The following is a 113,025-nucleotide window of genomic DNA, read 5'->3' on the forward strand; positions in this document are numbered from 1 at the left end:
CTCGTACTGGGTCAGGAACTCAAGCTTCTGCGCGGGGGTGAACGACCTTCGAGGGGTTGGTCCACCGGCACGGGGTCCGGAAGTACTCATGGATCCATCTTGGCCCATTTCGGCCATAGCTAGATTGGTCATAATGATTGGTTTCCTGGTTCTCGCCCTACGTGATGGGGATGATTTGCTCTGTCACCGTGGTACCGCTCGATCCTGACACGTAGGGATCCGCAACAGCTGCCGACTCGTATCAACATCGGACACATCCAGCCGGATGGCCTCGCCGACCCGCATGCCCGTGGTCGCCAGTAGCCCAATCAAAGTGGCCATCGTTGCCTGTCGTTGGCGGCAGGACAGGATCGAGGCGGCATCCATCAACGCCAAGATCTCGGCGGCCGAATATAGATACGGCGTGGCCCGCGGCCGGCTGTAGGGCAGCAGGCCCATCGCCGGGACTTCAACCCCGGGGTCCGAATTGCTCAGGTAGCGGGCAAAGGAACGCACGACGGAAAGCCGGTAGTTGCGCCAACTTCCCTGGGCAGCCTGGGGCAGGTTTGCCCAGGACAAAGCGGTCGCCGTATTGATTCCGGCTGCGTCCGTGGCGAGAAGGTAGTCGATGAACTGGTTCAGCAGCTTCTCGGTACGCGCCAGCGCGTACCGAGCGCACGACGGGTCCGCAGGTATTCCGCCAGTGCCAGCCGCAGGCGATCACCTGATCTGGCATTCATCACGATCCCCCCGGCCAGACGCGGGTAAGGCCTCTGAGGGCTTCACGGTCGACTTTGGCGTAGATCGCCGTTGTGAGTTGGCGTTGATGGCGAAGAACCAATCCGACGTCCGCCAATGACGATCCACCGCGCAACATCTGTGTTGCCGCCGTATGGCGCAATCTGTGAGCGGGGATCGTTCCCAGTCCTGCCCGCCGGGCCGCGCGGGCGACGGCAGAGCTGAGTCCAGAGGCACTCATCGGACCATGGGGTGCCTTATGTCCCAGGAACACCGCAGCGTGGTGGTCCCCGGGCGGACGGGCGTAGCGCAAATAGTCCACCAGCGACTCGCCCACGTCGACGGGAAGCGGCAAACGCGCCAGATGGTTTCCCTTGCCGCGCACCACGAATTCCCCCGCGGCCCAGTGCATATCGTCCAGCTCGAGAGCCGCGACTTCACCAGCGCGCAGGCCAATCCGACAGAGCAACAACATGACCGCGTGATCGCGGCGCCCGCCCGCGCTACTACGGTCGCAGCCCGCCAGCAATGCCGCGAGCACTTCGGGCTCCAGATCTTTGGGCAGAGCAGCCTGCGACCAGCCTGCCGCCGACGGCACCGCGTCCACCGACACAGACAAAGCAGTGCCCTCCAAATGCAGGAAACCCAGGAAGGAGCGCACCGCCGAAACACATAGCTGCGCTGAGGACACCGCCTCGCCGGCGCACCTCTTCGCGAGGAAACGTTCGACGTCGATAGACGTCAACCCATCGAATCCAAACCGGGAAACTTCCAGCCGGGCGAGAACCAATGGGCGTATCCGGCCGATGTAACAAGTGACCGTCGATGCGGCCAGACCCCGCACCTGCGCGAGATACCCGGCGAAGCGTTCCACCATGAGTTGCGGCGCAGTCGGTGCCGCCGTCGAGGTGACCACGATCCCACTGGTGGCCAATACCCGACACAAGGGTCGCGCTGACTTCAACGTCCGGTAGTTCACGAAACCAGCCGCCCGGCGAGTGGAGAAGAACTTCTCCAAGGCCTCGACTGTCACATCCCCGACGCCATGATGCTCACAATCCATCCAATGGCTTAGATGGGCGACGAACGCCATGTGCTGGCTAGCCGACGAGGCTGTGTATCCAACCCGCCCCAATTCTTCGGCAAGCGCCGGTGCATAATCCTGTAACGGGCCTACGATCAACGATCTGAGAACCTTGATCATCCTGCTCTCCTCTCAACTGAATGAGAATCAAGCGTCTCCCCAAGGTCCGGATTATGCCGCCGTCACTTCCGCGAAACCCGCATGGAATATGGGCAATACCGGCGACGTCGGCATAATCCAGACATCGGCATAATGGGTGCGGCACCGTTGCCAGCTTGCCCCTGGAAGATTGGCCCTGATCGCTTCGACCAGTCCCGCGTGGGCGTCCGAGGTCACCAGCTGGACGTCGGTGAGCCCGCGGGCGACGAGGTCGGCGAAGAACGTGTTCCAAGCAGCCCCGGTCTCGCTGGTCGCGGCTTTGACCCCGAGTACTTCTCGACGTCCGTCGGCGTTGACACCCGTAGCGACCATGGCCACCGCGTTGACGACCCGTCCACCTTCACGGACCTTGATGGTCAACGCGTCGGCTGCCACGAGGCTGAAGGGACCTGCTTCGCCCAGGGGCCGGTGGCGGAATTGTTCGACCTGCTCGTCAAGGTCGGTGGCCATGCGCGAGACCTGGGACTTTGAGAGGGAATGGATGCCTAGGGTTTTGACGAGTTTGTCCATCCTGCGGGTCGATACCCCCGCAAGGTAGCAGTCCGCCACCACTGTGATCATCGCGGTCTCGGCGCGCTTGCGGCGCTCGAGAAGCCAATCGGGAAAATAGGTTCCTTGCCGCAGTTTCGGGACCGCGACGTCGACGGTGCCGACCCTGGTATCCAGTGGTCGGTGTCGGTATCCGTTGCGTTGATTGGCCCGATCCGGGGCAGCAGTACCGTACTCGGCGCCACATACGGCGTTGGCATCGGCGGAGAGCAGGGCGTTGATCATGGTTTGCAGCATGGAGCGCATCAGGTCTGGGGAAGCGTCGGTCAGTGCTTCGACAAGCAGGCGTTGAGGGTCGATAATTTGGGTAGCGGTCATCGTGGCGATGTCCTTTCGAGTGGGTTGTAGGAGATTCCTCGAAGGATACGTCCGGTGGCCGCTCTTGTATTCTGCGGGCGACCGGACGCTACACATAGATAATGGTCATGTTCCCCGGCGTCAGCGTGGCTCACTATTACACCGACGTCCTCGTACAGGGTTGTCTTTTTGTGGATCTGTCCGCCGGTGCCGGGGCACCCTCGCGGGGTCGGGAGGGACATGACTTGATAGGAGCCTGACCGGTAGTCGTCTCACCTTTGTGATGTCTGCCCACCCTTCCCGCGGCGAAGAAAACCGCCTCGGAAAGGAAATGCACCATGAACGTCATGACAAATCCACCACCGTCCACGTCACCGGGTCTGCCGCCTGGAACACTGGTGGCGGGTATCGATACGCATAAAGACACCCACCACGTAGCGATCCTCGATCACATTGGCCGAGCTGTCTTGGACCGGCAATTCATGGCCACTCCCGATGGATATCGGAAAGTCGTGGATTTCCTGCATTCGGCGGGAACCGTGGAGCGGTTGGCATCGAGGGGACCGGGTCCTATGGCGCCGGCGTCACCCGCGTTTTGAGCGCGGAAGGGTTCAACGTCGCTGAAGTCGCCCGCCCCAATCGCAGATCCAGACGTCTGCGTGGCAAGTCCGACCCGCTGGATGCGAAGCAGGCGGCATTGAATGTCCTGGCCGATGCGGACACCTCAGTGCCGAAGAGCGGTGGTGGGACCGTTGAGGTTCTGCGTATGCTGCTGGCTGAGCGCCGGTCTGCTTCCAAGGCCCGTGCGCAGGTGATGAACCAGATCCATGCACTGCTGGTAACTGCCCCGGACACGGTGCGTGAGGGCTACCGCAGTCTGGGATCCATCGTGCTGGTCGGTGTTCTTGCCCGCTCGAGACCCCGGACCGGGACAGGACCGGAGTATGGTGCCCGTCAGGTGCTGAAGCGCCTAGCCGTCCGGCATGTTGCTTTGACCACGGAAATCGCCGTTATCGAGCAGGAGATGTCACCGCTTCTCATCGCTGCGAACCCGGCATTGATCTCCCTGAATGGAGTGGGGCCGGTGACTGCGGCCACCCTGATGGTCGCCGCAGGGGATAACCCGGAACGGTTGAACAGTAGGGCCTCATTCGCGGCTCTGACCGGTGTTGCCCCGATTCCTGCGTCGTCCGGTCAGCGGTCCCGCTTCCGCCTTTCCCGTGGTGGGAACCGGCAGGCGAATAGTGCCCTGCATCGGATCGTCCTGTTGCGCATGCGCCATCACGAGCCGCGCACTGATGCCTACTTCGCCAGGCGGCGGGCGCAAGGACTTTCGGATCGGGACATCATGCGCTGTTTGAAACGCCACATCGCCAACGAGGTTTACAGGGCGTTGATGGAGCCAGGACTTGAAGACCCCGTCGGACGCCGGCTCCGTGAGTTACGTGATGAAGTCGGAGTACCGCTTAGCGTGCTGGCCAACACCCTCGGAGTGCCTCGTCAACGGCTTCAACGTTTGGAAGCCGGCATCCGTGCTGACTCCGAACTGGAAGCAAGAGCAACCGTGATACTCACCCAAATCAGTCATCAGTTGGCTGCTTGACGACAATAGGAGCATCCACTTTAGGGGGCACTACTCCCGAACTCTGGGCTCAATACTGTGTTTCGTCCGGTCCAAGAGTACTTCGAAGCGTGGCTGACCCACCAAGGCCTGGCCCGGGACACTCAGGACCTGTATGCAGTTGTCGCTCGCCGAACATTGGCGTCGTGGCAAGGTCGAGGAGTCACAGACCTTCGGGCCTTGGGCGGTGCAGAGGTGGCTTTCGCTCTGATTTCACTGGCAGAAAGCTACCATCCTGGCAGCATGAGGACGGTGCTCTCGGCGATGCGGGTGCTATGTCGTTTTCTTGAAGAGTCCGCAGGATGCTCGGGGCTCTCGCGGTCAGTTCCGAGGGGCACGTCACGACGCGTGAGGCATGTTTCCGTGCTGCCCTCCGAGAAGATCGAGCTGCTGACAAGCTCGCCCGACCCGGATACCGTCACCGGAATCCGGGACCGTGCCATGCTGCTGCTGGGAGCGCGAACCGGGTTGCGCCCCGTAGACATCGTGGCCCTGCACCTGCAGGATATCGACTGGCGACAAGGACAAATCACTCTGGTGCAACGCAAGACGGGCGTGGTGCTGAATCTGCCGCTCTTGGCTGATGTGGGAGAAGCCATCGCCGACTACCTGCTCCATGACAGGCCCACCGGGGTCAACGACGAGCACGTGTTCCTGAGGACCCAAGCCCCGTATGTTGCCATTGCACCTTCAAACGGATTGCATCACGTGGCTACCTGCGCATTTGCCCGGACGGGCGTCGGTTCCGATCCCGGGATGGGCCACGGTTTTCGGGTGCTGCGGACATCCTTTGCGACCCGCATGCTGGAAGGCGGTACCCCGTTGCCCGTCATCTCCGAGGCGTTGGGCCACCGTGGCATTTCCTCGGCCAAGCACTATCTGGCTGCTGACGAGGCACACATGCGCGAATGCTGTCTTGATTTCGCGGGGATCGAACCGCGAGGAGCACTGTCATGAGCGGGTTTGTTAGTGGTTTGGCCCCTCATGTCCAGGGGTTACTGGAGCTCAAGCATGCGATGGGGCTGCCCTATGAGACCTCGGAACGGCATTTGTTGGCCTTCGACACCATATGTTCCCTGCGCTATCCAACCCAGACCACCTTATCGAAGGCCATGGCCATGCAATGGGTCGTAAAACGCCCGAATGAGCACGTCAACGGTCAGATTCGACGGATCACCCCGATCAGGCAGCTCGCCAAATACATGGCGTCGGTGGGAGCCGAAGCCTATGTCATCCCCAAAGGCATTCCCGGACGGCAGGTCCATTACCGTCCGCACATCTTCTCCCACCGGGAGTTGCGGGCACTTTTTGATGCCGCCGACGCGATCCTGGTTTCGCCGTTTGGTGGACAAAGGCAGCTGATCATCCCGGTGATGTTCCGGATGCTCTATTGCCTGGGTCTGCGTCCGGGCGAGGCGCGGAAACTTCACCGCAATGATGTCGATATGGCCCATGGTTCGGTGCTGATCCGAGTGTATTGCCCCGGGTTTGATGGAGACATCGAATAACCGGAAGGATGGATCTCATGCCAGCGAAACCGAAATACCCCGCGGAGCTGAAAGACAGAGCCACGAGGATGGCCGTCGAAGCCCGCCGCGACGTGACCACCAGGACCGGCGCCTACCGACGCATCGGAGAGCAACTCGGCATCAATCCCGAGTCGCTGCGGAACTGGGTCAAGCAAGCCGAAATCGACGGCGGTCAGCGCCCGGGCACCAGCAGCGACGAAGCCACCCGTCTTGCCGAACTCGAACGCGAGGTACGCGAGCTACGACGGGCGAACACGATCCTGCGCCAGGCCTCGACTTTCTTCGCGGCGGAGCTCGACCGCCCCTCGAGATGATGTGCGCGTTCATCGACAAGCACCGCGGTGAACACGGGGTCGAGCCGATCTGCCGCCAGCTGCAGATCGCCCCTTGTCCCCTACTACGCACGACGTTTCCGCCCAGCCTCTGCGCGGAGCATCCGCGACGCCAGGCTGACCTGAGTATTTGAGGCTCTGAGCACCACCCAATCGTGCGGTTCAGCACCACCGATCGTGCGGGAGAGCGCCAGCGGTGGTGTGGCTGGGAACCCGCTGACGCCATCCCTCATCGATTACGCGCTGGTCAGTGCGATGTGCTCTCTCATGTTGTATTTGCCCGTTTCAACCCAGATTGTGTTGTGGATGATCCGGTCCATGATCGCGTCCGCGTGAACGCCGGCGCCGAGGCGCTGGTGCCAGTCCTTCTGCGAGTACTGGGTGCAGAACACCGTCGACGTTGCGCCGTAGCGGCGCTCCATCAGCTCCAACAGCATCCCGCGCATTGATTCCGTCGGCCGGTCCAGGAGCCATTCGTCAACGACCAGAATCGTGAACGCGGCGTATTTGCGCAGGAACTTCCCGGAACCGCCGGGGGTGTCTTGGGCGGCGACCCAGGCTTCTTCGAGGTCGGGCATGCGGACGTAGTGGGCGCGGATGCGGTGCTCGCAGGCGCGTTTGGCGATCGCGCATCCCAGATACGACTTCCCCGAACCGGTAAACCCCTGGAAGACAACGTTCTGTTCTCGGTCCACGAACGAGCAGGTGCCGAGCTGGGTCAGCAACGGCCGGTTCAGACCGCGCTCGTCGAGCAAGTCGATACGGCGCAAATCAGCGTTCGGATAACGCAACCCCGCCCGTCGGATCAGCCCGGCGACCTTGGAGTGCGTGAACGTCGAATAGGCGTCATCTACGACCAGCCGGACGCGTTCATCGAACGACAAGCTGATCGACAGCGTCTCGTCTTGGCCGTCGATCGCCTCGAGCAGCTCGCCGGCGTTCATCTCGCGGAGCTTGCGTTTGGTCTCCGCGTCCAGGCGGCTCAACGGTTCCCTCCCGCGTAGTAGGCGCTACCACGGACGTATCCGCCATCATCGCCCTCGGGCTCCTGGGGGAGGTGGCCTGTTTTGTCCTGCCCGGTGTCGAGGATCGGTCTCAGGTGTGCATACCGCGGGGAGCGGATCGGTCCTCGCAGCGCGAGCTGACAGGCCGATTCGACCCGGGCCGGGCAGAACCGGCGCGATAGGCGCAGCACTGCCAACGCCGGGTCGAACCCGGCCTCCTCGATGGAGGTTGCCTCGAAGATCTTGCCGATAACCGTCACCGTGGCCGGGCCCATCCTGGCTGCCCAGTCCTGGATCCGGGCCCGGTCCCAGGCCTGCCAACTGCGCCCCTCGGGAAGGTCCGCGTCGTTCGTCTGATACCGATTCACGGTCGTCGCCGGTAGCAGCAGGTGGCTGGTCAGGCGCTCATCGCCCCTATAGACCTCCAACATCGTGTCCGTGACGCGAAGATCAACATGGCCGCCGATGTGGCTGAAAGGCACGGAGTAGAAGTTCTTCGCCCAGACCACGTGGGCGTTCTTGTTCACCTTGCGCTGGTAGGACCACGTGCTGATTTCGAACGGGACTGCCGGCAGCGGTTGCAGCAGCGGCAGCTCTTCGGTGGTGAAGACGCTCAGCCTGGACCCTTCCCGTTTCTGGAACGGTTGGCGGTTATAGGCATCGATCTGCTCATGGATCCGGGTGCGCAACTGTGCCAGGGACGTGAACTGTTCCTGCCTGAGCCCCGCGATGATCCAGGTCGCGACGTGGAAGACCGTGTTCTCGACGCTCGCCTTGTCTTTGGGGGCCCGAACCCTGCCCGGTAATACCGCGGCCGAATAGTGCGCGGCCATCTCACGGTAGGCGTCGTTGAGAACGATCTCTCCCTCGCGGGGGTGGGAGATCACCCCGGTCTTCAGGTTGTCGGGCACCAGACGCGGGACGCTGCCGCCGAAGAAGGCGAACATCGCCACATGGGCGCGCAGCCACGACTCCTGGCGCATATCCAGGCTCGCTTCCACGAACGCATACCGACTGAAGGGCAGGCAGGCGACGAACAAATACACCTTCGAAATCTCACCCGTCGTCGGATCCAGCAGCGCCATCGTGGGCCCGGACCAGTCGACCTCGATGCTGCGGCCGGCCTTGTGCCCAACCCGGGACGAAGCCCCGGTCACGGCGGCGTGTTCGGCGTAGAGCCGGCAGAACCGGTCATAGCTCATGACTGCCTGCCCTTCGCGGGAAAACGCGTCGACATACTCCTGGTGCAGCAGCTTCAACGTCACCCCCACCCGGGCCAGCTCGGTGTGGACCCGGGCCCAGTCCGGCTGCGCGAATACGCTCTCGCGGACCCCGCGGCCGGGAAACAACGCCGAATACACCTCGGCCTCCGACAGCTCGGCGACGTCATCCCAACCGAGACCCGCCAGCTCCGCCGCATCGAGGACTGCTTGAATGCTGTGCCGGGATATCCCGTGGGCGGATTCAATTGCCCGTCTCGACAGGCTTTGATTCCGCAGCTGCAAAACCAGCTTCGCTTTGATCTTCCGTACCATTACCGGTACTCCTTCCACCACGTGGCCATCACATGGTGGAAGGAGCTTTTCAGGTGGTGCTCAACCGCGCCATCAGTGGTGCTGAACCACATCAGTCGCGCTACCGGGTCATGGTGCTCAACCGCACTACAAGCGGAGCCCACAGAAGCCAATATTCAGACCGGTCTAATCCACCAGGTCCATAGCGAGAACTACGGCGTCTACGGGGCCAGGAAGGTCCATGCCGAGCTGCGCCGACAGGAAATCCCGGTCGCACGCTGCACCGTGGAGCGGCTCATGCGCACCGAAGGACTACGCGGCGTCTCGCGGTCCAAGAGCCCGCGGACGACGAAACCGGCCCCGGAGACCGGGCGCCCTGCGGATCTGGTCGAACGCCGGTTCAACGCGTCAGCGCCGAATCGGTTGTGGGTCGCTGACATCACCTACATCCGGTCGTTCGCCGGCTGGGTTTATGCCGCGTTCGTCCTCGATGTCTTCTCCCGCCGCATCGTGGGATGGCAGGTCTCCACCCGCCTCTACACCGAGTTGGCCCTGGATGCTCTGGACATGGGCATCTGGACCCGGACCAGGGATGGCGCCGAGCTAGCTGGCCTGACACACCATTCCGACCGTGGAGTGCAATATCGTGCCATTCGCTATGCCGAGCGGCTCGAGGCCGAAGACGCCGTCGCGTCCGTGGGATCAAAGGGCGATAGTTACGATAACGCCATGGCCGAGGCCCTCAATTCGCTGTTCAAAGCGGAGCTGGTTCGCAACAAGGGCCCCTGGCGGGACATCAACGACCTCGAGGTCGCCGTTGCCGAGTGGGTTGATTGGTACAACTATAAGCGCTTGCACGGTGAGCTTGGACACGTTCCGCCCGTCGAATTTGAACGGGCTAACGCCCCCGTTTACCCACCGGAGTCAGTATCAGTTTCCAACTAAATTAGTCTCCATCAAACCCGGGGCTTGACAGTTCCTCCTCGGCGAAGACGCTGGCTCTGGAACCGGGCCGCTTTTGGAACGGTTCCGCGTTATAGGCTTCCACTCGCTCGGTGATGGCTGATTTGAGTTCCGGCAAAGTGGTGAAGCGGGCCTCTCGCAAGTCGGCGATGATCCACATCGTCGCATGCCAGACCGTGTTTTCAACGCTAGCCTTGTCTTTCGGCGCCTTCACGCGTCCGGGGAGAACCGCCGCGGAGTAGTGCGCGGCCATCTCGCGATAGGCGTCGTTGAGCACGATCTCGCCCTCGCGTGGGTGCTTGATGACCCCGGTCTTGAGATTGTCGGGCACGATTCTGGGCACCGAGCCGGTGAAGGACTTCGAACATCGCCACGTGCGCCCTCAGCCAGGTGTCCTGCTTCATATCCAGTGTGGGCTCGACGAACGCATACCGGCTGAAAGGAAGGCACCCGACGAACAAGTACACGGTTGTGGTCTTCCCGCTGGTCGGATCGGACAGCTGCATCGTTGGTCCGACCAGTCGACCTCGACCGTCTGGCCTGCTTTGTGTCCGACTCGGGAGGAAGCGCCGGTGATCAGCACATGGCGCTGGTAGGTCCTGCAGAACCGGTCGTAGCCCATGGCCGGGTCACCCGTCACGGCGCATGAGTCCGCATACTCGCCATGCAGCAGCTTCAGTGTCACCCCGACGCGGGCCATCTCCTTGTGGATCCGGTCCCAATCCGGCTGGGCGAACACGCTCTGATGCTCGCCGCGGCCTGGGAACACCAGGGCATACACCTCGGCCTCCGGGTGGTCGGCGATAGCATCCCAGTTGATATCGGCCGCGTCGGCGGCTTCGAGGACCTCGGTGATGCTCTTGCGGGACATTCCCTGTGATGTCGCGATTGCACGACCGGACAGGCCCTCGGCGCGCATCTGCAATACGAGCTTGGCTCTGATTTTCCGTACCATTGATGATTGCTCCTTCCGCCGCGTGCCCTATACACGCGTCGGAAGGAGCCTAAGCCGGGTGGCCCCCAACAGCGCCATAACCGGCCCCGAAGCCCACTAATGCTGAATATCTCTACTGGCCCCCGAAGGCACGACCGGTGGCCCCCAGTGAAGCGAATATTCAATCGACCCATTCCTCGATTTTCGTCAGCCACGCGTCGGTGACGCGGGCTCTGTCGATACCGGCGCCCGGGGCGCGCCCGGAGTCACGCTCTTTCACGAGCCGGTCGACGGTGTGGTGGGAACAGCCATGGAGCTCGCTGGCGCTACGCAGGGACTGGGTTAGATCATAAGTTGCAAGAATATTCACGGTTTCTAGGGCATCCTTCATTCAGGGCCTCTTCCTGTTTTGGATTCGATTCGACACCGATATCCAACCGGGAAGAGGCCCCCGTCGTCTCACGACACGACGGGGAAACGAGTTACGCGGGCAAACCGTGTGGCCATCACTGGGCAGAACTCGTGGCCATGCTCGGGCAGTTCCGGTGGCCGTCAGCGGGTAATTCCGTGGCCACCTACGGGCAGTTTTTCACGGCCGCTTACAGGCACGCGAGTTGATCGCTGACCGAATCACAGAAGAACGTGTGAATGCCCCTAGCAATCAAGCCAAGGAGGTCCACCGACTCGGCGTGCTCATTGATGCACTTGCCGGACGGGTCCGCAACCAGGAAGAACGCCTCCGGCAACTCGAAAGCAGGCCGAACACCACATCGCGTTGACCCACGATTATTAGCCGGTTATGGCACAGTCTCATCTTCGATTAGCCGGTTAATGTTTCGACAACGCAGCCATGGAGTCATTCTGGGGCCGCATGCAGACCGAACTCCTGGACACCCGAAAGACCTGGAAGACCGTCGTTGAACTCATCACGGCAATGGACGCCTGGGTGGATTTCTACAATGGCAAACGCCGGCACAGCTACGTCGGCTATATGAGCCCCGACCAATACGAAGTACTCTGGAACGACCTCAACAACCCGCTCTTATTCACATAAGACCGGCGGAAAACGCGGGGCCCCTATCATACCGATAAGGAAATCCGCCGTTGCATCAAGCGCTATCTGGCCCACCGTATCTACAGGACGCTCAACACCTCAGCCGAGATAATGAACGCGGCTTGACAGACATAGAAGAGTCCGAAGACCCAATCGTCGGGCCGGAGGCCTTCCACCAACAATGGCCTTGGCCGGCCATCAGACCTGTATCCAGGAGCCCCTCCCGCCTTGAAGAAAAACACTACAAAACTGTCTCAAAAACTTGACGACCTTAACGATTTGCGAGCACCTACCGTAAGACAACGTGGCGCTTCGTCGAGGGCGCCTCCACGAACGGATGATAGAACTAGGCTCTTCAGAACACGAACTGCGCTGTCTAGTGTCGTGCGTCCTTAATAGAATTCAACAGTTCCAAATATTGATCGGTAACGGCGCCCAAGTCAAACCTGGGTGACAGCTCACTGTCCGCACTGCCCGAGATTTTGGCATAAAGAACTTGCTCACCTATCAGACGCATCATAGCGATGAAGTACGAATTAACGCTTCCAGAAACGAGATACCCCGACTCTCCTTCATCAAGTGTATAGCTAACGCCCCCAGCTTTTCGGCTCGCAACAATCGGTACGCCGAAGCTGCGGGCTTCGAGGATTGCCAGACTACACGCTTCCCATCTGCTTGGATGGACCAAGATATCGATCTGGTTCTTAAGGAATGACTGTATCGTTTTATTTTCGACAGGGCCTTCGAAGTGGAGCCCCTTCGAAATACATTTCTCACGCGCCCAAACAGCGGCCGGACCATCAGGTTCATGTCCTTGCCCAAACAGGTGCATCTCTGAACCCGGAACAGCTGCCCTGACTCGCGCGAACGCCCTAATCGCTGTGCGTGAATTTTTCCTTCGATCAAATCCATTTGCAACTACGGCGAGTACGGGCTGCTTGTCTCGTCTAATTGCTCTGCTCCACCCAGATGGTGAGATCGGATTGTCCAGCCCGTTTGGCAAGACCGAGACAGCGGCATGTCTCGCGCAGAACAGTTGGACTTCTCGGGCCAAGCTTGGCGCTACGGCTGTTATGTTTCTTGCCTTACGCAATGTGCGGATGCCTAACATCTCGCGTAACCACCAGTACGGGTGCGTGCCGTAATGTCGTACGACTGAGATCGGACCATCATGTGCAGTGATCAAGGCATCGGCCTGAACGCGCAGAGCTGCAGCCCCGAACTCATAGATCCAATGCGCATGAATAACGTCCGGACGTTCCGCCTCCACTGCTAGACGGACCCACTCAATTTCTCTCGCGAAAAGGTCCAATCCTCTGGCTCTCGCACTTCTTCGCCGCGGGACAACCACAACATCTAGGCCTTCCCCTGCCAAGCGCATCGGTTCCCACAAATGTTCCGAAGAAGTTACAACTACCACCTCATGTCCGCGGTTCAAGTAGGCAACTACTAACCGGCTTATATACGAGAAAGAATAGGTGGGAGGGGCTTCGGAAGGCGTGAAAAGATAGTCTTCCAGCAAATTCAAATCACAAGGGCCGAGAACTGCGATTTTCACGTGACACACTCATCCGTGGCGACTGCCCGAATCAAACGTGCCGGGACTCCCGCATAAACGCTACCCGGGAGGACGTTTTGAGTCACAACACTACCCGCCCCAATAACCGCTCCACGTCCGATCTCGACGCCTTTCAAAATCAGTGCCCTAGCCCCTATAAACACATCATCCCCAATCACTACGGCATCTTGTTCTTGCCACAGTGGCATAGCAGAATATCGACGAGGCTCGACGTCAATAGGGTGAAAGTCAGTGTCAGCGATTAGGACGTCAGCGCCAATAAGACATCTAGCACCTATAGTAATGCTGCCGGCCGCGCAGATAGTAGTCCCGCTGAGACCGGTATCGTCACCTATCGTAATTTTGGCCCCGGAAAGCAGTGTACGTAGAATCACGGGCCGGGAAACGCCAAGCGCGGTTGCACGGGATTTGCTGCACAAGACCACTCGATTCCCTATTTTTATGTGGCTTCCGCCTGCAACTGAGGTGATAGGACGCCCCTCAACTCTGACCCTTTGGCCTACAACGGTCCCTGCTCGACACAGCTCGAGGCTCCAGGCAAAGGAACGACAACGCCGGCCACTTCGGACGGCATAGCGTCCAATATTTTTGGCCTTGCCCAACGCTCCTCTAATCATCTCACTCGCTCTCATGCATTGCCCTTTCGCTAAGATCTGTAGGCCGGGAACCAAGAACGCGAGGTCCAATTAACATTATCGCGATAATTGGAGTAAGGTACCACTGCAAATTGTAAAAGACACAATATAGCCCAAGACCGAGGAATATAGGAACCCGGACGTTGTTGGCGATGTATGACTGACGACGGAGGTGACTAGCCATCCACAGAAGACCCGTAATGAGCCCGGATAAGCCTAAACGCAGGGTCGCGCCAACATACCAGGAGTGGGGAACGTAGTCGATAATCAATCCATCCTCTCGCATACGTTCATACCCACGGCCAAACGGCCAACCGAAGAATGTCTCTACTAGGCCGGCGTTGACCAACTCACGCAAACTGACAAACCAATCAAATACACGTCCATCAAGGGTCCTCGAATCAGACGACGACTCTGATATCGATCTCCCCAATTCTCCGAGGCTTCCTGCGATGGCCAGTATCGCTACTATAGTCACGCCCAAAGTCGTGAATACGGCAAGCGGAATCAATCGACGGAGATTAAGGATCGCGTATGCCACGAACATTGCGAATGCAGCCACCCAAACCGAGCGATGCTGCGCAAGTACGACAACCCCTGTAAGCAGCGCAGAATAGACCACCCACATCGCCCGCCGCTTCGCCCGATACCGATCAAGCGCTAGTATTGCAGCGATTGAGATAATTATCGTCTGCCCAGAAGTAGTCAGGCGCCCCACGCTAACGTCGTCTCCAGCAATCTCACGGGTGCCCACATAAGTACTTGTGCTCCCGAAGCCGTATTGTGCTAAGTGGAAGAGCCAAACGACTGAAATGGCGCAGCCTAGCAGGATTATCAGAATCTGAGCTTTCTCTACCTCTCGCTTCGACAGCGAGTTCATCGTCCAGCAAAAACAGCAGACAATGTAGATCCAGGGTCTGGCTTCATTAAGCGAGCCGGACATCCCGAATTCTCGAGCACCTAAGACTACAGACGCCGCAAGTAGAAGCAAAAAGGTGGCCGCCAAAATAGCTGAGGCTGTAACGGATCGGAACCGGCGGATGTCGAGCCTAAAAAACAGTGATAAGACCAAGACTCCGGCAATTGCATCTGTACATCCGATTTGTATGCTTCCGACGGAGAACAGCATCGGCAGGTAGGGTACGTTCCACTCAATTAGGGCAACCATGCCCACAATCGCCAAACCGAGAATTGGAAACTTGCCAATTCCCCAAGCAAGGAAGAAAGCCCCTAGGACAGCGCTGATAAGCACAAGTAAAGTCATTTTCTCCCATTACGCCGGATCGGAGCAATCATCGAGCCTGCTTCAGGATAACCCGCCGTACCCACCAGAAAGCGTAACTTCTCGCCATGTGGAGCCACCATGTTTGGGGGGCAATTTTTTCTAGGAAGAGCTTTAACGCTCGAGGGTTACCGCCGCCTTTCGTGCCAGTGTACGACTTCCAGTCGGCCCAAACTGTTGTTGCCAATCTGCTCGGGTTTCTAGAACACGTACCGTATGTACTGGGCGCAAGCAACACAGAAATATTAAGTCTTCTAGCTCGGACGCCGTAATCAAAGTCCGCCAACCCATGGGGATACTGTCCATCAATTCCCCCGACCTTTTTTGCTATCCTTATGGGCACTACAACTACGTTGCCATTCATGGTGTCTACGGGCTGCATCGTCGCGGACGGTTCGACAATACTGAACTTCAGTGGAGATGGCCCAGTTTTTGTGAGCCCCCCATAGGTTGTTCTCCCTGAAAGCGGGTCGCGCACTGCGGCGACGATAATTGCTGACGGAAAACGCTCCGATGAGACTAGAAGCCGCGAAAGGCCATCTCGATCCAAGATAACATCATCGTTCAACCAGAGGATTCGAAGGGGCTGGCCTTCGCAGGGACCCTCTAGTTGTGTGAGTTCGGCCTCTGCCATCGATCTTGCCCAGTAGGCATTCCCATTGCCATGTATCACTTGGACATGGGGATACTTTCGCTCCACTTCCTCAGCTGTCCCGTCAGTCGAGCCATCGTCATACAGCGTGATCCGAAGGGCCACCTCCGCAAAGCTAGCCGCATTGATCAGGCTATCCAAGCAGGTAGTAGTTTTCTCCACGCGGTTGTGAGCCGCCAACAGAACACTAAATGCTGGCTGTACCATCGTCCAATTCCCACCATTCCGTCAGTAACCTTGGCGCACGGGCTAGGTCCCAACGCTCAGATTTCTCGGACCTGCTCACTCTCAAAAGTGAGGCAATTTCTGCCGCGATTTGGCTAGCGAGGTCGCCCACCGGACCGACAATTCGTCCTCCCACTTTCGATTGCCAGACGGTGCTTTCACAACCAGAACCAGCGACTGCAACAGTGGGAATCCCCAACGCCGCTGCCTCACCGATGACCCAAGCAGCCCCTTCTCGAGCCGCCGGATGAACTAAGACCTGGGACCGAGCAAGCTTGGCCAATGTCTCTTTATGCCCCAGCGCACCCGTAAATTCTATACGGTCGGCTACCTGCAGTCGTTCTGCAAGCTTACGGAGCTCACCCTCCAAATGTCCGCCCCCGAGTACTTGCAAGCGGGCATTGCTCAGAGCGGGAAGAGCCATCGCCTCAATAGCAATCCATGGTCGCTTTCGGTCAATCAACAGACCGCAATAACTGATGAGCCCAGGTTCTGTCTCAACGTCCACCAATTTCGATAGTTCAACAAAGATGTTCGGCTCAAGAATAGAAATGCGACCTTTATTAGCAAAATAATCGCGTGTATAACTATTCGTAGCGATGATTTTCTGAAATTTTCGCGTGGTTCCGTACGCCATTAGCCGGGCTACTTTAACACCTAGCGCTTCAGCTAAGGACGGATACTTTCTTCGCCATTGACGTACTGCTGAAGACGGCACGGCCAATGGACCCCAGATGCGAATCGTGCCGGACACAGGCGGTAGGCACGAGGGCATCGACGCAGTCGCAAAGGTCACTTGATGCATCGTTAAAAAATGATATGACTTGCTCAGGTCCTTGATCCGGCGCCGAGCACGAATGGCCCAATCCAAATAAGTAACCCGGGTCTTCGCCGTTCCGTATTTCTTCGCGAGTTCACACGCTATCGAGATAGCAACGATCTCGACAAACCCCGAATTGATCTCGTCCTTCAGTCGCTCTGCCAAGGCCGTCTCATCCCGGGTGTCAACCACGCAAATGAGCTCAAATCTCTTCGCCACCGCGAGTTGGGCAGCTGCTTCTACGAATGCCCACCCTACGCCGCCTTCGCCGCCACCGCTCGGAACGGTCGAGAAGGATGCAATAAGTCGCTTCAAATTGCCACCAATCCATGGAATTGACTTGTTGAAAGATACACCCACTAGTAGGCGTGATTTTCGCGATCGATGGTCCAAAAATGCTGCGCAACCCCTGGCACCTCCACGATATCGAGTTAGCGCTAACACTCCGGGCTTGAGAATCCCTTGGTGTCCACCGGTCGAGACCGGCTTGCCTTAGCATGAAAAGCCTCGACCTAAGCTTCCACGGTGAATCTCATAGCCGAGTACTTGAAACAATAACTAAAGTTTATTATTTTATCGCGCCCTATGACACTAATTCATGATGGGTCGTCCGCTCGCCGCTCCCTGCGATACTTAGCACAGGATATAGTTAATATTTGTTGTTGACCAAGTCGAGATTTTAGAGGTCTTGACGAACAAAACAGGGGGATCCATGACGAAGAAAGCACTCATTACCGGTATCACAGGACAAGACGGTTCATACCTAGCCGAACTACTCCTGGGCAAAGGCTACGAAGTTCACGGGCTGATCAGGAGAGCGTCGACGTTCAACACAACTCGCATCGATCACCTTTACGTTGATCCGCACCAGTCCGACGCCAAGATGTTCCTGCACTACGGCGATCTCTCGGACGGTGTGAGACTCGCGACGCTTCTGGCGCAAATCAACCCGGACGAGGTCTACAATCTCGCTGCGCAATCGCATGTTCGCGTTTCCTTCGATGAACCCGAGCACACCGGGGACACCACCGCCATCGGAACCATCCGCCTCCTTGAAGCCATGCGCATGGCCAACGTTGACGCACGCTTTTACCAAGCATCATCCTCAGAGATGTTCGGCGCTACACCTCCCCCACAGAACGAAGAGACCCCTTTCTATCCACGTTCACCCTATGGAGTTGCGAAGGTATACAGCTACTGGGTGACCAAGAACTACCGTGAGGCCTACGGCATGTACGCCGTGAATGGCATCCTTTTCAACCACGAGTCCCCTCGACGTGGGGAAACGTTCGTGACCCGTAAGATCACGCGCGCTGTCGCCGCAATCAAAGCGGGTACCCAGCACGAGCTATACATGGGCAATCTCGACGCCGTTCGGGACTGGGGCTACGCCGCTGAATTTGTCGAAGGTATGTGGCGGATGCTGCAAGCCGACGAGCCAGACGACTTTGTGCTGGCGACGAACGCTGGCTACACCGTCCAAGATTTTCTGCAATTCTCCTTCGAGCATGCAGGTCTCAACTGGAAAGACTATGTGAAGTTTGACGAGCGCTACCTTCGCCCTACGGAGGTCGACGCCCTGGTCGGCGACTACTCGAAGGCCGAAGAGAAGCTCGACTGGGTGCCGACAGTGAAGACGCCCGAACTTGCTCGAATTATGGTGGACGCGGACATCCAAGCGCAGAAGAATGCCGGCACTCCCTGGATCGATAACGTGGCGCTCAAGAGCTGGGTGGTTTCTGCCTAGATGCCGGACGTCCACTACACCGCACGGCCCCTCGAACGCGATGCAAGAATCTACGTCGCCGGACATCGAGGTCTCGTCGGGTCTGCGATCAAACGTAAGCTCGAGGCCGAGGGATTCAACAACATCATCAGCCGGACGTCGGCCGATCTTGATCTCAAGAATCGCGATGCCGTATTCGACTTCTTCGCGAAGGAGAAGCCACGCCACGTTGTGCTGGCAGCTGCCAAGGTAGGCGGCATCTTGGCCAACGACAACTACCCCGCGGACTTCCTCAGTGAGAATATGCAGATCCAGGTCAACACCATGGACGCTGCGCTTGCATACGACGTTGACCGGCTACTTTTCCTGGGTTCATCCTGCATCTATCCAAAAATGGCGCCCCAGCCGCTCAAAGAGGAATACCTGCTCACCGGGCACCTAGAGCCAACCAACGACGCCTACGCGATCGCCAAGATTGCTGGCATTCTCCACGTGCAGGCTGTGCGACGCCAGCACGGCAAGCCATGGATCTCCGCCATGCCCACCAACCTCTATGGCCCGGGGGACAACTTCTCCCCCGCGGGGTCGCATGTCCTACCGGCACTCATCCGCCGGTACGACGAGGCGGTTACCTCTGGACTTGAATCCGTGACGAACTGGGGAACCGGTTCCCCACTTCGCGAGTTCCTCCATGTCGACGACATGGCATCGGCGTGTCTGTTTCTTCTCGAAAACTACGATGGGGACGAACAAGTCAATGTTGGCGTCGGAACCGACGTCACCATCAAGGAACTCGCGGAGACAGTAGCCAAGGCAGTCGGTTACGCCGGCGCCATGGAATGGGACACCAGTAAACCTGATGGAACGCCGCGGAAACTGATGGACGTCAGCAAGCTCTCGAAAGTAGGGTGGACAGCGTCCATACCCCTCGAGCAGGGGATTCAGGATACTGTCGATTGGTTCCGCGACCATCAGGATTCCTTCCGTGGTTGACGCCGACGCGTGGGAATTCGAACGTCCGGGTGTGTACTTAAAATTGACACCTCGACATTGAACCGTTCCCTGGTTGGACTAGGCAATGACAAAGCAACAAGGGGGTAAAGAACCGTGGCACTTCACATAGCGGTGATCGGTACTGGTTACCTGGGGGCGACTCATGCGGCGTGTATGGCAGAGCTCGGTTTCGAAGTTCTCGGACTTGATGTCGACCAGGAGAAGGTCGACAGTCTTTCTCGTGGCGAGCTACCATTCCACGAGCCTGGCCTGCCCGAGCTTTTGCTCAAGCACATCGACTCCGGGCGTCTGCGCTTCACCACCTCCTACGAGGAAGTCGGCGTATGGGCAGATGTCCACTTCATCGGTGTGGGTACACCGCAGTTGCCGGGCGAATACGCTGCGGACGTGGCTTTCGTGGACGCGGCAACCGTGTCGCTCGCGGAGAACATCACCAAGGATGCGCTGATCGTCGGCAAGTCCACAGTCCCCGTCGGAACAACGCGTCGGCTCCTGGGCCTCATCGCTAAAAACAAGCGCGAAGACGTTCGAATCGATCTCGCATGGAACCCAGAGTTCCTGCGCGAAGGGTTCGCCGTCAAGGACACGATCACACCGGATCGATTGGTTGTGGGCGTAGACAGCGTGCGTGCAGAAGAGACACTCCGCGAGGTCTACGCATCCGCGTTAGCTCTCGACACCCCCTTCATCAGCACGGACTTCGAGACCGCCGAACTCGTGAAGGTTGCGGCAAACGCCTTCTTGGCAACCAAGATCTCGTTTATCAACGCCTTTTCGGAAGTCACCGAGGCAGTCGGCGGGGACATCCGCACGCTGGCCGACGCCATAGGTCACGACTCCCGCATCGGCCGCAAGTTCCTCAATGCCGGCCTCGGTTTCGGAGGTGGCTGCCTCCCCAAGGACATCCGCGCCCTACAGGCGAGAGTAAGCGAACTCGGCCTCGACCGAACCATGCGCTTCCTCACCGAAGTCGATGAAATCAACCTTCGGCGCCGCGAACGAGTCATATACCTCGCTGCTGAGATCCTTGGTGACCTTGCCGGCAAGAAGATCGCTGTGTTGGGCGTGACGTTCAAACCCGACAGTGATGACGTGAGGGACTCTCCCGCTCTGGACATTGCAGCGAGACTGTATGGGTCAGGAGCCGACGTCACCGTCTATGACCCCGAAGGCAATGCGAATGCCGCCAAACGCTTTCCGCGTCTGCACTACGTCGATGACACGTCCACTGCCGTCGCAGAGGCGGACCTGGTGATGCTCCTGACAGAGTGGCCTGAGTTCAAGGCCTTGGAACCCGCGTCACTTACGAGCCTCGTCAATAAGAGGCGGATCATCGACGCGAGGAATGTCCTTGATGCGACTTCGTGGGAACACGCCGGCTGGCACTTCACCGCCCTGGGACAATACTTCGAACCTACTGCGGCAAGCTAGCGAAATAACGAATACCCACAGCTGGTCCGGTCACGGACCAATGAAGCGATTCCGGGGGGAATATTGTGAGAAGAGCACGGCACGATTGGCATTCGTCGGTTCCGAGGCTTTTGGGGATCGTGGATCTGTTGTGCGTCGCAGTTGCCGTGGTTGTTGCGCAGCTCGCACGTTTCGGCGCGTCAAGCGACCCCGAATTAGCTGGCGCGGTCCCCACCAATTATTGGCTGGTTTCTGTCCTCATCGGTTCACTCTGGTGGGCAGCCCTTGCCGGCTGGCAGTCCCGGGACGTCAAGATCTTGGGCGCGGGAGCCGAGGAATACAAACGAGTCGCCGTCGCATCCCTTTACCTCTTCGGCGCCATCGCGATCGTCTCCTACGCTGGGGAGATCCCCACCGCCCGCGGCTATGTTGGAGTGGCCCTGCCCTTGGGGATCTTCCTGCTTCTGGTGAGTCGTTGGTTCATGCGAAAATGGCTCATTCGTCGCCGTGCCGCAGGACGGTTCACCCGCAGACTCCTGCTGATCGGCGCTCCTTCCGCGGTTGAGCATCTGCACGAAAACCTGTCCAGGGATTTCGGCGCGGGATACAGGCCGGTCGCCGCTATCCTCCCCGGACATTCGCTGCACTCCCCCACAGGTCAGGAACTCCAACTTCCGGTGGTCAGCGTGAGCTCGGAGCTGCCCGCCGTGCTGGAGGCCATCGAGGAAACCAAAGTCGATGCGATCGCCATATCAGCCGGATCCCACCTCAAGCCTCGGGTCATCCAACAGCTCGGCTGGGAACTGCAGGACCGCGGTGTCAGCATGATCATGGCGCCAGCGCTCACCGGTGTCGCTGGACCGCGAATCCACACCCAACCCGTGGCTGGCCTGCCCCTCATCCACGTCACCACGCCAAAGCTTGAAGGCACCAGCGCACTGGTCAAGCGCACCTTCGACATCATCGGTTCCGGTCTAGCCCTGCTCGTGCTCTGCCCGTTTCTTCTGGCCATGGCCCTGCTGGTTCGGGTCGACAGCCCCGGCCCTGCCTTTTTCCAACAGAAGCGGGTCGGCAAGCACGGTAGACCGTTCAAGATGCACAAGTTCCGTTCCATGGTCGCCGACGCCGAAGAACGCCTTGCCGCGTTGCAAGAAACCAACGAGGGAAATGGGACACTCTTCAAAATGAAAGCAGACCCACGCATCACCCGGTTGGGTGCTTTCATCCGCCGATACAGTATTGATGAGCTCCCACAGCTGTGGAACGTCTTCGCTGGAGACATGAGCATGGTCGGTCCACGGCCCCCACTGGCCTCGGAGGTCGAAAGCTACGAGAAGTACGTATTGCGTCGCCTGATGGTCAAGCCTGGTATTACCGGACTCTGGCAGGTCAGCGGACGGTCGGACCTGTCCTGGAACGACAGCGTTCGGCTGGATCTCTACTACGTGGAGAACTGGTCGCTCATGAGCGACCTGATCATTCTCTTCCGGACGGCCAAGGCGGTTCTGGGCAAGAACGGCGCCTACTGACCGTTGGCCCGGGGAGTCGAAATCACCGACCATTCACGGATCGCGCCAGCGCCTCGGCATGGGGTCGGCGCTCCGCGACGATGCGTGATCCAGCTTCTGCATGGACATGGGCCGACGTGGCCGCCAGCTGTACCCGCGAACGTGTCGAAGAGTCGGTACCTTCGTCGACTGCCAACATGGCCCCTAGGACTCCGGTCAGCACATCGCCGCTTCCCGCTGTAGCCAGCTCAGGTCCGCCGTTGTTACTGACGATGGTCGGCCCGTCCGGCGCCACACATACGGTGGCGGGCCCCTTCAACAGCACCACCGAGGAATAGGCAACAGCGGCCCATCGCGCCCAACGAACGGGATTCTGTTCAACGGACTCCCGATCCAGGCGCATGCCAGCGCGCCGGAGTAGATCTGTGAGCTCTCCTGCATGCGGGGTCAACACCAGCTTTGAGTGCCCCTGTTCCTGAGACAGTCCAGCCAGCGCACTGGCATCAACAACGCATGGCAACCCAGATGAAATAGCTGCCCGTGTCGCAGCGATCTGATCGGCGTCCTCGCCGATTCCCGGACCCACCGCCCAGGCTTGCACATGGGCCTCGGCATCCTGTGCTGTTACTGCTTCGGGGACGGCCTGGGACAAAAGGGGCCGGACTGTCTCGGGGGCTACTGTCCGTAGCATACCCACGCCGGTGTTCACCGCTGCCGTCGCCGAAAGCACGGCAGCACCCGGGTACTCGTCGGAGCCGGCGATCAAACCCAAGACTCCCCTGCTGTACTTTTGCGCGCTTCGCTCCGGACGGGGGAATAGCCTGCTGGCATCGCTGCTCTCCATCACGAAGAGGTCCGGTTCCCCGAGGCGCGGGCCCAGGCCGATGTCGACGACCTCAATTCGTCCTGAGAGTAGGTGTCCGGCGCCGACCGTAAGCCCAGTTTTGAGAGCACCAAAGGTCACGGTCAGATCTGCCTGAAGTACGCCGTTGGGCGCGTTTCCTGTATCGGCATCTACCCCCGAAGGCAGATCACAGGCAACCACCAACATATCGTTCGGAATCGTCGGCAGAGAGACACTTCCACGGGCTCCGGTACCCAACACGGCGTCGATCACCAAGTCCACTCCGTTAAGTGTTTCGGTGGCCCGATGCCAACGGCGGTTTCGCCCCCTTGAACCCGCGGGCCCCTCTCTTCCAGCTTCGACGACCTTGCCACCGGCCCGCTGGAAAGCGGCCATCCCTTCCGCATGGACCTTGGGCGCCATGAGAATCGCCGTGCAGGCAACCCCGCGTTTAGCCAGCCGCGCCATCGCGAAAAGTGCGTCGCCACCGTTATTGCCGCTTCCAATAAGTGCCGCGACCCGAGCACCATAGACCCCACCGAAGCTCTCGCGCAGCAAGTTCATCGTGTGCTGGGCCAAGCCGTGGGCGGCGGCGCGCATGAGTGCGGGGCCATGCCCGGCTTCGACGAGGTGCGCTTCGGCGGCACGAATCTGAGTTCCTGTATATGCATTAATCATGTTCTAGCGCTCCGCAATGACCATGGCCGTGGCCAGGTCTCCATCGTGGCTGAGGGACAAGTGCCAATGACGCACGCCTTTGGACTCCGCAACCTCGGCCACCGTGCCGTCGATCTTCACCTGAGGGGCACCTGCGGCGTCCATGACTACCTGGCAATGTTGCCAGTTCATGCCCGCCGGGGCGCCGAGGGCTTTGGCGACCGCTTCTTTCGCAGCGAAACGCGCCGCCAGCGACCGCATGTTCAGCGCACGTTCGGCCGGCACAAAAAGCCGTTCGCACAACGCCGGGGTTCTTTCCAATTGCGCCGTAAAGCGGGAAACCTGCACTACGTCCACACCAATGCCCACAATCATTCCCCCAGCCTATCGGTTTCGGCGCTTCCAATGGTGGTCACGCGCAGTCGACGCACACTATCCCTTGCCCCACTTCCAGGCGTAGCGTCGGTGACCAGCCTGCCGACCGCCATCGTGCAGGAGCGGCAGCCGACGAAAGGGCAACCCATGAGTGCGAATATTGCACGGGAACTTCTACGGGACGGGTTCGACCGTGTTGCGGAAACCGTCCGTTCCGTCACCAGCGGCACCGATGCAAGCGTCCTGCTCCATCAGCCTGACCCCCAGTCGAATCATGCTGCCTGGCTGATCTGGCATCTGACCCGCGTGCAGGACGACCACCTGGCGGACCTCGCCGCCGTTCTCGGCGGCGCCGAAGCCCCATCCCGCGGCACCGCGCACCAGACTCCCGCGGGCCAGCTATGGCTCGAGCATGGCTGGGCACACCGTCTCGCGCTGCCCTATAAGGAGGAGGACACCGGGTTCGGGCACGACGGCCAGCAGGTCCGGGACTTCGACAACGGGGATTCCGGTCTGCTCTCTGCCTACCATCAGGCGGTCCACGACCGGACGGTGCAGGTGCTGGAGTCTCTGCGTCTCGAGGACTTCGAACGAGTCGTGGACCAGGGCTGGGACCCTCCGGTGACGGCAGCCTCCCGTCTGGTAAGCGTCCTGCACGACACCACCCAGCATGCCGGTCAGGCCGCCTATGTGCGCGGGCTCGCCGAGCGTGCGCTGGGGTAGTCCGCGAACGAAGGATCCCGGTGCATGTGTGCGTCGGGATCCTTCAGATCGCGTGGGCCGCTCTACTCGACTGTGACGGACTTCGCCAGGTTGCGCGGCTGGTCGACGTCGAAGCCCTTGGAACTGGCCAGTTCACAGGCAAAGAGCTGCAACGGGACGGTGGCCAGCAGCGGCATCAGCAGCGTCGGGGTCTCCGGAACGTAGAAAACGAATTCAGCGTAGTCACGGACCGCCTCATCTCCGGATTCGGCGATCACCAAGGTCTTGGCCCCACGGGCCCGGACCTCCTGGATGTTGGAGACGACCTTCGAATGCAGCGAATGGCGTCCACGCGGGGACGGCACGATCACGAAGACTGGCTGGCCATCGTCGATCAGAGCGATCGGCCCGTGCTTGAGTTCGCCGGCGGCGAATCCTTCGGCATGGATGTAGGCGATCTCCTTGAGCTTCAAGGCCCCTTCCATGGCTACCGGGTAGCCCACGTGGCGTCCCAGGAACAGGACCGAGGTGGCCTCGGACATCGAACGGGCCAGTGCCTTGACCTCCTCCGCGCGATCCAGGATGTCCTGGATCTTGGCCGGGATGTCCTGCAGGTCCGCGAGGATATCCTTGATCTGCCCGGTGAACAGGTTGCCACGCAGCTGGGCCAGGTAGAGTCCCAGCACGTAGGTGGCGGTGATCTGCGCCAGGAAGGCTTTGGTCGAGGCCACGGCGATCTCGGGGCCCGCATGGGTGTAGAGCACGGCGTCGGACTCGCGCGGGATCGTGGAGCCGTTGGTATTGCAAATGGATAGCGTCTTGGCGCCTTGCTCCCTGGCGTAGCGAACCGCCATCAACGTATCCATGGTTTCGCCCGACTGGGAGATGGAGACGATCAGGGTGTTGGCATCGACGATCGGGTCTCGATACCGGAACTCATGGCTGAGTTCGACCTCCACGGGGATGCGGCACCAATGCTCGATGGCGTATTTGGCGACCGAGCCGGCATAGGCGGAGGTACCGCAGGCCAGCACGATGATCTTGGAGATGTCGGTCAGTTCGGAGGCGTCGATGCGCAACTCGTCAAGGGTCATCCGGCCCTCGGCGTCGTAGCGGCCCAGCAGGGTGTCGGCGACGGCGGCCGGCTGGTCGAAGATCTCCTTCTCCATGAAGGATTCGAATCCTCCCTTTTCCGCGGCGGCAGCGTCCCAGTCAACATGGAATTCGGTGCCTTCGGCCGGGTTTCCTGCGAAGTCGGTGATGACATGGTCATCCGGGGTGATGGTGACAACCTGGTCCTGCCCGAGTTCCACCGCACGCCGGGTGAAGTCGATGAAACCCGAGACGTCGGATCCCAAGAAGTTCTCGCCCTCGCCCAGCCCGAGGACCAGCGGCGAGTTCCGCCGTGCGGCGACGACCACCCCGGGCTGGCTTTCGTGGATCGCCAACAACGTGAAGGCGCCTTCGAGGCGCTGGCAGGCCAACTGCATGGAACGAGCCAGGTCCCCGTCTCCAGCATGGGTATAGATGTCGCCCAGCAGGACGGCAGCAACTTCGGTATCGGTTTCCGAGGTGAAGACATGGCCGGCTGCGGAGAGTTCAGCTCGCAGATCGGCGAAATTTTCGATGATGCCATTGTGGATCATGGCCAGTTTTCCGTCGTCGGCCAGATGCGGGTGCGCGTTGACGTCCGAGGGTCCGCCGTGGGTGGCCCACCGCGTGTGCCCGATGCCGGTCAGTGAATTCGGCAGCGGGGCCGCTTCGAGTTCGACGATCAGGTTGACCAGTTTGCCGGCCTTCTTCCGGGCCTCAAGTCCGGATTCCCCGAGGACGGCGATCCCGGCGGAGTCGTAGCCGCGGTATTCCAACCGCCGCAGCCCCTCCAGAACCACGTCGAGGGCCCCATGGTTTCCGGTTATTTTTCCTGGGCGGCCTACATAGCCAACAATTCCACACATGCGCATAAGAATACCGCGCCGAAGAACCGATATTCGTCATTTCTGGGCTCTGGTGCCAGAGGCCGCCACGGCAGTGGGCGTGCCCCGGTTTGGGGATACGGCGGCAGGCTTGGCACAATTCAGTGGTGAGCGCCTCCCGAGACCACGACGCCGGAGTCTCCCCTTTTGTGGAACTGGACCGGCAAACCTGGGCACGACTGTCCAACGAGATCACCCAACCGCTCGACGAGGGGGATCTGATCAGGCTGAGTGGTCTCGGCGAAAAACTCGATCTCAAGGAGATCAAGGACGTCTATCTTCCCCTCTCCCGCCTGCTGAACCTCTATGTGCAGGCAGCCGGACAACTACACCAGGCCACCAACACCTTCCTGGGTGAATCGACGAGACGCACCCCCTTCGTCATCGGTGTCGCCGGCTCCGTGGCCGTGGGGAAGTCCACGACGGCCCGCGTGCTCCAGGAGATGTTGCGCCGTTGGCCGGATACCCCCAATGTCGAGCTAGTCACCACCGACGGGTTCCTGCACTCCAATGAGGTGCTGGAACGACGCGGTCTGATGCATCGCAAGGGTTTCCCCGAGGCCTATGACCGGCGCGCCTTGCTGCGTTTCGTTTCAGCAGTGAAATCCGGTGCCGAAGAGGTCCGCGCCCCCTGGTATTCGCATCTGACCTACGACATCGTCCCTGGCAAGGAAGTGGTCGTCCACCGCCCCGACGTGCTCATCGTCGAGGGGCTGAACGTCCTGGCTCCGGCCCAGGTCAGAAGCGACGGGACGGCCGGCTTGGCGCTGAGCGACTTCTTCGACTTCTCCGTCTACGTCGATGCCCAAACGCCGGCTATCGAAAATTGGTACGTCAAGCGGTTCATGAAACTGCGCAGCGGTGCGTTCGCTGATCCGGCTTCTTATTTCCACCGGTATTCGAGCCTGTCCGACGACGAAGCACGTGAAACCGCCTTGGGTATCTGGCGCCAGATCAACGAACCGAACCTCCGCGAGAACGTCCTGCCCACGCGGGGCCGCGCCCAGCTGGTGTTGACCAAGGACAGCGACCACTCGATCCGGCGCATGCTCCTGCGCAAGATCTGATTACAAGTCGCGCACGCGCATGAACTTCTCCAGGTCATCGTCAGTGAGCGCGGTCGCCAGGTCGTCGATCGCGGCGTCGTCCGGCAGCACGATCGACTGCCCGTCCGAGGACCTGCTGGTTCCGCTATTCGGCAAGGTGAAGAAGTGGATCTTGTCGTTGCGGATGCTCTTCAGTGAAAGACCCAGTTTACCCACGGCCGATGCGCTCAGCGTGTCGTCCACGGAGAGGTAAGGAGACAATTCGTCGACGGCATCGGAGATGCGTCCGGGGTTGGTCAATGTGTCCTTAGCCAGTAGCTTGCCGATGAGCGCCTTGATGAAGATCTGTTGGTCGCGCACACGCTGGTAGTCGCCGTCCTTGAAGGCATAGCGCTCACGAACGAAGCCCAGAGCCTGCTCGCCATTCATGTGCGTCGGCCCGGCCTTGAAACTATGACCGCTGTTCCCGCCGCTGAAGCCAACTGGTACATCGACGTCCACTCCTCCGAGAGCATCTGTCAGGCCCTTGAACCCCTCGAAATCCACCGAGGCGACATGGTCGATCCGGGTATCCAGCAAGCCCTCGATTGTTCGAACGGCCAACGGGACCCCTCCAAAGGAAAAGGCCGCGTTGATCTTATGGGTTCCCTCCCCCGGAATCGGCACCCAGGTATCCCGCATGATCGAGGTGACGTAGACGTTCTGACGATCCCCCGGAACGTGCACAAGCATCATGGTGTCGGATCTACCGGCGTTGGGAACCCCTTCGAGGTCCTCCGTTTCCCCGGATCCTCCGCGGGCGTCGTTGCCCAGAAGCAGAATGTTTACCGCGTCTTCGTTCGATGCCTGCTTCTGTGGCCGCTGCGACTCGGCGGGGAAGGCCTCACCGATCTTTTCCGTCTTGCCGTCGAAGCTGCTGGCCAGGGAAAAGATGTAGCCGCCGGCGACGACCGCGGCGATGACCACTAATGCGACCAACGTGAGGATGGTGGTCCTGACCGGATGCCGCTTCGGCCGGACCTCTTCGTTCCGCGGATGATCCATGAGTTCGTTCGTCATACCAGTCTTTCTTTGTCCCCAGTGTCTCCGGCCAGTCTATGGGGGAATCCAAGCCGTCCGAGACCCGGGCTGTGCCTCGCCGCGGCGAGGAACAACACCCCTCGTCCTTGCTGGGTCTATTTGCCGAAGCCTTGTACGATTAGCCGCATGTTACAGGGATTCAAGGAATTCATCATGAAGGGCAACGTCGTTGACCTTGCCGTCGCCGTCGTGATTGGTGGCGCCTTTGCCACGGTGATCGATGCCTTAGTCAACAGTGTTCTCATGCCGCTGATCTCGGTGCTCGTAGGCACCCCGAACTTCGATAACTTCCTGGCCGTCGGCCCGGAACATGCCATCAAGATCGGCGTCCTGCTCACCGCAGTCGTCAACTTCCTGCTCGTCGCCGCAGCCATCTACTTCGTCGTGGTCATGCCGATGAATAGGATGATCGAACGTCGCAACGCCCGCCTAGGCATCCTTCCCGAAGAGGAAGAAGTCGATCCACAGGTCCTATTGCTGACCGAGATCCGCGATTCGCTGAAACCACGCGCCTAATAATTCTTGCTTGACCGGTGGCTACCTGCCGCCGGATAAACCCAGCAGACCCCATCCCATGATGGGGTCCGCTCTTACGTTCCGGCCCAAGCTGCTTGTCCACCTGCGTCGGCGACAGCGCTCGCTAACTGAACCGCGGCCACCTCTCGAATCAGGCATGCAATAGAGTAAAATCATGCCTCACAAGCCGCCCACGTCCCCCGCTTTCTTGGAGAAGGCAGAGGGCCTCGCCTGCGTCAGGTCAGTCGATCCCCATAGGGTCGTCCTGCTCAGCCCAAGCAGCGATCAACCGGTGATACTCAGCGGCACCAGCGCAGCGATATGGGCCATCCTCAACGACGTCCTCACGACCCAGGAAGTAGTTGAACGGATCGCCCACGAATACCGCGTCGATCCCAGCGAGGTCAGTTCCGATGTAGAACAATTCATCGAAAATCTTGTCGATCAACAGTTATTGGTCACGAGGGCGCCTGGTCGTCAGTAGTCGGCAGTACGTTTCGTCCGGCAAATCCTTGCGTTCTCAACCGTCCGAAAAGAAACTTGAACTCCCGTCGCACGGGGTCCCGTAGCGAATTGCCGGGTGAAGACCGCGTCCGGGTGCAGTCAAGAACCTTCCTTCATAGTTTCCGGCCTCGTCGGGCTATGCCAGAAAAGCACAGATCAGCATTTGGCCGGCTGAAGATACTGCTCCTCGACGGCGGCGGCCCCCTTCGGAGGGCTACACACGCCATCTGGATAGCACGTCACATTGTCGTAGCCGTCCTTGCCGATGAGCCGCGTGTAATGAATCGCCGGGTAGCAGGTCTGCGCTCCGCTTTTTGAGAGGAATTTATGCGGTTGCCGTCCAGAGTCGTTGACCCGAGAGGGATGACGTTTGGCTACCGTGTAATCTAGGCCGACGTCCACAGGTTCCGTGTCAGGACCGGTGGAACTGCTAGAGATATGTACTTTCGCTCCAGGCTGGATCCTATAGATGTTTGTCCAGACGATTCGAGGCCCACACCAAGGTGTAGCAATGTTTTCGTTGGCAGTCAGCGTCACATAGAAGGAGGCGGAAACCGTCCCTTCACGCTGGCTTGCCGTTAACGTCCACGCATTGGAAAGGCTGTATTCAAGGACAGGCACAACATTGGCCCCGCCAGTCATGGTCACCGACCAAACGAATGTGGATCCAGCCGGTACGCTCCCAGTGGAGCTTTCCAGGCCAAGCGAGACTGCGTGTCGCTGATACTGAAGCTCTCCTTTTCCATAGTCGAGCCTGCAGATCGTTCCCATGACACGGGTGGAAATCGTAGATGCTGCTGCAGCCGGCGCTGCGACCGCGATGGCCACAATGGGCGCAGCCCACGCTCCAGCAGTGACAACACGACGGCGAGATATTGCGTTGACTTCAGTAGTGGACATACCCGTATCCTCACAGCGGTTAAAAGGAAACCCACGTGGAGTTCCGACCCCCATCCGGGCCATTCCTCATTGTGACACAAGACGCCCAAATAGGTTTATTAATGCTAGTCACTTCAATCTGTTCAGTTGGCTACGCCTCCGTGACGGGGCTCGCTCGGGTCTATGAAGCTTGAACGGAATACCTTCAAACGGTCGAATATCGCCACAATCTCACGAAGAACCGCATCGCTCTTGAATCACGGTCAACAGATATAGAGCGCCAGGACCCTCCCACCGGATGGGTACTGCGACAAAAAATTCTCCGTGGGCGACTTCCAGCCTATGGTTGAAAAATGGGGACAGAAGATGGCACCACGGATGGCGCGAAACTTCGCTCAGGCGTGAGCGAGAAAGCATACGAGCGCGTCGTCATCAGAGCGCTCAAATCCACCATCGTGGTATCCGGCCTCAGCAAGGACGAAGCTGCGACCCTTGAAACAGCTTGGGAACTGTGCCTTCTGGATCCGGGAGCAGGCCTGCCAAGCTCGCCGACACTGCCGGAACACGTCACCGAGATACGACGGGACCCCGCTCTGTCATGGACTCAGTTCCATGAGGACCTCACCAGAACCATCACTCACAAAGCCATCGAATCCTGCCGCGGCGAATATTTCATGTTCCATGCCGCAGCCGTTGCCGACCAAGATTCTGGAAATGCCATGGTCCTCGTGGGCAAAAGTGGCACCGGAAAATCGACGGCGACGCGTGTATTGGGTCAGGCCTTCGCCTACCTGACCGACGAGACTGCTGCACTGAGCGTCGAAGGGACGATGATCACATATCCCAAGCCGCTCTCCCTGCTGACGGCGAACGGCATCCCCCCGAAGGAGCAATACTCCCCCGCGAGTCTGGGCCTTACCCCGCTCACGGTAAATGCCAGACTCACACGACTGGTTCTTCTGGAACGCACCGACGAACGCCATGCGGATCCGGCCTATTGGACTGAGCTCCCGCTCCTCACCGCCTTGGAGCGTCTCATACCCGAAAGCTCGTCCCTGGCGTATCTGGATCGTGGAATAGCGAGCTTGTGCGACCTCATTGATTCGGTGGGAGGCGTTCGGGTTCTGCACTATTCGGAGGCCGAGCACCTCATTCCATTCATCAAAGAGGAGCTGGAAACACCGCACGTTGACAGCTCGGGAACAGCCGCCAGGTGGCAGTTGCTGCCCGTTGATCACGACGGGAAGGCTCCTTCCGAGTCAGGGCTCTATCGACGGGCTCTGGTGGATGATGCGACCCTCGTAGACGGAGCGGTTGCCCTGCTCCACAACGAGCAGTTCACGGTCCTCGACGGCATAGGGCCAGCCCTATGGGAAACACTAGAGCGCTGGGCGCATGCGGAGGAGCTCGTGGACAAGGCCGTGCAGGAGTTCGGGTCGCATGCGGAGGCACAATCAATGGTCATGGAAGCTCTCGAGAAGCTCCGTGAACGAGGGTTGCTAGAACGCTCGAAACTATAGACCGGTAGCTCGAATCTCTGCGTGTGAAGTAGGGAGCACCCACATCGAAGGCAGCACTAGAATGCCTCACAGAACCGCGGAGGTCGATCCCTGAAACCCATGCCACGCGAAAACGGCCGTTGTGCGGCGTGTGGATACCGTAGCACACAGAAAATTCATGTTCCGTCACGCTTTTGGCCTCTCTTCACGGTTAGAAACTCTCTGGCCACCCGGCGAAGCGCTCGCAGAAACGAAGCCCACCGAAGAATCCTGACTTTTATGACTTCTGTGCTGCTTGCTCCGTGCAAAGTCAGATTATTGCTTTCGAGCAGGTTCCTCGGGGGAAACAACGCCCGAAATACAAGTGCAGGCCACTGCTTCCGTGGTGCCGAGGAAAGCTGTAATAAACGGTGCACGCCCGGCGCGGAAACCTCCGTTCGCTGAAGCCATTCGGCAGACACATCGGGAAAGCCTACCCAGGCTGCTTCGGGGTAGGTCGCGAGCAGATAGGGTTTCATCGCCGCGAGCGCATCAATGTCGGCGGCGAGTCGATGGATCTGGTTCCATGCGGGCTTGGGTGCCACCTGCAAAAGGTGATTGATTTCAGCAGTGTTTTTCGGAAGGGACGAAGCGCGTAAGGCATGCAGTGCTTGGATGATGGTTGCGCCGGCGAGATCGAGTCCGAAGACAGGTCGACCCGCTATCCCGAAGACCTGCCGATGTTCCCAAAGCATCGGAAAGTATGAAGCTGCCGGAGCTTCGATCCCCGGAAAAGAAAAGTGTATATCGATGTCGGTGGGCCACCGAGGGTGAAACATAGTCACCGAATGAATCGGATGAGCAACATTGTCCTCGGAGGACCGCAGCTGCCATCCCCGAATAGCCAGGCCCTCGACTACTGTCTGGGTACTTCCCGGCTCTACGAGAAGGTCGATGTCGCCAGAATCCCCGGGGGCTCGAACCCCCATTTGGGCGGCAACGGGTCCTTTGACGAACAGGATGCGAATCTGGAGGTCTTCGCATATCCGCGCCACCAGGGCCCCGGATAGCAAGACTGATTCCTGACTGAGAAGAGTCGTGTCCTGCTGCTGCGCTGGATATACGCCGCCGTCATTATTCATCACGGAGACACCCGCCAGCGCTATGTGAAATCGTCGATATCCGGGTCGACTGTGCCGTCCGAGAACCTAAGGTTCCGATTTCGACTAAAGCGCCAATTCAGTCTTCACGACACCGGCCAGCCGGCTCGCTACATGATCCGCGACGCGGTGGTCGGTCGCCTCGACCATGACCCGCACCACCGGTTCCGTTCCCGACGGACGCAGCAGCACCCTCCCGGCACCGCCTAGTTCGTTTTCGGCACCCTGGACGGCGAGCGTCACCGCTGCATTGGAGTGCGCGGCATGTTTGTCCACGCCGTTCACGTTGATCAGCACCTGCGGAAGGACCTCCATCACGGCTGCCAGTTCCTTGAGTGTCTTGCCCGTGGCCGCGACGCGAGCGGCGATCTGCAGACCCGTCAGGACGCCATCACCGGTGGTCGCGAACTCTGAGAAGATCACGTGACCGGATTGTTCGCCACCGAGGGTGAAACCACCGAGCCGCATCCTCTCCAGGACGTAGCGGTCCCCCACCCCCGTCTCGGCAATCGTGATGCCGGCAGCCTCCATGGCCATCTTCAACCCCAGATTGCTCATGACCGTGGCTACGAGGGTGTCGTCCTTGAGCCTGCCGGCTTCCTTGAACGCGACGGCCATGATCGCCATGATCTGGTCCCCGTCCACAACGGAGCCTTCGTGGTCGACGGCCAGGCACCGGTCGGCGTCCCCGTCGTGGGCGATACCAAAGTCGGCTCTCTCGGAGAGGACCTTCGCCTGGAGCATCTCCAGATGGGTCGAACCGCAACCTTCGTTGATGTTGTTTCCATCAGGGTCCGCGCCGATGACCACCACGTCGGCCCCGGCTGCTGCGAAGGCTTCCGGTGAGCAACCGCTGGCAGCCCCATGGGCACAATCCAACACGACTTTGAGACCCTCCAGGCGGTGCGGCATCGTCTTGAGCAAGTGGACCACGTAGCGGTCCTCGGCGTCCGCGAAGCGTTTGATCCGGCCGACCGCTGCGCCGAGGGGGCGGGGTGCTTCCCGTTCGAGCTCGGCTTCGATGGCATCCTCTTGCGCGTCGGAGAGTTTCTGCCCTCCCCGGGCGAGGAACTTGATCCCGTTATCGGGTGCCGAGTTGTGGGAGGCGGAGATGACGACGCCGAAGTCGGCTTCGATGTCGGCAATGAGGTGGGCGGCCGCCGGGGTCGGCAGGACGCCGGCATCGAAGACGTCCACGCCCACCGAGGCGAACCCCGCTTCGATGGCAGCGCAAATGAAATCGCCGCTGATCCGCGGATCACGGGCGATGACGGCCACCGGCCGGGTTCCTTCGCCAGCAGCCTGCAGACCGAGCACCACGGCTGCGGCCTGCGCCAAGTTCAGGGCCAGGGCAGGGGTGATCAGTTCGTTCGCTTTTCCACGCACACCATCGGTGCCAAATAATCTAGCCATCCCGCTCATCCTATCGTCCGAAGAGCACAAAAAAGTGGGGATCGGCAACGATCCGGCCACACTTTCATCTGCGCGGGCCCCGGTTAAGCGACCGAGGGCCCCACGGCAAAAGCCGTGGGGCCCTCGGCTGGAACCCTTGGGTTCCAGTGAAGCAGATTAGCGCTTCGAGTACTGCGAGGCCTTGCGTGCCTTCTTGAGGCCAGCCTTCTTGCGCTCGATGACGCGGGCGTCACGAGTCAGGAAGCCGGCCTTCTTCAGGGCCGGACGGTTGTTCTCGCGGTCGATCTCGTTCAGCGAGCGGGCAACGCCCAGGCGCAGGGCGCCGGACTGGCCGGAGGGGCCGCCACCATGGATATTGGCCAGCACGTCGTACGCACCGTCGAGCTCGAGGAGCTTGAACGGATCGTTGACTTCCTGCTGGTGCAGCTTATTCGGGAAGTACTCCTCCAGCGTGCGGCCGTTGACGGTCCACTTGCCGGTGCCGGGAACGAGGCGCACGCGGGCGATGGCCTGCTTGCGACGGCCGACGGCGGCGCCGCCGACAGTCAGTGCCGGACGTTCCTTGACGACGGTCTCTTCAGCCGCCGCAGACGACTCGGAGGTGTAAGCGGCCGGAGCCGCACCCTCGGTTTCATTCAGCTCTTCAGTGTTCTGAGCCACGATTCTCCTTGAAAACTAGTCTCTTGTTTCGGGGCCCAGCGCTACTGCGCGACCTGGGTGATTTCGAAGGTCTTGGGCTGCTGGGCAGCATGCGGGTGCTCGGCCCCGCGGTAGACCTTGAGCTTGCCCAGCTGCTGGGCAGCCAGGGAGTTCTTGGGAAGCATGCCCCTGATGGCCTTCTCAACTGCCTGAACCGGGTTCTTTTCCAACAGTTCGGCGTAGCTGACGGACCTCAGACCACCCGGGAAACCGGAGTGGCGGTAGGCGCGCTTCTTTTCGAGCTTGGCGCCGGTGAGGGCAACCTTCTCAGCGTTGATGATGACGACAAAGTCACCCATGTCCATGTGGGCTGCATAGGTGGCCTTGTGCTTGCCGCGCAGCAGGGTTGCGGTCTGGCTGGCGAGGCGGCCCAGAACGATGTCAGTGGCGTCGATGACGTGCCACTGGCGATCTGCGTCGCCGGGCTTCGGAGTGTACGTACGCACGGTTATTGCCTTCGTTTCCTTGGATACTGGTCAAGCGTTCCACCTGAGGTAGCTGTGAGATCCACCGCAGGGAAGAGCACTGTGTTATCGATGCGCTGTACCAGTTCTTCAGGTGAGGTCTGAATCCAACCGGCCATCCGTTAGCTGCCTGCATTCTCCACAGACCAGGGCCCTGCAACTGGGCCGTCACGTGGAGAAAGTTGTGTCAGGCATAGGACATGCACAACAGCAGCCTACTTTACCGCATGCGCGGCGTCGTTCCAAAAGCCGCCATGACGCCCATCCGACGCGGGCGGCGCGCCTGACCTCAGATACGTTGGATGTCCTCAGGCCGGCGCCGCGCACGGGTCGCCTCGGCGCGGAATGCCAGCTGATCGTCATCGGGGTAGGCGACCTCTTCGAGGACCAGCGGGTGTGGTGCAGCCATTCGGGTTCGGTGGTCCCTGACAGGCTCCGTTAGACGGCGCTGGATCCACCCCGCCTCCTCTTGCCCGTCGCCGACCCTGAGCACGGCACCGATGAGGGTGCGCACCATGTTGTGGCAGAACGCGTCGGCGCGCAGGCTAGCCACCAGGATGCCATCGTCCTTCCGAACGAAGCAGAATTCCTCCAGGGTACGGATGGTGGTCGCGAAGTCCTTGGGACGGCAATAGGACAGGAAATCGTGCCGGCCGACGGCGACCTGCACCTCGGCGTTCAGGATTTCCGGATCGAGCTCCCGCGGATGCCACAACGTCGTTGACCGCGTCAGCGGATCCCATCGATGCTGCCCGTCGGCGATCCGATAGCTGTACCGGCGCCATAGGGCGGAGAACCGGGCATCGAAACCCGTGGCTGCCGCGCGCGCCTCGTGGACGAAGACCTCTCCCCCGATGCGGGATGTGACACCACGGATCCGCCGCAGCAGTGCCTGGTCTTCGGTCAGGTTCTTTCCACGCGGCAAGGCCCTGTACTCGGCCTCGGTGAGATCAAAATGGGCGACTTGTCCCCTGGCGTGAACCCCCGCGTCGGTCCGACCGGCGACCGTGGTGCGTACCGGCCGCCGGAAGAGTAGCTTCAGGGCTTCCTCGAGGCTTCCCTGCACCGTGCGCCGCCCCGGTTGCGTGGCCCAGCCGGAGAAACCGGAGCCGTCATAGGCCAACCGCATCCGGATGCGTACCGTCGCCGGTTCGCTGGTCGAGGCGTCCGGGACGATCGACGTGGTCGCCGAGGGGGTGGATTCCATGACTTCCATCCTAGAGCGCACCTTCGCAAGCACGCGAAAGGGCCCCCATCCGAAGATGGGGGCCCTTTCGCTGCAGCGGGTCAGCTGCGGGAAGTACTACTCAGCGATCTGCTGGGCTTCCTCGCCACCGGCCGGCTCGAAACCGGCGGCCTTAGCGGCCTCCTGCGTTGCGAACCACAGCTCGGCGTCGGTCGCGTCGTACCAGCGCGAACCGGGGACGTGGTACTTCATCGAGTCCGCGTTGCCCTTGATATCGGCACCCTCGGGAGCGTCGCCGCTCTCGGTGGCTGCCACGGCGCCGTCGTACTTGGCGGCGGTCGCGGCGTGGTCCGTGGCCTCGGCAGCAGGAGCTGACTTCTCGGCAGCCTTCGTGGCTTCCTTGACGACGGCCTGCTTCGGGGAAACGGGCTCGAGCACCAGTTCGATGACAGCCATGGGGGCGTTGTCGCCCTTGCGGTTGCCGATCTTGGTGATGCGGGTGTAGCCACCTTCACGCTCGGCCATGGCCGGGCCGATGTTGGTGAACAGCTCGTGCACCACGGACTTGTTGGTCCGGTTGCGCGAGGCAATGGCGGCCTGGACGCGACGACGCGAGGACAGGTCCCCGCGCTTTGCGAAGGTGATCAGGCGCTCGGCGTAAGGACGCAGACGCTTGGCCTTCGTGACCGTCGTGGTGACCGACTTGTGCTCAAAGAGCTGGGCCGACAGGTTCGCCAGCATGAGGCGCTCGTGGGCTGCTCCGCCTCCGAGGCGCTTTCCCTTTGGTGGGGTAGGCATTGTTTTTTCTCCTAAATGGAGCCCGCCGCCCCGCGCACCTGCGCGGGCCTTGGGGCAAAGTACATTACTTTGAAGGCGGCCTTAGGCCTCTTCGTCACCGAGTTCGGTGTCATCCTCATCACTGGCGGCAGCACGCGCGGCCAGATCAAACCCTGGAGGGGAATCCTTCAGGGACAGACCCAGCTCGATCAGCTTGGCCTTGACCTCGTCGATGGACTTGGCACCGAAGTTCCGGATGTCCATGAGGTCAGCCTCGGAGCGAGCAACCAGCTCGCCTACCGTGTGGATTCCCTCGCGCTTAAGGCAGTTGTACGACCGGACGGTCAGCTCGAGATCCTCGATCGGCAGAGACATGTCGGCTGCGAGGGCGGCGTCCGTCGGGGACGGGCCGATCTCGATGCCTTCGGCGGCCGAGTTCAGCTCGCGGGCCAGTCCGAACAGTTCAACCAGGGTCGTACCGGCCGAGGCGACGGCGTCGCGCGGCAGGATGGACTCCTTGCTTTCGACGTCGACGATGAGCTTGTCGAAGTCGGTGCGCTGCTCGACACGGGTGGCCTCCACGCGGAAGGTCACCTTCAGAACCGGTGAGTAGATGGAGTCGACCGGAATACGGCCAATCTCAGCATCGACGCTCTTGTTCTGGGCCGCTGAGACGTACCCACGACCACGCTCGATCGTGAGTTCCATGTCGAACTTGCCCTTCGCGTTCAAAGTCGCGATGTGCAGATCCGGGTTGTGGAACTCGACGCCGGCCGGCGGGGTGATGTCCGCGGCCGTGACGACGCCGGGGCCCTGCTTACGCAGGTAGGCGACGACTGGCTCGTCATGCTCTGAAGACACAGCAAGGTTCTTGATGTTCAGGATCAGTTCGGTGACGTCTTCCTTCACACCCTGAACGGTGGTGAACTCGTGCAGCACGCCGTCGATACGAACACTGGTGACAGCTGCACCAGGGATCGAGGACAGCAGCGTGCGGCGCAGCGAGTTGCCTAGGGTGTAGCCGAAACCCGGCTCCAAGGGCTCAATCGTGAACCGTGAACGGTTCGGGGCAACTACTTCTTCGGTAAGGGTGGGGCGCTGTGCAATTAGCACTTACATTTCCTTTCAGCGAGCATCCGCTATATGACGCAACACATGTGGGTGGAAACGACGTCTGCCATCAGGCGTCCGTCTAGATCGGGCGAATGAACCGCAGGTGGCGCGCGCCGCCGTCGTCCCCGGATTCCGGGGACGACGGCGGCACACGCCTACGACTGGGTCAAACTAGACGCGGCGACGCTTCGACGGGCGGCAACCGTTGTGGGCGCTCGGGGAAACATCCTGGATGGATCCCACTTCGAGGCCGGTGGCCTGCAGTGAGCGGATGGCAGTTTCGCGACCCGACCCCGGTCCCTTCACGAACACGTCGACCTTCTTCATGCCGTGTTCCTGGGCACGCTTGGCGGCCGACTCGGCTGCCATCTGCGCGGCGTACGGGGTCGACTTGCGTGAGCCCTTGAATCCGACCTCGCCGGCCGAGGCCCACGAGATGACGGCACCGGTCGGGTCCGTGATGGACACGATGGTGTTGTTGAAGGTGCTCTTGATGTGCGCCTGACCAAGCGCGATGTTCTTTTTGTCCTTGCGACGCGGCTTGCGGACCGCTCCACGAGTCTTTGGGGGCATTGCTAACTCCTACGAAGTATTTGGCTGGGACCGCTATTTAGCGGGTCTTCTTCTTACCGGCGACGGTGCGCTTCGGGCCCTTGCGGGTGCGAGCGTTGGTCTTGGTGCGCTGTCCGCGGACCGGCAGGCCCTTGCGGTGGCGAATGCCCTCGTAGGAGCCGATCTCGACCTTGCGGCGGATGTCGGCTGAAACTTCGCGGCGGAGATCGCCCTCGACCTTGAAGTTGGCCTCAACGTAGTCGCGCAACTGCAGCAGCTGGTCGTCACTGAGGTCCTTCACACGAGTTTCCGAGGTAATCCCGGTCTCGGCAACAGTTTGTTCTGCACGGGTTCTACCCACGCCGTAGATGTATGTCAGCGCAATGACAACGCGCTTTTCGCGCGGGATGTCTACGCCTGCAAGACGAGCCATATTGGTGTCTTCCTTACATGATTTTCGGAGGTCTGGAGGCAGCACATCCCGTTTCCAGGTCCCCGGCCTCCGTGCCCGGGGGTATGCGTCCCGCGTAATGGACGCCGTACTGCCGATATTCGATTACTACGCGCAGGTTGAGATTCCCGAAGGAGACTTAGCCCTGACGCTGCTTGTGGCGTGGATTTGCGCAGATCACCATGACCCGCCCATTACGGCGAATCACCTTGCACTGCTCGCAGATCGGCTTCACGCTAGGGTGAACCTTCACGGTATTTCCTTTGCGGTTGCGGTTTCAGTGGAACGATAACGACCTTCGCTCCCCCGGAAGACCGGGAGGACGGAAGTCCCTACTTGTAGCGGTAGACGATGCGTCCGCGATTGAGGTCGTACGGGCTGAGTTCCACCACTACGCGATCCTCAGGAAGGATTCGAATGTAGTGCTGACGCATCTTTCCCGAGATAGTGGCAAGTACCACGTGTCCATTCGGCAGCTCAACGCGGAACATCGCGTTGGGCAGTGCTTCTGACACGGCGCCTTCTACCTCGATGACACCCTCTTTCTTGGCCATATCCTCCGCTAACGTTTGTGCCGGTCGCTGACGCTTCCGACGTGTATGTTCGTGGCTGACGAGCGCCCGTGCCCGACGGCAGCATAAGACCGCGTGTTTTTTGGGCACAAACGTAGAGACAACCAACAAATAATCCTACGCTCTGGAACCCAATATGCGAAATCCCCGGTTTGATCACCGCGCACCTGCCGGAAGAGTGATAGTGCCCCTCAACGGGGACCCTTCTTCTGCCGCGGCACCTAGTCCTGGAGCGGTGCCGGGGTGATCCCGAAGGGTGCCAGGCCGGCCGCACCGCCGTCGTGCGCCGATAGTACCCAGATCCCTCCCAGGTGTACCGCCACCGAATGCTCCCACTGCGAGGCTCTCGACCCGTCGGTGGTCACGACCGTCCAGTCATCATCCAACGTGCGGGTTTCGATGCCCCCGCGGACCAACATCGGCTCAATGGCCAGGCACATGCCCGGCTTTACCCGTGCGCCGCGGTCCCCGGACCGGTAGTTGAGCACGTCCGGGGCCTGGTGCATCTCCGTGCCAATGCCGTGGCCGACATAATCCTCCAGAATCCCCAACGGCTCACCTTCGACGGAACTGACGTAGTCGTCGATGGCTTCTCCGATGGCGCCAACGAATCGTGCGTTGGCCAGGGCGGCGATTCCCCGCCACATGGCTTGCTCGGTGACATCGGAGAGCCGCTGGTCGGCGGGGTCAGGAGTACCCACCAAAATGGTCCGCGCGGAGTCTGAATGCCAGCCATCGATGATGGCCCCACCATCAATTTTCAGAACGTCCCCATCGGCGAGTACGTAGTCGGAGGGGAACCCGTGAACGACCTGATCGTTCACCGAAGCGCAGATCGTGGCAGGGAACCCATAGTAGCCCTTGAAGTTCGAGGTGGCCCCGTGACGTTCCAGCACCCCTTCGAAGAGCGCATCGAGTTCTGCCGTCGTGGTCCCGATACGTGCGGCGTCAACCACGGTGTCCAACGCTTCGGCCAGCACCAGTCCGGCTTCTCTCATTTTACGGATCTGTGCGTTGGACTTGTACTCGATCTTGGGCTGGCCGAATGCCATGCGGTGTTCCTTTGTTTCGTTGTTCATCTGCGGGGTGCTTCTCGGTAAACACCCCTGAAATGCCGCGACGGCCGCCCCACGCGAGAGATCACGTGGAGCGGCCGTCGGTTCAGGCCGGTGACGTTAGGACGCGTCGCCTTCGAGGGCGCTCATCACACGGTTGGTGACCTCGTCGATGTCGCCCAGCCCGTCGACGTGGCGGACGATACCCCGTTCGAGGTAACGGTCCACGACGACCTGGGTCTGCTTTTCGTAGACATCCAGGCGGTGCCGGATGACTTCCTCGGTGTCGTCTGCCCGGCCTTCGACCTCGGCCCGCTTGAGCAAGCGGGCCACCAGCTCATCGGAGTCGGCGGTCAACTGCAGGACGATATCCAACGAGGTCTTGTTTTCCTCTAGGATCGCGTCGAGTTCGTCGACCTGGGCCGAGGTGCGCGGGTAACCGTCCAAGAGGAAACCTTCGGCCACGTCATCCTGCTTGAGACGGTCACGCACCATGCGGTTGGTGACCGAATCGGGGACATAGTCGCCGGCGTCCATGTATCGCTTGGCTTCGATCCCCAACGGGGTTCCGCCCTTGACGTTGGCACGGAAGATGTCGCCCGTGGAGATCGCAACGATCCCCAGCTGCTCCGTAATACGTGCTGCCTGCGTTCCTTTGCCCGAACCAGGCGGGCCAATGATCAAAAGTCTGGTCATCGCAGAAGTCCTTCGTAGTGTCGCTGTTGCATCTGGGCGTTGATTTGCTTAACCGTTTCCAGTCCCACACCAACCATGATGAGGACCGAGACGCCGCCGAACGGGAAGTTCTGATCGGCCTTGATCAGGACGAAGGCGATCAATGGCGTCAGGGCGATCAGGCCAAGATAGATGGCTCCGGGGAACGTGATGCGGCTGAGCACGTAGGACAGGTAGTCCGCCGTGGGCTTGCCGGCACGGATACCCGGAATGAATCCACCGTACTTCTTCATATTGTCCGAGACCTCGATCGGGTTGAACGTGATCGCGACGTAGAAGTAGGTGAAGAATATGGTCAGCAGCAGGTAGACGAGCATGTACAACGGGCTGCTACCGCTGAAGTTGGTTTGGATCCAGGCGGCCCAGCCGGGCAGCGAACCATCCGGGTTCATATTGAACTGGATGAGCATCTGCGGCAGCGCCAACATCGATGACGAGAAGATCACCGGAATCACGCCGGCCATGTTGACCTTGATCGGGATGTAGGTGGAGCTGCCCCCGACGGTGCGTCGACCCACCATGCGCTTGGCATACTGCACCGGCACACGACGCTGGGACAGCTCGACGAAGACGACCAAGGCCACGACGCACAGCCCGATGATGATGACTCCGGTGAAGACGCCCCACCCCTGGGTGCTGGCGATGGAGCCCATCGAGGAGGGGAAGCCCGAAGCGATCGACACGAAGATCAGGATGGACATGCCGTTTCCGACACCCTTTTCGGTGACGAGTTCGCCGAGCCACATGATCATGCCTGTGCCGGCGGTCAAGACGATCACCATGAGCAGGATGTGCACAATGCTCTGATCGGGAATGATCGGCAACTGGCAGCCTTGGAAGAGGTTTCCGCTGCGGGCCAACGACACCAGGGTGGTGGCCTGCAGGAGTCCGAGGGCGATCGTGAGATAGCGGGTGTACTGCGTCAGGGTCGCTTGACCGGCCGCGCCTTCCTTATGAAGGTCTTCGAACCGGGGAATGACCACGCGCAGCAGCTGCACGATGATGGAAGCGGTGATGTAGGGCATGATCCCGAGGGCGAAGATCGAGACCTGCAACAGGGCGCCGCCACTGAAGAGGTTGACGAACTGGTAGAGCCCACCGGAAGTATCGCCCATTTCAAGGCATTGTTGGACGTTGCCGTAGTCGACCCCTGGCGCGGGAATGTAGACGCCGAGACGGTAGATGGCAATGATGCTGAGCGTGAACAGCAACTTACGTCGCAGGTCAGGCGTCCGGAAGACCCGGGCAATGGCGCTGAGCAAGCGTCCTCCTGAAAGGTGTGGTTTCGGCCTGATGCCGTAATGGACTTCTGAGAGTCTACCGGTTCTCGGGACTGTTCGAAGCAGTGGGACGGCCGGTGCCACCGTGAAGTGGCCCCGGAACTAGGTGCCCGGCAGGTGGTGGGGTTCTCCCATCGTTCCGTGGGGCGGGATGCGAAAGGTCCCCAGCGCGCCGGGACCTGCCCGGGCGTTGGGGACCTTTCAGCTGTGCCGTGCTTTCATCGGGACCTTAGAGCGAGGTCACCGAGCCGCCGGCGGCAGCGATCTTGTCCGCGGCTGACGCCGAGAAGGCGTCGGCCTTGACGTTCACCTTGACGGTGATGTCGCCGGAACCCAGGACCTTGACGGGCTGGTTCTTACGAACCGCACCCTTCTCGACCAGGTTGTCGACGGTGATGTCGCCGCCTTCGGGGAACAGCTCCGAGATCTTGTCCAGGTTCACGACCTGGTACTCGATACGGAACGGGTTCTTGAAGCCGCGCAGCTTCGGCAGGCGCATATGCAGCGGCAGCTGCCCGCCTGCGAAGCCGGCCTTGACCTGGTAGCGGGCCTTGGTGCCCTTCATGCCACGGCCTGCGGTCTTGCCCTTGGACGCTTCACCGCGACCCACACGGGTCTTGCTGGTCTTAGCGCCTTCGGCGGGACGCAGGTGGTGTACCTTCAGTGACTTTTCGTTACTGGCCATGATTACTTCGCCTCCTCAACCGTTACGAGGTGCTGAACCTTGTTGACCATACCGACGGTCACGGCATCGGCGTCACGCACCACTGTGTGGTGCATACGCTTCAGGCCGAGTGACCGCAAGGTGTCACGCTGGTTCTGCTTGCCGCCAATGACGGACTTGGTCTGGGTGATTACCAGCTTCGCGTTGCTCGCGACAATGTTCTTCGCCACAGCTTACGCACCTGCCTTCTGGTTGAGCGTGCGCAGCATCTGGGCCGGCACGACTTCGTCCATCGGCAGTCCACGGCGCGCAGCAACTGCGGCCGGCTCCTCCAGGGCCTTCAACGCCGCGACGGTGCCGCGAACGATGTTGATCTGGTTGGCGGAGCCCATGGACTTCGACAGAACGTCATGGATACCAGCGCACTCGAGCACGGCACGCACCGGACCACCGGCGATAACGCCGGTACCCGGAGCAGCCGGACGCAAGAGCACAACGCCAGCGGCGGCTTCACCCAGCACCAGGTGCGGGATGGTGGTGCCGACGCGGGGAACGCGGAAGAACGACTTCTTGGCTTCTTCAACGCCCTTGGCGATGGCCGCGGGAACTTCCTTGGCCTTGCCGTATCCGACGCCGACCATGCCGTTGCCGTCGCCCACCACAACAAGCGCGGTGAAGCTGAAGCGGCGGCCGCCCTTGACGACCTTGGAGACGCGGTTGATAGCTACCACGCGCTCAAGGAACTTGTCCTTGTCATCGTTGCGGCTGTCCTTGGAATCGCGGCCGCGGCCACGTCCCTCGCCACGGCCACGGCTTTCGCCACGACCGCCCTTTTCGCCGCTCTTTTCGTTGCGACGACCGGCGGAGGTGTTCTCCGTCGTGGTCGTAGCTGCCTCAGTGGTTTCCGACACCTGAGTTTCCTTCTCGTTAGTAGCTTCGCTCACAGTGCCAGCCCACCTTCCCGCGCGCCGTCCGCTACCGCGGCCACTCGGCCGTGGTACCTATTGCCTCCGCGGTCAAAGACCACGGTATCGATGCCTGCGGCCTTGGCACGCTCAGCGATCAGTTCGCCGACGCGCTTGGCCTTGGCGGTTTTGTCACCGTCGAAGGAACGAAGGTCCGCTTCCATGGTGGACCCGGATGCCATCGTGACGCCCTGGCTGTCATCGACAACCTGGACGAAGATGTGGCGAGCCGAACGGTTGACCACCAGGCGCGGGCGCAGGCCCGAACCGGTGACGCGCTTGCGGACGCGCAGATGGCGACGGCTGCGAGCTGCGGCCTTGCTCTTACCCTTAATTGAAAGAGCCATGTTTACTTACCAGCCTTTCCGACCTTGCGGCGGATAACTTCGCCTTCATAGCGGATGCCCTTGCCCTTATAGGGATCCGGCCGACGGAGCTTGCGGATGTTGGCTGCAACTTCGCCAACCTGCTGCTTGTTGATGCCGGAGACAATCACCTTGTTGTTGCCCTCAACGGCGAGCGTGATGCCCTCCGGAGCTTCAACGGGGACCGGGTGCGAGAAACCCAGAGCGAACTCCAGGTTGCTGCCCTTGGCCAGCACGCGGTAACCGGTGCCGTGGATTTCCAGCTTCTTGGAGTAGCCGTCGGTGACCCCGGTGATCATGTTGGAGATCATCGTGCGGGTCAGGCCATGCAACGAACGCGATTCGCGCTCGTTATCCGGACGCGACACCGTGAGGACATTGTCCTCCAGGGCAACCGTGATCGGGGAGACAACGGTGAAGTTGAGCTCGCCCTTGGCGCCCTTGACGGCAATCTCGGATCCGTTGACCTTCAGGTCGACGCCGGCAGGGATAGTGATTGGAAGTCGTCCAATACGTGACATGGTGCTTCTCCCTTCCCGTTACCAGACGTAGGCGAGGACTTCCCCACCTACACCCTTCTTGGCTGCCTGGCGGTCCGTCAGGAGACCCGAGGACGTGGACAGAATGGCGATGCCGAGTCCACCAAGGACATGCGGCAAGTTGGTGGACTTCGCGTAAACGCGGAGGCCCGGCTTGGAAATACGGCGGACGCCAGCGATGGAACGCTCACGGCTCGGACCGAACTTCAGGTTGATGGTCAGGTTTTTGCCTACCTCGGCGGCCTCTTCGACGAAGTCGCCGATGTAGCCTTCCGCCTTGAGGATCTGGGCAACGCGCACCTTCAGTTTTGAAGACGGCATGGACACGGTGTCGTGGTATGCCGAGTTCGCGTTGCGCAGACGAGTCAGCATGTCTGCGACAGGATCTGTCATTGTCATTTGGGCTGAGGCCCTTCCTCGCTACGGTTTCCGCTCCCGCGGACCTGCAACGTAGTTGATCTAGTTATCGTCGGTCCTGAACGGGAAGCCCAACGCCTTGAGGAGCGCGCGGCCTTCTTCGTCGGTCTTGGCGGTGGTCACCACAGTGATGTCCATGCCGCGGACCCGGTCAACCTTGTCCTGGTCGATTTCGTGGAACATTGCCTGTTCCGTGAGACCGAAGGTGTAGTTGCCGTTTCCGTCGAACTGCTTGCCGTTCAGACCGCGGAAGTCGCGGATACGCGGCAGAGCCAAGGTGACCAGGCGGTCAACGAATTCCCACATGCGATCGTTGCGCAGCGTGGCGTGGGTGCCAATCGGCATTCCCTCGCGCAGCTTGAACTGTGCGATCGACTTGCGGGCCTTGGTCACGAGCGGCTTCTGGCCGGTGATGGCCGTCAGGTCGCGAACAGCGCCTTCGATGAGCTTGGAATCCTTGGCTGCCTCGCCGACACCCATGTTCACAACGACCTTGACCAGGTTCGGGACCTGCATCACGTTCGTGTAGCTGAACTCGGTCTGCAGAGCTTCGCGGACCTCGGAGCGGTACTTCGCCTTCAGGCGCGGCTGAACCTTTACTGCTGTTTCAGTCATTAGAGTGCCTTTCCGGAAGCCTTGGCGTAACGAACACGCACAGTCTTCTTCACGCCGTTCGTTTCCACGGTTTCTTCGCGGAAGCCAACGCGGGTCGGCTTCTTCGACTCGGGGTCAATGACCGCGACGTTCGAAACGTGGAGGGGAGCCTCAACGACCTCAATGCCGCCCGTGGAGGCGCCGCTTTCGGTCTGGCCGGCCCGAGTGTGCTTGGTGACGCGGTTGATGCCCTCGACGAGCACGCGGTTCGCCTCGGGGAACACCTTCAGGACCTTGCCCTGCTTGCCGCGGTCTCCACCGCGATCGGCCTTGGCGCCGGTGATGACCTGAACCAGGTCACCCTTCTTGATTTTTGCGCCCATGGTTACAGCACCTCCGGAGCCAGCGAAACGATCTTCATGAACTTCTTATCGCGAAGTTCACGCCCGACGGGACCGAAGATACGGGTACCCCGCGGCTCGGTGTCCGCCTTGAGGATGACCGCTGCGTTCTCGTCGAACTTGATGTACGAACCGTCGACGCGGCGACGTTCCTTCTTCGTGCGGACGATGACGGCCTTAACCACATCGCCCTTCTTGACGTTGCCGCCAGGGATTGCATCCTTGACGGTGGCGACAATAGTGTCGCCGATGCCTGCGTAGCGACGTCCGGATCCACCGAGAACACGGATGGTAAGGATTTCCTTAGCACCGGTGTTGTCAGCCACCTTGAGTCGCGACTCCTGCTGAATCACTTTCAACTCCTGTCGTCTCGCCGGTTCTCCTCGGGAGCCTTGCGGAACGGATATGGTCCATCCGCGACGCTCGCTTACCCCCATCTCCAACACAGGCAGGATTCACGGGGAATCCGATGCTGCTGGGGAAATCGGGCCGAGGCGAAATGCCGCAGAGCCGTGCCGCGCACCGAGCCCGGATCAGACCGGGCCGCGCACGAATGCCTGCCATGAAGGTGGATAGTCCTCGCAACAGAGCGCACAGGCTGTCGAGTCTACGCCAGAGGTGCACTGAGGACCAAACCCGTGATATGGGGGCCACGCAAGCGGCCTCTTAACAAAAGCACGACGCCGGTGCGCTCCCCTCTCGGGGCGCTCACCGGCGTCGTGCTTTAGATCCCTGCGGATCGGGAGGAGGCTACTTGGCCTTCTCCACGATCTCGACCAGGCGCCAGTTCTTGTCCTTGGACAAGGGGCGGGTCTCAGCGATGATCACCAAGTCGCCGATGCCGGCGGTGTTGGCTTCGTCGTGAGCCTTGATCTTCTTATTACGACGCATGACCTTGCCGTACAAGGCGTGCTTCACACGGTCCTCGACGTCAACGACGATGGTCTTCTGCATCTTGTCGGAAACCACGTACCCGCGGAGGGTTTTGCGGTAACCGCGAGCTTCTGCTGCTTCAGCCACTGCGTTCTCCTTCTCGCTCATTACTTGGCTTCCTCAGGTGCATCAGCCGGCTCGGCAGTCTTCGCCGACTTCTTGGCCTTGACTTCTTCGACGGGGGCCGAAACCTCCGCACGAATGCCCAACTCACGCTCACGCATCACGGTGTAGATGCGGGCGATGTCGCGCTTGACCGACTTCAGGCGGCCGTGCGACTCGAGCTGACCGGTGGCGGACTGGAAACGAAGGTTGAACAACTCTTCCTTCGCCTTTTTCAGTTCCTCGACCAGACGGGCGTTATCGTAGCCATCCAGCTGTTCGGTGGCGAGATCCTTGGATCCGATTGCCATACCTATTCACCACCCTCACGACGCACGATGCGTGCCTTCAGCGGCAGCTTGTGGATCGCCAGGCGCAGGGCCTCGCGAGCTACCTCATCGGTAACACCGGAGAGTTCGAAGAGAACCCGTCCCGGCTTGACGTTTGCAACCCACCACTCAGGTGAACCCTTACCGGAACCCATGCGGGTTTCGGCCGGCTTCTTGGTCAGCGGGCGGTCCGGATAAATGTTGATCCAGACCTTGCCGCCACGCTTGATGTGACGGGTCATGGCAATACGGGCGGCTTCGATCTGACGGTTGGTCACGTAGCCCGGTGTCAGGGCCTGGATTCCGTAGTCACCGAAGGAGACCGTGGTGCCTCCGCTAGCCATGCCCGTACGATCCGGGCGGTGCTGCTTGCGGAACTTTACTCGGCGTGGGATAAGCATTTAAGCCTGTCCTCCTTCTGCGGACGCCGGAGCCTGAGCCGCCGGAGCAGCTTCGGTTGCCGGAGCGCCGGTGTTGCGGTCGTTACGACGACGGCGGTCTCCACCCGGTCCACCCGGACGTCCGCCACCACGCTCGCCACGGCCACGGGCCGGGGCAGCAGCGTTCTGTGCAGCAAGTTCCTTGCTGGTCAGGTCGCCCTTGTAGATCCAGACCTTCACGCCGATGCGGCCGAAGGTGGTCTTCGCTTCGAACTTGCCGTAGTCGATGTTCGCGCGCAGGGTGTGCAGCGGCACACGACCTTCGCGGTAGAACTCCTTGCGGGACATTTCCGCACCGCCGAGGCGACCGGAGCACTGGACACGGATGCCCTTGGCGCCCGAGCGCATGGCGGACTGCATGGCCTTCTTCATCGCACGGCGGAAGGCCACGCGTGAAGCAAGCTGTTCGGCGATGCCCTGGGCAACCAGCTGGGCTTCGATCTCCGGGTTCTTGACCTCGAGGATGTTCAGCTGAACCTGCTTGCCGGTGAGCTTCTCCAGCTCGCCGCGGATGCGATCGGCTTCGGCGCCGCGGCGGCCGATGACGATGCCCGGACGGGCGGTGTGGATGTCAACGCGGACACGATCGCGGGTGCGCTCGATCTCCACCTTGGCGATGCCTGCACGGTCCATGCCCGTGGTCATGAGCTCGCGGATCTTGACGTCCTCGCGGACGAAGTCCTTGTAGCGCTGCCCCGGCTTGTTGCCGTCGGCGAACCAGTGAGACACGTGGTCCGTGGTGATGCCGAGACGGAACCCGTTTGGGTTGATCTTCTGTCCCATTTACTTTTCCCCACCCTTCTCCGGGCTTGAAACAACCACGGTGATGTGGCTGGTGCGCTTGTTGATGCGGTAGGCGCGGCCCTGGGCCCGCGGCTGGAACCGCTTCATCGTCGCACCTTCGTCAACGAAGGCTTCGCTGATGAACAGCTCGTCCTCGTTGAACGCAACACCATCACGGTCGGCGGCGACACGGGCGTTTGCCACGGCCGACGCAACTACCTTGAGTACCGGCTCCGAAGCACCCTGCTGGGCAAACTTCAGAATCGCCAGAGCCTCATTCGCCTGCTTGCCACGAACAAGGTCGACGACGCGCCGGGCCTTCATAGGCGTTACGCGGATATGGCGCGCAATTGCCTTGGCTTCCATTGCTTTCCTTCTCTCGTCTATCAAAGGGATGCTCAGCGCTCAATAACCCTTGCGGGTTAGCGGCGCTTACCCTTCCTGTCGTCCTTTACGTGGCTGCGGAATGTCCGCGTCGAGGCGAATTCGCCGAGCTTGTGCCCGACCATCGACTCAGTGACAAACACGGGAATGTGCTTGCGTCCGTCGTGTACGGCGATCGTGTGCCCGAGCATGTCGGGGATGATCATCGAACGGCGGGACCACGTCTTGATGACGTTCTTGGTGCCCTTTTCGTTCTCAGCAGCCACCTTCACAAAAAGGTGCTGATCGACGAAGGGGCCTTTCTTCAGGCTGCGTGGCATGTTTCCAGGCTCCTATCGCTTGTTCTTGCCAGTACGACGACGACGCACAATGAGCTTGTCGCTTTCCTTGTTCGGACGGCGGGTACGGCCTTCCGGCTTGCCGTTCGGGTTGACCGGGTGACGACCGCCACTGGTCTTGCCCTCGCCACCACCATGCGGGTGGTCGATCGGGTTCATGACCACACCACGCACGGTCGGGCGGACGCCCTTCCAGCGCATGCGGCCGGCCTTGCCCCAGTTGATGTTCGACTGTTCGGCGTTGCCGACGTAGCCGACCGTCGCACGGCAGCGGACGTCAACGTTCCGGATTTCACCGGAAGGCAGGCGGAGCTGTGCGTGGCGGCCCTCGCGAGCCACCAGCTGGACCGAAGCGCCTGCCGAGCGAGCCATCTTGGCTCCCCCGCCGGGACGCAACTCCACTGCGTGGAGCACGGTACCGACCGGAACGTTGCGCAGCGGCAGGTTGTTGCCCGGCTTGATGTCGGCGTTCGGGCCGGCTTCAACCGAGTCTCCCTGGGAGAGCTTGTTCGGAGCGATGATGTACCGCTTGGTGCCATCGATGTAGTGCAGCAGCGCAATGCGGGCGGTGCGGTTCGGGTCGTACTCGATGTGAGCGACCTTGGCCGGCACGCCGTCCTTGTCATGACGACGGAAGTCGATCAGACGGTATTGGCGCTTATGTCCACCACCCTTGTGACGGGTAGTGATCTTGCCGGAGCTGTTGCGTCCACCAGTCTTGGAGAGCGGGCGGAGCAGCGACTTTTCCGGGGTAGTCCGGGTAATTTCTGCGAAGTCGGCCACGCTCGAGCCACGCTGGCCCGGGGTAGTCGGCTTGTACTTACGGATTGCCATGTTTTATTCCTCGTTAAAGTGGTCTCCGCTTATGAAAGCGGACCGCCGAAGATGTCGATCGTGCCTTCTTTAAGGGAGATGATCGCTCGCTTGGTAGTCTTGCGGGCTCCCCATCCGAAGCGGGTGCGCTTGCGCTTACCTGCACGGTTGATGGTGTTGACGGAGTCAACCTTGACGGAGAAGATGCTCTCCACCGCCAGCTTGATTTCCGTCTTGTTCGAGCGCGGGTCGACCAGGAAGGTGTATTTGCCTTCGTCGATCAGGCCGTAGCTCTTTTCCGAAACGACCGGCGCCAGGATGACGTCGTGCGGGGACTTGGAGAAGGTGGCGCTCACTTGGCGTCCTCCTTGTTGACCAGGGCATCGAATGCGGCCTTGGTGAACACCACGTCATCGGCGACCAGAACATCGTACGTGTTCAGCTGGTCGGCGTAGAGGGCGTGGACGTCCACGAGGTTGCGCACGGAAAGTGCGGCAACATCATTGGCGCGGTCGATGACGACGAGCAGGTTCTTGCGCTCGGTGAGAGCGCGCAGGGTGGCCAGTGCTTCCTTGGTGGACGGCGTGGTGCCGGCTACCAGGTTCTCGATCACGTGAACGCGATCGTGACGGGCACGGTCCGAAAGGGCTCCGCGCAGTGCGGCGGCCTTCATCTTCTTGGGGGTGCGCTGCGAGTAATCGCGGGGCGTCGGTCCGTGGACGATGCCACCACCGGTCATCTGAGGAGCGCGGATGGAGCCCTGACGAGCCCGGCCGGTGCCCTTCTGCTTGAACGGCTTGCGACCTGCGCCCGAGACCTCGGCGCGGGTCTTGGTCTTGTGCGTACCCTGACGGGCGGCAGCAAGCTGACCCATGACGACCTGGTGCAGCAGCGGAATGTTGGTCTGGACATCGAAGATCTCGCCCGGAAGCTCGACCTTGAGTGCTGTGTTAGCCATTTGCTTATGCTCCCTTCACGGCGGTGCGCACGAGGACGACCCGGCCGCGGGCGCCGGGAACGGCACCCTTGATCAACAGGAGGTTCTTCTCGGCGTCGACTCCGTGAACCGTGAGGTTCATCGTGGTCACGCGCTCGTTGCCCATGCGGCCAGCCATGCGCTGTCCCTGGAAAACGCGGCCTGGGGTGGAAGCCCCACCGATGGAACCGGGCTTGCGGTGGTTCTTATGTGCACCGTGCGAGGCGTTGGCGCCGCCGAAGCCGTGACGCTTCATGACGCCGGCAAAGCCCTTGCCCTTGGAGGTGCCCATGACGTCGACCTTCTGGCCGGACTCAAAGACATCCACGGCCAGTTCCTGGCCCAGGCTGTACGTATCGGCATCCGCGGTGCGCAGCTCGACGACGTGGCGGCGCGGGGTGACCCCTGCTGCCTCGAAGTGGCCGGCCAGCGGCTTGGTGACCTTGCGCGGGTCGATCTGGCCGTAGCCGATCTGAACCGCCGAGTAGCCATCCCGATCCGCATTGCGGAGCTGGGTGACGACATTGGAATCTACCTGCACGACAGTGACGGGGACGAGGTTGTGGTTCTCGTCCCAGACCTGGGTCATGCCGAGCTTCGTGCCCAGCAGGCCCTTTACATTACGGGTTGCGGTCATAGTTTCTCAGCACCTCCCCTAAAGCTTGATTTCGATGTTGACGTCCGCCGGCAGGTCGAGACGCATCAGCGAATCAACAGCCTTCGGGGTCGGGTCGACGATGTCGATCAGACGCTTGTGCGTGCGCATTTCGAAGTGCTCACGGCTGTCCTTGTACTTGTGGGGCGAACGGATCACGCAGTACACGTTCTTCTCCGTCGGCAGCGGCACTGGGCCGACTACGGTTGCGCCTGCGCGCGTGACCGTCTCAACGATCTTCCGGGCAGAAACGTCAATGACCTCGTGGTCATACGACTTCAGCCGGATGCGGATTTTTTGTCCCGCCATGGCGTCATGCCTCTTTCTAAGTAGCACTCTCTGTACAGTTACTGTGCACTAACGGGCCCTTACGGACCGGCACACCTCGCACGAGCTGAATCCGGGCAATCCCGGGTTCCTCACCTCGCCGAAGCTCCGACCCCCGCGGTCGGGCGTGTCGCCTAGATTCGGCTTCACGCTCCACAGGAATGGGGGCGGGTCATATTTGGTCCTCGATGTCTCCGTCGTATCCGCCCCTGCCCCGGGCATTATCCCGGGCGGGACGCAATCTCGGTCGAAACCGGCCTTGGCCCCGGTATCGGCGAGCCGATCAGCAGGCACAAGGCACAAAGAGGCGCTTGAACAACTTATCCAGTGTGTCAGAAGATCGCTGGATTTACCAATCAGACGATGTTGCCTGCCTCCCACCGTCCGCCGGCTCCTCCCCCTCACGACGCCCAGGGGCCGACAGGTCGGTTTCGTGGGCGGCCCTCGACGCAGGAGGTGCTGCATCCGGCCCTTCGGGGACCGGGCGCGCAGCCTCAGCCGCGTCCTTATCCTTCCCCAGCCGTTGGAGCCGCCAGATGGCCAGCGCGATCAACCCGGCGGCCAGGACCGCCAGGAGGAGGATCGTGAATCCCCGCAGGAACCACAGGACCAGCAGGGCGGCGGCGATGGTTCCCCACACTACGTACAGCCGCCGGTTGAGCAGCAGACCAGCCGACAGTAGGAGGACATGTCCCAGCAGCAGCCAGCCCTGGCCCCACTCCTGCTCCACCGCCAGGCCGAAGGGCGCCGAAACGGATAGCAGTACCGCCGAGGCGATCAGCGGGTAATCGGCATCCTTGCGTCGACCGGCCTTGAGTTCGTAGGCAGCCAGGAGAGCCAAAACAACGACCCAGTATTGGGTCATCCAGAACAGGCCCGGCTGGCCGTTTGCCAGATGCCAGGCGTGCTGGGCTCCTCCGGCAACGACCAGGGCGGCGGCTTCGCTGCATCGTTCGCGGTACCTGCGCGGAACCTCCGCGACGGTCGCGACCGCGGCCACCACGATCATGGCCGTCCCGAGATAGGCCAGTATCGTCGCCGACCTCGAGTTTGGCTCCCCGGACTGCATCACGTTGGCCTCGAAGCCGTCGATGAAGATCAGCAGGACGGCGCCGGCACTCAGGATGCGGGCATGGAGCCATGACCAGCTCCGCGGCGTGGTGATCGGCCGCGGGGCCCCTCCCCTTCGTGGTCGGCGGAACCATCCGGCGGCATAAAGCAGGATCGCCGATCCCAGCGCCGAGGCCATATACAACGCGGACAGCTCCATCGCGCTTCCGGCTCGTCCGGCCCACTGGACCAGGGCCACGAATACCGCCCAGGGGAGGAACACGACGGCCCCGATCAACAACAGCGGCAATCCCGTCGTCACCCCGAACACCGCGCACCCGGCGGCAGCAGCCAATAAGGTGGCCGCGAGCCAGGCATCGCCACCGGGAACCGGGGCACCGGTGGCGGCCCCGGACGTGCCTCCGGCCCCGAGAACGACTGCCGCGGCGACCCCGAGATAGCAGGCGACGGTGATGCCCCGCGCCATCGGATGGGCGCCACCCTCCGGACCGGATCCCGGGTGGACCAACCGGGCCCGGCCTTCCTCACCGGCCAACACCCCGGTCATGCGGAGGCGGAGAGAGGTTTCGGGTCCCAACGCTTCGAAGACCATCACCAGCAAGGCGGTGACCAGCAGCAGGATCAGGAGCACGGTCGAGTTCCACCACGGTTCCGGCAGCCAGCCAGCCTGGCGTACGGACATCACGCCCGAGGGGATGAACATCATCCAGGCCAAGGCGTAGGCGACCACGAGGATCTGCATCCTGGCCACGATCCGCCACGGGATCGAAGCGGTGGCAGCGGCCGTCAGATCGACACGCCACTTCAGCAGGCCGACGACCAGCAGGCAGACGAACTGCACCAGCAGCGAGGCCATGTCCACCCCGGCACCGGGCCCCGAACCACCATGGAGCCCGACGTACACCAGGGGCGTGAGGAACAGCAGTGCGAGGCTCGCCTGGGCGACCATGGGGCCGTAGGCGGTCGGTGTTGCCCCCTGTCCGCGCCCCCGTAGCCGGAACCGTGCCGACTGGCCCATGGCCAGGCTGATGGCAAACAACGCCCACCGCGCGTGGGCGTCGGCTTGTAGCTGGTGGGACAGCTCGAGGACCGAGAGGGAGAAAAACAACTGCGCAGCCACGGCATAGGCCAAGCGTTCCAGCGGTCCTCGGGCCGCGGCCAGGCGCCAGGCTGCGTGGCCCAGCCCGGTCAGGCAGACGGTGAATACCAGCCACGGGCTGTCGATCCCGAAGCTGGCCCCCCAGGTCGCGACGACCGCCACGGGTGCCACCGCATGGGCCATCGCTGTCTTGCGTCGTGCGGTCCTGCCCCGCCCACGGCCGAGCGTGGCCAGGAGGGCGTTGGATCCGACGGCAGCCAGCACCAGGGTGGAAACCGCAACCGCTGTCGTCCATGGGGTTCCCCCCGATTCCAGCGAACCCAGGCGGACTTCGGCAGCCACCACCACGGCGATGCCTGCCAGCATGAAACCGGACTCCAGTTTCCAGGCCGCCAGCGCTGCGGCGGCCATCCAGCACATCACGAAGACCAGTCCTGCGATGAGCATGACCACCCGCGGGTCCGTCCCCCCGTCGGCCCACTGGCCGGGGTCCCCGGAGATCCAGGCTCCGAGGCCGGGACCGGCTGCTGATCTCGTGATGAGGAACCCGCCGGCGGCCCACGCGGCGATCGCCGCGAGCGTGGTGGGCAGGACGGCGACGATTCCCCGACGCAGCCACAGGAGTTGACGTCCAACGGCGTGACGCAGGCCGGGGACCATGCAGGCCAGCCCCACCGCCAGGAATGCCACCTGACGCCAGGGGGAAAGCACCGCCCCTGGTTCCAGCATGGCCGCCACACCGGTCCCCAGGGCAATCCAGGGAGGCAGCTTCCTGCCCCGTGTGCTCAGCCCCGCAGCGGTAAGGGCCACCAAGGGGAGCAGGAAGTTCACCGGGGTCCACCCGGTATCGGTCCCCACGTCCAGCATCGCCTTCGGGATGCGCAGGGACACGACGAGTGTTTCGTTCATCACCAGTGCCAATCCCGCGACGGCGAGGAGCAGGCCTTGGACTTCACGATCCACCAGCCTACGGACCTGCGGGGCAACGAAACGACGATAACGTTCCCCCGCACGATGCACCGCCAGTGACTGGAGGAGCAGGACGATCCCCAGACCGCGTGCCATGCCCACGGCACCGGCGCCGAACACATGGGCGAGCAGGACGATGGCCGCGGTGCCGCAGAGCCGTGCCGCGATTAGATTCACGGCACGTTCGGTCGTCGGGCCGAAGACGGTCACCGCCACGTAGTAGATGAAGCCGGCGATCAGGAGCAGGCTCACGTCTTCGGCACCGAGCGCCTGTCCTACGAGGACCGCGATCAGAAGTGTCGCCGGAGCGAGGAACCGGTGAGTCTCGGCGAAGGCCCTGAGATAGATGTTCCCCAGCCAGCGCGGACGTCCGTAGGCCAGCGCCGTTCCGGCCGCGGCCAGCACCATGGAGAACATGAAGTACCAGAACAGTCCCCGGTTCAGCACCGCTCCCCCGGCCCATGCCGAGGAGACCAGGAAAGTCAGACTGAGGTAGGCGACGACACGACTGTTCAGTCTGGCGGCGGCATGGACGAACGCCACGGTCCCCACGAGCGAGGTGATCCACCAGGCCATCACCGGGTCGTGCACCACCAACGCCGACAGCGCCAGCCCACTGACGGGGATCAGCGCCAGGCCGGTCCCGGCAAAGGCGATCCCTACCGGCCGGAGTCGTTCGCTGAACGCATGGATCAGCAGCCCCCCGGCATAGAACAGGGTAGTCACCACGACCAGCCCACCGAACTTCGCCAGCGGCGGCACAGCCAACCCGATGAACAACGAGGCGGCAGCCACCAACAGCAGCGAGGCTGCGTAGAGGGTGATGTTGATATTGCGCAGCGTTGCCTTCTCGCGTTCCTGGGCGCTGCGCGGGGAAGGTGTCTTCCCCGCAGCCGGATGGGGAACGTCGGGGGCGCGGTGGGCCATGGCCGCCTCTTCAAGTGCAGGCGTCGACGCCAGGAACTCGCTGGGTTCGTCCACGGAACGTCCGGCGCCGCGTTCGGCGTCCACGGCGCGCGGGACGACGGAGCGTATGTCGTCCTCGTCGACCCTGAGCGGATTCGCCGGAGGCTGGAACGGCTCCGGTGGCGCCGGGGCCGTCGTTGGCCCACCGGGTGCCCCGGTGGCCGGCGCTGACGATGAGGCGGGATCCGTCAGGCTGCGCCCGGCGTGAAATCCTTCCTGCCATGCCTGGGCCAACGCGGAGGGAACGGTTCCCCTGCCGGAGCTCTTCGCCCGGGCACTTCGTGCACCCAGCTGCCATCCGACGACGACACACAGCACCAGCGCCATCACGACAAAAATGAACCCCACGCAGACTCCCAGGCCATCGAAGATAGTTATTCACGAGACTAGTGGAACCCTACCGTGGTTCTTCGGCTTTACCCGCCCGCGGCCGGCCCGGCGCGGGACCGGAATGCATCAGGACGCGAAAAGGCCCCGCTGTCGTAACAGCGGGGCCTTTTCCGACCAACGGTCAGATCATCAGGTAGTGACTACTTGGTGATCTTCGTGACGCGGCCTGAGCCAACGGTGCGGCCACCCTCACGGATGGCGAAGCCGAGGCCGTCTTCCATGGCGATGGGCTGGATCAGCACAACGCTCATTTCGGTGTTGTCGCCCGGCATGACCATTTCCGTGCCCTCGGGCAGGGTGATGACACCGGTGACGTCCGTGGTGCGGAAGTAGAACTGCGGACGGTAGTTCGAGTAGAACGGGTTGTGACGCCCGCCTTCATCCTTGGACAGGATGTAGACGTTGGCCTCGAACTCCGTGTGGGGAGTGATCGAGCCCGGCTTCACGACAACCTGGCCACGCTCGACATCGTCGCGCTTGATGCCGCGGAGCAGCAGGCCACAGTTCTCGCCGGCCCATGCCTCGTCGAGCTGCTTGTGGAACATCTCGATACCGGTGACCGTCGTCTTCTGGATCGGACGGATACCAACGATCTCGATGTCGGAGTTGATCTTCAGCGTGCCGCGCTCGGCGCGACCGGTGACGACCGTGCCGCGACCGGTGATGGTGAAGACGTCTTCAACCGGCATCAGGAACGGCTTGTCGCGGTCACGAACCGGGTCCGGAATGAAGTCGTCGACTGCTTCCATCAGGTCCTCGACGGACTTGACCCACTGGGGGTCGCCTTCGAGTGCCTTCAGTGCGGAGACACGCAGGACCGGGGCGTTGTCGCCGTCGAACTCCTGCGAGGACAGAAGTTCGCGAACTTCCATCTCCACGAGGTCCAGCAGCTCCTCGTCCTCGACCATGTCGGACTTGTTCAGTGCGACCAGCAGGGTGGGGACGCCAACCTGGCGGGCCAGCAGAACGTGCTCGCGGGTCTGGGCCATCGGGCCGTCGGTTGCTGCAACCACGAGGATCGCACCATCCATCTGGGCGGCACCGGTGATCATGTTCTTGATGTAGTCAGCGTGACCCGGCGCATCGACGTGCGCGTAGTGGCGCTTATCCGTCTGGTATTCGATGTGCGAGATGTTGATCGTGATGCCGCGCTGGCGCTCTTCCGGGGCGGAGTCAATCGCCGTGAAATCACGCTGGTCGTTGAGATCGGGGTACTTGTCAGCAAGCACCTTCGAAATGGCAGCCGTCAACGTCGTCTTACCGTGGTCAACGTGACCAATGGTGCCGATGTTAACGTGCGGCTTAGTCCGCTCGAACTTTGCCTTCGCCACAGGTTCCTCCTAGAACGTTTTTCAGAAGACTTACCCCGCCTGCGCGGTTCGCAGGCGAAACTTAATAAAGTCTACTGTGGGCTTGTTTACTTTTTGAAATTGCGGTTTCCGTCCGGCCCCGGTATGGGAACCCTTCGTTCGCCTTGGGGAGGCCGGCCGGACAATGCTGCCCGGCCGGCAAACCCGATGTCGCTCACCTTGCGGTCCGCGACCAGTTTAGATCCCTGGGGTGATTACTCGCCGCGGGACTTCTGGATGATCTCCTCGGCCACTGCCTTGGGGACCTCGGCGTAGCTGTCGAACGTCATCGAGTACACGGCACGACCCTGGGTCTTGGACCGCAGGTCGCCAATGTAGCCGAACATCTCCGAGAGCGGAACGCCGGCCTTGATGACCTTCACGCCCGACGCGTCTTCCATCGACTGGATGGAACCACGACGTGAGTTCAGGTCGCCGATGACATCGCCCATGTACTCCTCGGGAGTACGGACCTCCACGGCCATCAGCGGTTCCAGGATGATCGGGGAAGCGCGACGTGCGCCTTCCTTGAAGACCTGTGAACCGGCGATCTTGAACGCCATCTCCGAGGAGTCGACGTCGTGGAAGGCACCATCAAGAAGCGTTGCCTTCACACCGACCATCGGGTAGCCGGCCAGGATGCCGAACTGCATGGCGTCCTGGATGCCCGCGTCGACCGAAGGGATGTATTCGCGCGGAATACGTCCACCGGTGACGGAGTTCTTGAACTCGTAGAACGTCCCGTCGCTGGTGTCCAACGGCTCGAAGGACATCTGGACCTTGGCGAACTGGCCGGAGCCACCCGTCTGCTTCTTGTGGGTGAAGTCGACCTTCGCCACCGAGGACTTGATCGTTTCGCGGTAGGCGACCTGGGGCTTGCCCACGTTCGCTTCCACACGGAATTCGCGCTTCATGCGGTCCACCAGGATGTCCAGGTGGAGTTCACCCATGCCGCCGATTTCGGTCTGTCCGGTGTCCTCGTTCAACGAAACGGTGAACGTGGGGTCCTCGGCCGAGAGCTTCTGGATGGCCGTGGAGAGCTTCTCCTGGTCACCCTTGGTCTTCGGCTCGATGGCCACGAAGATCACCGGATCCGGGAAGGACATCGATTCAAGCACGATCGGTGCGTCCAGTGCCGCCAAGGTGTCACCGGTCGTGGTGTCCTTGAGGCCGATGGCCGCGTAGATGTGCCCGGCGTGTGCTTCCTCGACCGGGTTCTCCTTGTTGGCGTGCATCTGGAACAGCTTGCCGATGCGCTCCTTCTTGCCCTTGGTGGTGTTGATCACCTGGACGCCCGGGGAGGCCTTGCCTGAATAGACGCGGATGAACGTCAGCTGCCCGAAGAACGGGTGGGCTGCGATCTTGAAAGCCAGAGCCGAGAACGGCTCGGTCTCGCTGGGCTTACGCGTCATCGGGATGTCCTCGTTGCGCGGATCGTGCCCGACCATCGGAGGGCAGTCCAGCGGCGACGGGAGGTAGGCGATCACGGCATCGAGCATCGGCTGCACGCCACGGTTCTTGAAGGCCGAACCACAGAAGACCGGGTAGGCCTCCGAGTTCACGGTCATCTTACGGATGCCGGCCACGAGTTCCTCGTTGGTGATTTCCACACCTTCGAGGTACTTCTCCATCAGCTCGTCGGAGGACTCGGAAACGTCCTCGATCAGCTTGGCGCGGTATTCCTCGGCGCGCTCCTTCAGATCCTCGGGGATCTCGCGAGTCTCATAGGCGGCGCCCATGGTGACATCGCCCTTGGAGTCGCCTTCCCAGACGAGGGCCTTCATCTTGATCAGGTCGACGACGCCGACGAAATCGCTTTCGGAGCCGATCGGCAGCTGCATGACCAGCGGCTTGGCGCCTAGGCGGTCGATGATCGTGTCCACCGTGTAGTAGAAGTCGGCACCCAGCTTGTCCATCTTGTTGACGAAGCAAATGCGGGGAACGACGTACTTATCAGCCTGACGCCAGACGGTCTCCGACTGCGGCTCGACGCCTTCCTTGCCATCGAAAACGGCAACGGCGCCATCGAGCACGCGCAGGGCACGCTCGACCTCGACCGTGAAGTCAACGTGGCCCGGGGTGTCGATGATGTTGATCTGGTTGTCTTCCCAGAAGGAGGTCACGGCGGCGGACGTGATCGTGATGCCGCGTTCCTTCTCCTGCTCCATCCAGTCAGTCGTCGAGGCACCATCGTGCGTTTCGCCGATCTTGTGGTTCACACCCGTGTAGTAAAGGATGCGTTCCGTAGTGGTGGTCTTACCGGCATCGATGTGGGCCATGATGCCGATGTTGCGGACCTTCGTGAGGTCGGTGAGCACGTCCTGTGCCACGTTGTCTCCCTTTGTCTATGGTTTCGAGTCACACGGCGGCGAGACACCCAGGTGTCTCGCCCCGCCGTCGTACAAGAGGCGATTTACCAGCGGTAGTGGGCGAATGCCTTGTTGGATTCAGCCATCTTGTGAGTGTCTTCGCGGCGCTTAACAGCGGCACCGAGACCATTCGAAGCGTCCAGGATCTCATTCATGAGACGCTCGACCATCGTCTTTTCGCGGCGGGCCTTGGAGTAGCCAACGAGCCAGCGCAGAGCCAGGGCCGTTGCACGGCCCGGCTTGACCTCGATCGGAACCTGGTAGGTTGCGCCACCAACACGCCGGGACTTGACCTCGATCGAAGGACGGACGTTGTCCATGGCCTTCTTGAGGGCGACCACCGGGTCGGCGTTGGTCTTGGCGCGCACGCCTTCCAGCGCGCCGTAGACGATGCGCTCGGCGGTGGACTTCTTGCCATCGACCAGGACCTTGTTGATCAGCTGGGTGACGAGCGGTGATCCGTGGACGGGATCGGAAACGAGGGGGCGCTTGAACGCCGGACCCTTACGAGGCATTACTTCTTCTCCTTCTTGGCGCCGTAGCGGGAACGAGCCTGCTGACGGTTCTTCACGCCCTGCGTGTCGAGTGCGCCGCGGACGATCTTGTAACGGACACCCGGGAGGTCCTTCACGCGGCCGCCGCGGACGAGCACGATGGAGTGCTCTTGCAGGTTGTGGCCGACACCCGGAATGTACGCGCTGACTTCCACGCCGCCGGCCAGGCGCACACGGGCAACCTTACGCAGTGCGGAGTTCGGCTTCTTCGGGGTGGTGGTGTACACGCGGGTGCACACGCCACGACGCATCGGGTTGCCCTTCAGGGCAGGGGCCTTGGTCTTGTTGACCTTCGGCGAGCGGCCCTTGCGGACCAGCTGCTGAATAGTAGGCACTTTCGTGTCCTCCGGTTTCTTGGTTCTGCTGCGTCCGGGCCCACAAACGGCATTCCGGACACTGCGCTTTTGGTCGTTTCATCGCAGCGCTTGCGGAGTCGACCGTAGGCGTGCAAAAGTGTGGCATTTGTTGCGCAAGTTCCCCGCAACCCGGACCGTGTCCATTTGCCACACATAAAAACAATTAGTCATAGCTTAGCACGCCGTCAAGCCCGATCGTAACCACCTCCCGCGAGGCCCCGGTCACCTCCCCCTCCTCTCCGGGCACCAGGAACCCCCGCCCCGGCCGCCGGCAGATAATCGTGAGACATATCTACCAGTCGACAAGTCCACCTTGATTGCTGGTTCCGGGCTGCTCCCCCAGAGGCGACCGCCTCGGCACGCCGCCCGGGGCCGGTGTCCACCAGTTCGACCGGGGGGACCCAGGCGTGCTTCCCGTCCCAGTCAGAGGATGACAATGGCCGGCATCCCGCGAGGGATGCCGGCCATTGGGCGGATCAAACGATCAGCTGGTGACTACCGGAAATCGTTTCCGAGGTCGTAGTCATCCATCGGGATGGCGTGGAACTCGGGGCTCATGCCCGGCTCCACTCCTTCGTAATCGAAGCCGGTGAAGGCGCTCGGACCCGTGAAGAGGTTGGCCTTGGCTTCCTCCGTCGGTTCCACCGAGACCTGCGTGTAGCGCTCCAAGCCGGTGCCGGCCGGGATCAGCTTACCGATGATCACGTTCTCCTTCAGGCCCAGCAGCGGGTCGCTCTTGCCTTCCATCGCCGCCTGCGTCAGGACACGCGTGGTCTCCTGGAAGGATGCCGCCGAGAGCCATGAATCCGTGGCCAACGACGCCTTGGTGATGCCCATGAGCTCGTCACGTCCCGAAGCCGGCGTCTTCCCCTCGGAAACCGCCTTGCGGTTTTCGCTGGTGAAGCGGGCCCGGTCAGCCAGTTCGCCCGGCAGGAGCCCGGTGTCGCCGGATTCGATGACCGTGATGCGGCGAAGCATCTGGCGGACAATGACTTCCACGTGCTTGTCGTGGATGCCCACACCCTGGGACTGGTAGACCTCCTGGACTTCGCGGACCAGGAACTTCTGGGCCTCGCGGGGTCCGAGGACACGCAGCACCTGCTTCGGGTCGATGGCACCGGCGACCAACTGCTGGCCCACCGCCACCGAATCGCCGTCGGCGACGAGCATCCGTGAACGCCGGAGCACCGGGTAGGCGCTCTCCTCGGAACCGTCATCGGGGGTGATGACGATGCGCAGCTGCTTCTCCGCATCCTCGATGGTGACGCGTCCGGCCACTTCGGCGATCGGCGCGACACCCTTGGGGGTACGTGCTTCGAAGAGCTCCTGAATACGGGGCAGACCCTGCGTGATGTCATCCGCGGAGGCGACACCACCGGTGTGGAAGGTACGCATGGTCAGCTGGGTACCCGGCTCACCAATCGACTGGGCGGCGATGATGCCCACCGCTTCGCCGATGTCCACCGTCTTGCCGGTGGCCAGCGACCGTCCGTAGCACAGGGCACAGGTGCCGACGGCGGACTCGCAGGTCAGGACCGAACGGACCTTGATCTCCTGGATGCCTGCCGCAAAGAGCTCGTCGATGAGGACGTCGCCCACATCCGAACCGGCAGCCGCCAGGACCTTGCCGGCGTCGTCGACGACGTCGACGGCCATGGTGCGGGTGTAGGCCGAGTTCTCCACGGTCTCGTGCTTGCGCACGGTCCCGATCTCGTCGACGTAGGCGATCGGCACGTTCAGGCCGCGCTCGGTTCCGCAGTCGGCTTCGCGGACGATAACATCCTGCGAGACGTCCACCAGACGACGGGTCAGGTAACCCGAGTTGGCGGTCTTCAACGCGGTATCCGCCAGGCCCTTACGGGCACCGTGCGTCGCGATGAAGTACTCGAGAACCGACAGTCCCTCACGGTAGGAGGACTTGATCGGCCGCGGGATGATCTCACCCTTCGGGTTCGACACCAGGCCACGAATACCCGCGATCTGGCGCAGCTGCAGCCAGTTACCACGAGCCTTCGACGTCACCATCCGGTTGATGGTGTTCAACTCCTCCATGCCAGCCTGCATGGCCTCGGCGACCTCGTCGGTGGCCTTGCCCCAGACGTCGATCAGTTCCGAACGACGCTCGTCATCGGAGATCAGGCCCTTGTCGTACTGCGACTGGACCTTCAGCGCCTGCTCCTCGTACGGAGCGAGGATGGCCTTCTTGTCCATGTTGGAGGTGATGTCCGAGATGGCCACGGTGATGCCCGAGCGCGTCGCCCAGTTGAAGCCGGAGTCCTTGAGGTTGTCCAGGGTCTCGGCCGTGACGTTCTTCGGGTAGCGCTCCGCCAGGTCGTTGACGATCTCCGAGAGCACGTCCTTGCCGGTGACCTGGGCGACCCAGGGGTAGTCGGCCGGGAGCGTCTCGTTGAACAGGACCTGCCCGAGGGAGGTCTCGATCAGCGCCGGGGTGCCTTCTTCCCATCCTTCCGGGGCAGCCTGCTCGTCGGAGGGCACGAAGCCGTCCACGCGCATCTTCACCAGGGAGTTCAGGTGCAGGTCGCCACGGTCCATGGCCATGATCGCTTCGGCGACCGAGGAGAAGGCATGGCCTTCGCCGGCTTCCCCCGGACGCTTGGTGGTCAGGTGGTGCAGCCCGATGATCATGTCCTGCGACGGCAGTGCCACGGGGCGTCCGTCGGAGGGCTTGAGGATGTTGTTGCTGGAGAGCATCAGGATGCGCGCCTCGGCCTGGGCTTCGGGGCTCAGCGGCAGGTGGACTGCCATCTGGTCACCGTCGAAGTCGGCGTTGAACGCGGCACAGACCAGCGGGTGCAGCTGCAGGGCCTTGCCCTCCACCAGCATCGGCTCGAACGCCTGGATGCCCAGACGGTGCAGGGTCGGTGCACGGTTGAGCAGCACCGGGTGTTCGGTGATGATCTCCTCGAGCACATCCCAGACCTGTGGACGGTACCGCTCGACCATGCGCTTGGCGCTCTTGATGTTCTGGGCGTGGTTCAGATCCACCAGACGCTTCATGACGAACGGCTTGAACAGCTCCAGGGCCATCTGCTTGGGCAGACCACACTGGTGCAGCTTCAGCTGCGGGCCCACCACGATGACCGAACGGCCCGAGTAGTCCACGCGCTTGCCGAGCAGGTTCTGGCGGAAACGCCCCTGCTTGCCCTTGAGCATGTCGGAGAGCGACTTCAGCGGGCGGTTGCCCGGCCCGGTGACCGGACGGCCGCGACGGCCGTTGTCAAACAGCGAGTCAACGGCTTCCTGGAGCATGCGCTTTTCGTTGTTCACGATGATCTCGGGAGCCCCGAGATCGAGCAGGCGCTTCAGGCGGTTGTTGCGGTTGATCACGCGACGGTAGAGGTCGTTCAGGTCGGAGGTCGCGAAACGGCCACCGTCCAGCTGGACCATCGGGCGCAGCTCCGGCGGGATCACCGGAACGGCGTCCAGCACCATGCCCATGGGGCTGTTGGTGGTGGTCAGGAACGCGTTGACGACCTTCAGCCGCTTCAGGGCACGGGTCTTGCGCTGGCCCTTGCCGTTCTTGATGACATCGCGCAGCAGCTCGGCTTCGGCATCCATGTCGAAGGAGGCCAGACGCTTCTGGATCGCCTCGGCGCCCATGCAGCCTTCGAAGAACAATCCGTACTTCTCGCGCAGGACGCGGAAGAGTCCTTCATCACCTTCGAGGTCGGCGACCTTCAGGTTCTTGAAGCGGTCCCAGACCTGTTCCAGACGCTCGATCTCGGCGTCGGCGCGCTTACGCACCTGGGCCATCGTCTTGTCGGCGAGGTCGCGGACCTTCTTCTTCTCGGCGGCCTTGGCCCCCTCCGTCTCGAGACGGGCGAGGTCGTTCTCCAGATCCCGGGCGATGGCCGCGATGTCGGAGTCACGGTTGTCGACGAGCTGCTTGCGCTCGACGTCGTGCTGGGCCTGCAGGTTCGGCAGCTCCGCGTGGCGGCGCTCCTCGTCGACCGAGGTGATCATGTAGGCAGCGAAGTAGATGATCTTCTCGAGATCCTTCGGTGCCAGGTCCAACAGGTAGCCCAGGCGTGAGGGCACGCCCTTGAAGTACCAGATGTGGGTGACCGGGGCGGCGAGCCCGATGTGGCCCATCCGTTCACGGCGCACCTTGGCACGCGTGACTTCGACGCCGCAGCGTTCACAGATGATGCCCTTGAAACGCACACGCTTGTACTTGCCGCACGAGCATTCCCAGTCGCGGGAAGGACCGAAGATCTTTTCGCAGAAAAGACCGTCCTTTTCCGGCTTCAGGGTGCGGTAGTTGATGGTTTCCGGCTTCTTGACCTCGCCGTAGCTCCAATCGCGGATCTCTTCCGCGGTGGCCAGGCCAATGCGCATATTTCCGAATGAGGATTCGCTGGACATATGGTCCCTGTCTCTCTCTTGTTCTGAAGAAGTCTAATGTTCTGCGGCGGGCACCAGGCCCGCTGGGGTGGGGAAAAGGAACGTGTACGACGGCGGACGCCCGGCAGGGGTGCCGGGCCTCCGCCCGCCGTGCTATACCTCGTCGACGGAGCTTGGCTCGGCCCGGGAAAGGTCGATGCCCAGCTCTTCCGCAGCCCGGAACACTTCTTCGTCCGAGTCCCGCATCTCAATGGGATTGCCATCGGTGGAGAGGACCTCCACGTTGAGGCAGAGTGACTGCATTTCCTTGATGAGCACCTTGAAGGACTCCGGAACACCCGGTTCCGGGATGTTCTCGCCCTTCACGATGGCCTCGTAGACCTTCACGCGGCCATGGATGTCATCGGATTTGATGGTCAGCAGTTCCTGCAGCGTGTACGCCGCGCCGTAGGCCTCGAGGGCCCAGACTTCCATCTCACCGAAGCGCTGGCCACCGAACTGCGCCTTACCACCCAGCGGCTGCTGCGTGATCATGGAGTACGGTCCGGTCGAACGGGCGTGGATCTTGTCGTCGACCAGGTGGTGCAGCTTCAGGATGTACATGTAGCCCACGGACACCTGGTCCGGGAAGGGCTGTCCGGAACGGCCATCGAACAGATGGGCCTTGCCGGAGTTGCCGATCAGGCGATTGCCGTCCCGGGTGGCGTTGGTGTGATCCAGCAATCCGCGGATCTCGTCCTCCTCGGCACCGTCGAACACCGGGGTGGCGACGGTCGTGGGACCGGATTCACGGGGCAGGTTGGGCAGTTCCTTCACCCAGTCCGGTTCGCCCTCGATCTTCCAGCCTTGCTTCGCGGCCCAGCCGAGGTGGATTTCCAACACCTGTCCGACGTTCATGCGGCCGGGGACACCCAACGGGTTCAAGACGATGTCGACCGGGGTGCCGTCCTCCATGAACGGCATGTCCTCGACCGGCAGGATCTTGGAGATGACGCCCTTGTTGCCGTGGCGTCCGGCCAGCTTGTCACCGTCGGCGATCTTGCGCTTCTGGGCCACGTAGACGCGGACCAGCTGGTTCACGCCCGGGGGCAGCTCGTCGTCGTTGTCGCGTTCGAAGATCCGGACACCGATGACGGTGCCTGATTCACCGTGGGGAACCTTCAGGGAGGTGTCACGCACTTCGCGGGACTTCTCGCCGAAGATGGCCCGCAGCAAACGCTCCTCCGGGGTCAGTTCCGTTTCGCCCTTGGGGGTGACACGGCCGACCAGGATGTCGCCGGCCTCGACCTCGGCACCGATGTGGATGATGCCGCGTTCGTCGAGCTGACCCAGGATCTCCTCGGAGACGTTCGGGATATCGCGCGTGACTTCCTCGGCACCAAGCTTGGTGTCGCGGGCATCGACCTCGTGCTCCTCGATGTGGATGGAGGTCATCACGTCTTCGGAAACCATGCGCTGGGACATGATGATGGCGTCCTCGAAGTTATGTCCTTCCCAGGACATGAAGGCCACCAGCAGGTTCTTGCCCAAGGCCAGCTCACCGTTGTCGGTGGACGGCCCGTCGGCAATGATCGACTGGTATTCCAGACGCTCACCCTCGGAGACCCGCACCCGCTGGTTGTAGGCGTTGCCGTGGTTTGACCGGGCGAACTTCATGATCGGGTAGGCCGAGTCGGTGCCGTCGTCGTTCATGACGGTGACCAGATCCGCGGACACCTCGGTGACCACACCCGGCTTGGCAGCGGTGATGGAGTCGCCGGCGTCGACCGCCACGTACTTCTCCATGCCGGTACCGACCAACGGGGCTTCCGAAGCCAGCAGCGGCACGGCCTGGCGCTGCATGTTCGCGCCCATGAGGGCACGGTTGGCGTCGTCGTGCTCCAGGAACGGGATCAGCGCGGTGGCCGCGGAGACCATCTGGCGCGGAGAAACGTCCATGTAGTCGATTTCGGCCGGCTCCACGAGCACGGGCTCGCCGCCGCCGCCACGCTCACGGCAGAGGACCAGGTCCTCGGCGAAGCGCAGGTCATCGGTCATCGGGGCATTCGCCTGCGCGATGATGCTTTCGAGTTCCTCGTCGGCGGTCAGGTAGTCGACCTGATCGGTGACCTGGCCGTTGACGACCTTGCGGTACGGGGACTCGATGAAACCGAAGTTGTTGATGCGGGCGTACGTCGCCAGCGAACCGATGAGGCCGATGTTCGGGCCTTCAGGGGTTTCGATGGGGCACATGCGGCCGTAGTGCGAGGGGTGGACGTCACGGACTTCCATGCCGGCACGGTCACGGGACAGACCACCCGGGCCCAGCGCGGACAGGCGACGCTTGTGCGTCAGTCCGGCGAGCGGGTTGTTCTGGTCCATGAACTGCGAGAGCTGGGAGGTTCCGAAGAACTCCTTGATCGCTGCGACCACGGGCCGGATGTTGATCAGCGTCTGCGGCGTGATGGCCTCGACGTCCTGCGTGGTCATCCGTTCACGGACGACGCGCTCCATGCGGGAGAGCCCGGTGCGGACCTGGTTCTCGATGAGCTCACCGACGGCGCGGATACGACGGTTGCCGAAGTGGTCGATGTCATCGACCTCGACGCGGACGTCGACGTTGGCACCCTTGCGAACGCCCGGGACGGTCGCTTCACCGGCGTGCAGCGCAACGAGGAACTTGATCATCGCGACGATGTCATCGTTGTTCAGCACCGATGCGTCGGGGGCGTCCAGCGGGGTCTCGACTCCGAGCTTGTGGTTGATCTTGTAGCGGCCGACCTTGGCCAGATCGTAGCGCTTGGAGTTGAAGTAGAGGTTGTCGAGCAGCGCTTCGGCGGCATCGACCGTCGGCGGCTCGCCCGGGCGCAGCTTGCGGTAGATGTCCAGCAGCGCCTCCTCCTTGGTTTCCGTCGCGTCCTTCTCCAGGGTCGTGCGGATGGAGTCGTACTGGCCGAACTCCTCGAGGATGCGCCCTTCGGTCCAGCCGAGGGCCTTGAGCAGCACGGTCACGGACTGCTTGCGCTTGCGGTCCAGCCGGACGCCGACCTGGTCGCGCTTGTCGATTTCGAGCTCGAACCAGGCACCACGGGACGGGATGATCTTCGCCGTGAAGATGTCCTTGTCACTGGTCTTGTCCGGGGTGCGCTCGAAGTAGGCGCCCGGGGAACGAACCAGCTGGGAGACCACGACACGCTCGGTGCCGTTGATGATGAAGGTGCCCTTGCCGGTCATCAGCGGGAAGTCGCCCATGAACACGGTCTGCTGCTTGATCTCACCCGTGTTGTTGTTCATGAACTCGGCCTTGACGTACAGCGGCGCGGCGAACGTGGCATCGCGGTCCTTGCACTCGGCTTCGGTGTACTTCGGGTCCGCGAACTCCGGCTCCGAGAAACTCAGGGACATGGTGCCCTGGAAGTCCTCGATCGGGGAGATTTCTTCGAAGATCTCTGCCAGGCCCGACGTGTCGGCGACACTGGTGATGCCTTCGGCACGCGCCGTCTCCAGACGGGTCTTCCAGTTGTCGTTGCCGACGAGCCAATCAAAGCTCTCCACCTGCAATGCCAGCAGGTTCGGCACATCCAGTGGTTCGTGGATCTTTGCGAATGAAATTCGGCCGGCCGCTTCCGCGGTACGGGCCGAACTAGCGGTTTGATGATTTGAGGTGCTCGAGGCGACCAAGAGGGATCCTTCCACAGACCGTCAGGTTTCCGGCGCCAACCCCGCCCGGGATGAGGAACCCGGAACACCACCGAACATCGGGCCCACCGCTATATGAAGGCCGATTGGAAAGAGGGAAGACGCAAAGATCCACAGTACACGCCCACGGAGAATCTGTCTACCATACTAGATGCGCGGAGAAAATGCCCGTAGGCGGGAAAAAAATTTCCCTTCCCCCGCCACCGACGTTCGAGCCCTCCGGCCCCGTGGACCGGCACGGCCCGCTTTGGTCTTTATGCTCCACGTCACGATAATTGAACATGAAGTAGTCCCCCAGCGAAAGCGAGCACCACCATGTCCGATCCCCGTGAGGCCGTCCTCGTTTCAGGAGCACGGACCCCCTTTGCCCGGCTCAAGGGCCAGCTTGCGGGCTTCACTGCCGTGGAGCTTGGTGCCGCCGCCATCACCGGAGCCCTGGAGAAGGCCGGCGTCCCGGCCGCCGATGTGCAGTCGGTGATCATGGGACATGTCGTCCAGGCCGGCTGTGGACAGAACCCTGCGCGCCAGTCCTCGATCAAGGCGGGTATCGGCTGGGATGTTCCGACCGTGACCATCAACAAGGTCTGCCTTTCGGGCCTGGCCGCCATCACCGATGCCGCCCGCCTGGTGCGTCTGGGCGAAGCCGACGTCGTCATCGCCGGCGGGCAAGAATCGATGACCAATGCCCCGCACATCCTGCCGGGCAGCCGCAAGGGATGGAATTACGGCAGTTTCACAGCCATCGACTCCGTCGACCACGACGGCCTGACCGATGCCTTCGACGGGCAGTCCATGGGGGTGAGTACCGAAACCAGGAACGGCGAACTCGGGATCGACCGCGCCTCACAGGACGAGGTCGCTGCCGCCTCACACACCCGGGCGGCAGCGGCACGCGAGGCCGGGGTCTTCGATGAGGAGATCCTGTCGCTCTCCGTACCGCAGCGCAAGGGCGATCCACTGACGGTCGATGCCGATGAGGGAATTCGCCCGGACACCACGGCCCAGAAGCTCGGGGGCCTGCGCTCCGCGTTCGCGAAGGAGGGCACCATCACCGCAGGGAACTCCTCCCCGCTCTCCGACGGGGCCGCGGCCGTCGTCGTGACTTCGCGCGAATACGCCCAAAGCCACGGGCTGCAGGTCCTGGCGGTCATCGGCGCGCCGGGGCAGGTGGCAGGTCCCGACACCTCACTGCATTCGCAGCCGTCGAATGCCATCAAGTCCGCACTGGGCACGGCAGGCTGGGCGGTATCGGATCTGGACTTCATTGAAATCAACGAGGCCTTCGGTTCGGTCGCCTGCCAGTCGCTGAAGGACCTGGACTACCCCTTGGAGAAGACCAACCTCCACGGTGGCGCCATCGCCCTGGGCCATCCCATCGGCGCTTCGGGGGCCCGCCTGGCCTTGCATGCGGCCCTGGAGCTGCAACGTCGGGGCTCCGGCAAGGCTGCGGTCAGCCTCTGTGGCGGCGGGGGCCAGGGCGAGGCCCTCCTGCTCTTCCGCGAGGGCTGATCCGGCAGGGGCACCGCCCGAACGAGGCGGAAGTGAGCGGTCCGCGGCTGGTTGCCGCGGACCGCTCCTTGGTTTCCGCCCACTGCCCCGACGTGGCCCGCCGCCGGCCGGATCATGGCGCACGGCCCCGGCGGCTAGAGTCCCCGGGTGATGCCTCCCTGGTTATGGGGAACCGCCCGGGCGGCCGGCCGCCTGCGGTCATCGACTCGACTGACGCGTTCGGCGAACCCGCGGCCCCTCCGCCCTAGGGAGGTCAAGGTATCGACCCCGCTGGTGACCGCCCGACCGAGGCGGCGGCCCAGGGTCTGCTCGACGAAGCGGTAGACCAGGTAGGCGCCGGCCGCGGCGGCGCCGATGGCGATCATCAGCACCACGGGCCGGGGCAGGTGGCCGCTGAGCTGGTCGATGATCCACCACCCCCAGATCTCATGGAGGAGGTAGATCGGATAGGTCAGCGCCCCGGCCAACGCAAGGCCCGGAAGGTTGACCCTGCTCAAGGGCGTGAGGGTCAGCAAGGCAATCACGACGAAGATTCCGACGACAATGCCCCAATAGGCCTGTTCCGGGATGGCGTAACCGACCAGGCTGGTGGCTTCCTCGGTCCCCTTCTTCCCGGTCCATGCAGCGGCCTGGACCACGTTCAGCCCCAGGGCCGCCCACCGCCACGGGGTATGCCCGAAACGGTAGATCAGGAACAGGCAGATGCCGCCGGCGAAGAGGGCAGCGTGTTCGGGGATCAGTGCCTGCCGGACGAAGTTGCTGGGAATCAGTGGCGCCAAAAACCCGAGTAGCGGCCAGACGACGGCGAAGGCCAGGATCCGCCGGCAGGTCACCCACCCCAGCATCATCAATAGCAGGACCAGCCCATAGAAGCGCATCTCGGCCCAGAGCGTCCAATAGACGCCGTCGACGTAGGGGACGTTGAAGCCGCGCTGCATCATCGTCAGGTTCACGGCCCAGTCGGAGAACGTCAGTCGCTTGCCCATCACGGGCCAGATGAAGAAGATCAACACCCCGGTGGCAAGCACGGCCACCCAGTAGGCAGGAAAGAGCCGGCCGACGCGTGAACCGATGAATTGTGCCGGTCGCTTGCCGTAGGCGGAGAGCAGGATGACGAAACCGCTGATGACGAAGAACAGCTGGACGCCCATGTTCCCGAACACCGTGAGGCGGGACAGGTATGGCCAGGCGGCTTTGGCCGGTTCGACGCCCCAGTACCCGTGGTGCCATGCGGTGTAGTGGTAGAGGATGACCCCCACCGCGGCAACCAGGCGCAACCCGTCCAGCAGGGCCATGCGCCCTTTTCCGCGCGGAGGGCGGGATGGGGTGGCCGTGGAAGCGGAGGTCCCGGACGCCGTGGTGTCCGTCCCCGCAGGGGCAGGCTGCTGGAGTGTCGTCGTGCCGTGTTCCATGCCATGCACTCCCGTCATCGCTTGCCTGCGTTATCAAGTCGTTACCTGACACGCTAGCAAAGCGAGGACTTTCGCATTCAAGAATGTGATCGGCATCACAGTGGTGGCCCGTCGTGCCCACCGGTTAAACAGCGCGGCCCCGCCCACCTGATCGGTGGACGGGGCCGCGCCCGTGTTGCCTGTCTGCTACTTGAGCGTGACGGCAGCGCCGGCGGCCTCGAGGGCCTCCTTGGCCTTGTCGGCAACATCCTTGGATGCGCCTTCCAGGACGGCCTTCGGGGCGCCGTCGACGAGGTCCTTGGCTTCCTTCAGACCCAGTGAGGTCAGTGCGCGGACCTCCTTGATGACTGCGATCTTCTTGTCGCCGGGGCCTTCGAGGATGACGTCGAATTCGGTCTGCTCCTCGGCAGCCTCTTCGGCACCGCCGGCCGGACCGGCAACGGCAACGGCCGCGGCGGTGACGTCGAAGGTCTCTTCGAAGGTCTTAACGAACTCGGAGAGCTCGACGATGGTCATTTCCTTGAAGGCCTCAAGGAGCTCTTCAGTGCTGAGCTTCGCCATGATGTGGCGTCCTTTCAGTGGGGCGGCACGCTGGGGTGCCACGAGATTTTCGGTGGTTTGAAGGGCCCTTAGGCTTCTTCGGTGGCAGCGTCGGCAGCAGGTGCTTCCTCGGCCTCGGCGGCAGGAGCTTCGGCCGGAGCCGAGGCTGCACCACCTTCTTCATGCTTGGCGCGCAGGGCGTCGATGGTGCGGACTGCGGCCGAAGCCGGCGCCTGCAGGACACCGGCGATGCGGGCCAGCTGGTGTTCGCGGGACTGGAGCGCACCGAATGCGACCACCTGGGCCGCGTCCATGGACGCACCTTCGAAGTAGCCGGACTTGACGACCAGCTTCTCGTTGGACTTCGCGAAATCCGTCAGACTCTTGGTCGCGGCCACTGCATCGCCCTTGATGAAGGCGATGGCGGTCGGGCCGGCAAGCTGGCCATCGAACGAATCGATGCCTGCTTCCTTGGCTGCGATGCCCGTCAGGGTGTTCTTCACAACCGAGAACTTGGTGTCTTCACCAAGCGCACGGCGCAACTCCTGGAGCTGTGCAACGCTGAGCCCACGGTATTCGGTCAGGACAGCGGCACTCGACTCCTTGAAGTCGTTGATGATTTCCTGAACAGCTGAAATCTTGATTTGCGTTGCCATAACCCTCCTTCCGGGGATTGTTTACGAGTCGGTCTGACCGGTCCACGAGCCCGGAAGGGCTGGCATAAAAAACGCCCCGCGCAGATGCACGGGGCTTCAACTTCCTGACGACGGGTCGAGCGGGAAGGAAAGTCTTCGTTCACCTGCGTAGGCCGCCCATTAGCTGGGACTTTCGGATGGTTTCCCATGCTGGCACGGGGCACCACCGACCGACGGTCTTTGGTTCCCTTAGTTTATCCGCAGACGGGCCGCAGTTCCAAATCGACTCCGGGGACGCCTTCGAGATCACGAAGGCGCCCCCGGAGGGATCAGCGCAGCAGACTGATGAGGATTCCGCCGACGGCCACGATGCCGGCGATGACCACGAAGACGTTGGAGGCCCTCCCCCGGAACCGGGCCAGGGCCGGAACCCTATGAATTGCATACATCGGCATCAGGTAGAGCACCGCGGCGATCACGGGGCCGGCCAACGACTCGATCAATGCCAGAATGCTCGGATTGAGGATTCCCGCCACCCAGGTGGTCACGATGAGGAAGACACTCACCCCGATCTTCAGGGTCCGGTCACTGAGGCGTTTCTCGGCCGGGTCCACCATGGTCCTCACGATCGCGGTGGCCCCTTCCGCGGCGCCCAGCCAGTGCCCGAAGAAGGAGGAGGCGATGGCGGCAATGGCCACTGCGGGGCCCAGCCAGGCAATGATGGGCATGTCCATGACATTGGCCAGGTGCGAGAGCACGGGCAGGTTCGCGTCCTTGGCGTCCTGCAGCCCCTCGGGGCCCAGCGCCAGGACGCAGGACCAGACGAAGCCCATCGTGAAGACGACCAGGAGGGTGGCGACCACGCGGAGGATCGATGAGACCTTGTCCACCGACCCCGCCCCGTAGCGCTCCCGCAGCGAGACGGAGAACTGTGAGATCGCCGGGGAATGGTTGAACGAGAAGACCAGGACCGGGATCATCAGCCACAGCGACATGGCGAAGTCGCCGGCTGCGGGGAAGGCACCGAATCCTTCGAAGGACCAGGAGGGAATGAGCAGGAGGGTGACCACCAACAGCACGGCGATCAACGGATAGACCAGCCACTGGGTGACGACCAGCATGACCTTCTTCCCGGCCACCATGACCGAGGACATCAACAGGATCAGCACCCCGGCCAGGACCCAGCGGGGCCACGGCTCCAGGCCGAGTTGATGGACCATCAGGCTTTCCACCGTATTGGTGATGCCCACCCCGTAGATCAGCACGATGGGATAGATCGCCAGGAAGTACAGGATCGTCACCACGCGCCCGGCGTTCTCTCCGAAGTAGTTCCGCACCACCCCGGTGATGTCCTGGCCGGGGTTCGGTGAGGCGCAGACGATGCGTGAGAGCGCCCGGTGGGAGAAGTAGGTCATCGGCCAGATCAACAACGTGGCGATGAGCAGCGGCCACAGCCCTCCCAGACCTGCGTTCATCGGCAGGAAGAGGATCCCGGCACCCACTGCCGTGCCGAAGAGTCCGAGGGTCCAGCTGGTGTCGAACCGGTTCCACGCCGGGAGGGCCCCCTGTCTGGTGGAGGTCGATTCCCCGGATGGCAGGGGTGGTTGGCTCGATGGCATGGCAGGCTCCTCCATTGGGGCTCTTCGGCGTCTGGCTTGGAGCCCCGGGGACCAGCAGTCCCCGTGCCGCACGGTCACCAGGGGTGTTGGTCAAGGAACTCCGCCCAGGGGCCAGGGGGTTTTCCCCATCCGGCGCCGTGGGACTACGGGACCCCGACGATGCTGCTGTGCTGATCCACCGAGGACTCCGATTCCATCATCCCCCAGGGCGGGTCCCGAGCGCCATTCGGTCGTTCGGCCATGCCGGGTCCCCGGTCCTGGCCCATTCGCCTTCCATCATGGACGGCGAGAACCCCAGGGCCTCGTTGACCCGGAGCATGTAGGAATTCTCCGCGGCGTTCCAGGTGTAGATGCGGTCGACCCGCGGCAGGGCCTGCAGCAGCCGCCGGTGGTTGGATGCCTTGATCCGCAGGCCGAGCCGGTGGCCCCGATGCTCCGGAAGCACCAGCGTCCCCTCCTGGAAAGCGAGGTGGTCCTGGCCGTTGAACACCACCAGTTCGGTATAGGCGACCAGGTGTCCACTGGCGAGTTCACGGGCCACGGTGACCACCGAGGTGGTCCCCTGGTTCCGTCGCCGGGCCTCCATGGTGCGCAGTCGCGGGCCATCCCACCGTGAGGGTTCGAAGCTCAGCCCGCCGGCCGGAGGGTCGGTATCCATACGCTCGATGATCCGGCAGTAGTCGGCCACGTCGTCGTCCGGCACCGGCCCCGTCCACGATTCGAGGACATAGCCGGTCCCGGAGGCGGAGGCCCGCTCCTCCAGGGACGCCAGGGCCGCGTCATCATCGATTCCGATCCCGGCCCTGCTGCCACGGTCCACCAGTCCCAGGGTGAAGCCGTGTCGATGGGCGAAGGCGGGCCCGGGCGCGTCCAGGCTAATCCATCCGGCCCCGGAGTCAGGTCGCAGCACCCCCTCCACGGGCCGATCCGCTGCTTCTTCACCACCATGGTCCAGCGAGACGCCGGTATAGAGGTTCAGTACGGTGCGCCCCCGTTCCAGACACCGGTCGGCCACCCGACGGAGCAGCCGGCTGCCCACCCCTTGGCGCCGCCACCGCGTGGCCACGACCAGGTCGACGTCGGCCGACTGGCGGTTTTCGGCCGAGGGCAGGAAGACCACGGCCGCGCCGATGATCTCCGCTTCCGGGCCCTGCCCCCGGCGGGCCACCTGAATCAGGTGCCGGCCGTAGGCACTGGGTTGGATCCGGGCGATTTCCACGGAATCGCCGGTCACGAGGTCATCATGTCCGAGCTCTTCGATCCCGGCCTGCCGAAAGAGCCCCCGGATGGTGGAGAACGCCGCCCCGCCGGGGCCGTCCAGGGTGGTCGGGATGGCTAGTTCCTGCAGCGTGGTTGGTTCTGGCATGGCGGCCTTCCGCTGGCGCTCCGTGTGGCAGACACCTGCGTCGAACCACTGATTGGTACTTGTCAATCAATAGTCTAGCCATCCATGGTCCCCCGGGTAAAGACAAGGAACCCCCGCACCCTTCGGTGCGGGGGTTCCTTGTTTCCCCTGCAGGGGAGGCCTCTGCCGTTTAGGCGTCGGCGATGACCTTGGTCACGTTCGGGTCCACCGGGATGCCGGGGCCGAAGGTGGTGGCCACGGTCGCCTTCGAGATGTACCGGCCCTTGGAAGCCGAGGGCTTCAGGCGCAGGACCTCATCGAGGGCTGCTGCGTAGTTCTCCGCCAGCTTCTCGGCGTCGAAGGACACCTTGCCGATGATGAAGTGCAGGTTGGAGTGCTTGTCGACGCGGAAGTCGATCTTGCCGCCCTTGATGTCGGTGACGGCCTTGGCGACATCCATGGTCACGGTGCCGGTCTTCGGGTTCGGCATCAGGTTACGCGGGCCCAGGACCTTGCCCAGACGTCCGACCTTGCCCATCAGGTCAGGGGTTGCCACGGCGGCATCGAAGTCGGTCCAACCGCCCTGGATCTTTTCGATCAGGTCGTCGGAGCCCACGAAGTCGGCGCCGGCGGCAATGGCTGCTTCAGCCTTGTCGCCGTTGGCGAAGACCAGCACGCGGGCGGTCTTGCCGGTGCCGTGCGGCAGGTTGACGGTGCCGCGGACCATCTGGTCGGCCTTGCGGGGATCGACGCCCAGGCGGAAGGCGACCTCCACGGTCGAGTCCGTCTTGGGTGAGCCGGTCTCCTTGGCCAGGGCGATGGCCTCGATCGGGGAGTACAGGTTGTCGCCATCGATCTTGGCGGCGGCCGCCTGGAATGCTTTGCTGCGCTTTGCCATCTGCTTGTTCTCCTTATGCAGTCGTGGTCATTCGTGGATCGCGCTGGACCCTGCCACTACGACGCCGGTGGCTGCCACCGGAGGGGGCTTCCGACGTCGTTCTTTGATGTTTGGTGGGTGTTGCCGCCGGGAGGCGGAAACGGTCGGGCGGTCTTAGCCCTCGACGGTGATGCCCATGGAGCGGGCGGTTCCGGCGACGATCTTGGCGGCGGCCTGAATGTTGTTGGCGTTCAGGTCCTCCATCTTGGTGTTGGCGATCTCGTCGACCTGTGCGGCGGAGAGCTTGCCCACCTTGTCGATGTGCGGGGTGGACGAGCCCTTGGCGACGCCCGCAGCCTTCTTGATGAGCTCGGCAGCCGGCGGCGTCTTGGTGATGAAGGTGAAGGAACGGTCTTCATAGACCGTGATCTCCACCGGGATGACGTTGCCGCGCTGGGATTCCGTGGCGGCGTTGTACGCCTTGCAGAACTCCATGATGTTCACGCCGTGCTGACCAAGTGCCGGACCGATCGGCGGGGCCGGGTTGGCGGCACCTGCCTGGATCTGCAGCTTGATGAGGCCGGAAACCTTTTTCTTCTTCGGGGCCATATCGGGACCTTCTTCTCATTGCGTTTCCCGCGGAACACAGGAGCGTGTCCCGGGGTGGTGGCCGCCGTGGCGCGGCGGCCTGGTCGTTTCCAGCGGCGGAAAGCGGCCGCACTGGGAACGAAGTCTTCGGTGATCCCTACTGGATCTTGGTGACCTGGCTGAACGACAGCGTCACCGGGGTCTCGCGTTCGAAGATCGACACGAGGACCACGAGTTGCTGGGACTCGAGCTTGATCTCGCTGATCGTCGCCGGCAGGGTCTCGAACGGCCCGTCGTTGACGGTCACCGACTCCCCGACGGTGAAATCGACGTTGACCTCGGTGAACGGGGCGCGTCCCGGCTTCGAGGAGCCGCCTTCCTGGGCAGGTTCCTCGCTCACGATGGTGTGCTCGAGCATCGAGAACACCTCGTCCAGGCTCAACGGCGTCGGATCATGGGCGTTGCCCACGAAACCGGTGACGCCGGGGGTGTGGCGCACGGTGCCCCATGATTCGTCGGTCAGTTCCATGCGCACCAGCACGTAGCCGGGGATGCGCACGCGGCGGACGATCTTGCGGGTCGTGTTCTTGATCTCCACGACTTCTTCCATGGGGACCTGGATCTCGTAGATGAAATCCTCCATGCCCAGGGTCTGGGCGCGGGTCTCCAGGTTCACCTTCACGCGGTTCTCGTAGCCGGCGTAGGAATGGATGACATACCAGTCACCGGGCTGGCGGCGCAGCTTGGTCCGGTACTCCTCCTTGGCGGCCGCGACGGCCTCCTCGGGGGTCAACTCGGGAGCCTCGGCTTCCGCCTCGTCCTCGTCCGGGGTGGTGGCTTCGTCGGCGGTGGAGGCGTCGTCCGCGGTTTCCTCGGACGCCTCGGCGGCCGGGGTCTGTTCCGAAACGACGGAATCGACCGGCGCCTCTACGGCGTCGGCCTCGGTTGCCTGCTCAACGGCGTCGTCGTTGGCCTGCGGTTCGAGTTCCTGCTCGGACACTGCGGTTCCTGCTTTCTTTGACTGGTAAACCAGAACATTTCATCGTGGCTGGGCCGAGGGATGCCGACGTCGCCCTTATTCAAGGATGTCGGCAGCCGCTACTGCTCCGGTGGGTTGGTGAAGACCAGGATCGCGCCGTTTCCGAACAACAGGTCCAGCCCGCTGACGATCAGCATCACCAGGATCACGAAGCCCAGAACGGTCAGCGTGTAGTTCACCAACTCGCTACGGGTCGGGGTGACGACCTTCTTCAGCTCGGAAATGACCTGGCGGAAGAACAAGGCGATACGCGCAAAGAAACCGCCCTTGGCGGGCTTGCCGCCTCGGGGGGAGCCCGTGGAGCGTCCCGTTGTTGCTTCGGTCACTGTGCCTCGATTCGAGTTCTTCGCATCTTGAAACGATCACGGTGCACCGCGGCCTGTCGGCCGCAACACACCGTGACGTGGATTTCGCCGAGCCCCCACATGAACCATGTGGGTTGCCACTGCGCAGGGCAGACAGGACTCGAACCTGCAACCTGCGGTTTTGGAGACCGCTGCGCTACCAATTGCGCCACTACCCTTCGGATTGGTCGTCCGTCCCGCCGTGGTGGCCCTTCAAGCACACCGCGTCGAGGCGTATTCCAACACCGAGGGAACAGTCTACGCATTCACCACCCACAAGTCGAACCGGATTTGTGCCGCGGACCCGCCGGATTGGCCTGCTTCCGTAGGCCTGCCGACGCATTCTGTGCTGCCCGGCGGAGCGCGGCTAAGCTGGAATCAGCTAGGCCCCACGCCCCCGACCCCAGGAAGCGAACCCATGTCACGCATTTCCCGACGCATCGGATCGATTGCCGAATCAGCCACGCTCGCCGTGGACGCCAAGGCCAAGGCGCTCAAGGCCGCCGGACGTCCCGTGATCGGATTCGGTGCCGGCGAACCCGACTTCCCGACCCCCGACTATGTCGTGGAGGCCGCGGTCACCGCCGCACGCAACCCACGATTCCACCGCTACTCCCCCGCTTCGGGACTGCCCGAGTTGAAGTCCGCCATCGCCGCGAAGACCCTGCGGGATTCCGGCTACGCCGTGGAGGACTCCCAGGTGCTGGTCACCAATGGCGGCAAGCAGGCGGTCTACAACACCTTCGCGACCCTGCTGGATCCGGGGGACGAGGTCATCGTCCCCACCCCCTATTGGACGACCTACCCCGAAGCGATCCGCCTGGCCGGCGGCGTTCCGGTGGAGGTCTTCGCCGGCCCCGAGCAGGGCTACCTGGTCACGACAGAGCAGCTCGAGGCCGCCGTGACCGAACGCACCAAGATCCTGGTGTTCGTCTCCCCCTCCAACCCGACCGGTGCCGTCTACCCGCCGGAAATGGTCGCCGAGATCGGCCGGTGGGCCGCCGAGAAGGGCCTGTGGGTCGTCACCGACGAGATCTACGAACATCTGACCTACGACGATGCGAAGTTCACCTCGATCGCCACGGCGGCCCCGGAACTAGGCGACCGGGTCGTCATCCTCAACGGCGTGGCCAAGACCTACGCGATGACCGGCTGGCGGGTCGGCTGGATGATCGGCCCGACGGACGTCATCAAGGCGGCCACCAACCTGCAGTCCCATGCGACGTCGAATGTCGCCAACGTCCCGCAGATGGCCGCCCTGGCTGCCGTATCCGGCCCGTTGGACGCCGTCGACGAGATGCGCACCGCCTTCGACCGTCGACGCAAGGCCATCGTCGCGGGGCTCAATGCCATCGACGGGGTGGAATGCCCCACCCCGAAGGGCGCCTTCTACGTCTACGCCGACGTCCGTGCCCTCCTGGGCCGGGAGATCGACGGGGTCCGCCCGCAGACGTCGGCCGAACTCGCGGCACTGATCCTGGAAAAGGCAGAAGTGGCGGTGGTCCCCGGTGAGGCCTTCGGACCTTCGGGCTTCCTGCGTCTGTCCTACGCGCTCGGTGATGAGGACCTCGCCGAAGGCATCGGCCGGATCGCCGAGCTGCTGGGCCGGGCTTCCTAGAAGCCGTGACCACCCGGTGGGGCGCCGGGCCGTGGGTCAGAGGATCCGGCGGTCCACGGCCCATCGGGTGAGTTCATGCCGGTTGGACAGCTGCAGCTTGCGCAGGACCTTGGAGACATGGGTTTCAACGGTCTTCACCGAGATGAACAGCTCCTTGGCCACTTCCTTATAGGTGTAGCCGCGGGCGATGAGGCGCATGACCTCCAATTCCCGGGCGGACAGCAGGTCCAGCTCGTCCTCGGCGCTGACCCCGGCCTGGGTCCCGAAGGCGTCCAGGACGAAACCCGCCAGCCGCGGGGAGAACACCGCGTCCCCTGCCGACACCCGGATCACGGCATCGGAGATCTCGGCCCCCGAAATGGATTTGGTCACGTAGCCGCGCGCCCCGGCCCGGATGACGGTCACCACGTCCTCGGCCGCATCCGAGACGCTCAGCGCCAGGAAGCGCACGTCGGCCAATAATGCGGTGCATCCGGCCAACACCTCGGCACCGCCGCCGCCACGGCCTCCGGGCAGGTGCACATCAAGCAGGACGACGTCGGGGCGTTGTGCGGTGACGATCCTGATGGCTTCTTCCACGGTGGCGGCCTCCCCGACCACCTGGAGCCGATCGTCCAGATCGGATTTCAGTCCGGAACGGAAGATTGCGTGGTCATCGACCACCACGACCCTGGTCCGCCGCGCTGCCGCGGCCGGTTCGAGCGTATTCACCGGTTCGACTCCTCGTTTGGTTCATGCTTCATGGACAGGTGCACCTCGGTGCCCCCGGTATTGCTGGAAATGGTGGCGGTCCCGCCGTTGCGCTGCATGCGCCCGATGATCGATTCGCGGACCCCCAGGCGGTCCTGCTCCAGGGCCTCCGGATCAAACCCCGTTCCGCGATCGCGGATGAAGACATCGATTCCTTCCGGGGAGGCTTCCACGTAGACGGCCACGGTCCCGCCGGCATGCTTGGCCGCATTGAGCATGGCTTCACGGGCGGCCTGCACCACGGCGTCGTGCCCTTCAAGGCCCTCGAGGTCCCCGACGGCGACCACCTCGATCACCGCGTCATGGGACTCCTCAAGCCGGGCCGCTTCAGCCCGGATGTCCGCGCAGATGCCCCCTGCCGCCGCCGGGGCCTCCCGGTAGAGCCATTGACGTAGTTCCCGTTCCTGGGCCCTGGCCAGGCGAAGAACCTGGGCCTCGTCACCGGCGCGCATCTGGATCAGGGCCAGGGTCTGCAGGACCGAATCGTGCAGGTGCGCGGCGATCTCTGCCCGTTCCCCCACCCGAACCCTATTCGCCCGCTCGGATTCGTAGTCCCGCCAGAACCTGAGCCCCCACGGGGCGAGGACCAGCAGGATCCCGGCCAGGACGATGACGGCGACGAAAACCCCGTTCCACAGCGACTCAAGACTCACCGCCCCCGAGACCAGGAAGATCAGCCCCAGGACGACCAGTGCGACGCCTCCCACCAGACGCACCATTCCGGCGGCGCGTTCGGCCCCGGCGGCCTTGCGCAGCCCACGCCGCCGGCCCGCGTCGAGCTGCAACCAGGCCAGGACGGCACCGGCGATGATCAGCACGGCCGGCCAGATCAGCCCCCAGGCCACGGCCAGGCCCTGCATCTGGGCGAAGAGCAACACGCTCAGCAGCAGCAGGCCCGCGCCGGCGAGGACCTGGCGCCCTGCCAGGCCCCCCAGCCGCAGGGACCACCGGCCCCCCGCCCCCGAGGTCGAGGCGGCGCCCGGAGCCGCGGGCCCCTGCCGCTGCGTTCCGGGGACAGCCCCGGCATCGGCGGCCAGGGCGATGGGGCCTCCGGCGCGGGAACGCTCGGCCTCCTCCAGGGCGTCTTCACGGGACGGGACCATGACCCACAGCCAGCCGTACAGCACGATCCCGGCCCCGGCGAACACGGTCAGCAGGACCATCCCGATGCGGATGTTGCGCACGGGGTGGTTCAGGTGGACCGCCAATCCGGCGCAGACTCCTCCCAGGACGCGCGGTTCGGCACGCACCAGGGGTGGGCGGCTGCGCGTTTCGGTCATGACCCCATACAAACATGCCCGGACCCGTTCACCACTCCCGCTCAGGGGAATGGGGGGAAGGATCAGGGGGCGTTCAGGGCAGACCCCGATGGTGGCGGGAGCCCCGACGGGCAAGGATGGAAGCATGAATCACGCACCTGTAGAAAATTCCTTCTTCCGCTGGCTCCGGGGGCTGGGCGTCGAGCGCGGTGAACACCACTGGATCGGTGGTGTCTCCTCCGGGCTGGGACGACGCTTCGGCATCGACCCCGCACTGTCCCGCGGCCTGTTGTTGATCGTCGTCGTCTTCTCCGGCGTCGGGCTCCTGCTCTACGGGCTGGCCTGGGCCCTGCTGCCCGACTCCGAGGGGCGCATCCACCTCCAGCAGGCAGGACGCGGCCACTGGAGCAGCGGGATGACCGGGTCGCTGATCTTCGTGGTCATCGGGGTCGTCAACGGGCCCTCCTTCCTGGGCGGCTGGCGATTCGACCCCGGCAACTCCTGGTGGAGCAGCCTCATCTGGACCGCCATCTGGGTGGGCGCCATCATCTGGTTCTTCTCCACCCGGTCCACCCGTCGGGAGAACCGCCTCAACCGGCAAGGCCCCCCGGCCGGCCACGGGCCGGAGGGGACCACCCTTGACCCGGAAGCCCCGCGGGCTTCCTCCATGCCTCCCGCAGGCCCGGACACCCCGGGTTCTGCCGCCCCGTCAATGGCTGCGGGTCCCGCCCAGCCCGGAAAGGCTCCCATGACCACCACACCCCCACCCCGCCCGGTCCGGGCCCGCCCGGCCCTTCCCGGCCACACCGTCGCGATCCTGCTGGGCGTGGCCGTGCTGGTCGCCGGGTCCGTCATCCTCACCGCGATGAACGGGATCCTGGACTACGGGGGGCGCGAGGTCACCGTGGCCCTGGCCGCCGCATTGACCGTGTTGGGCGCCGGCCTGGTTGGCGCCGCCCTGCGCTCGCTACGCGGAGGGGCGCTGACCGGATTCACGATCGCGTTGCTCGTCCCCACCCTGCTGGTCAGCGGACTCGGGGCCCAATATGCTCCGAGCGTCAACTGGCCCGGGCCGGTCGTGCAACGGTCGGGCCAGGAGTACACCTACGTCTTCAACAACGGGACCCTTGACCTGACTCCGTACGGGAACGACATGAAGGAGGACACCAAGCTGTCGGTGACCAACGTCTTCAGCAACCTGAAGATCGTCATCCCGGAGGACGTCCCGGTGAAGATCACCGCCGACTCGGCCTTCTATTCGCTCCAGGTGCCCGACGACGACGGCGTGCGCAAATACTCGGGCATCGCCAGCGGGGACACCATCAACCTCAACGCCGACGCCGATGGTCCGGTCCTGCACCTAGACATCGACGGGGCCTTCAATTCCATCGACATCACCTCCAAGGAGGTCACACCATGAGCACCCCCCACCCCGAACACCAGCCCGACCAGGGTCCGGACGAAACGCAGCCCGACCAGCCGAGCGGGCCCATCGAACCCTCCGGGGACCCGACGACGCCGATCGGCACCACCGGGCCCGCCCCCTCCACGGAGTCCCCCGCCTCGGACCCCTGGCCGACGACGGCACCCACCGAAACCGGCCCCCGCTCCCCGGGCCCGGCGGCAGCCCCCGGTGAAGAGGCTCCGCTGGTGGCCGAGGAACCCCAGGGGATGCCGTTGGGGACCTTCGTCTTCGGCCTCGTGGTCCTGGCCGTGGGACTACTGATCCTGGTTTCAGTCCTCTACGGCATCACCTTGTCCGGGAGCACGGTGGCCATCATCCTGTTCCTCGGGGCCGGACTCGTGTTGGTCGTCGGTGGTCTCGTGGCGGCACGCCGGGCCTCCCGGACGCACCCCTCCCGGTCCTGATAGCGTCACTGTCCAGCAGCACACCACGAAAGGAATCCCCATGGAATCCGTCTACAAGTCCCTGCGGGCCATCCCGTTCCGCCGCGGTCCGCAGCGTTTGGCCGGCGGCATCGCCGGGGGAATCGCCCGGGCCACCGGCTGGGATGTGACCATCGTCCGGATCGCCATCCTGCTCAGTTTCGTGCTCCCGTTCATCGGCGTGCCGCTGTATCTGGTGCTCTGGCTCCTCCTGCCCTTCCACGACGACACCCTCCCCCTGGAGCGCATCATCAAGACCGCCCGCCAGTAGTGGCACCGACGGTCCGGCCCCGGACGGGGCCGGGCCGTGTGACGTGTTCAGGTGTCGCTGTGGTGGCCGTCTCATGGGCCAGTTGCTAGCATCGACGTGTTGAGCTCAACGTCGCGCTCCGATCAAGGTCCCTCACCGGGACGAGAACCCGACGAAAGCACACACATCACCATGCGCATCGGAATCCTGACCAGCGGCGGAGACTGCCCGGGACTGAACGCCGTCATCCGCGGGGCGGTCCTGAACGGCATCAAGAGCCACAACCACGAATTCGTGGGCTTCCTCGACGGCTGGCGCGGAGTCGTCGAAGGCGATGTCGTCGATCTTCCCCGCGAACGCGTCCGCGGCATCTCCAAGCAGGGCGGCACCATCCTGGGCACCTCCCGCACCAACCCCTTCGACGGGGACCACGGTGGGCCGGAAAAGATCCAGCAGACCCTGGACCGGTTGGGCGTCGACGCCGTCATCGCCATCGGAGGCGAAGGAACACTGGCCGGGGCCAAACGGCTGACCGACGCCGGGGTGAACATCGTGGGGGTCCCCAAGACCATCGACAACGACCTCGACGCCACCGACTACACCTTCGGCTTCGATACCGCAGTCGCCATCGCCACGGAGGCCATCGACCGGCTGCGGACCACCGGTGAATCCCACCACCGTTGCATGGTGGCCGAGGTCATGGGCCGCCATGTCGGTTGGATCGCCCTGCACTGCGGCATGGCCGCCGGGGCCCACGCGATCCTCATCCCCGAGCAGCACACGACCATGGAACAGATCAACGCCTGGGTCCTCGAAGCCCGGGACCGCGGACGCGCCCCCCTGGTCGTCGTCGCCGAGGGGTTCGTCCCCGAAGGTGCGCAGGAAGCGTATTCGGATCGTGGCCATGATTCCGTCGGACGCCCCCGGCTGGGCGGGATCGGGGACCAGCTGGCCTACCGCATCGAGGCCGATACCGGCATCGAAACCCGGGCCACCGTACTCGGACACATCCAGCGCGGCGGCGTTCCCAGCGCCTTCGACCGGGTGCTGGCCACCCGGCTGGGCATGGCCTCCGTGGACGCCGTGGAGGAAAAGGCCTGGGGCAACATGGTCGCCCTGCGCGGCACCAACATCCACCGGGTGCCGTTCCAGGCGGCGCTGAACAACCTCAAGCGTGTTCCCCAGCACCGGTACGACGAGGCCTCGCTGCTCTTCGGCTAGCTCCGACGGGCCTTGCGGGCCGGCGATCAGTAGTGTGGTGAGCATGGAACTGGAGACCGGAACGCTGGCCATCATCGCCTTGGCGTGGGCCCGACGATTGAACATGGAGGACTCCGCCCTCGCCTCGGTGGCGATGGGCGGGGACACCCCGCTGCGGATCAACCATTGCGATGAGGACACCTCGACGGTGACGTTCCTGCGCTTCGGTGCCGGATCGGTGCTCTGCGGCCCCGCCTGGCTGCTGCAGGCCGCCGCCGATACCGCCGATGAGGAACTGGCGGCCGAAGCGGTTCTGCTGGGCCTGCTGCGCGACCACGGCGACGGATCGGCCCGGGGGCTGGGCGAATCCCTGCTCTACCACGCCGACCAGCCTCCGGAGATCGTGGAATCGAGTACGACCCTGGTCTCCGATGAGGCCTCGACCGCCGTCGAACTCGAGGAATTGTGTCCCCGCGACGATCTGGCCGGGGTCCGGCTCTCCGCCCAGGACCGGGCCTTCACCCTCGTCGCCGAAGAGGGCCGGGCCGCCCTGGCGGGAGCCGGGTATTCGGTCTGGGAAGGGCTCATCGCCGATCTGAAGGTCCTCACGGCACCGGCGCTGCGGCGGCATGGACTCGGGACCTACATCGCCGCGGTGGCCGCCGACGACGCCCTCAGTGAAGGGTTCGTGGCCCAGTTTGCCGCCGATGTGAACCATAAGGGCGCCCAGCGTCTGGCCGATGCCCTGGGGCTCGTGCTCTCCGGATCCCTCACCCGGGCCAGCCTGGGCGGGGAATAAGGCACACGCCCACGGCACGGCCCGGGGGGCCGGCCTAGCGGCGCGGGCGGAGGAACCCGGTGGCCCGGCCCACGACCTGGCCGGCGTCCGGAGTCACGATCGTTTCCTGGTTCACCGGGTACTCCTCGTCACCATCCACCACGGTCAAGGCCGCCTCGGGATCGGTGTTGCGTCGCACGACGGCCAGCGCGATCGGCCCGGCTTCGTAATGCCAGGCGACGGAGGTGACCCTGCCGACGGTCTTCTCCCCCAGTTTCACTTCGCTGCCGGCGGCCGGATGGGAGTGCATGCTGCCATCCAGATGCAGGAAGACCACCCGACGCGGCGGACGGCCCAGGTTGTGGACCCGGGCGATCGTCTCCTGGCCCTTATAGCAGCCCTTGTCCATGTGGACGGAAGTGCGCAGCAGATCCAGTTCGTGGGGAATGGTCTTTTCATCGGCATCCACGGCCACCCGTGGACGCCATGCGGCCACGCGAAGCGCCTCGGCTGCCATGGTCCCCGCCAGCGGCAGTTGCCCGATGGCGGATTCCAGTTCGGCCCGCGGAACCAGGTATTCGATCCAGACCCGGCCCGTGCCAGCGTGCTCGGGGGCCGAATAGGCGTAGCCTCCGGTGCTGATGCCCGGCCACGGATCCCGCCAGGCGGTGAATCCGGCCAGTACTTCGAGCGGGGCTCCGGCGCCGACCACGGCCCAGTCGGCCGTGGCGTCGTGGACCTCGACACGCAGCGTGAAGCGCATGGCGTCGAGCCAGGAGGCCAGCGGGGCCGCGTCGGCGGCCTCCACGATCAGCCAGGTCGTCTCGCCATCGTCGATGACGCGGCAGGCATATTCGATGCGTCCCTGCACGGTCAGCAGCAGTGTTTCGCTGCTTTCCCCCGGAGCCAGGCCGAGCAACAGCTGGCTGGAGAGGGTGTTCAGCCAGGAGAGCCGGTCGACACCGCTGACGGTGACGACTCCCCGATGCGACAGGTCCACGACGGCTTCCCCGGCGTCGAGTCGGCGTTGTTCGGGCAGCGGCTCACCGTAATGGGCGGGGACACCGGCATCGATGCCGGTGCCTTCGATGGCCCCGTCGCGTCCGAGCAGTGGTGATTTCCACGTCATGTCATGCCTCCTTCGTCAAGGCGGCCGAAGCATGGGCCGCCAAGGCAGCGCCGCCGGCGGCGACATCCCAACGCCAGAAGAGCTGGCCGTTGACCAATCCATACATCCGCGTGGCCGCGGAGAAATCCCGGGAGTTGGACCCACGGACGACCATGTCCGTGGCCAGCTCGATGCGCGGACCGTTGATGTTGCCGTAGTAGAGCTCGCACACCCCTCGCGGGTGGGCGATGTTCACCACGATGTTGAATCCGCCTTCGGGGGCCCGCAACGCCTCGACGCCGTCGGCCGTGCGCAGGGCGGGGACGATGTCGCCGGGGATCAGGCCGGGTCCTCCATCGGCGTCCTCCAGGGGACGGTCCAGTCCCCAATAGCCCTGCTCGGTGGCCAGCGGGCGCAACTTATTGCCCTCTTCGTCACTGAGCCAGCTCTCGGCCCGGTAGGACAAGTAGGGAGTGGAGTCGTGGGTGAACTCCACCCGCTGCACGAAGTGGGCGTCGTCGCCCTCTCCTTCGCCCAGCCGTCCGGCACCTTCCCAGGTGCCGATGAGCCAGGAGAGCGGGACGAGTTCGGGGGTCAGGTCGGTGGGTAGCTCAATGGGCATGCAGTACGGTCCTGCTACTTCTGGCCCTTGAACAGGCGAGTGACGACCAGACCGGCGAAGCCGGCCATCCCCAGCCCGGCAACGACCAGCAGGGTGATGAAGAAGATCTCTAGTGCCATGTAATTCGATTCCATGGTTCCATCCTAACGCCGTGCCGCCGTGAAAGGGATTCGGTGTCCGGCAGGCGGGATCGGGCTCAGTGCAGGAGCATTCGTTCCACGTAGTAGACCAGCGCCCCCGAGGCGATCACGCAGGCCACACCGACGGCAATGGCGCCCCGGATCCCCAGCACCCCGGCGTCCTTGCCCGCGACCGTGCCCTGCTCCGCCGACGGGGAAGCCGCGATCCCGAGGACGTCGTCCCGGGGTCCGGCCGTGGCCCCGGGAGCGCCCGGTGCCACGGTGGAGAAGGATCCGCCCCGCAGCACCTGTGCCTCCGAGACCACCAGGACGTGGAAGCAGACGACGACCGACCCCACCACGGCCCCCACCACGACGGCCGGGATCACGGAGACATCGACGACCAGGACGCTGGCGACCCCACCCACCAGGATGGCGGCGAGCCAGCCCAGCGGGGCCGTCAGGCGTTCGGGCCAGGGGATGGCGCTGACCAGGACGGCGGCGGCGATGCTCAGTCCCGACAGCAGCATCATCGACCCGTTGCCGGCGTTGGGGGCCAGCCGGTCGGCGGCGACCCACCCGCTGCCGAACACCACGACCAGCACGCCGGCGCACCCACCCAGGGTCGATTCGAGTCGTTGCCGCTGGCCGGTCCCGCGCAGCAGTTGGGTCACGAAGACCAGGATCACTCCCAGGGCACCGAAGGCGCCCATCCACTGCAGCGGGGACGGCATCGGGGCCACGGTCGCCGCCGTCGACGCCCCGAGGCCGGCGAGCGCGATCACCGCGCTGAGGGGCCAGGGGGCGGGCAGGCCCACCAGGCGGGGGTAGCCCCAGGCAAACACCAGGACGCTGACGCAGACCACCGCCCAGATGGCCCAGCTTCCGGCTTCTGCCGGACCGACGTAACTTGCGGCGACGAGTGCGGCGACCGCCACGAGCGAGGCCGTGGCAAAGGTTTTGGTTCTCACGCCTTACATCCTGCCTCATCGGCCCGGTCGAGGGCAGCACGGGGACCCTGTCCATCGGGCGACTTCGGAGCACGACGCGCCCCGACGGGGAGTCGCGGACTGCACAAGCGGGCCCACCGGGGATAGGTTGGGTGCATGAGCGCGACCCAGAACACCGATTGGACCATCACCCTTGCCAACGGCAGGCCGGATCAGGACCTATTGCGTCGGATCACCCACCTGTCGGCGGAGGCCGAGGACAGTGACGGCAACCCGCCGCTGAGCGACCAGACCATCGTGGAACTGCGTACCGGGGAGGCCTCCGAGGGCCTCATGGTCGTCACCGCCTGGCTCTGCGACGACGACGGGGCGGTCTCCGGCGAGCTGGTCGGGGTCGCCGTGGCGGTCTCCACTGCCGACTCCGCCTCCGGGACCCTCGAACTGGTCGTCCACCCCGAATACCGCAACGACGGGATCGGCGCCGCCCTGCTGGCCGCTCTCGATGCCAGATCCCCGCTGGAGGCGATGCAGGCGTGGTCCCACGGCAACCATGCCGCGGCGTCCCGGTTGGCCCAACGTCACGGGTTCGTGCCCGTCCGCGAACTATGGCGCATGCGTTTGATGCACGATGCCGGTCTTCCCGCCGCCGAGATGCCTGCCGGATATCGGCTGCGCCGTTTCGTCCCCGGGCAGGACGAGGACGCCTGGCTGGCCGCCAATGCCGCCGCGTTCGTCGACCATGCCGAGCAGGGGTCGATGACCAAGGCCGATCTGTTGGCCCGGATGGAGGAGGACTGGTTCGATCCCGAGGGCTTCCTGATCGCCGAGGCCGGGGACGGTTCGATCGCCGGTTTCCATTGGACGAAGGTCCACCCACCGCTGAAGGACAGTGCCACCGGTGCCCATCAGAGCCTCGGGGAGGTCTACGTGGTCGGGGTGGTCCCCGCGGCCCAGGGCACGGGACTGGGCCGGGCCCTGACCATTGCCGGCATCGAGCATCTGCGCTCCCGCGGGCTGCAGGCCGTCATGCTTTATGTCGACGCCGACAACACCGCCGCCGTCGGGCTCTACAACAAGCTCGGTTTCACCCGCTGGGACGTGGACGTGATGTACGCGCACGGTACGTCGGCCGCCGGGTAAAGTAAGGCAGGCATGCACCGTCGCCCCCGCGCCGGAATCGTGGGCGCCACGGAGCATGCCCCACTGCACAGATTTGTACGTTAGGACAGACCCGATGGACAGCACCTCCGTAGCCGCAGCAAGCTTTGGCGACGGTGATGTGCCATCGGCCAGGGCCACCCAGGACCGGATCGAGCTGCCTTTGTTCGACCCGCCGCTGGGCCCGGACGGGGATTTCACCCTCGATCGTTTCCTGGACCGCGAGGTCAGCTGGCTGGACTTCAATGCCCGCGTGCTCGAGCTCGCGGAGGACCCCGATCTGTACCTGTTGGAGCGCATCAGCTTCCTGTCGATCTTCGCCTCCAACCTCGACGAGTTCTTCATGGTCCGCGTCGCCGGGCTCAAACGGCGCATCGCCACCGGTCTGGCCGTCCCCTCGGCCGCCGGGGTCAGCCCCATCGACCAGCTGGAGGAGATCCTGGTCATGGCCAAGGAACTGCAGCTGCGTCACGCCCACGTCTTCGCCGAGACGCTGCGCCCGGCGCTGGCCACCGAACAGATCGTGATCACCCGCTGGGAGCAGCTGGACCAGGCGGCGCAGGAGGAGATGCGGCGCTGGTTCGTCGCCCAGGTCTTCCCGATCCTGACTCCCCTGGCCGTGGATCCGGCCCACCCCTTCCCCTATATCTCGGGGCTGTCGCTGAACCTGGCGGTGATCGTGCGCAACCCGGTCAGCAGCAAGGAGCTCTTCGCCCGGTTGAAGGTCCCGGACATGCTCCCGCGGCTGATCTCGGTGGATGGGCCCCGCGCCGGGAACACCGCAGGACGGCTGGCCCGGTTCATCCCGCTGGAGGATGTGATCGCCCAACACCTGGAGTACCTGTTCCCGGGGATGGAGGTCGTCGAGCACCACACGTTCCGGGTGACCCGCAACGAGGACCTCGAGGTCGAGGAGGACGACGCCGAAAACCTGCTCCAGGCCCTGGAGAAGGAACTGCTGCGCCGTCGGTTCGGCCCGCCGGTCCGACTGGAGGTCGCCAGCGACATCAACCCCACGATCCGGGACCTGCTCGTCCGTGAGCTCGGGGTCGAGGAGGACGAGGTCTTCGCGGTGCCGGCCCCCTTGGACCTGCGCGGGCTCTCGGTCATCGCCAACATCGATCGGGCCGATCTGCACTATCCCAAGCAGCTGGCCCACACCAGCCGGGACCTGAATCCCTCGGAGACCTCCAAGGCGGCCAATGTGTTCGCCGCGATGCGCCGTCGGGACATCCTGCTGCACCACCCCTACGATTCGTTCTCGACCTCGGTGCAGGCCTTCCTGGAGCAGGCGGCCGCCGACCCGAAGGTCCAGGCGATCAAGCAGACCCTGTACCGCACCTCGGGCGACTCCCCCATCGTCGATGCCCTGATCGATGCCGCCGAGGCGGGCAAGCAGGTGCTGGCCCTGGTGGAGATCAAGGCCAGGTTCGACGAGCAGGCCAATATCTCCTGGGCCCGCAAGCTCGAGGAGGCCGGCGTCCATGTGGTCTACGGGATCGTGGGGCTGAAGACCCATTCCAAGCTCTCCCTGGTCATCCGCCGTGAGGGGGACCGGCTGCGTCGGTACTGCCATATCGGCACCGGCAACTACCACCCGCGCACGGCCAGGTACTACGAGGACCTGGGCTTGCTGACCACCGATGAGCAGGTCGGGGAGGACCTGTCCCGGCTGTTCAACCAGCTCTCCGGCTATGCACCGCGTTCGACGTTCAAACGCCTGCTGGTGGCTCCGCGCTCGCTGCGCTCCGGACTGATCGACCGCATCGACCAGGAGATCCACCACCGCGAGGCAGGACGCGAAGCCCGGGTGGTCATCAAGGTCAACTCCATGGTCGACGAGGCCATCATCGATGCCCTGTACCGGGCCAGCCAGGCCCAGGTGAAGGTCGATGTCATCGTCCGCGGGATCTGTTCGCTGCGCCCGGGGGTACCCGGGTTGAGCGAGAACATCAGGGTCCGGTCCATCCTGGGCCGTTTCCTGGAGCATTCCCGGGTCTTCGCCTTCCACAACGACGCGGACCCCGTGATCTACATCGGCTCGGCCGATATGATGCACCGCAACCTGGACCGCAGGGTCGAGGCCCTGGTCAGGATCTCCAATAAGGAGGACGTGGCCGAACTGCAGCGCATCCTGGACCGCTACCTCGACGAGGGCACGGCCAGCTGGCATCTGGACTCGGACGGCGATTGGACCCGCCATCACCTCGGCCCGGACGGGGAGCCCCTCTCCGACGTGCAGTCGTGGCTGTTGGAATCCCGCCAGCGGTGGGCGGCCCGCCGCTGATGTCACTGGTACTGCGCACTTCCGATGACCCACTGGTCACCGGCGGGACCGTCAAGGTGCTCGCGGGTGGGGCGATTCCCTGGCGGATCTCCGACGGCGAGCTGGAGGTCCTGCTGATCCATCGCGGGAAATATGATGACTGGTCCTGGCCCAAGGGCAAGCTCGACGACGGCGAAACCCTCCCGCAGTGCGCCGTGCGGGAGGTCCGGGAGGAAGTGGGGCTGGACATCACCCTGGGCATCCCGTTACCGGCCATCCGCTATCCGGTGAAGGCCGGACCGAAGGTCGTGTATTACTGGGCGGCCCGGGTCTCCGGCGAGCGCATCGAACCCGATGGCCACGAAGTCGATGCGGCCCGGTGGGTCTCCCCCTCCGAGGCCCGGCGTCAGTTGACGAACCCTTCGGATATCGACCCGCTCGACACCCTCGAGGGCGCCTACATCAACGGGCGTCTGGCCACGGTGCCGTTCATCGTGGTCCGCCACGCCAAGGCGAAGCCCCGGTCGAGCTGGACCAAGGAGGAGGGCAAACGTCCGCTGGCCGCCACCGGTAAGCGCCAGGCGCTGGAGGTGGATGCGCTGCTGTCGGCCTGGCGTCCCGAACGGGTGGCCAGCAGCCCGTGGACGCGCTGCATCCAGACGGTCTCCCCGTATCTGAAGCGCCACGACCTGGGTGTGAAGCTGGTTCCGGCCTTGACCGAGCATGAGGCCAAGCGCCGCCCGTCCACCGCACGCAAGGCGGTGTTGAAGCTGTTGAACAAGGGCGTGCCCCAGGCCGTGTGCACCCACCGGCCGGTCCTGCCCCTGGTGTTCGACGCGATGGCCGAGCGGCTCCCCGGGCCCTTGGCCCGTTTCCTACCGGCGACGGACCCCTACCTGCGCCCCGGCGCCATGGTCGTGCTGCATCTGCCGGTGACGAAGCTGCGCAAACCGGTGTCGGTGGAGGTCTTCGAGACCTTTGACGACTGAGACCACGCCGTCGGGCAGGTAGTGCCCGGGCGGTGCGCCGAGTAGGGTCGGAGCACAGCTATCCGTCGTTCCAGGAGGTAATGTGACCGCCGACCACGAGCCACAGGCAGTACCGGGCTGGCGTCCGGAAAAGATCGTCCACGAGGGTCTGCGACTGGAGCATGACGACGACCGTGGCCGGTATGCGCTCTGGCAGCACGACGAATTCATCGGCTTCCTCGGGTACAGCACCGATCCGCAGAGCGGGATCGTGACCCTGCAGCACACCATCATCGATGAAGCCCATGGACGCCATGGCTATGCCCGGGCCCTGGTCACCCTGGTGCTTGACGAATTGCGTGCCGAACAGCGCCGGATCCTCGTCGAATGCAGCTACATCCAGGACTATCTGGACCGCTACCCCGAATATCAGGACCTGGTCGTCGAATAGGCCGGGACACGACGTCGGGAAGCGTGGCCGGTCGGCAGCCCGGGAACCACTAGCATCGAGGCCATGACGATGACGATCACCGAGAACGTCCTGGCCCGCGGTCGAGGCCCGATCTGGCTGACCTACCTGGTGGGGCTGGCGATCCTGGTCGGGACCCAGCTGTACGGCTTGGGTCTGTATGCGGGGCTGCCCGAGACGATCCCGACCCATTGGGGGCCCTCCGGCGCCCCGGATGCCTTTGCGGATAAATCCCCCGGCACCGTCTTCGGCATGTTGTGGGTCGGCGCGGGCATGATCGTCCTGCTGGCGTTCATCGCCGCTGTGGTTCCGGCGATGTCCCCGGCCCGCAGAAAGCGCTCCGAATACGGCCTGGTCCGCCGCGAGGGGATGATTCGCGGAACCATCGGCGCCCTGGGGTCGACCTCGATCGCCCTGGCTGCCGTGTTCGCGGGCCTGGCGCTCGAAGGCTGGCTCAGGCCGGAGCACGTGGGAGGTTGGTTCGCCGTCTTCCTGGCGCCGATCCTGCTGGTTCCCATCGGTTGGGCCATGTGGCGGGGTTCGCGCTGGGGCCGGCGCCGCGTCGTCGAACTGGGCCTGCACCCCGATGAGGACGAAGCCGCCGAGGAACGCCGGTGGGTCGCCGGCGGGCTGTTCTACAACGACCCGGCCGATCCGCAGATCCTAGTTCCCAAACGGGAGGGGACGGGGATGGGGTTGACCATCAACATCGGCAACCCGAAGGGCAAATGGGCCATCGTCATCCTTCTGCTCCTGATCGTCGGCCTGCCCATCGCCATGTCGCTGGGCATCGCAGCAGGGACCGGCTAGGCACCGGAGGGCCGGTAGACTTTGGCCATGGCTATTCCCACCCCCTACGAGGATCTGCTCCGTGATGTGCTGGACAACGGCACCCCGTCCCCGGATCGGACCGGAACCGGCACCCGCAGTGTCTTCGGACGGCAATTGCGTTTCGACCTGGACGCCGGGTTCCCGCTGATCACCACCAAGCGCGTGCACTTCAAATCGGTGGCCGCCGAGCTGCTGTGGTTCCTGCGCGGGGAATCCAACGTCTCCTGGCTGCAGGAGCAGGGGGTGCGGATCTGGAACGAATGGGCCGATGAGAACGGCGATCTCGGGCCGGTGTACGGGGTGCAGTGGCGGTCCTGGCCCACCCCTGGTGGTGGACATATCGACCAGATCACCCAGGTGGTCGACGCCTTGAAGACCAATCCGCATTCACGGCGCCATCTCGTTTCGGCCTGGAACGTGGCCGAACTGGAGAACATGGCCCTACCGCCGTGCCATGTCTTCTTCCAGTTCCATGTCTCCGACGGCAAGCTCTCCTGCCAGCTCTACCAGCGCAGCGCGGACACGTTCCTCGGGGTCCCCTTCAACATCGCCTCCTACGCCCTGCTCACCCATATGGTCGCCCAGCAGGTCGGCCTCGGGGTCGGGGAGTTCATCTGGACCGGCGGGGACGTGCATATCTACGACAACCACCTCGACCAGGTCAACGAACAGCTCGGGCGGGAGCCCTACCCCGCTCCCCGGCTGCGCCTGACCCGCACCCCGGAATCCATCCTGGACTACCGGCTCGAGGACTTCGAGATCCTCGATTACCAACACCACCCGACCATCAAGGCCCCGGTGGCCGTATGAGCCGCCACTCCGCCGACGCGGTGACGCACGCGGCCCCGACGGACCAGACCGGGGCGGGCCCGCGCATCGGCATGATCTGGGCCCAGACGGTGGACGGGGTCATCGGCCAGGGGGGCACCATGCCCTGGCACCTGCCCGAGGACATGAAGCATTTCAAGCACACCACCCTGGGCCATCCGGTCATCATGGGTCGGCGGACCTGGGCCTCGATCCCCGCGAAGTTCCGCCCCTTCGCGGGCCGGACCACCATCGTGCTGACCTCCGAAGACCGGACGGCCGCCGAGGCCACCGAGGCCGGCGCCACGGTGGCCGGGTCCCCGCAGGAGGCCTTGGACGCGGCGGCCACCGCCGAGGGCTCGGCGGAGATCTGGATCTGCGGTGGAGGCGAGGTCTACACCGCCTACGAGCCGCTGGCGGACACGGCAGTGGTCACCGTCATCAACATCGAGGCCGAAGGCGACACCCGGGCCCCCCGGCTGTCGCCGGCCTGGACGCTGACCTTGTCCGAACCCGCCCAGGGGTGGCTGACCGCCGCCAACGGGACCGAATACCGCCACGAACTCTGGGAGCGCCGCTAGGTGAAGGAAGCCTTCAAGGAACTGACGACCAAGCCGGAACCGCTTTTCGCGATCGGTTTCATGCTCTTCCCCCTGCTGGCGCTCATCTGCGCCGCACTGGGGCTCTGGATGATCATCACCGGCCAGGTCATCGGCGGGATCATCGTGCTGTTCACGATCACCCAGGCCTTCGCCCTCGGCGCGTTCTGGGCCATCAACCGCCGGGCCCGGCTGCTCTCCGACCAATAGGTCCCCGGCCCGCCGGAAGGCTCTGGATCCGGCCCCGAAGCCCGGCATGGGCGGCCGGGCGAAGTAACCCGACTGGGGTTCGACCCCCTGCCCGCCGTACGATGGTTGAATGACTTCTACCGTTGGATTCATTGGATACCGAGGCATGGTTGGCTCCGTGCTCATGCAACGCATGCTCGACGAAGGGGACTTCGAGGGCATCGACCCCGTCTTCTTCTCGACCTCAAACCCGGGTGGCCCGGCCCCCTCGTTCGCCGTGGGCGCGGGCGTCCTGCAGGATGCGTACGACGTCGACCAGCTCGCCAAGCTGCCGATCATCGTCACCGCCCAGGGCGGTGACTACACCCAGCGCGTGCACCCCGAACTACGGGCCCGCGGCTGGAAGGGCCTGTGGATCGACGCCGCGTCGACGCTGCGCATGAACGACGATTCGATCGTCGTGCTGGACCCGGTCAACCGCAACGTCATCGACGCCGGCCTGGCCGGAGGCACCCTGGACTTCGTCGGCGGCAACTGCACCGTCTCGTGCATGCTCATGGGCCTGGGCGGACTGTTCCGCAACGGGCTGGTCGAATGGGGCACGGCCATGACCTACCAGGCGGCCTCCGGAGGCGGGGCCCGCCACATGCGTGAACTGCTCACCCAGTTCGGGGGGATCCAGTCCGCCGTGGACACCGAGCTGGCCGATCCCTCCTCCGCCATCCTGGACATCGACCGCAAGGTCCTCGAGGCCCAGCGCGCGAACCTGGACGCCTCCGAGTTCGGGGTCCCGCTGGCCGGCTCGCTCATCCCGTGGATCGACGCCGATCTGGGCAACGGCCAGTCCAAGGAGGAGTGGAAGGCCGGAGCCGAGACGAATAAGATCCTCGGGACCACCGCGGACAACCACATCATGCTCGACGGCCTCTGCGTCCGCGTCGGCGCCATGCGCTCGCATTCGCAGGCACTGACCCTGAAGCTGACCGAGGACCTGCCGCTGGCGGAGATCGAACGCCTCCTCGACGAGGACAACGAGTGGGCCACGGTGGTCCCCAACTCCAAGGAGGCCACCATGGAGCAGCTGACTCCGGTCTCCGCCTCGGGAACGCTGGACATCCCGGTCGGCCGGCTGCGCAAGATGGAGATGGGCCCGAAGTACCTCTCGGCCTTCACCGTGGGTGACCAGCTGCTCTGGGGCGCGGCAGAACCGCTGCGCCGCATGCTGGCCATCGCCCTGGGTCGCCTCTAGTCCCCGGACCTTCCACGACGACGGCTGCCCCCAGGGCAGCCGTCGTCGCTGTTTAAGCACCCCGCCACCCCGCCTGTTGCCTGGACGGAGGTCCGGGTCCAGACTGGCCTGACCAACCAGTTGCGGAGGTGGCCATGTGCCGCTGGATTGCCTACATGGGTTCGCCCATCACCCTCGATACCGTCCTGACCAGGCCCAACCACTCACTGCTGGACCAGAGCCTGCTTGCCCGGGATCTCCAGCTGCCTTCGCTGGAGATCTCCTCCCAGTTCCGCGACCATGCCTTCCCCACCAACGGGGACGGGTTCGGGCTGGCCTGGTCGGGCGTCAACGGCACGCTGGGGCAGTATCGGGAGATCACACCCGCCTGGGACAGCCGGAATCTCCGCCATCTGGCGGCGCAGATCTCCTCGGGGTGCTTCCTGGCCCATGTGCGGGCCGCCCCCGGGGGGACCATCGCGCAGGACAACTGCCATCCCTTCGTCCATGCCGGGTGGATGTTCCAGCACAACGGGGACATCAACGGGTTCAGCGCGGTCAAACGTGAACTGACCTTCGACGTGGACCCGGAGCTCTACCCCTTCATCCGGGGCAACAGCGATACCGAGGTCTGCTTCTTCCTCGCCCTGACCTACGGGCTGGCCACGGACCCCGTGCAGGCGCTGACCCGGATGATCCTGCGGGTCGAACAGGCCCGGAGGGACCGGGGCCTGGCCGAACCGTTCCGCGCCACCATCGCCACCTCGGACGGGGAACGGCTCTACGTCCTGCGCTGGGTCAGCCCCGACGCCACGACCGTCCGGGCCCCCTCGCTCTACCACTCCTTCGGGCCGATGACCCTGCATGTCGGCGTCGGCTTCGGCGCGGGTACCGGAGAACTGGAGATGCTGCCCGACGATGCCCAGTTGGTGGCCTCCGAACCGCTGGAACTGCATTGGAGCAAACGGCATTGGGTTGAAATACCTGCGGCCACGGTGGGCGTCTTCGCCCCTGGCCGGTCCCCGGTCTTCAGCCCGCTGGAAGCCACCGGCCGGTAGCGCGGGCGGGCCCGTGGCCTCCGGGGCCGGGCACATCAATGGCGGGGGCACCACCGGGTCGCCCCGGGGTGCCCCCGCCATTCAAGGTCACGCCCACCTGCTCGCGTCGACTCAGGTGTCGCGGCGGGCGCGCCCCTCGTCCTCATGCGCCGTGTCATAGAGGCGTTGCAGCGAGGCCATCCGTTCGTCCGTGATCTCCCCGGCGGCATGGGCCTTCTTGCCCTGGTCGAGCAAACGCTTGGCTTCCTTCATGTTGCCTTCGGCCAGATCCATCGCGTGTTCCAGGCTTGTCTCGTGTTCCATGCCTCAATAATGCGTCAGATCAGCCCTAAAAGTCCACGATGACTTGCACGGGGAGGAAATCTTAATTTCCTCGTGCCCGAACCCCACCCGTGTCGTGCGCCGGGGATCCGATCGGCACCGTGCCATCGGAAATGCTCGAACTCTTTGAAGTCGTCGCGTTGGCAGCTGCCGTGTACGCGGTCGTAGCCACCGCACGCGAAGTAGTCGATCCGGCCGCCGTAGTTCGGGGCCGGTCCCCTAGACTGGACGCCGATTCACCACCGCAGAAAGGACCCGCCATCCTCAAGGGCCAGACCGCCGCCCCACTCCTCGTCGCAGCCATCGCACTCGCCGGATGCAACGCCGCCGCCCCCTCCACCGAGACCGGCACGCCGGAACGGCTCTGGGCGCAGCCCAGCTTCACCCCGCCGGACGAGCCCTACATGGAACAGGCCGTAGCCGAGGCCGCCTTGAACCGTTGGCTCAGCAACGAAGGCGCACACAGCCTCGAAGGCTTCGCCGCTCCATACAACATGATTGAGCGTGTGGAAGGCCCCGAGCGGGGAACCATCGTCCTCTACGTGGACAACCATCTCGCGGCCAGGGCCGACCCCGAGGGAGATCTGCACTTGATCGCGGCCGAAATGCTGGACAACGTCGGAGTGGACTTCCCCGAAATCGGCAGAATCATCGCGGCCACCCAAGACGGCAAGCACAGCGCGACCGTCTACGGCGACCAGTCCGACGTGATCATCAGCTAAGCAACCCGCCTCCTGGACCGGGCACCGATCCACTTTCCGGGCCACCGGAAGACCTTCGAGCAGCGAGTTCAGAGTTCGACGCCGATGAGCAGGGACTCGTTGTGCAGGGTGACCCCGAAACGTTCGGTGACCCCGTCGCGGACGGCCCGGGCGATGGCCAGCAGGTCCCCGGCGGTCGCCTCGCCACGGTTGGTGATGGCCAGGGTGTGCTTGGTCGACAGCGAGGCCCTCCCCCCGGTGAGTTCGGCGCCGGGGGTGCCGGGCAGCCCGAATCCCTTGGCGAAGCCGGCGCGGTCGATCAGCCAGGCTGCCGAGAGCTTGGTTCCCCCCTCGGCGGCGAAACGCGGGGCGTCCTCGGGTAGGGACGCGGCGGTGTCGGCATCCACGATCGGGTTGGTGAAGAAGGACCCGGAGCTGTAGGTGTCGCGGTCCGCCGGGTCCAGCACCATGCCCTTGCCCGCCCGCAGGCCCAGGACGGTCTCGCGGACGGCGGCCGCCTTCGCGCGTTCGCCGGTCTGCACGCCCAGGGTGCGGGCGAGTTCGGCGTAGGCGATGGGTGCCCCCCATTCGGAGGTTTCCAGGGCGAAGGTGACGTCGAGGACCACGTAGCGCGGGGACCCGTCCACCGTGGTGGCCTTGAGCAGCGAATTGCGGTATCCAAACTCCAGCTCGGCGGTGCCGAAGACCACCAGGGCCGCCTCCTGCCGGTCCCAGGCCCGGACGGTTTCCAACGTCCTGGACACGTCCGTCCCGTAGGCCCCCACATTCTGCACCGGGGTGGCCCCCGCGGAGCCGGGGATCCCCGAGAGGGCTTCCAGGCCCACCAGGCCGGCCTCGAGGGTGCGGTGGACGACGTCGTCCCACGGATGTCCCGCCTGGACCGTGATGCGGGCCCCTCCGGGGCCGGTGGTGATGTCCACGCCCCGGGTCGCTACGCGCAGCACGGTGCCGGGGTACCCGTCGTCGGAGATGACCAGATTGGAGCCGCCACCGACCAGCAGGAGCCGGTGGCCGGCGTCGTCCGCCGCCCGTACCGCGGCGATGAGCTCCTGTTCGGTATGCGCCTCGAGGTAGGTCCCGGCCGGTCCCCCGACCGCGTTCGTGGTCAGGCAGGACAGCAGCTGGGCCATCAGAACCCGACCAACGCCTGGGCCTTGACCAGGACCTTTTCGCCCCCGGCGATGACCGTCAGGTCCACCCGGGCGGTGCGTGCCTCGGGATCCAGTGCCCCGATGACCCCGGTGACCTCCAGGGCGGTGCCGTCGGCCTCGGAGGGGTTGGTGCCCGCGGGATCCTCCACGACGACCGGCTTCGTGAAGCGGCTCTGGTAGTCGATGACCGCCCCGGGATCGCCGATCCAGTCCGCGACGAGCGTGACGGCGGCACCCATGGTGAACATGCCGTGGGCGATGACCCCGGGGAGCCCGACGTCGGTGGCGAAGCGTTCGTTCCAGTGGATCGGGTTGAAGTCACCACTGGCCCCGGCGTAGCGCACCAGGTCGGCCCGGTTGACGTGCAACGTGGTGCTGCCGATCTGCTGGCCCTTTTCCAGGGTGGCGAAGTCGATGGGGCTCATGCTGCTTCCTCTCCGCGAACGAGGATCGACGAAATGGTGGTGGCGACGGACTCCCCGTCCACCGTGCTGATTTCCGCGCGCGTGGTGATCATGGCACCGGTCCCCATGCCGCGGACCTTGTCCACATGCAGTTCGGCCACCAGCTCATCCCCGGCGAGGATCGGGCGGTGCAGGGTGAAGCGCTGGTCGGCATGGACCACGCGGGAGAAGTCGATGCCCGCCTCCGGATCGGCGATCAGCTGGGCATCGGCCCGCTGGGCCACGATGATCGCGAAGGTCGGCGGGGCCACGAGCTCGGCATGACCGAGCGAGGCGGCGGCCTCGAGGTCGAAGTGGGCCCGGTGGGTGGCGTGGGTGGCCGTCGCGAATTCGCGGATCTTCTCCCGGGAGACCACGTAGGTCCCGCCCGCCGGATAGCTGCGCCCCTGAAGGGCTGGATTGATGCTCATGGTGTCCTCGCTGTCAGGCACGTCGGTGGCTGGAACTGCTCGGTCTCCAGCCTATGACACCGGGAGCCGGCGGGCCGGCCGCGGCCCCCGGGCCCGGCCCGTGTTCCCGCCCACGTCCGGTATGATGAATCCATCATGTCGGTATCCTGTGGTGAAAGGCAGAATGTTCCTGGACGACGAGCAACGACCGCTGTATGAAATCAAGGCCAACCTCTTCAAGGCCCTCGCCCACCCGGCCCGTATCCGCGTCCTGGAGATCCTCAGTGCCGCCGAGGGGGGCACGGCCACGGTGGCCGAGCTGCTGCATGGCATGGACATCGAGCCCAGCCACCTGTCCCAACACCTCAGGGTGCTCCGCCGCCACCAAGTGGTGACCTCCGAACGCCGGGCCAGCCACGTCCACTACACCCTCGCCCACCCCGGGATATCGGAACTGCTCGACATCGCCCGGGTCTTCCTGGGCGACCGGATGAACGCGGGCCGGTCATGAGGCCGGGACAGCGCATCCGCTCGTTCCTGCCCACGGTCGACGACTACGTCGAACTGCCCGGCTCCTGGCGGGTCGACCTCCTGGCCGGGGTGACGGTGGGCATCGTGGCCCTTCCCCTGGCCCTGGCCTTCGGAGTCACCTCGGGGGTCGGGGCAGCGGCCGGGCTGGTCACCGCCGTCGTCGCCGGATTCGTGGCAGCGGTCCTGGGTGGCTCCCATGTGCAGGTCTCCGGTCCTACGGGGGCCATGGTGGTGATCCTGGCCCCGATCGTCGCCGCCCATGGGGCCGGCTCGATCGCCCTGCTCTCGATCATGGCCGGAGTGATCGTGTTGGCTGCCGGCTTCCTGGGGATGGGCCGCGCCGTCGCCTACATCCCGTGGCCCGTGGTGGAGGGGTTCACCCTGGGCATCGGTACCATCATCTTCCTCCAACAGGTGCCGCTGGCCACCGGAACCACGGCCCCGCCGGGACTGAACACCGCGGTGGCCGCCTGGCTGGCCGCCTCCGGATCCGTGTGGCCGACCGCGGCCATCACCGGCTCGATCGTGCTGCTGGTCGCGGCCCTGATGGTGTTCGGCCCGCGGATCCACCCCGGGCTGCCCGCCAGCCTGGCCGCCGTCGTGCTGATCACCGTCGCTGCCGAATGGCTGCAGCTGGACATTCCCCGCATCGGCGAACTGCCCTCGGCGTTGAGTGCCCCCTCGATCCCCGGATTCTCCTGGCCCCTGATCACCGACCTGGCCGGCCCCGCCTTGGCCGTCGCGGCCCTGGCCGCCATTGAATCACTCCTCTCGGCGCGGGTCGCCGCCAGCCTGGTGGGCCCCAGCGGCTCCGCCACAGGCCCGTACCAGCCCGATCGCGAGCTCTTCGGACAGGGATTGGCATCGATCGCCGCGGGGCTCTTCGGGGGCATGCCGGCCACCGGGGCGATTGCCCGGACCGCGGTGAACGTCCGCAGCGGGGCCCGCACCCGGCTGGCCTCCATGGTCCATGCCCTGCTGCTGCTGGTGGTCGTCTATGCCGGCTCGCAGCTGGTGGGGCGCATCCCGTTGGCCGTGCTGGCCGGGATCCTCATGGTGACCGCCACCCGCATGGTCTCCCGCCACACCATGACCTCGATCCTGCGTTCCAGCCGGGCGGACGCCGCGCTGTTCGTGATCACCGCGGTCATCACCGTGGCCTTCGACCTGATCGAGGCCATCCAGATCGGTGTGCTCGTGGCCGCCTTCTTCGCCCTGCGCACGGTGGCCAGGTCCTCGGGCGTCGCCCGGGAACCGTTGGAGGGCCCCGCCGTGGACGGGGACGAACGCATCGCCATCTTCCGGCTGGACGGGGCCATGTTCTTCGGGGCCGCGGAGAAGATCCTGCAGGACCTGCAGTCGGTCACGGGGGTCGAGGTGGTCATCCTGCGGCTATCCCGGCTGCGAATGCTCGATGCCACCGGGGCCCACGCCCTGGTGGAGATCATCGGGGCCCTGGAACGACGCAGGATCACCGTGCTCATCAAGGGCATCAAACCCGAACACCTCCAGCTGGCCGATACCGTCGGGGTCATCGGCGCCCTGCGGCACTACCGCCACTCCTTCGATGAGCTCGAACCGGCAATCGAGCATGCCCGCAAGCATGTCCGGGAGAACCGGGAGGCCGACGAGGCCAGCTGACCGGGCCCTAGCGTCCCGGGTTCTGTTTCGGCGTGGGCGGATGCTGCTGCCGATAGACCTTCACGTCGCGGCTGCGCACCACCAGCCCCGCCACATGGGTCAGCAGGCCCAGCAGGATGATGGCGACCGCCGTATACATCAGCGGCCGGTTGGTGGTGTTGGCGCCGAACAACGCCAGGATGATGCCCAGCCCGGAGATGGACATGGAGCCGATCACCAGGAGCTTGTACAGGCCCGACGCCGATTCCCAGGGTGTGCTGATCATGTCCTCCAGTGTATCGGGCTCAGAACAAGGAGTCCTGCGCCGCGGGGATGGCGGTGGTGTATTCGCCCGGGGTGACCCGGCGGCCCTTGAGCACGGCGGCGTCGGCGGCGTAGAGCCGGTCCGAGCCCTCCAGCCGCACCCCCAGGCTCTGGCCCAGGACGGAGTCCACGACGAATCCGTGGGTGCTGGCGCTGAGCCACCCGGGGTAGGGGTAGAGCTCCCCCGCGTCCCAGGCCGACAGCATCGCGGCCGCCGGACGGGGCGGCACGAAGGCCTCGTCGGCGGGCTCGATGCCCAACTCCCGCGCCTGTCGATCCTCGGCGATCAGGGCCAGTACGCGCTCCACCTCGCTGCGGTGCATCCGGGCCAGCGAGACGGCGTCGTACACCCCGGCCGCCGAGGGCCCGCCCTGGCCCGGTTCGCATAATCCCGCGGTCTTGGCGGAGGCCCGCACGGCCTGCCCCAGCCCCAGCCGTCCGGTCACCAGGTCCTCGAGCACACGCACCTGGCGTCCGTCGGCGACCAGTGCCACATAGGTGCCGGCCACGGCCCCCTGCTGGGCGAGCCGGCGCCATTTGTTCCCCTCCCCCGCGGTTCCGACCTTGGAGGCCCCGTGGGCGAAGGTGGCGACGTAGAGCCACTGCGGGCGGGCCAGGTACTCGCGCAGGCCCGGCGGGGCGATCCCCGACCGGTGGAAGTCGTGCATGTACCGGGCCTGGTCCAGGGCCAGGCAGGGCCCGCATTGGGTGCCGCGTTCGGCCCGGGAGGCCCGGGGACACTCGACGTGTTCCCAGCCCCCGACCGCGTGGACCAGGACATGGCCCAGGCACCAGCGTCCCGGAGCCACCGCGAAGGAGCAGCGGGTTCCCGGCTCCAACACCAGGTCCGCCGATTCCCCATGACGGGTGCGCAGGTCCCACCGCGGGGTGGAGCCGTCGGCCGGCCATTCGATGCCGCCACTGAGCAGGGCCGGTGATTCCATCCCTCCAGCATAGAGGGGCGCCGGACAGGTGGGGGTGGGCGTTAACGACGAAATCCGCCCCGCGAACGGGACGGATTCCTGTGGGTAGCGGTGCCGGGACTCGATCCCGGGACCTCACGATTATGAGTCGTGCGCTCTAACCAGCTGAGCTACACCGCCACGAATGTGAAATGCCCGCGCCGCGTCGGTTCCTCTTTCGAGTCGACACGGACGCGGGCTTTCCATTCAGAGCCCCCCACGGGATTCGAACCCGTGACCTCAGTCTTACCAAGACTGCGCTCTACCCCTGAGCTAGGGGGGCAACGGAGAAAAACATTACCAGCATTTGCCGCCCGGATGAAATCGAGACGGCCGTCGTGACACAGCCCACAGGGCTGCGGTCCCGAACGCCGGAGGCCGGGCGTTCCCCGGGGGGACGCCCGGCCTCCGGACAGGGTGGTTCCGGCGCTCCCGACCCGCGGGACGCCGGGCGCTGCTAGCTGCGGCCGCGGCCGCCTTCGAAGCTGCGCTGCGAGCTGCGCGGCTTGCGGGATCCGCCGTATCCGCCACGGCCGCCCTCGTCCTTGCGGTGGCCTCCACCGCCACGGTTTCCGTCGAAGCCACCACGGTCCTTGCGGTAGCCGCCGCCTTCGCGGTCACGGCGCGGGGCCCGGCCGGTATCGAGCTCCAGGCGGATCAGTTCGCCGCCGATCCGGGTGCGGGACAGCGAGTTCCACTGGTCCTTGGACAGTTCGGCGGGCAGTTCGACCAGGGTGTGGTCGGCGCGGATGTCGATCCCGCCGATCTGCCCGGAATTGAAGCCACCCTCATTGGCCAGGGCGCCGACGATGGAGCCCGGCATCACGCGCTGACGGCGTCCGACGGCGATGCGGTAGGTGGCGTTGCCCTCGGTGAGGGCGCGCGTCGGGCCGCGGGAACCGAAGCCGTCCTTGGCGCCCTTGGACATGCGCGCCTGCTTGGCCGGCGGGGTCGGCAGTTCCTCCATGAGCAGCGGGCGTCCCCCCTGGGCCATATGGGCCAGGGCGGCGGCGACCTCCACGGCCGAGACGTCGTGCTCGGCCTCGAACTTCTCCACGAGGTTGCGGAAGACCCCCAGCTCCTGGGAGGCCAGGGTCTCGGAGATCTGTCCGGCGAAGCGCTCCAGACGCTTGTCGTTGACGATGTCGATGCTGGGCAGGGTCATGGCCTCGACCGGCTGGCGCGTGGCCCGCTCGATGGAGCGCAGCATGTGCTTCTCGCGCGGGGTCATGAACAGGATCGCGTCACCCTGGCGGCCGGCACGGCCGGTGCGGCCGATCCGGTGCACGTACGATTCGGTGTCGTGCGGGATGTCGTAGTTGAAGACGTGGCTGATGCGCTCGACATCGAGGCCGCGGGCCGCGACATCGGTGGCGACCAGGATGTCGATCTTGCCGCTGCGCAGGTTCTCGACCGTGCGCTCACGCTGCTGCTGCGGGATGTCGCCGTTGATGGCGGCCGTAGTGAACCCGCGGGCCTTGAGCTTATCGGCCAGGTCCTCGGTGGCCATCTTGGTGCGCACGAAGGCGATGACGCCCTCATGGGCCTCGGATTCCAGGATCCGGGTCATCGCGTCGAGCTTATGCGCGCCCATGACCTGGACGTAGCGCTGACGGGTGTTCTTGCCGGTGGTCGTGGAGGACTTCACCGACACCTCCTGCGGGTTGCGCAGGTACTGCTTGGAGATCCGGCGGATGGAGCCGGGCATCGTGGCCGAGAACAGGGCCACCTGCTTCTCCTCGGGGGTGGCCTCGAGGATCTTGTCGACCTCTTCGGCGAAGCCCATGCGCAACATCTCGTCGGCTTCGTCCAGGACGACGTACTGCAGATGCGACAGGTCCAGGGACCCCTTGTTGATGTGGTCGATCACGCGGCCCGGGGTGCCCACGACGACCTGCGCCCCGCGGCGCATCGCCGAGAGCTGCGGGCCGTAGGGGGATCCGCCGTAGACGGGCAGCACGGTGAAGTCACCCATGTGCTTGGCGTAGGAGGTGAAGGCCTCGGCGACCTGCAACGCGAGTTCGCGGGTCGGGGCCAGGACCAGCACCTGCGTCTTGCGGGCGGTACCGTTCTGGTCGGCCAGTTCGGCCATCCTCGACAGGGCGGGGATCGCGAAGGCCGCGGTCTTGCCGGTGCCGGTCTGGGCCAACCCGACGACGTCGCGGCCGTCCAGGAGCATCGGGATGGTGGCGGCCTGGATCGGGGTCGGGGTCTCGTAGCCGAGGTCCTCGACGGCGGCCAGGACGCGGCCATCGATCCCGAGGTCGGAGAACTTCACCGGGGTCTCTTCGGAGGCGGATTCGGGCGTGTTGGTGGACATGTCTGAAGACACGGGGCATTACCTCATTCATAGGGGCGGATAACCCGGGGCTCGGTTCGAGACGGGATCCGCGGCACATTCGGACTCAAACACCAGTCCGGCCGCTCCCCTATGAAGGAACTGCCCGCTGTTTTGCGGACTCACACACGATGAGCTCCTGCCTCAAGAATTGGGCAGGATGCGAGGGAAGCCGGATATCGGTGAGATCCCAGTCTACAGCAGGGACCGGCGTGAGGACGGGCCGGACGCTGTGCGGTTGGGCACACCCAGTAGGCTGGCAGGCGTGGAGAAACTACCCCTGACCCTGCGCCTGGCCGTCGGCTGGTGGACCGTGCTGGCTGCCGCTCTGCTGGGGCTGGGCATCGCCTCGTGGGGGAACTCCAAACTGTTGGAGGACCGGGGCCCCTCGGGCCTCGTGGCCCTGGGGGTGCTGCTGGCCCTGCTGGGGCTGGGCGTCGGCTACGGTGCCTGGCGCCTGGCCCGCGGGAAACTGGCCGGGCGGGCCTGGTTGACCACCGTCGGACTCATCGGCGGGGTGCCGTTGATCCTGCGCGGCCCGCGACTGGGGGTCATCGGGGCGACCCTGCTCATCGGCGTCGTCCTGCTCTGGCTGCCGCCGAGCCTGGCCTATTTCAAGGAGCAGTCCCGGGCGGCCCGGGCCGAGCGCAAGGCCCAGCGCCGCGCCCTGCGCACCCGTCCCCCGAAGTAGCAGGCCCTACCGTGTCGCAGCTCACGGCGGGGCGATAGGCTCGGGGCATCCCGTCTCCGCTCCGAAAGGGCTTCACCCATGAGTCTGCTGGCCATCATCAACGCACACGTCGTCCCCATCGAGGCCGAACCCTACGACGGGGCCGTCGTCGTCCGTGACGGCAGGATCGAGGCCAGCGGCCCCGATATCGTCGTTCCCTCCGATGCGGAGATCGTCGACGCGGACGGCCAATGGCTGCTGCCGGGCTTCATCGACGCCCACGTCCACCTGGGTATGCACCCCGAGGGCGAAGGCGACGCCAGCGCCGATGTCAACGAGATGACCGACCCGATCATGGCGGCGGTCCGCGCCATCGACGCGGTGGACCCCTTCGACCCCGGCTTCGACGATGCGCTGGCCGGGGGCATCACCACGGTCAACGTCAACCCCGGCTCGGGGAACCCGGTGGGCGGTCTGGCGGTGGCCATCCACACCCATGGCCGCTACATCGACGAGATGGTGCTGCGCTCCCCCAGCGGGCTGAAATCAGCCCTGGGTGAGAACCCCAAACGGGTCTACGGGGAGAAGAAACAGACCCCTTCCACCCGGCTGGGGACGGCCATGGTGATCCGCAAGGCCTTCATCGAGGCGCAGAACTACATGGCCAAGGCCGACCCCGAAGCCATCGACCCGCGGCTGGAGGCCCTGGCGATGGTGCTGCGCCGGGAGATCCCGTGGCGTCAGCACTGCCACCGCACCGACGATGTGGCCACCGCCATCCGTCTGGCCGAGGAATTCGGGTACGACCTGGTCATCGACCACGGCACCGAGGCCCACCTGATCGCCGATCTGCTGGCCGAACGGAACATCCCGGTGCTGATCGGCCCGTTGTTCACCACCAAATCCAAGGTCGAACTCCGCGGACGCTCCCTGGCGAACCCGGGCAAACTGCACGACGCCGGGGTGGAGATCTCCGTGATCACCGACCACCCGGTGGTGCCCATCAACTTCCTGGTCCACCAGTGCACCCTGGCAGTGAAGGAGGGGCTGGACCCGGTGACGGCGTTGCGCTCGATCACCATCAACCCGGCCCGCGTGCTCGGCCTGGCCGACCGCCTGGGGTCCATCGAGGCGGGCAAGGACGCGGATCTGGTGTTGTGGTCCGGGGATCCGCTGGATGTGATGCAACGGGCGCAGCAGGTGTTCATCGGAGGCCGGAAGGTCATGGAGTTCGACGCCGGGACCCGTCTTCCCGTCGTCGCCGACCGGGCCCCGTCCCTGCGCTAGGTCCCCTCCCCGTCCCGAAAGGAGACTTCATGTCCCCCACGAACGCTTCGTCCCCCTCCACCGCCGGCGGACCGCTGGCCGGATACACCGTCCTGGACCTGACCCGGGCACTGGCCGGACCCCACGCCGGCATGATGCTCGGTGACCTCGGGGCCCGGGTCATCAAGATCGAGACCCCCGGCACCGGGGACGACACCCGGAGCTGGGGCCCGCCCTTCGTCGGACCCGAGGACGACCCCCAGGCCACCTACTTCCTGTCCTGCAACCGCAATAAGGAATCGCTGTCCCTGGACCTGAAATCCGCGGAGGGCCGGGAGACGTTGACCGCGCTAATCCGCCGGTCCGATGCCCTGCTGGAGAACTTCAGATCGGGGGTGCTCACCCGCTTGGGGTTCTCCATGGAGGCGTTGCAGGAGCTCAATCCCCGGTTGGTCATCCTCTCGATCACCGGTTTCGGCCACGACGGGCCGGAGGCCCGGCGCAGCGGCTACGACCAGATCGTCCAGGGCGAGGCGGGGCTGATGTCGTTGACCGGGTCGGGCCCCGATGACCCCCAACGGGTCGGGGTGCCGATCACCGATCTGCTCTCGGGCATGTATGGCGCCTACGGGGTGCTCGCGGCACTGCTGGAACGGGAGAAGACCGGACGCGGCCAGGTGGTGCGGACCTCGCTCCTGGCGTCGGCCATCGGGGTGCACGCCTTCCAGGGCACCCGGGCGACCGTCGCCGGGGAGGTCCCGAGAGCCCAGGGCAACCACCACCCCTCGATCGCCCCCTACGGGCTGTTTGCCTGCCGCGGCGGCAACGTCCAGATCAGCGTCGGCAGCAACAAGCTCTGGAAGGCGCTGACCGGGGCCTTCGGCCTCGACGGCGACGACCCCGATTTCGCCACGAACGCCGAGAGGGTCCAC

At 63.8% G+C, this 113,025-nt stretch carries 114 protein-coding genes, 3 tRNA genes, 5 pseudogenes and 1 other annotated feature (2 of these 123 cut by a window edge); of the genes and pseudogenes, 39 read left to right on the forward strand and 83 right to left on the reverse strand.

Going from position 1 to position 113,025, the window contains the following annotated elements:
- The 4 genes and pseudogenes from ACT3S6_RS00300 to ACT3S6_RS00315 all read right to left on the reverse strand — a co-directional run.
- A pseudogene (locus tag ACT3S6_RS00300) lies at positions 1–90 on the reverse strand (IS3-like element ISAar46 family transposase); its annotated part reaches 234 nt to the left of the window's first position; the annotation flags it as partial.
- A 93-nt stretch (positions 91–183) separates the two neighbouring features.
- Positions 184–558, reverse strand: a complete 375-nt coding sequence (locus ACT3S6_RS00305; protein WP_444553254.1) for a tyrosine-type recombinase/integrase — start codon at positions 556–558, stop codon at positions 184–186.
- A 160-nt stretch (positions 559–718) separates the two neighbouring features.
- Positions 719–1,921: a tyrosine-type recombinase/integrase gene (locus ACT3S6_RS00310; protein WP_444553255.1), complete on the reverse strand. Its 1,203-nt coding sequence runs from the start codon at positions 1,919–1,921 to the stop codon at positions 719–721.
- A gap of 126 nt (positions 1,922–2,047) precedes the next feature.
- Positions 2,048–2,827 (reverse strand): annotated as a pseudogene (locus ACT3S6_RS00315) (IS256 family transposase); the annotation flags it as partial.
- Between the two features lie 326 nt (positions 2,828–3,153).
- Between ACT3S6_RS00315 and ACT3S6_RS00320 the strand changes: the two are divergent.
- The 5 genes and pseudogenes from ACT3S6_RS00320 to ACT3S6_RS00340 all read left to right on the forward strand — a co-directional run.
- Positions 3,154–3,405 carry an IS110 family transposase gene (locus tag ACT3S6_RS00320; protein WP_444553418.1) on the forward strand — a complete coding sequence of 84 codons (252 nt, stop codon included), beginning with the start codon at positions 3,154–3,156 and terminating at the stop codon, positions 3,403–3,405.
- Positions 3,360–4,409, forward strand: coding sequence for a transposase (locus ACT3S6_RS00325; RefSeq protein ID WP_444553419.1), 1,050 nt, complete (start codon positions 3,360–3,362; stop codon positions 4,407–4,409). The genes ACT3S6_RS00320 and ACT3S6_RS00325 overlap by 46 nt, the downstream gene beginning before the upstream one ends.
- A gap of 381 nt (positions 4,410–4,790) precedes the next feature.
- Complete coding sequence (locus tag ACT3S6_RS00330; protein ID WP_444553256.1) at positions 4,791–5,384, forward strand: tyrosine-type recombinase/integrase; 594 nt, start codon at positions 4,791–4,793, stop codon at positions 5,382–5,384.
- Complete coding sequence (locus ACT3S6_RS00335) at positions 5,381–5,935, forward strand: hypothetical protein (protein ID WP_444553257.1); 555 nt, start codon at positions 5,381–5,383, stop codon at positions 5,933–5,935. The genes ACT3S6_RS00330 and ACT3S6_RS00335 overlap by 4 nt, the downstream gene beginning before the upstream one ends.
- 68 nt (positions 5,936–6,003) lie before the next feature.
- A pseudogene (locus ACT3S6_RS00340) lies at positions 6,004–6,344 on the forward strand (transposase); the annotation flags it as partial.
- Positions 6,231–6,344 (forward strand) — a sequence feature (AL1L pseudoknot). (Overlaps the previous pseudogene by 114 nt.)
- A gap of 180 nt (positions 6,345–6,524) precedes the next feature.
- On the opposite strand, the gene ACT3S6_RS00345 reads toward ACT3S6_RS00340, so the two are convergent.
- Positions 6,525–7,274, reverse strand: a complete 750-nt coding sequence (locus tag ACT3S6_RS00345) for an ATP-binding protein (protein WP_444553258.1) — start codon at positions 7,272–7,274, stop codon at positions 6,525–6,527.
- Positions 7,271–8,827, reverse strand: a complete 1,557-nt coding sequence (gene istA, locus ACT3S6_RS00350; protein WP_444553259.1) for an IS21 family transposase — start codon at positions 8,825–8,827, stop codon at positions 7,271–7,273. Before istA (ACT3S6_RS00350) ends, ACT3S6_RS00345 begins: the two co-directional genes overlap by 4 nt.
- Before the next feature lie 78 nt (positions 8,828–8,905).
- Here istA (ACT3S6_RS00350) and ACT3S6_RS00355 point away from each other — a divergent pair, with 78 nt between their 5' ends.
- The gene (locus ACT3S6_RS00355) at positions 8,906–9,751 is read left to right on the forward strand and encodes an IS3 family transposase (protein ID WP_444553420.1); all 846 of its coding nucleotides are present in this window, start codon (positions 8,906–8,908) and stop codon (positions 9,749–9,751) included.
- Between the two features lie 31 nt (positions 9,752–9,782).
- Here the strand turns inward: ACT3S6_RS00355 and istA (ACT3S6_RS00360) are convergent.
- Positions 9,783–10,724, reverse strand: a pseudogene (istA, locus tag ACT3S6_RS00360) (IS21 family transposase); the annotation flags it as partial.
- Between the two features lie 163 nt (positions 10,725–10,887).
- Positions 10,888–11,094 (reverse strand): annotated as a pseudogene (locus ACT3S6_RS00365) (IS21 family transposase); the annotation flags it as partial.
- Positions 11,095–11,553: 459 nt separating this feature from the next.
- Between ACT3S6_RS00365 and ACT3S6_RS00370 the strand changes: the two are divergent.
- Entirely contained in the window at positions 11,554–11,757 is a 204-nt protein-coding gene (locus ACT3S6_RS00370; RefSeq protein ID WP_444553260.1) for an IS3 family transposase, read from the forward strand.
- A 376-nt stretch (positions 11,758–12,133) separates the two neighbouring features.
- On the opposite strand, the gene ACT3S6_RS00375 is transcribed toward ACT3S6_RS00370, so the two are convergent.
- The 5 genes from ACT3S6_RS00375 to ACT3S6_RS00395 are packed head-to-tail and all read right to left on the reverse strand — an operon-like array spanning position 12,134 to position 17,310.
- The gene (locus ACT3S6_RS00375) at positions 12,134–13,324 is read right to left on the reverse strand and encodes a glycosyltransferase family 4 protein (RefSeq protein WP_444553261.1); all 1,191 of its coding nucleotides are present in this window, start codon (positions 13,322–13,324) and stop codon (positions 12,134–12,136) included.
- On the reverse strand, positions 13,312–13,968 hold the full coding sequence (locus ACT3S6_RS00380) for an acyltransferase (RefSeq protein WP_444553262.1): 657 nt from the start codon (positions 13,966–13,968) through the stop codon (positions 13,312–13,314). The genes ACT3S6_RS00375 and ACT3S6_RS00380 overlap by 13 nt, the downstream gene beginning before the upstream one ends.
- Entirely contained in the window at positions 13,955–15,235 is a 1,281-nt protein-coding gene (locus ACT3S6_RS00385; RefSeq protein ID WP_444553263.1) for a hypothetical protein, read from the reverse strand. The genes ACT3S6_RS00380 and ACT3S6_RS00385 overlap by 14 nt, the downstream gene beginning before the upstream one ends.
- A gap of 28 nt (positions 15,236–15,263) precedes the next feature.
- Positions 15,264–16,112 carry a glycosyltransferase family 2 protein gene (locus ACT3S6_RS00390; protein ID WP_444553264.1) on the reverse strand — a complete coding sequence of 283 codons (849 nt, stop codon included), beginning with the start codon at positions 16,110–16,112 and terminating at the stop codon, positions 15,264–15,266.
- Complete coding sequence (locus ACT3S6_RS00395) at positions 16,093–17,310, reverse strand: glycosyltransferase (RefSeq protein WP_444553265.1); 1,218 nt, start codon at positions 17,308–17,310, stop codon at positions 16,093–16,095. Before ACT3S6_RS00395 ends, ACT3S6_RS00390 begins: the two co-directional genes overlap by 20 nt.
- Positions 17,311–17,662: 352 nt before the next feature.
- Between ACT3S6_RS00395 and gmd the strand changes: the two genes are divergently transcribed.
- From gmd to ACT3S6_RS00415, 4 genes are all read left to right on the forward strand, one after another.
- Complete coding sequence (gene gmd / locus ACT3S6_RS00400; protein WP_444553266.1) at positions 17,663–18,697, forward strand: GDP-mannose 4,6-dehydratase; 1,035 nt, start codon at positions 17,663–17,665, stop codon at positions 18,695–18,697.
- Positions 18,698–19,669 (forward strand): GDP-L-fucose synthase family protein, encoded by a 972-nt coding sequence (locus ACT3S6_RS00405; RefSeq protein ID WP_444553267.1) that lies wholly within the window; start codon positions 18,698–18,700, stop codon positions 19,667–19,669.
- A gap of 114 nt (positions 19,670–19,783) precedes the next feature.
- On the forward strand, positions 19,784–21,121 hold the full coding sequence (locus tag ACT3S6_RS00410) for a UDP-glucose dehydrogenase family protein (protein ID WP_444553268.1): 1,338 nt from the start codon (positions 19,784–19,786) through the stop codon (positions 21,119–21,121).
- A gap of 119 nt (positions 21,122–21,240) precedes the next feature.
- Positions 21,241–22,629 (forward strand): sugar transferase, encoded by a 1,389-nt coding sequence (locus ACT3S6_RS00415; protein WP_444553269.1) that lies wholly within the window; start codon positions 21,241–21,243, stop codon positions 22,627–22,629.
- Positions 22,630–22,651: 22 nt separating this feature from the next.
- Here ACT3S6_RS00415 and ACT3S6_RS00420 read toward each other — a convergent pair whose 3' ends face one another.
- Positions 22,652–24,130, reverse strand: a complete 1,479-nt coding sequence (locus ACT3S6_RS00420; protein ID WP_444553270.1) for an NAD(P)H-hydrate dehydratase — start codon at positions 24,128–24,130, stop codon at positions 22,652–22,654.
- A gap of 3 nt (positions 24,131–24,133) precedes the next feature.
- Positions 24,134–24,484 carry a holo-ACP synthase gene (locus tag ACT3S6_RS00425; RefSeq protein WP_444553271.1) on the reverse strand — a complete coding sequence of 117 codons (351 nt, stop codon included), beginning with the start codon at positions 24,482–24,484 and terminating at the stop codon, positions 24,134–24,136.
- Positions 24,485–24,631: 147 nt separating this feature from the next.
- Between ACT3S6_RS00425 and ACT3S6_RS00430 the strand changes: the two genes are divergently transcribed.
- Positions 24,632–25,207: a mycothiol transferase gene (locus tag ACT3S6_RS00430; protein WP_444553272.1), complete on the forward strand. Its 576-nt coding sequence runs from the start codon at positions 24,632–24,634 to the stop codon at positions 25,205–25,207.
- A gap of 62 nt (positions 25,208–25,269) precedes the next feature.
- Here the strand turns inward: ACT3S6_RS00430 and glmS are convergent, their stop codons facing one another.
- A complete protein-coding gene (glmS, locus tag ACT3S6_RS00435; protein WP_444553273.1) occupies positions 25,270–27,144 on the reverse strand; it encodes a glutamine--fructose-6-phosphate transaminase (isomerizing) in 1,875 nt (624 codons plus the stop codon).
- 125 nt (positions 27,145–27,269) lie between these two features.
- Here glmS and coaA point away from each other — a divergent pair, with 125 nt between their 5' ends.
- Positions 27,270–28,229 (forward strand): type I pantothenate kinase, encoded by a 960-nt coding sequence (gene coaA, locus ACT3S6_RS00440; protein ID WP_444553274.1) that lies wholly within the window; start codon positions 27,270–27,272, stop codon positions 28,227–28,229.
- Here the strand turns inward: coaA and ACT3S6_RS00445 are convergent, their stop codons facing one another.
- Entirely contained in the window at positions 28,230–29,267 is a 1,038-nt protein-coding gene (locus tag ACT3S6_RS00445) for an LCP family protein (RefSeq protein ID WP_444553275.1), read from the reverse strand.
- 147 nt (positions 29,268–29,414) lie between these two features.
- Between ACT3S6_RS00445 and mscL the strand changes: the two genes are divergently transcribed.
- A complete protein-coding gene (gene mscL, locus ACT3S6_RS00450) occupies positions 29,415–29,804 on the forward strand; it encodes a large conductance mechanosensitive channel protein MscL (protein ID WP_444553276.1) in 390 nt (129 codons plus the stop codon).
- A gap of 175 nt (positions 29,805–29,979) precedes the next feature.
- Positions 29,980–30,288: a PqqD family protein gene (locus ACT3S6_RS00455; protein WP_444553277.1), complete on the forward strand. Its 309-nt coding sequence runs from the start codon at positions 29,980–29,982 to the stop codon at positions 30,286–30,288.
- A gap of 176 nt (positions 30,289–30,464) precedes the next feature.
- Here the strand turns inward: ACT3S6_RS00455 and ACT3S6_RS00460 are convergent, their stop codons facing one another.
- On the reverse strand, positions 30,465–31,208 hold the full coding sequence (locus ACT3S6_RS00460; protein WP_444553278.1) for a hypothetical protein: 744 nt from the start codon (positions 31,206–31,208) through the stop codon (positions 30,465–30,467).
- Positions 31,209–31,540: 332 nt separating this feature from the next.
- Here ACT3S6_RS00460 and ACT3S6_RS00465 point away from each other — a divergent pair, with 332 nt between their 5' ends.
- Positions 31,541–32,707, forward strand: coding sequence for a PqqD family protein (locus ACT3S6_RS00465; RefSeq protein WP_444553279.1), 1,167 nt, complete (start codon positions 31,541–31,543; stop codon positions 32,705–32,707).
- Positions 32,708–32,862: 155 nt separating this feature from the next.
- Here ACT3S6_RS00465 and ACT3S6_RS00470 read toward each other — a convergent pair whose 3' ends face one another.
- The 41 genes from ACT3S6_RS00470 to rpoB all read right to left on the reverse strand — a co-directional run bounded on the left by ACT3S6_RS00470 (position 32,863) and on the right by rpoB (position 71,295).
- Entirely contained in the window at positions 32,863–33,807 is a 945-nt protein-coding gene (locus ACT3S6_RS00470) for a nucleotidyltransferase family protein (protein WP_444553421.1), read from the reverse strand.
- 84 nt (positions 33,808–33,891) lie between these two features.
- Positions 33,892–35,238 (reverse strand): phosphoglucosamine mutase, encoded by a 1,347-nt coding sequence (glmM, locus tag ACT3S6_RS00475; RefSeq protein ID WP_444553280.1) that lies wholly within the window; start codon positions 35,236–35,238, stop codon positions 33,892–33,894.
- Positions 35,239–35,394: 156 nt separating this feature from the next.
- A complete protein-coding gene (gene rpsI, locus ACT3S6_RS00480; protein ID WP_444553281.1) occupies positions 35,395–35,898 on the reverse strand; it encodes a 30S ribosomal protein S9 in 504 nt (167 codons plus the stop codon).
- A 41-nt stretch (positions 35,899–35,939) separates the two neighbouring features.
- The gene (rplM, locus tag ACT3S6_RS00485) at positions 35,940–36,383 is read right to left on the reverse strand and encodes a 50S ribosomal protein L13 (RefSeq protein WP_087000349.1); all 444 of its coding nucleotides are present in this window, start codon (positions 36,381–36,383) and stop codon (positions 35,940–35,942) included.
- A gap of 307 nt (positions 36,384–36,690) precedes the next feature.
- Complete coding sequence (locus ACT3S6_RS00490; RefSeq protein ID WP_444553422.1) at positions 36,691–37,530, reverse strand: tRNA pseudouridine synthase A; 840 nt, start codon at positions 37,528–37,530, stop codon at positions 36,691–36,693.
- Between the two features lie 174 nt (positions 37,531–37,704).
- Positions 37,705–38,385 (reverse strand): 50S ribosomal protein L17, sunset domain variant, encoded by a 681-nt coding sequence (gene rplQ / locus ACT3S6_RS00495; protein ID WP_444553282.1) that lies wholly within the window; start codon positions 38,383–38,385, stop codon positions 37,705–37,707.
- A gap of 81 nt (positions 38,386–38,466) precedes the next feature.
- Positions 38,467–39,477 carry a DNA-directed RNA polymerase subunit alpha gene (locus ACT3S6_RS00500; RefSeq protein ID WP_444553283.1) on the reverse strand — a complete coding sequence of 337 codons (1,011 nt, stop codon included), beginning with the start codon at positions 39,475–39,477 and terminating at the stop codon, positions 38,467–38,469.
- 171 nt (positions 39,478–39,648) lie between these two features.
- On the reverse strand, positions 39,649–40,050 hold the full coding sequence (gene rpsK / locus ACT3S6_RS00505; protein ID WP_087000341.1) for a 30S ribosomal protein S11: 402 nt from the start codon (positions 40,048–40,050) through the stop codon (positions 39,649–39,651).
- Positions 40,051–40,087: 37 nt separating this feature from the next.
- Positions 40,088–40,462, reverse strand: coding sequence for a 30S ribosomal protein S13 (gene rpsM / locus ACT3S6_RS00510; RefSeq protein WP_444553284.1), 375 nt, complete (start codon positions 40,460–40,462; stop codon positions 40,088–40,090).
- Between the two features lie 157 nt (positions 40,463–40,619).
- Positions 40,620–40,733 (reverse strand): 50S ribosomal protein L36, encoded by a 114-nt coding sequence (rpmJ, locus tag ACT3S6_RS00515; RefSeq protein ID WP_087000337.1) that lies wholly within the window; start codon positions 40,731–40,733, stop codon positions 40,620–40,622.
- Positions 40,734–40,812: 79 nt separating this feature from the next.
- On the reverse strand, positions 40,813–41,034 hold the full coding sequence (gene infA / locus ACT3S6_RS00520) for a translation initiation factor IF-1 (protein WP_007271050.1): 222 nt from the start codon (positions 41,032–41,034) through the stop codon (positions 40,813–40,815).
- 239 nt (positions 41,035–41,273) lie between these two features.
- Positions 41,274–42,104: a type I methionyl aminopeptidase gene (map, locus tag ACT3S6_RS00525; protein ID WP_087000335.1), complete on the reverse strand. Its 831-nt coding sequence runs from the start codon at positions 42,102–42,104 to the stop codon at positions 41,274–41,276.
- A gap of 123 nt (positions 42,105–42,227) precedes the next feature.
- Positions 42,228–42,803: an adenylate kinase gene (locus ACT3S6_RS00530; RefSeq protein WP_444553285.1), complete on the reverse strand. Its 576-nt coding sequence runs from the start codon at positions 42,801–42,803 to the stop codon at positions 42,228–42,230.
- Positions 42,800–44,104: a preprotein translocase subunit SecY gene (gene secY / locus ACT3S6_RS00535; RefSeq protein ID WP_087000332.1), complete on the reverse strand. Its 1,305-nt coding sequence runs from the start codon at positions 44,102–44,104 to the stop codon at positions 42,800–42,802. The genes ACT3S6_RS00530 and secY overlap by 4 nt, the downstream gene beginning before the upstream one ends.
- Positions 44,105–44,351: 247 nt before the next feature.
- Positions 44,352–44,807: a 50S ribosomal protein L15 gene (gene rplO / locus ACT3S6_RS00540; protein ID WP_087000330.1), complete on the reverse strand. Its 456-nt coding sequence runs from the start codon at positions 44,805–44,807 to the stop codon at positions 44,352–44,354.
- A gap of 2 nt (positions 44,808–44,809) precedes the next feature.
- Positions 44,810–45,016 carry a 50S ribosomal protein L30 gene (gene rpmD / locus ACT3S6_RS00545; protein ID WP_087000328.1) on the reverse strand — a complete coding sequence of 69 codons (207 nt, stop codon included), beginning with the start codon at positions 45,014–45,016 and terminating at the stop codon, positions 44,810–44,812.
- A 3-nt stretch (positions 45,017–45,019) separates the two neighbouring features.
- Positions 45,020–45,730: a 30S ribosomal protein S5 gene (gene rpsE / locus ACT3S6_RS00550; RefSeq protein ID WP_087000326.1), complete on the reverse strand. Its 711-nt coding sequence runs from the start codon at positions 45,728–45,730 to the stop codon at positions 45,020–45,022.
- A complete protein-coding gene (gene rplR / locus ACT3S6_RS00555) occupies positions 45,727–46,098 on the reverse strand; it encodes a 50S ribosomal protein L18 (protein WP_087000324.1) in 372 nt (123 codons plus the stop codon). The genes rpsE and rplR overlap by 4 nt, the downstream gene beginning before the upstream one ends.
- A 2-nt stretch (positions 46,099–46,100) precedes the next feature.
- Positions 46,101–46,637: a 50S ribosomal protein L6 gene (rplF, locus tag ACT3S6_RS00560; protein ID WP_087000322.1), complete on the reverse strand. Its 537-nt coding sequence runs from the start codon at positions 46,635–46,637 to the stop codon at positions 46,101–46,103.
- 18 nt (positions 46,638–46,655) lie between these two features.
- Positions 46,656–47,054 (reverse strand): 30S ribosomal protein S8, encoded by a 399-nt coding sequence (gene rpsH, locus ACT3S6_RS00565; protein WP_087000320.1) that lies wholly within the window; start codon positions 47,052–47,054, stop codon positions 46,656–46,658.
- 60 nt (positions 47,055–47,114) lie between these two features.
- Positions 47,115–47,687: a 50S ribosomal protein L5 gene (gene rplE / locus ACT3S6_RS00570; RefSeq protein ID WP_087000318.1), complete on the reverse strand. Its 573-nt coding sequence runs from the start codon at positions 47,685–47,687 to the stop codon at positions 47,115–47,117.
- Entirely contained in the window at positions 47,687–48,049 is a 363-nt protein-coding gene (gene rplX, locus ACT3S6_RS00575; protein ID WP_087000316.1) for a 50S ribosomal protein L24, read from the reverse strand. The genes rplE and rplX overlap by 1 nt, the downstream gene beginning before the upstream one ends.
- Positions 48,050–48,051: 2 nt before the next feature.
- Entirely contained in the window at positions 48,052–48,420 is a 369-nt protein-coding gene (rplN, locus tag ACT3S6_RS00580; RefSeq protein ID WP_087000314.1) for a 50S ribosomal protein L14, read from the reverse strand.
- 397 nt (positions 48,421–48,817) lie between these two features.
- Positions 48,818–49,108, reverse strand: a complete 291-nt coding sequence (rpsQ, locus tag ACT3S6_RS00585; RefSeq protein ID WP_087000312.1) for a 30S ribosomal protein S17 — start codon at positions 49,106–49,108, stop codon at positions 48,818–48,820.
- A complete protein-coding gene (gene rpmC / locus ACT3S6_RS00590; protein WP_444553286.1) occupies positions 49,108–49,413 on the reverse strand; it encodes a 50S ribosomal protein L29 in 306 nt (101 codons plus the stop codon). Before rpmC ends, rpsQ begins: the two co-directional genes overlap by 1 nt.
- A 2-nt stretch (positions 49,414–49,415) precedes the next feature.
- Positions 49,416–49,832: a 50S ribosomal protein L16 gene (gene rplP / locus ACT3S6_RS00595; protein ID WP_444553287.1), complete on the reverse strand. Its 417-nt coding sequence runs from the start codon at positions 49,830–49,832 to the stop codon at positions 49,416–49,418.
- Positions 49,833–50,654, reverse strand: coding sequence for a 30S ribosomal protein S3 (gene rpsC / locus ACT3S6_RS00600; protein WP_444553288.1), 822 nt, complete (start codon positions 50,652–50,654; stop codon positions 49,833–49,835).
- Positions 50,655–51,020, reverse strand: a complete 366-nt coding sequence (rplV, locus tag ACT3S6_RS00605) for a 50S ribosomal protein L22 (RefSeq protein WP_087000304.1) — start codon at positions 51,018–51,020, stop codon at positions 50,655–50,657. It abuts the gene before it with no gap.
- Between the two features lie 56 nt (positions 51,021–51,076).
- Positions 51,077–51,358, reverse strand: coding sequence for a 30S ribosomal protein S19 (gene rpsS / locus ACT3S6_RS00610; RefSeq protein ID WP_087000303.1), 282 nt, complete (start codon positions 51,356–51,358; stop codon positions 51,077–51,079).
- Between the two features lie 12 nt (positions 51,359–51,370).
- The gene (gene rplB / locus ACT3S6_RS00615) at positions 51,371–52,210 is read right to left on the reverse strand and encodes a 50S ribosomal protein L2 (RefSeq protein ID WP_444553289.1); all 840 of its coding nucleotides are present in this window, start codon (positions 52,208–52,210) and stop codon (positions 51,371–51,373) included.
- A gap of 29 nt (positions 52,211–52,239) precedes the next feature.
- The gene (gene rplW, locus ACT3S6_RS00620) at positions 52,240–52,545 is read right to left on the reverse strand and encodes a 50S ribosomal protein L23 (protein WP_444553290.1); all 306 of its coding nucleotides are present in this window, start codon (positions 52,543–52,545) and stop codon (positions 52,240–52,242) included.
- Positions 52,542–53,147, reverse strand: a complete 606-nt coding sequence (gene rplD / locus ACT3S6_RS00625) for a 50S ribosomal protein L4 (RefSeq protein ID WP_444553291.1) — start codon at positions 53,145–53,147, stop codon at positions 52,542–52,544. The genes rplW and rplD overlap by 4 nt, the downstream gene beginning before the upstream one ends.
- A gap of 4 nt (positions 53,148–53,151) precedes the next feature.
- On the reverse strand, positions 53,152–53,802 hold the full coding sequence (gene rplC / locus ACT3S6_RS00630; RefSeq protein ID WP_444553292.1) for a 50S ribosomal protein L3: 651 nt from the start codon (positions 53,800–53,802) through the stop codon (positions 53,152–53,154).
- Positions 53,803–53,820: 18 nt separating this feature from the next.
- A complete protein-coding gene (gene rpsJ / locus ACT3S6_RS00635) occupies positions 53,821–54,129 on the reverse strand; it encodes a 30S ribosomal protein S10 (RefSeq protein ID WP_013349689.1) in 309 nt (102 codons plus the stop codon).
- A gap of 367 nt (positions 54,130–54,496) precedes the next feature.
- Positions 54,497–58,600, reverse strand: a complete 4,104-nt coding sequence (locus ACT3S6_RS00640) for a hypothetical protein (RefSeq protein WP_444553293.1) — start codon at positions 58,598–58,600, stop codon at positions 54,497–54,499.
- A gap of 182 nt (positions 58,601–58,782) precedes the next feature.
- Complete coding sequence (gene tuf / locus ACT3S6_RS00645; RefSeq protein WP_444553294.1) at positions 58,783–59,973, reverse strand: elongation factor Tu; 1,191 nt, start codon at positions 59,971–59,973, stop codon at positions 58,783–58,785.
- A 233-nt stretch (positions 59,974–60,206) separates the two neighbouring features.
- Positions 60,207–62,321, reverse strand: coding sequence for an elongation factor G (fusA, locus tag ACT3S6_RS00650; RefSeq protein WP_444553295.1), 2,115 nt, complete (start codon positions 62,319–62,321; stop codon positions 60,207–60,209).
- Between the two features lie 83 nt (positions 62,322–62,404).
- Positions 62,405–62,875 (reverse strand): 30S ribosomal protein S7, encoded by a 471-nt coding sequence (gene rpsG, locus ACT3S6_RS00655; RefSeq protein ID WP_444553296.1) that lies wholly within the window; start codon positions 62,873–62,875, stop codon positions 62,405–62,407.
- On the reverse strand, positions 62,875–63,249 hold the full coding sequence (gene rpsL, locus ACT3S6_RS00660; protein ID WP_087000631.1) for a 30S ribosomal protein S12: 375 nt from the start codon (positions 63,247–63,249) through the stop codon (positions 62,875–62,877). Before rpsL ends, rpsG begins: the two co-directional genes overlap by 1 nt.
- 516 nt (positions 63,250–63,765) lie before the next feature.
- Positions 63,766–67,656 (reverse strand): DNA-directed RNA polymerase subunit beta', encoded by a 3,891-nt coding sequence (locus tag ACT3S6_RS00665; RefSeq protein WP_444553297.1) that lies wholly within the window; start codon positions 67,654–67,656, stop codon positions 63,766–63,768.
- 132 nt (positions 67,657–67,788) lie between these two features.
- Positions 67,789–71,295 (reverse strand): DNA-directed RNA polymerase subunit beta, encoded by a 3,507-nt coding sequence (gene rpoB, locus ACT3S6_RS00670; protein ID WP_444553298.1) that lies wholly within the window; start codon positions 71,293–71,295, stop codon positions 67,789–67,791.
- Positions 71,296–71,628: 333 nt separating this feature from the next.
- Here rpoB and ACT3S6_RS00675 point away from each other — a divergent pair, with 333 nt between their 5' ends.
- Positions 71,629–72,822: an acetyl-CoA C-acetyltransferase gene (locus ACT3S6_RS00675; RefSeq protein WP_444553299.1), complete on the forward strand. Its 1,194-nt coding sequence runs from the start codon at positions 71,629–71,631 to the stop codon at positions 72,820–72,822.
- Positions 72,823–72,956: 134 nt separating this feature from the next.
- Here ACT3S6_RS00675 and ACT3S6_RS00680 read toward each other — a convergent pair whose 3' ends face one another.
- The 10 genes from ACT3S6_RS00680 to ACT3S6_RS00725 form a co-directional block, all read right to left on the reverse strand.
- On the reverse strand, positions 72,957–74,234 hold the full coding sequence (locus ACT3S6_RS00680; RefSeq protein WP_444553300.1) for an acyltransferase family protein: 1,278 nt from the start codon (positions 74,232–74,234) through the stop codon (positions 72,957–72,959).
- 186 nt (positions 74,235–74,420) lie between these two features.
- On the reverse strand, positions 74,421–74,795 hold the full coding sequence (gene rplL / locus ACT3S6_RS00685) for a 50S ribosomal protein L7/L12 (protein WP_444553301.1): 375 nt from the start codon (positions 74,793–74,795) through the stop codon (positions 74,421–74,423).
- Between the two features lie 68 nt (positions 74,796–74,863).
- Positions 74,864–75,430 (reverse strand): 50S ribosomal protein L10, encoded by a 567-nt coding sequence (gene rplJ, locus ACT3S6_RS00690; protein WP_444553302.1) that lies wholly within the window; start codon positions 75,428–75,430, stop codon positions 74,864–74,866.
- A gap of 308 nt (positions 75,431–75,738) precedes the next feature.
- Positions 75,739–77,028, reverse strand: coding sequence for an aromatic amino acid transport family protein (locus ACT3S6_RS00695; RefSeq protein WP_444553303.1), 1,290 nt, complete (start codon positions 77,026–77,028; stop codon positions 75,739–75,741).
- A 196-nt stretch (positions 77,029–77,224) separates the two neighbouring features.
- The gene (locus ACT3S6_RS00700; RefSeq protein WP_444553304.1) at positions 77,225–78,394 is read right to left on the reverse strand and encodes a GNAT family N-acetyltransferase; all 1,170 of its coding nucleotides are present in this window, start codon (positions 78,392–78,394) and stop codon (positions 77,225–77,227) included.
- A 169-nt stretch (positions 78,395–78,563) separates the two neighbouring features.
- Positions 78,564–79,271, reverse strand: a complete 708-nt coding sequence (gene rplA, locus ACT3S6_RS00705; RefSeq protein ID WP_444553305.1) for a 50S ribosomal protein L1 — start codon at positions 79,269–79,271, stop codon at positions 78,564–78,566.
- 153 nt (positions 79,272–79,424) lie between these two features.
- Complete coding sequence (gene rplK / locus ACT3S6_RS00710; RefSeq protein WP_444553306.1) at positions 79,425–79,859, reverse strand: 50S ribosomal protein L11; 435 nt, start codon at positions 79,857–79,859, stop codon at positions 79,425–79,427.
- A 136-nt stretch (positions 79,860–79,995) separates the two neighbouring features.
- Positions 79,996–80,838: a transcription termination/antitermination protein NusG gene (gene nusG / locus ACT3S6_RS00715; RefSeq protein ID WP_444553307.1), complete on the reverse strand. Its 843-nt coding sequence runs from the start codon at positions 80,836–80,838 to the stop codon at positions 79,996–79,998.
- A 98-nt stretch (positions 80,839–80,936) separates the two neighbouring features.
- A complete protein-coding gene (secE, locus tag ACT3S6_RS00720) occupies positions 80,937–81,203 on the reverse strand; it encodes a preprotein translocase subunit SecE (RefSeq protein ID WP_087000260.1) in 267 nt (88 codons plus the stop codon).
- A 124-nt stretch (positions 81,204–81,327) separates the two neighbouring features.
- A tRNA-Trp gene (locus ACT3S6_RS00725) sits at positions 81,328–81,400 on the reverse strand.
- Between the two features lie 239 nt (positions 81,401–81,639).
- Here ACT3S6_RS00725 and ACT3S6_RS00730 point away from each other — a divergent pair.
- Complete coding sequence (locus ACT3S6_RS00730) at positions 81,640–82,839, forward strand: pyridoxal phosphate-dependent aminotransferase (protein WP_444553308.1); 1,200 nt, start codon at positions 81,640–81,642, stop codon at positions 82,837–82,839.
- Between the two features lie 36 nt (positions 82,840–82,875).
- On the opposite strand, the gene ACT3S6_RS00735 is transcribed toward ACT3S6_RS00730, so the two are convergent.
- Positions 82,876–83,550 carry a LuxR C-terminal-related transcriptional regulator gene (locus ACT3S6_RS00735; RefSeq protein WP_444553309.1) on the reverse strand — a complete coding sequence of 225 codons (675 nt, stop codon included), beginning with the start codon at positions 83,548–83,550 and terminating at the stop codon, positions 82,876–82,878.
- Positions 83,547–84,869 carry an ATP-binding protein gene (locus ACT3S6_RS00740; protein WP_444553310.1) on the reverse strand — a complete coding sequence of 441 codons (1,323 nt, stop codon included), beginning with the start codon at positions 84,867–84,869 and terminating at the stop codon, positions 83,547–83,549. The genes ACT3S6_RS00735 and ACT3S6_RS00740 overlap by 4 nt, the downstream gene beginning before the upstream one ends.
- Positions 84,870–84,993: 124 nt before the next feature.
- Here ACT3S6_RS00740 and ACT3S6_RS00745 point away from each other — a divergent pair, with 124 nt between their 5' ends.
- The 5 genes from ACT3S6_RS00745 to ACT3S6_RS00765 all read left to right on the forward strand — a co-directional run bounded on the left by ACT3S6_RS00745 (position 84,994) and on the right by ACT3S6_RS00765 (position 88,984).
- Complete coding sequence (locus ACT3S6_RS00745) at positions 84,994–86,268, forward strand: PspC domain-containing protein (protein ID WP_444553311.1); 1,275 nt, start codon at positions 84,994–84,996, stop codon at positions 86,266–86,268.
- Complete coding sequence (locus ACT3S6_RS00750) at positions 86,265–86,717, forward strand: hypothetical protein (protein WP_444553312.1); 453 nt, start codon at positions 86,265–86,267, stop codon at positions 86,715–86,717. Before ACT3S6_RS00745 ends, ACT3S6_RS00750 begins: the two co-directional genes overlap by 4 nt.
- Before the next feature lie 40 nt (positions 86,718–86,757).
- The gene (locus ACT3S6_RS00755) at positions 86,758–87,006 is read left to right on the forward strand and encodes a PspC domain-containing protein (protein ID WP_444553313.1); all 249 of its coding nucleotides are present in this window, start codon (positions 86,758–86,760) and stop codon (positions 87,004–87,006) included.
- Positions 87,007–87,177: 171 nt separating this feature from the next.
- Complete coding sequence (locus ACT3S6_RS00760; RefSeq protein WP_444553314.1) at positions 87,178–88,206, forward strand: 6-phosphofructokinase; 1,029 nt, start codon at positions 87,178–87,180, stop codon at positions 88,204–88,206.
- Positions 88,207–88,249: 43 nt separating this feature from the next.
- Entirely contained in the window at positions 88,250–88,984 is a 735-nt protein-coding gene (locus ACT3S6_RS00765; RefSeq protein ID WP_444553315.1) for a GNAT family N-acetyltransferase, read from the forward strand.
- 34 nt (positions 88,985–89,018) lie between these two features.
- Here ACT3S6_RS00765 and ygfZ read toward each other — a convergent pair whose 3' ends face one another.
- From ygfZ to ACT3S6_RS00780, 3 genes are all read right to left on the reverse strand, one after another.
- Positions 89,019–90,092, reverse strand: coding sequence for a CAF17-like 4Fe-4S cluster assembly/insertion protein YgfZ (gene ygfZ, locus ACT3S6_RS00770; RefSeq protein ID WP_444553316.1), 1,074 nt, complete (start codon positions 90,090–90,092; stop codon positions 89,019–89,021).
- Between the two features lies 1 nt (position 90,093).
- Positions 90,094–90,693, reverse strand: coding sequence for an FABP family protein (locus tag ACT3S6_RS00775; protein ID WP_444553317.1), 600 nt, complete (start codon positions 90,691–90,693; stop codon positions 90,094–90,096).
- A 196-nt stretch (positions 90,694–90,889) separates the two neighbouring features.
- Positions 90,890–91,783, reverse strand: coding sequence for a permease (locus tag ACT3S6_RS00780; RefSeq protein WP_444553318.1), 894 nt, complete (start codon positions 91,781–91,783; stop codon positions 90,890–90,892).
- Between the two features lie 135 nt (positions 91,784–91,918).
- On the opposite strand from ACT3S6_RS00780, the gene mshD reads away from it, so the two are divergent.
- From mshD to ACT3S6_RS00830, 10 genes are all read left to right on the forward strand, one after another.
- Entirely contained in the window at positions 91,919–92,902 is a 984-nt protein-coding gene (gene mshD / locus ACT3S6_RS00785; RefSeq protein ID WP_444553319.1) for a mycothiol synthase, read from the forward strand.
- Between the two features lie 94 nt (positions 92,903–92,996).
- Positions 92,997–95,207, forward strand: a complete 2,211-nt coding sequence (locus ACT3S6_RS00790) for an RNA degradosome polyphosphate kinase (RefSeq protein WP_444553320.1) — start codon at positions 92,997–92,999, stop codon at positions 95,205–95,207.
- A complete protein-coding gene (locus ACT3S6_RS00795; protein ID WP_444553321.1) occupies positions 95,207–96,175 on the forward strand; it encodes an NUDIX hydrolase in 969 nt (322 codons plus the stop codon). The genes ACT3S6_RS00790 and ACT3S6_RS00795 overlap by 1 nt, the downstream gene beginning before the upstream one ends.
- 82 nt (positions 96,176–96,257) lie before the next feature.
- Positions 96,258–96,605 (forward strand): GNAT family N-acetyltransferase, encoded by a 348-nt coding sequence (locus tag ACT3S6_RS00800; protein ID WP_444553322.1) that lies wholly within the window; start codon positions 96,258–96,260, stop codon positions 96,603–96,605.
- A gap of 63 nt (positions 96,606–96,668) precedes the next feature.
- Positions 96,669–97,433, forward strand: a complete 765-nt coding sequence (locus tag ACT3S6_RS00805; protein ID WP_444553323.1) for a DUF1648 domain-containing protein — start codon at positions 96,669–96,671, stop codon at positions 97,431–97,433.
- Between the two features lie 27 nt (positions 97,434–97,460).
- Positions 97,461–98,264, forward strand: coding sequence for a thymidylate synthase (locus tag ACT3S6_RS00810; protein ID WP_444553324.1), 804 nt, complete (start codon positions 97,461–97,463; stop codon positions 98,262–98,264).
- Positions 98,261–98,842 carry a dihydrofolate reductase gene (locus ACT3S6_RS00815; RefSeq protein WP_444553325.1) on the forward strand — a complete coding sequence of 194 codons (582 nt, stop codon included), beginning with the start codon at positions 98,261–98,263 and terminating at the stop codon, positions 98,840–98,842. Before ACT3S6_RS00810 ends, ACT3S6_RS00815 begins: the two co-directional genes overlap by 4 nt.
- A complete protein-coding gene (locus tag ACT3S6_RS00820) occupies positions 98,843–99,070 on the forward strand; it encodes an NF038396 family protein (RefSeq protein WP_444553326.1) in 228 nt (75 codons plus the stop codon).
- 109 nt (positions 99,071–99,179) lie between these two features.
- Entirely contained in the window at positions 99,180–100,298 is a 1,119-nt protein-coding gene (asd, locus tag ACT3S6_RS00825; protein WP_444553327.1) for an aspartate-semialdehyde dehydrogenase, read from the forward strand.
- 155 nt (positions 100,299–100,453) lie between these two features.
- On the forward strand, positions 100,454–101,335 hold the full coding sequence (locus ACT3S6_RS00830; protein WP_444553328.1) for a class II glutamine amidotransferase: 882 nt from the start codon (positions 100,454–100,456) through the stop codon (positions 101,333–101,335).
- A gap of 111 nt (positions 101,336–101,446) precedes the next feature.
- Here the strand turns inward: ACT3S6_RS00830 and ACT3S6_RS00835 are convergent, their stop codons facing one another.
- Positions 101,447–101,638, reverse strand: coding sequence for a hypothetical protein (locus ACT3S6_RS00835; RefSeq protein ID WP_444553329.1), 192 nt, complete (start codon positions 101,636–101,638; stop codon positions 101,447–101,449).
- Positions 101,639–101,757: 119 nt separating this feature from the next.
- Here ACT3S6_RS00835 and ACT3S6_RS00840 point away from each other — a divergent pair, with 119 nt between their 5' ends.
- The gene (locus ACT3S6_RS00840; RefSeq protein ID WP_444553330.1) at positions 101,758–102,378 is read left to right on the forward strand and encodes a hypothetical protein; all 621 of its coding nucleotides are present in this window, start codon (positions 101,758–101,760) and stop codon (positions 102,376–102,378) included.
- A gap of 68 nt (positions 102,379–102,446) precedes the next feature.
- On the opposite strand, the gene ACT3S6_RS00845 is transcribed toward ACT3S6_RS00840, so the two are convergent.
- Genes ACT3S6_RS00845 through ACT3S6_RS00855 form a run of 3 tightly spaced genes read right to left on the reverse strand, consistent with a single transcriptional unit; the run spans position 102,447 to position 104,403 of the window.
- Positions 102,447–103,508 (reverse strand): UDP-N-acetylmuramate dehydrogenase, encoded by a 1,062-nt coding sequence (locus ACT3S6_RS00845; RefSeq protein ID WP_444553331.1) that lies wholly within the window; start codon positions 103,506–103,508, stop codon positions 102,447–102,449.
- A complete protein-coding gene (locus ACT3S6_RS00850; protein ID WP_444553332.1) occupies positions 103,508–103,954 on the reverse strand; it encodes a MaoC family dehydratase in 447 nt (148 codons plus the stop codon). Before ACT3S6_RS00850 ends, ACT3S6_RS00845 begins: the two co-directional genes overlap by 1 nt.
- A complete protein-coding gene (locus ACT3S6_RS00855; RefSeq protein ID WP_444553333.1) occupies positions 103,951–104,403 on the reverse strand; it encodes an FAS1-like dehydratase domain-containing protein in 453 nt (150 codons plus the stop codon). Before ACT3S6_RS00855 ends, ACT3S6_RS00850 begins: the two co-directional genes overlap by 4 nt.
- Positions 104,404–104,566: 163 nt before the next feature.
- Here ACT3S6_RS00855 and ACT3S6_RS00860 point away from each other — a divergent pair, with 163 nt between their 5' ends.
- Together ACT3S6_RS00860 and ACT3S6_RS00865 are read left to right on the forward strand one after the other, a co-directional pair.
- Positions 104,567–104,893: an ArsR/SmtB family transcription factor gene (locus ACT3S6_RS00860; protein WP_444553334.1), complete on the forward strand. Its 327-nt coding sequence runs from the start codon at positions 104,567–104,569 to the stop codon at positions 104,891–104,893.
- On the forward strand, positions 104,890–106,554 hold the full coding sequence (locus ACT3S6_RS00865; protein WP_444553335.1) for a SulP family inorganic anion transporter: 1,665 nt from the start codon (positions 104,890–104,892) through the stop codon (positions 106,552–106,554). Before ACT3S6_RS00860 ends, ACT3S6_RS00865 begins: the two co-directional genes overlap by 4 nt.
- Before the next feature lie 7 nt (positions 106,555–106,561).
- Here ACT3S6_RS00865 and ACT3S6_RS00870 read toward each other — a convergent pair whose 3' ends face one another.
- The 5 genes from ACT3S6_RS00870 to ACT3S6_RS00890 form a co-directional block, all read right to left on the reverse strand.
- Positions 106,562–106,819: a hypothetical protein gene (locus ACT3S6_RS00870; protein WP_444553336.1), complete on the reverse strand. Its 258-nt coding sequence runs from the start codon at positions 106,817–106,819 to the stop codon at positions 106,562–106,564.
- 19 nt (positions 106,820–106,838) lie between these two features.
- Positions 106,839–107,801, reverse strand: a complete 963-nt coding sequence (locus ACT3S6_RS00875; RefSeq protein WP_444553337.1) for a DUF2797 domain-containing protein — start codon at positions 107,799–107,801, stop codon at positions 106,839–106,841.
- 85 nt (positions 107,802–107,886) lie between these two features.
- Positions 107,887–107,960: transfer RNA gene (locus ACT3S6_RS00880), tRNA-Met, on the reverse strand.
- Between the two features lie 70 nt (positions 107,961–108,030).
- Positions 108,031–108,102 (reverse strand) — tRNA-Thr (locus ACT3S6_RS00885).
- Positions 108,103–108,276: 174 nt separating this feature from the next.
- On the reverse strand, positions 108,277–110,139 hold the full coding sequence (locus tag ACT3S6_RS00890; RefSeq protein WP_444553338.1) for a DEAD/DEAH box helicase: 1,863 nt from the start codon (positions 110,137–110,139) through the stop codon (positions 108,277–108,279).
- Between the two features lie 283 nt (positions 110,140–110,422).
- Here ACT3S6_RS00890 and ACT3S6_RS00895 point away from each other — a divergent pair, with 283 nt between their 5' ends.
- The 3 genes from ACT3S6_RS00895 to ACT3S6_RS00905 form a co-directional block, all read left to right on the forward strand.
- Complete coding sequence (locus tag ACT3S6_RS00895) at positions 110,423–110,848, forward strand: hypothetical protein (protein ID WP_443384145.1); 426 nt, start codon at positions 110,423–110,425, stop codon at positions 110,846–110,848.
- 78 nt (positions 110,849–110,926) lie between these two features.
- On the forward strand, positions 110,927–112,114 hold the full coding sequence (locus ACT3S6_RS00900) for an amidohydrolase (RefSeq protein ID WP_443384146.1): 1,188 nt from the start codon (positions 110,927–110,929) through the stop codon (positions 112,112–112,114).
- Positions 112,115–112,143: 29 nt separating this feature from the next.
- Positions 112,144–113,025: the 5' portion of a CaiB/BaiF CoA transferase family protein gene (locus tag ACT3S6_RS00905; protein WP_443384147.1), read on the forward strand. The gene runs 348 nt beyond the window's last position; the window shows 882 of its 1,230 coding nt (coding positions 1–882); the start codon lies at positions 112,144–112,146; its stop codon lies beyond the right edge, outside the window.

Origin of the sequence: Arthrobacter sp. AOP36-C1-22, from assembly GCF_052377515.1 — a bacterium.
Lineage (GTDB): Bacteria > Actinomycetota > Actinomycetes > Actinomycetales > Micrococcaceae > Arthrobacter_H.

Excerpts from the sequence above, each read along its gene's own strand:
- ACT3S6_RS00310 (WP_444553255.1), bottom strand. The coding sequence starts at position 1,921 with ATGATCAAGGTTCTCAGATCGTTGATCGTAGGCCCGTTACAGGATTAT.
- ACT3S6_RS00320 (WP_444553418.1), top strand. The coding sequence starts at position 3,154 with ATGACAAATCCACCACCGTCCACGTCACCGGGTCTGCCGCCTGGAACA.
- ACT3S6_RS00335 (WP_444553257.1), top strand. The coding sequence starts at position 5,381 with ATGAGCGGGTTTGTTAGTGGTTTGGCCCCTCATGTCCAGGGGTTACTG.
- istA (WP_444553259.1), bottom strand. The coding sequence starts at position 8,827 with ATGGTACGGAAGATCAAAGCGAAGCTGGTTTTGCAGCTGCGGAATCAA.
- ACT3S6_RS00370 (WP_444553260.1), top strand. The coding sequence starts at position 11,554 with ATGGAGTCATTCTGGGGCCGCATGCAGACCGAACTCCTGGACACCCGA.
- ACT3S6_RS00380 (WP_444553262.1), bottom strand. The coding sequence starts at position 13,968 with ATGAGAGCGAGTGAGATGATTAGAGGAGCGTTGGGCAAGGCCAAAAAT.
- ACT3S6_RS00385 (WP_444553263.1), bottom strand. The coding sequence starts at position 15,235 with ATGACTTTACTTGTGCTTATCAGCGCTGTCCTAGGGGCTTTCTTCCTT.
- ACT3S6_RS00390 (WP_444553264.1), bottom strand. The coding sequence starts at position 16,112 with ATGGTACAGCCAGCATTTAGTGTTCTGTTGGCGGCTCACAACCGCGTG.
- gmd (WP_444553266.1), top strand. The coding sequence starts at position 17,663 with ATGACGAAGAAAGCACTCATTACCGGTATCACAGGACAAGACGGTTCA.
- ACT3S6_RS00405 (WP_444553267.1), top strand. The coding sequence starts at position 18,698 with ATGCCGGACGTCCACTACACCGCACGGCCCCTCGAACGCGATGCAAGA.
- ACT3S6_RS00420 (WP_444553270.1), bottom strand. The coding sequence starts at position 24,130 with ATGATTAATGCATATACAGGAACTCAGATTCGTGCCGCCGAAGCGCAC.
- ACT3S6_RS00425 (WP_444553271.1), bottom strand. The coding sequence starts at position 24,484 with ATGATTGTGGGCATTGGTGTGGACGTAGTGCAGGTTTCCCGCTTTACG.
- ACT3S6_RS00430 (WP_444553272.1), top strand. The coding sequence starts at position 24,632 with ATGAGTGCGAATATTGCACGGGAACTTCTACGGGACGGGTTCGACCGT.
- glmS (WP_444553273.1), bottom strand. The coding sequence starts at position 27,144 with ATGTGTGGAATTGTTGGCTATGTAGGCCGCCCAGGAAAAATAACCGGA.
- ACT3S6_RS00445 (WP_444553275.1), bottom strand. The coding sequence starts at position 29,267 with ATGACGAACGAACTCATGGATCATCCGCGGAACGAAGAGGTCCGGCCG.
- mscL (WP_444553276.1), top strand. The coding sequence starts at position 29,415 with ATGTTACAGGGATTCAAGGAATTCATCATGAAGGGCAACGTCGTTGAC.
- ACT3S6_RS00455 (WP_444553277.1), top strand. The coding sequence starts at position 29,980 with ATGCCTCACAAGCCGCCCACGTCCCCCGCTTTCTTGGAGAAGGCAGAG.
- ACT3S6_RS00460 (WP_444553278.1), bottom strand. The coding sequence starts at position 31,208 with ATGTCCACTACTGAAGTCAACGCAATATCTCGCCGTCGTGTTGTCACT.
- ACT3S6_RS00465 (WP_444553279.1), top strand. The coding sequence starts at position 31,541 with ATGGGGACAGAAGATGGCACCACGGATGGCGCGAAACTTCGCTCAGGC.
- ACT3S6_RS00470 (WP_444553421.1), bottom strand. The coding sequence starts at position 33,807 with ATGAATAATGACGGCGGCGTATATCCAGCGCAGCAGCAGGACACGACT.
- glmM (WP_444553280.1), bottom strand. The coding sequence starts at position 35,238 with ATGGCTAGATTATTTGGCACCGATGGTGTGCGTGGAAAAGCGAACGAA.
- ACT3S6_RS00490 (WP_444553422.1), bottom strand. The coding sequence starts at position 37,530 with ATGCGGTTGGCCTATGACGGCTCCGGTTTCTCCGGCTGGGCCACGCAA.
- rplQ (WP_444553282.1), bottom strand. The coding sequence starts at position 38,385 with ATGCCTACCCCACCAAAGGGAAAGCGCCTCGGAGGCGGAGCAGCCCAC.
- rpsK (WP_087000341.1), bottom strand. The coding sequence starts at position 40,050 with ATGCCCCCAAAGACTCGTGGAGCGGTCCGCAAGCCGCGTCGCAAGGAC.
- rpsM (WP_444553284.1), bottom strand. The coding sequence starts at position 40,462 with ATGGCTCGTCTTGCAGGCGTAGACATCCCGCGCGAAAAGCGCGTTGTC.
- infA (WP_007271050.1), bottom strand. The coding sequence starts at position 41,034 with ATGGCCAAGAAAGAGGGTGTCATCGAGGTAGAAGGCGCCGTGTCAGAA.
- map (WP_087000335.1), bottom strand. The coding sequence starts at position 42,104 with ATGGCATTCGGCCAGCCCAAGATCGAGTACAAGTCCAACGCACAGATC.
- ACT3S6_RS00530 (WP_444553285.1), bottom strand. The coding sequence starts at position 42,803 with ATGACCAGACTTTTGATCATTGGCCCGCCTGGTTCGGGCAAAGGAACG.
- rplO (WP_087000330.1), bottom strand. The coding sequence starts at position 44,807 with ATGGCCAGTAACGAAAAGTCACTGAAGGTACACCACCTGCGTCCCGCC.
- rplR (WP_087000324.1), bottom strand. The coding sequence starts at position 46,098 with ATGGCTCTTTCAATTAAGGGTAAGAGCAAGGCCGCAGCTCGCAGCCGT.
- rplF (WP_087000322.1), bottom strand. The coding sequence starts at position 46,637 with ATGTCACGTATTGGACGACTTCCAATCACTATCCCTGCCGGCGTCGAC.
- rpsH (WP_087000320.1), bottom strand. The coding sequence starts at position 47,054 with ATGACAATGACAGATCCTGTCGCAGACATGCTGACTCGTCTGCGCAAC.
- rplE (WP_087000318.1), bottom strand. The coding sequence starts at position 47,687 with ATGACTGAAACAGCAGTAAAGGTTCAGCCGCGCCTGAAGGCGAAGTAC.
- rplX (WP_087000316.1), bottom strand. The coding sequence starts at position 48,049 with ATGGGCGCAAAAATCAAGAAGGGTGACCTGGTTCAGGTCATCACCGGC.
- rpsQ (WP_087000312.1), bottom strand. The coding sequence starts at position 49,108 with ATGAGCGAGAAGGAGAACGCAGTGGCTGAAGCAGCAGAAGCTCGCGGT.
- rpmC (WP_444553286.1), bottom strand. The coding sequence starts at position 49,413 with ATGGCAATCGGATCCAAGGATCTCGCCACCGAACAGCTGGATGGCTAC.
- rplP (WP_444553287.1), bottom strand. The coding sequence starts at position 49,832 with ATGCTTATCCCACGCCGAGTAAAGTTCCGCAAGCAGCACCGCCCGGAT.
- rpsC (WP_444553288.1), bottom strand. The coding sequence starts at position 50,654 with ATGGGACAGAAGATCAACCCAAACGGGTTCCGTCTCGGCATCACCACG.
- rplV (WP_087000304.1), bottom strand. The coding sequence starts at position 51,020 with ATGGAAGCCAAGGCAATTGCGCGCCATATCCGCGTAACGCCTATGAAG.
- rpsS (WP_087000303.1), bottom strand. The coding sequence starts at position 51,358 with ATGCCACGCAGCCTGAAGAAAGGCCCCTTCGTCGATCAGCACCTTTTT.
- rplB (WP_444553289.1), bottom strand. The coding sequence starts at position 52,210 with ATGGCAATCCGTAAGTACAAGCCGACTACCCCGGGCCAGCGTGGCTCG.
- rplD (WP_444553291.1), bottom strand. The coding sequence starts at position 53,147 with ATGGCTAACACAGCACTCAAGGTCGAGCTTCCGGGCGAGATCTTCGAT.
- rplC (WP_444553292.1), bottom strand. The coding sequence starts at position 53,802 with ATGACCGCAACCCGTAATGTAAAGGGCCTGCTGGGCACGAAGCTCGGC.
- rpsJ (WP_013349689.1), bottom strand. The coding sequence starts at position 54,129 with ATGGCGGGACAAAAAATCCGCATCCGGCTGAAGTCGTATGACCACGAG.
- rpsG (WP_444553296.1), bottom strand. The coding sequence starts at position 62,875 with ATGCCTCGTAAGGGTCCGGCGTTCAAGCGCCCCCTCGTTTCCGATCCC.
- ACT3S6_RS00665 (WP_444553297.1), bottom strand. The coding sequence starts at position 67,656 with ATGTCCAGCGAATCCTCATTCGGAAATATGCGCATTGGCCTGGCCACC.
- ACT3S6_RS00675 (WP_444553299.1), top strand. The coding sequence starts at position 71,629 with ATGTCCGATCCCCGTGAGGCCGTCCTCGTTTCAGGAGCACGGACCCCC.
- ACT3S6_RS00680 (WP_444553300.1), bottom strand. The coding sequence starts at position 74,234 with ATGGAACACGGCACGACGACACTCCAGCAGCCTGCCCCTGCGGGGACG.
- rplL (WP_444553301.1), bottom strand. The coding sequence starts at position 74,795 with ATGGCGAAGCTCAGCACTGAAGAGCTCCTTGAGGCCTTCAAGGAAATG.
- rplJ (WP_444553302.1), bottom strand. The coding sequence starts at position 75,430 with ATGGCAACGCAAATCAAGATTTCAGCTGTTCAGGAAATCATCAACGAC.
- ACT3S6_RS00695 (WP_444553303.1), bottom strand. The coding sequence starts at position 77,028 with ATGCCATCGAGCCAACCACCCCTGCCATCCGGGGAATCGACCTCCACC.
- ACT3S6_RS00700 (WP_444553304.1), bottom strand. The coding sequence starts at position 78,394 with ATGCCAGAACCAACCACGCTGCAGGAACTAGCCATCCCGACCACCCTG.
- rplA (WP_444553305.1), bottom strand. The coding sequence starts at position 79,271 with ATGGCAAAGCGCAGCAAAGCATTCCAGGCGGCCGCCGCCAAGATCGAT.
- rplK (WP_444553306.1), bottom strand. The coding sequence starts at position 79,859 with ATGGCCCCGAAGAAGAAAAAGGTTTCCGGCCTCATCAAGCTGCAGATC.
- ACT3S6_RS00730 (WP_444553308.1), top strand. The coding sequence starts at position 81,640 with ATGTCACGCATTTCCCGACGCATCGGATCGATTGCCGAATCAGCCACG.
- ACT3S6_RS00740 (WP_444553310.1), bottom strand. The coding sequence starts at position 84,869 with ATGACCGAAACGCGCAGCCGCCCACCCCTGGTGCGTGCCGAACCGCGC.
- ACT3S6_RS00745 (WP_444553311.1), top strand. The coding sequence starts at position 84,994 with ATGAATCACGCACCTGTAGAAAATTCCTTCTTCCGCTGGCTCCGGGGG.
- ACT3S6_RS00750 (WP_444553312.1), top strand. The coding sequence starts at position 86,265 with ATGAGCACCCCCCACCCCGAACACCAGCCCGACCAGGGTCCGGACGAA.
- ACT3S6_RS00755 (WP_444553313.1), top strand. The coding sequence starts at position 86,758 with ATGGAATCCGTCTACAAGTCCCTGCGGGCCATCCCGTTCCGCCGCGGT.
- ACT3S6_RS00760 (WP_444553314.1), top strand. The coding sequence starts at position 87,178 with ATGCGCATCGGAATCCTGACCAGCGGCGGAGACTGCCCGGGACTGAAC.
- ACT3S6_RS00765 (WP_444553315.1), top strand. The coding sequence starts at position 88,250 with ATGGAACTGGAGACCGGAACGCTGGCCATCATCGCCTTGGCGTGGGCC.
- ygfZ (WP_444553316.1), bottom strand. The coding sequence starts at position 90,092 with ATGACGTGGAAATCACCACTGCTCGGACGCGACGGGGCCATCGAAGGC.
- ACT3S6_RS00775 (WP_444553317.1), bottom strand. The coding sequence starts at position 90,693 with ATGCCCATTGAGCTACCCACCGACCTGACCCCCGAACTCGTCCCGCTC.
- mshD (WP_444553319.1), top strand. The coding sequence starts at position 91,919 with ATGAGCGCGACCCAGAACACCGATTGGACCATCACCCTTGCCAACGGC.
- ACT3S6_RS00790 (WP_444553320.1), top strand. The coding sequence starts at position 92,997 with ATGGACAGCACCTCCGTAGCCGCAGCAAGCTTTGGCGACGGTGATGTG.
- ACT3S6_RS00795 (WP_444553321.1), top strand. The coding sequence starts at position 95,207 with ATGTCACTGGTACTGCGCACTTCCGATGACCCACTGGTCACCGGCGGG.
- ACT3S6_RS00805 (WP_444553323.1), top strand. The coding sequence starts at position 96,669 with ATGACGATGACGATCACCGAGAACGTCCTGGCCCGCGGTCGAGGCCCG.
- ACT3S6_RS00810 (WP_444553324.1), top strand. The coding sequence starts at position 97,461 with ATGGCTATTCCCACCCCCTACGAGGATCTGCTCCGTGATGTGCTGGAC.
- ACT3S6_RS00815 (WP_444553325.1), top strand. The coding sequence starts at position 98,261 with ATGAGCCGCCACTCCGCCGACGCGGTGACGCACGCGGCCCCGACGGAC.
- asd (WP_444553327.1), top strand. The coding sequence starts at position 99,180 with ATGACTTCTACCGTTGGATTCATTGGATACCGAGGCATGGTTGGCTCC.
- ACT3S6_RS00830 (WP_444553328.1), top strand. The coding sequence starts at position 100,454 with ATGGGTTCGCCCATCACCCTCGATACCGTCCTGACCAGGCCCAACCAC.
- ACT3S6_RS00835 (WP_444553329.1), bottom strand. The coding sequence starts at position 101,638 with ATGGAACACGAGACAAGCCTGGAACACGCGATGGATCTGGCCGAAGGC.
- ACT3S6_RS00845 (WP_444553331.1), bottom strand. The coding sequence starts at position 103,508 with ATGGCCCAGCTGCTGTCCTGCCTGACCACGAACGCGGTCGGGGGACCG.
- ACT3S6_RS00850 (WP_444553332.1), bottom strand. The coding sequence starts at position 103,954 with ATGAGCCCCATCGACTTCGCCACCCTGGAAAAGGGCCAGCAGATCGGC.
- ACT3S6_RS00855 (WP_444553333.1), bottom strand. The coding sequence starts at position 104,403 with ATGAGCATCAATCCAGCCCTTCAGGGGCGCAGCTATCCGGCGGGCGGG.
- ACT3S6_RS00860 (WP_444553334.1), top strand. The coding sequence starts at position 104,567 with ATGTTCCTGGACGACGAGCAACGACCGCTGTATGAAATCAAGGCCAAC.
- ACT3S6_RS00865 (WP_444553335.1), top strand. The coding sequence starts at position 104,890 with ATGAGGCCGGGACAGCGCATCCGCTCGTTCCTGCCCACGGTCGACGAC.
- ACT3S6_RS00870 (WP_444553336.1), bottom strand. The coding sequence starts at position 106,819 with ATGATCAGCACACCCTGGGAATCGGCGTCGGGCCTGTACAAGCTCCTG.
- ACT3S6_RS00875 (WP_444553337.1), bottom strand. The coding sequence starts at position 107,801 with ATGGAATCACCGGCCCTGCTCAGTGGCGGCATCGAATGGCCGGCCGAC.
- ACT3S6_RS00890 (WP_444553338.1), bottom strand. The coding sequence starts at position 110,139 with ATGTCCACCAACACGCCCGAATCCGCCTCCGAAGAGACCCCGGTGAAG.
- ACT3S6_RS00900 (WP_443384146.1), top strand. The coding sequence starts at position 110,927 with ATGAGTCTGCTGGCCATCATCAACGCACACGTCGTCCCCATCGAGGCC.